This is a genomic window from Marinimicrobium locisalis (genome assembly GCF_039822625.1).
In the GTDB taxonomy this organism is placed as follows: domain Bacteria; phylum Pseudomonadota; class Gammaproteobacteria; order Pseudomonadales; family Cellvibrionaceae; genus Marinimicrobium; species Marinimicrobium locisalis.
In genome coordinates this window covers 1-115,343 of record NZ_JBDLLG010000014.1, presented here as the reverse complement: position 1 = coordinate 115,343, position 115,343 = coordinate 1, and the positions used below count along the sequence as shown (strand labels likewise).

Here is a 115,343-nt window from a genome sequence, read left to right as displayed (position 1 = left end):
GACCTGCCTTACACTCAGATGGAAGGCCGGCCGCTTATCGTCGACGGCTATAAAGGAACGGTATACAGCGATCCGGGACAGGAGCTGCGCAAGCACTACAAGGCCATTTTCCTGGAAGAGCAGGAGTTGGTGAAAGGCCTTGAGGCGCTCAAGGACCTGCCCTGCGAAACCACCGACCATTACCGCTTGCCACTGTGGGTTAACACGGGCTTGATGACCGATGTGGTGCGCTCGCTGGAGCGTGGGGCGGAAGGGGTTGGCTTGTACCGAACGGAAGTACCCTTCCTGCTGCGCGATCGCTTCCCCAGCGAAGAAGAGCAGCGCAACATTTACCAGGAGCAGCTGTCCGCTTTTGCGCCTCACACGGTGACCATGCGAACCCTGGATATCGGCGGGGATAAGGCGCTGCCGTATTTCCCGATCGAGGAGGCCAACCCGTTTCTGGGCTGGCGCGGCATTCGGGTAACCCTGGATCATCCAGAGATTTTTCTGGCCCAGATCCGGGCCATGATCAAGGCCAGCGAGGGCTTGGATAATCTGCGAATCCTGCTGCCCATGATTACCAGTGTGCCCGAGCTGGAAGCGGCGAAAGTGCTGATTTACCGTGCCTTCAACGAGCTGCTCGAAGAGGGTCACTCGGTTAAGCTGCCCCCCATCGGCGTCATGATCGAAGTCCCCTCGGCGGTATACCAGGCGCGAGAGCTGTCGGCGCGGGTGGATTTTCTTTCCGTGGGCAGTAACGACCTCACGCAATACCTGCTGGCGGTGGACCGCAACAACGCCCGGGTGGCGGACGTGTACCAGGCCTTTCATCCCGCCGTGCTGCGGGCGTTGCGCAGCGTGGTCGACGACGGCCACGCCGAGGGCGTCAGTGTCGGTATCTGTGGCGAGCTGGCCGGGGACCCCGGCGCGGCGATTCTGCTGATGGCCATGGGCTATGACGTTCTGTCCATGAACGCGACGAACCTGCCCAAGGTTAAGTCGGTTATTCGCAGTGTCAGCCTGGAACAGGCCCGGTCGTTGCTGTCGGAAGTGATGCTCCTGCCGGATGCGGACCAAATACGCCAGCGCGTGGACGACACTCTTCGCGACCTCGGGGCGACCCGGTTGCTTCGGCTGGCCACGACCGACTAGCAGGCTGTGTTCCCCGGACAACAATGGTAGTATTCCCCGGCTTCCGCCCACTGATTGCGAACCCCGAGACCTATGACCTATCCCGACATTGACCCTGTGGCCGTGAGTATTGGCCCTTTCGAGTTTGGGGGCCAATCCTACGGCCCGTTGGACATTCACTGGTACGGGCTGATGTACCTTATCGGCATCGGCTTGGCATGGTTCCTGGCGCTGCGCCGTGCCGGCCTTCCCCACACTGTGGTACAGCGCTCCCACGTGGAAAACCTGGTGACCTATGTGGCCTTCGGGGTCATCCTTGGGGGGCGTGTGGGTTATGTGTTTTTTTACCATTTTGATTATTGGCTGAGCGACCCCTTGTGGCTGTTCCGAGTCTGGGAAGGCGGTATGTCCTTCCACGGTGGCCTGCTCGGGGTGATTGTGGCGCTGGCGCTTTTCTCTTGGCGGGCGCGCCTGTCGTTTCTGGCGCTCAACGATTTTGTCGCGCCGCTGGTCCCCATCGGTTTGGGCTTCGGTCGGCTGGGGAATTTCATCGGTCAGGAGCTTTGGGGTCGCCAGGCGGATGTACCCTGGGCCATGGTCTTTCCGAAGGACCCGGAGGGGCTGGCTCGCCACCCCTCCCAGCTCTATCAGGCCACCCTTGAGGGGCTGGTACTGTTCTCGGTGCTTTATTGGTATTCCGCCAAGCCTCGGCCCAGAGGGGCTGTGGCGGGGTTGTTTCTGGTCCTCTATGCCTGCTTCCGAATCTTTGCCGAGTTCTTCCGCGAGCCGGATCAGCATATTCAATTCGACCTGTTCGGCTGGGTGACTCGCGGGCAACTGCTGTCACTGCCAATGTTGTTGCTCGGCATCGGCCTGCTGGTATGGAGTCGCCAGCGTCAGCGGCAGAGGCCCTCGAACGGCCAGTGAATCGTCCTCCAACGTAATTGAGAGAAGACTTATGCAGCAGTACCTGGCGCTCATGCGCGATGTCGTGGAGAACGGCTTGGACCGGGGCGACCGCACCGGCACGGGGACCCGCTCGGTGTTTGGGCGTCAGCTTCGCTTCGACCTCTCCCGCGGGTTTCCTCTGGTGACCACCAAAACCGTCCACCTGAAAAGCGTGATTGTGGAATTGCTCTGGTTCCTCCAGGGGCGCACCGATGTGACCTGGTTGCAGGAGCGGGGCTGTAAGATCTGGAACGAATGGGCCACGGCCGAGGGCGACCTGGGCCCGGTTTACGGCAAGCAGTGGCGCAGCTGGGCCTGTCCGGATGGGCGAACCATCGATCAAATCAGCGATGTGGTCGAGCAAATTCGCCACAAACCCAACTCGCGCCGCCTGATCGTCAGTGCCTGGAACCCCGCCGACTTGCCGGATGAGTCCGTCAGCCCTCAGGAGAATGCCGCCGAAGGGCGAATGGCGCTGGCGGCCTGTCACACCCTCTTCCAGTTTTACGTGGCCGAAGGCAAACTCTCATGCCAGCTTTATCAGCGCAGTGCCGATCTGTTTCTGGGGGTGCCCTTCAATATTGCCAGTTATGCCCTGTTAACTCACATGATCGCTCAGCAGTGCGATCTGGAGGTGGGCGAGTTCGTACACACCTTTGGCGACTGCCACCTGTATCAAAATCACCTGACCGACGATATTGTTTTTGAGCAGTTGCGGCGCGAGCCACGACCGCTGCCCCGGCTGGTGATTAAGCGCAAACCGCCAAGCCTGTTCGATTACCAGCTGGACGACTTTCAGTTTGAGGGCTATGACCCTCACCCGAGAATTAAGGCGCCGATTGCGGTATAGCGGCGCTGGCTGGGCATAGGAAGGAGAGCACCATGAAAGTGTCACTGATTGTGGCGGCCGCGCGCAACGGTGTAATTGGCCGCAACAACGAGTTGCCCTGGCGTCTGCCGGAGGACCTCAAATACTTCAAGTCCGTCACCATGGGTAAACCGGTGATTATGGGGCGCAAAACCCATGAATCCATCGGTCGCCCTCTGCCGGGCCGGCTGAACATCGTTATCAGCCGTCGGCCCCAAACCTCCGAGTCGCCCAATTTGCGCTGGGTCGACAGCATTGAGGCGGCGCTGGCGCTGGTTCGGCAAGAGCAGCCGGACTTGGCGGAAGTCATTATCATGGGTGGGGAGGAGATTTATCGTCAGAGTTTGCCCCTGGCCGATCGTGTCTATCTGACTCGAGTGGAGGCGAATGTGGAAGGCGATGCTTTCTTTCCTGCCCTGGATGAAACACACTGGCGCCTGTCCCGGGAGCGTACGGGGGCAGAAACTGAGCCTTACCGTTACGTTTTTCAGGAATTTGAAAGGGTGACAACTTGATGACAGCAAAAGCAGCTGGTTAATTGTTGATCAGTTGTTACCTGAGGGAGGCAGTCAAGGTGACTTTTTGTTACCTGGTTGGGTAGATTGGTAGCATTTCGGCAGCCGTTTCCCCAAAGCATTGAATGTGAACTCACGGTCTTATTACAATGCGGCGTTCTTGGCTGCCTCCTAGAGGCTCTGCCTGCCTTTTGAGGCAAAGTGTGGATAACGTGTTGTGTGGCAGCTTTTCTGTCGCATACTCATCTGATGCAAGCACCCGAGTTGGGGGAAATATGAAAAAGCAGCGATTGAAAGCCGTGGCTCTGACCACCGCGCTTTCTGCCGGCGCGCTAATGGGTAGCGTTGCCGTGGCAGATGAAACCCTGGAGCAAATTATCCAGGTCGGTGAGGCCAAAACCGCAATGGCCCAAGAAAGCCAGCAGCGCATTGATCGCCTGGCACAGGAAGCCGATGACCTAATGCAGCAGTTCAAGACTGTAAACAAGGAAATTGAGGGCTTGCGCACTTATAACCTTCAGCTTGAGCGGCAAATCGAAGCCCAGCAGCGCGTTCTGAAGGACCTGGATCAGTCCATTGAACAAGTGACTGTTATCGAGCGTCAGATTCAGCCGCTGGTAATGGACATGCTTGATGCGCTGGAGCAGTTTGTTGAGCTGGATATGCCCTTCCACCTGGAAGAGCGCCGCGCTCGCATCGAGATGCTGCGCGAAAACCAGGACCGCGCGGATATCTCCGTGGCGGAAAAGTTCCGCCAGGTTCTGGAAGCCTATCGCATCGAGTCCGAATACGGACGGTTCCTCGATACCTACCGCGATACCTTGGAAGTGGACGGTCAGCCGCGCGAAGTGAATATTCTGCGCGTTGGTCGGATCTCTCTGATGTATCAGACTACCGACACCGAGCAGCAAGGTGCCTGGGACAAAGAACAGGAAGCCTGGGTCCAGCTGGATGATTCCTACCGTAACCACATTCTCAAAGGTTTGCGTATTGCCCGTGACCAGGCAAGTCAGGACATCATGATGTTACCCGTTCAGGCTCCGGAGGCAGCACAATGAAGATGACGTTTTTGAAGGGCTCTCTGGTTGCCCTGGCAGCGGGTCTGCTGAGCACCAATGTCGCCCTGGCCCAAGACGCCGATAAGGCCGGTACGCTCGATGAGCTGCTGGAAATGGTTCGCGAGTCTCGTGTGAACGAGTCTCAGGAGCACCGTCAGCGCGAAGCGCGCTTCCGTCAGGAGCGCAACCAGCAGCAACAACTGCTGGAAGAGGCTCGCAACCTGCGCGTGCAGGAAGAGCAGCGCTCCGAAACTTTGGAAGCTCGCTACGACGAACAAGAGCTGGAAGTAGATGCCAAGCGCTCTCAGTTGAACGAGCGTCTGGGTTCTCTACGTGAGTTGTTCGGCCACCTGACCTCTACCGCTGGTGACCTGCGCTCCACGATTCAGACTTCCATCATCAGCGCTCAGTACCCCAACCGTGGTGAATTCCTGGCGGGCCTGATCGACAAGATGAACAGCAACACTCGTCTGCCGAGCATCGATGAAATCGAGCGCCTGTGGTACGAGCTGCAGCGTCAAATGGTCGAAAGCGGCAAGATCGTCAGCTTCAACGGCGAAGTGATCAAGCCCAACGGCGACAAGATGGAACAGGAAGTGGTCCGTATCGGTTCCTACAACCTGGTTTCCGAAGGCAAGTACCTGGCTTTCATTCCCGATGGTGCCAAGATGGAGCAACTGGCTCGCCAGCCCTCCGGCAACATCCAGGAGTCCGCGGCCAATCTGCAAGCAGCCGAATCCGGCCTGGTGCGCGTAGGCATCGACCCGACTGGCCCGACCGGCGGCTCTCTGCTGACTGCGCTGATCGACAGCCCCACTTGGGGTGAGCGTTGGCACCAGGGCGGCGGTGTTGGGTACGTGATCACCGCGGTGGGTGTGTTCGCCTTCCTGTTGGGTATCTGGCGCATCATCGTTCTGACTCTGGTTAACGCCAAGGTAAGCTCTCAGTTGAAGTCCAGCACTCCGAGCGAGAACAACCCGCTGGGTCGTGTATTGAAAGTAGCTGATGACAACAAAGGCGTTGATCCCGAGACTCTGGAACTGAAGCTTGAAGAAGCCGTTCTGAAAGAGCGTCCGAAGATCGAAAGCGGTCTGTCCTTGCTGAAGATCATCGCCGCCGTTGCGCCGCTGATGGGTCTGCTGGGTACCGTGGTCGGTATGATTCTGACCTTCCAGGCCATCACCATCTTCGGTGCGGGTGATCCCAAAAACATGGCCGGCGGTATCTCCTCCGCGTTGATCACCACGGTATTGGGTCTGGTCGTAGCGATCCCCACGGTTCTGCTGCATACCCTCGTCAATGGCCGCGCCAAGCGTATCATCCACATCCTGGATGAACAGACCACCGGTATTGTGGCCGAAAACGCTGAGCGCAAGTAGGAGATAAACCATGTTGGCAATAATGGAAGCGTTTGCAGCCATTAAAGCCTTTTTGGATCAGGGTGGCTTTGTGCTAGTGCTCATCGCCATCCTCACCTTCTTGATGTGGACCCTCATCTTTGAGCGGTTCTGGTACTTCAAGGGGGGTCTGAAAAGCGATGTCCAGGCGGCGCTGGATCAGTGGGAAAGCCGCAGTGAGCGCAAGTCCTGGAATGCCCGTCAAATCCGTGAGGCAATGATTTCTCGCATTTCCGAGAAGATCAACACCAACATGGATATGATCGCGACCATGGTGAGCCTGTGTCCGTTGCTGGGTCTTCTCGGCACGGTCACTGGGATGATCGAGGTGTTTAACGTACTCGCAATGACCGGCGGCGGCGATGCCAAACAGATGGCTGGCGGCGTGGCCAAAGCGACGATTCCAACCATGGCAGGCATGGTGGCAGCCCTTTCGGGTCTGTTTGCCAATACCTACCTGGAGCGGATTGCCGAGCGCGAAAATCACCTGTTTGCCGATCACCTGACGATGGATCACTAAGGCCGACACCCAGTTTTAACCGGTATTTAAGAGATATCCCATGAGCAGGAACAATCAGAAAGCCGAAGAAGAAGCCCAGGCCATTGACTTGACGCCCATGCTCGATGTGGTGTTCATCATGCTGATCTTCTTCATCGTGACTGCTACATTTATTAAAGAGACGGGGATTGAAGTTACTCGACCTGAAGCGACCATGGCCGATCCCAAGGAAGAAGCCGCGATTCTGATTGGCGTTAATGAAAATAACGAAATCTGGATCGATAAGAAGCAGGTGGACAAGCGTGGTGTCCGGGCGCAGATCGAGCGTTTGCAGGCCGAAAACCCGAATGGGACAGTGGTTATCCAGGCGGATCAGGGAGCGGACATGGAATTTGTCATCTCCATCACTGAGTCTGCGCGCGAACTGGGCATTACCAACGTCGCTGTCTCCACTGAAGAGAACTAGGCTGCTATGAATTTTGCAAGAGTAGGTATTGCAGGGGCACTGTCGGTCGTTATAACGGTTGCCCTGTTGTTTTTGATGCAATCTCTGATCAACGCCGACCTTGGTCAGGACGATGAGCCCGAAGACCGCAAAATCGCCGATATTCGCATGCCGGATACGGAGATTGAGACGCAGTATGAAGCGGCCAAGCCTCAAAAGCCGGAGAACCCGAACGAGCCTCCCCCGGATATTCCGGAACCGGAGTTCGAGTCTCCGGACGTTGACGCTGGCGCTTTGAATATGGCGGCGCCGAGTATGGGGCTGGACATGAACATGGGCACCGGTGGCAACTTCTCCGGCGACGGCGAGTATATGCCGATCGTCGCGGTGGCTCCCGAGTACCCGCGTCGTGCCGCCTCCCGGGGTATTGAAGGCTTTGTAACGGTGCAGTTTACCGTGACCCCCAGTGGGGCCACCCGTGACGTTAAAGTCGTTAACGCAGTGGATACTGAGGGTAACGAAACCAGCATCTTCAATCGCTCGGCGATTCGTGCGGCGGAGCGGTTTAAGTTCCGTCCTCGCGTGGTGGATGGCGAGCCGGTGGAAGTAGCCGGTGTGAGCTATCGTTTCGTCTTCGAGCTGCAGGATGACTAGGTTGGGGGTTAAGACAGTGAATAAAGTGAAAGCAACGATTGCGGGCACTCTGAATCGCAGCCTGTTGGCCGCGGCTCTGGTCACCGCTCCCGCCGTATCCACCGTCGTCGCCGATGCGTTCGCGCCGGAAGCGGCCTGGACCTTGGGCACCGCAGCGGCTCAGGAGCTGATTCGGCCCGCGAGTGAGCCACCGGAACCCCGTCGGATTCCCGGTATCAGCCAGCGGTTGAATGAAGAACTGTCGGAAGTACAGTCCTTTATTGATCCCGAGGAAGACTCTGGTCAGGAGCCGGATCTGGGTGAGGCACTCAATCTCCTTCAGGAGATGGAGTCCAACATCAGCGAGTACAACGCGTACGAGCAGGCCCAAATTTATAACTTCCTGGCTAACGTGCACTACCAGCAAGACAATACGCTGCGTACCATTGAAGCGTTTGAAAAAGTGGTGGCACGTTCTCCCCAGATTCCGACCGGCATGGAAACAGGTACTTGGCAGGTGCTGGGCAAACTGCACATGCAGGAAGAGAACTTAGATGCGGCACTGGAAGCGTTTAAAAACTGGACGAACCTGGTAACCAGTATCAACGCCGACCAGTACTACACCTTTTCGCTGCTGTTCTATCAAATGGGGCAGGAAGATCGGGCGTTGGCGCACGTGAACAAGGCGGTCAGCATGACCGAGGCCGAAGGAAAGGTTCCCGACGAAAACTGGTTCGCCATGCAGCGTTTGCTGTACTTCGAGCGGGAAGACTATCAGGCCACGGCCAATGTATTGGAGAAGATGGTTAAGCACTATCCGAAAGTCTCCACCTGGCGTCAGCTGTCTGACATGTACAGCTTACTGGAGCGCTTCGACGATCGCTTGCATACCCTGGAAGTAGTGTACCTGCTCGGTGGTCTGGATAAAGAGAACATCCTGGTTTCCATGGCTTCCTTGTACCTGGACCGCGAGGTGCCCTACAAGGCAGCCAAGGTTTTGGACAAGGGCATCTACGAAGATGAGATTATCGAGCCCACCGCTCGCAATCTGGAGCTTCTGGCCAACTCCTGGAGCCTGGCCCAGGAAACCGAAAAGGCAATGATGGAAATGGAAAAGGCCGCCGAGAAATCGGACGAAGGTGATCTGTTTGCGCGCCTGTCAGCCATCTATATGCTGAATGATCGCTACGAGGAGTCCGTTGACGCGGCCAAGGAAGCTCTGGACAAAGGCATTGACCGGCCGGACCAGGTTTACCTGAGAATGGGGACCGCTTACGTGAATTTGGAACAGTACGACAAGGCCATTGAGGTTTTGAAAGAGGCTGCCAAAGATAAGCGTAGTGAAGAAGCGGCGAAGCAGTGGATTAAATACTCCGAAGGCGAGAAGAAGCGCGAAGAGGAACTGCGTCGCCAGGAAGAGCGCTACCAGGAACGTAAGAAAAAGTGGGAAGAGGAAGACGGACTGTCGCTGCCAGGCGGCCCGGCCTAATTCACTCTCTTGTGTTCGCAAAAAAGCCGGCTGTTGCCGGCTTTTTTGTGTGTGTTTTAGCGAGGCGTCCTTGCCGCTCTTTGTTAATCCAATTGGCTTAGATCCCGCACCGCGCCTTTGTCGGCACTGGTGGCGAGCTTGGCATAGGCCTTAAGCGCGGTACTGACGCGGCGGGTGCGTGCTTTTTTCGGCTTCCAGGCATTTTCGCCCAGAGCTTCCATGGCTTGTCGACGCTCGCTTAGCGCCGCGTCGGTCAGGTTCACGTTGATTGAGCGGTTGGGGATATCGATCCGGATGATGTCTCCGGTCTCAACCAAACCGATAGCGCCCCCGGCGGCGGCTTCCGGTGAGGCATGCCCGATGGACAGGCCCGAGGTGCCGCCGGAGAAGCGGCCGTCAGTGAGCAGAGCGCAGGACTGGCCGAGCCCCTTGGACTTCAGGTAACTGGTGGGGTAAAGCATCTCCTGCATACCGGGCCCGCCCCGCGGGCCTTCGTAGCGGACAATAACGACTTCTCCGGCTTTCACCACACCCTCAAGGATAGCGGCGACGGCATCGTCCTGGCTCTCCACCACTCGTGCCGGGCCCTCGAACACCCAGCAGCTTTCATCCACCCCGGAGGTTTTCACCACGCAGCCATCCAGCGCGATATTGCCTTTCAATACGGCCAAGCCGCCTTCGCGGGTGTAAGCATGCTCCAGTGAGCGAATGCACCCCTGGGCACGGTCCGAGTCGAGGCTGGGCCAGCGAGTGGCCTGACTGAACGCCTGCTGGGTGGGAATGCCCGCCGGGCCAGCTCTGAAAAAGGTGCGCACCTCTTCCGAGTCTGTAGTAACTAGGTCCCAGTGGTCCAGCGCCTTTTGGAAGGTATCGCTGTGAACCGTAGGCAGCTCATTGTGAAAGAGCCCCGCCCGGTTCAGCTCTGCCAGGATGCTCATTACCCCGCCAGCGCGATGCACGTCTTCGATATGATATTGCGGGGTATTTGGCGCCACCTTGCACAGCTGAGGAATTTGGCGGGAGAGGCGGTCGACGTCCACCATACTGAACTCGATTTCGCCCTCCTGCGCCGCCGCTAGCAAGTGCAGTATCGTATTGGTGGACCCTCCCATGGCGATATCCAGAGCCATGGCGTTTTCAAACGCTTTGAAGTTGGCAATAGAACGAGGCAGCATTCGCTCGTCATCCTGCTCGTAATAGCGTTTGGTAATGTCCACAATCCGCCGTGCCGCTTCCAGGAAGAGCTCTTCGCGGTCGGCGTGGGTGGCGAGCATGGTGCCGTTGCCCGGCAGGGAAAGCCCCAGGGCTTCGGTCAGGCAGTTCATGGAGTTGGCGGTAAACATGCCCGAGCAAGAGCCACAGGTGGGGCAGGCCGAGCGCTCGTATTCGGCGACGGTCTCATCGTCCACGGAGTCATCGGCGGCGATGACCATGGCATCGATCAAGTCCAGGTTGTGTTCGGCAAGCTTGGTTTTGCCCGCTTCCATGGGACCACCGGAGACAAAGACGACGGGGATGTTCAGGCGCATGGCGGCCATCAGCATCCCCGGGGTGATTTTGTCGCAGTTAGAGATGCACACCAGGGCATCGGCACAGTGGGCGTTGACCATGTATTCCACGGAGTCGGCGATAATATCGCGGGAGGGCAGGCTGTAGAGCATGCCGTCGTGGCCCATGGCGATGCCGTCATCCACGGCGATGGTGTTGAATTCTTTGGCGACGCCACCGGCTTTTTCAATTTCCCGGGCGACCAGTTGGCCCATGTCTTTGAGGTGGACATGACCGGGCACGAATTGGGTAAAGGAGTTGGCGACGGCGATAATGGGTTTGTGAAAGTCTTCGTCTTTCATCCCGGTGGCGCGCCACAGGGCGCGAGCCCCGGCCATGTTCCGGCCGGCGGTGGTAGTCTTGGAGCGATAAACGGGCATGGTCTTTCTCTATTTGGCGACGTTCGAAAAGCCGCCAATAATAGCAGAAAACCTTTTATGAGGTGTCTAGGCCGGCCTGGTTTAGTAAGGTGGGTGTATCACGTCCGGCCCGAAGTGGGGCGCACTGTTCCCGGACACGCCGTGAATACATGACGTGAAGGGATTCACTAATGCCGCGATGGCATGGATGCCATAGAGCGGCCCCTGTAGGCTCGAATCGCGAATCCCGCGCTCCACGGTCCGGGAACAGTGCACCCCACTCCGGGCCTCAGTGCCTCTCTCACCTTATTTTGGCAGGTGCGCCTTCGGCTTACCGTGCCCTAAGCGGGGATCTTGAAGAGTCAGCTATTGGCAATGAGGTCGTGTGCGGGGTCTACCAGTTCAAGACCGTGGAGCGAGGGACTCGCGATTCGAGCCCCCATGGATGGGTTTACGGCGTGTCTTGAACTGGTAGACCCCGCATACGACCGGGCGTGAAGCAAACCTCTACAGGTTCTTAATAAAAATCTTGGAATTGCGCTGATAGTTATACAGCCGCTGCTTCGCCACCGGTAAATCGCTGATCTGCGCCTGCACAAACCCCTGCTCGATAAACCAATGCGCCGTTTGCGTCGTGAGCAAAAACAACTGCTTCACCCCCTGGCGCCGGGCGATCCTTTCCATCTGACCCATCAGCGTCGCAGCCCGACCTCCTTTGCGGTAATCCGGATGCGTCACCACGCAAGCCAACTCAGCCGTTTCCCCGAAAGGATAAATCGCCGCGCAAGCAATAATGGTCCCATCCTTCTCCAGCACCTGAAAATGCCCGATTTCCGTTTCCAGTAGCTCGCGTGAGCGCCGCACCAGCGTGCCCTCATTTTCCAGCGGAGCGATAAGCTCCAAAATACCCCCGACATCATCAATGGTGGCCTGGCGCAACTGCTCATAACTGTCCGAGTGCACCATGGTGCCCATACCGTCCCGAGTAAACAGCTCGCTCAGCAAAGCCCCGTCGGTGGCATAACTGACCAACTGGGCTCGTGGCACGCCCTGTAGGCAGGAAAGGTAACAGGCGTTCAGGGCCTGGCTCAGATCGCCGCCGACCCGCTCGCCTTCGTTCTGGAGAAAGTCGCGGCACTCCTGTAGTGCCAACTGGCGAATTAAAGCGCCGGTACTGTCCGGCACCCCGTCCGCCTCGATGAAAGCCAGCAGCTTGTCGGCCTTCAGGGCGGTGGCCACGTGGGTGGCGATGTCACTGTAAGACAAGTTGAACGCCTCCCCCGTGGTGGAATACCCCAGGGGCGATAGCAAGGCAATGGCGCCGGAGTCGAGCGCTGCACTCAGCGAACGGGTGTTCACCCGGCGGACCTTGCCGGTGTGCTGCAGGTCGATTCCGTCCAGAACGCCGTGGGGCATGGCGACCACAAAATTGCCGCTAAGCACTTGCATCCGCGAGCCGTGCATGGGGGAGTTGGGCACCCCGGTGGAGAGCGCCGCTTCCATCTGGATACGGGCCTGACCGATGGCCTGGGTTACTTTCTCCAAATTGATGGCGTCGGTCACTCGCAGGTTGCGGTGAAACTGACTCTTGATGCCAGCCTCATCCAAGCGGGCATCGATTTGCGGTCGTGCCCCATGGACCACCACCAGCCGCACGCCCAGGCTACTGAGCAGGGCGATGTCGTAGATGATGTTGCCGTAATTGGCGTGCACCAGGGCCTCCCCGGGTAACATCAACACAAAGGTCTTGCCCCGGTGGGCGTTGATATAGGGGGAGGAGTGCCTGAACCATTTTACGTAGTCGTGGGTCGAGCCGCTCAAATGTTTATCCTTTCGAATCTGGGTTGATACACAGTTGCTCAATCAGTCCGGACAGTATATCCACCGAGGGGGCCAACTGCCCAATATCGATAAATTCGTCTGGCTGATGGGCCTGATTGATGGAGCCGGGACCGAGCACGAGCGTCTGCATGCCGAGCGATTGCAGGAACGGGGCCTCGGTGGCGAATGCCACCGCCTCGGCGCTCTGCCCGGTCAGGCGCTCGCAAGTACGAACCAGATCGGAGGTTTCCGGCTCCTCGAAGGGCTCGACGCCCGCGAAGAGCTCAGAGAGGACGATATCGGTACCACTGCGCTCGGCGATGGGTCGCAGGCGCCGGTCGATGGCACTACGCAGCTCATCGTTGTCCATGCCCGGGAGGGCGCGCAGGTCAAAGTGCAGTTCGCATTCGGCGCAGATCCGGTTGGGGTTATCTCCCCCATGAATACAGCCCAGGTTCATGGTGGGCAGGTCTACCGCGAACCCTGGGTTGCGATAGCGCTGCTGAAGCTCCCCCCGGAATTTCAACAACTCGCCCATGACCGAGTGCATTGCTTCCAGCGCATTGTGCCCCAACGCCGGGTTGGAGGAGTGGCCGCTTGAGCCGTGCACCCGGATCGACTCCATCATGATGCCCTTGTGCATGCGCACCGGGCGCAGCTCCGTGGGTTCGCCGATCACGGCGTAGCGCGCCTGGGGCTGACCTTGTTCAGCCAGGGCCCGGGCGCCGCTCATGCTGCTTTCCTCATCGGCGGTGGCCAGCACGATGAGGGGCTCCTTAAGGGGCCGATCGGCCAGGGCGTCAATGGCGGCCAGCACGGTGGGGAAGAAGCCCTTCATGTCGGTGGCCCCTAGGCCGTACAGCTTGCCATCCCGCTCGGTTAGCTCGAAAGGGTCGCTCTGCCAGCGGTTGTCATCATAGGGGACGGTATCGCTGTGCCCGGACAGCACCAAGCCGCCCGAGCCTGAGCCTTTGGTCGCAATCAGGTTGAACTTGTTGGGCTTTTCGGGCACCGGAAGAATTTCGGCGCTGAATCCGCGCTCTTCCAGCCAGGTGGCGAGCAGGTCCAGCACCGGTTTGTTGCCCATATCCCAATCGGGCGCGGCGCAACTGACCGAGGGTTGAGCGACCAACTGGCTGAGTTGGTCTTTATAGCGTTTGAGATCAAAAGTCATACACGGCCGAGTTTGGAAGAAGTGTACCGGAAGTGTAATACAGAGGTGGGATATGAGGTAGGGCGGATCGCTCCAACGCTTAGGAGCATGAATCCGCCGCTATCCGGCGTTCGTGTGGGAGTTTACCCAAACACGCCTTTGAAGAAGAAGAAAAACAGAATCGCCAAGCCGGCCCCGGCGGGCAGGGTAATAATCCACGACATAAAGATGGTGCCGATCACCCGCAGGTTCAGCGCGCCAATACCGCGGGCAAGGCCCACCCCGAGAACAGCGCCCACCAACGTTTGGGTCGTGGATACCGGCAAGCCGGTGCCGGAGGCTAACACCACCGTGCCTGCCGCGCCCAGTTCGGCGGCGAAGCCGCGGCTCGGAGTCAGTTCGGTGATTTTGCTGCCGATGGTGGCAATGACTTTCCAGCCATAGGTCGCCAAGCCGATGACGATGCCCGCCGCCCCGATTAGCAACACCCAGGCCGGTACGGCGGCTTCCGCGCTGACCGACTGAGTGCTAACGACACTGACGACCGCGGCCAGAGGGCCGACGGCGTTGGCCACATCGTTGGAGCCGTGGGCGAAGGCCATGGCGCAAGCGGTAAAGATCATCAGTATGCCGAATACTCGCTCCACGCTGGTAAAGCGGTTAACCGAGTCGGCCGCTTCATCCTGTTTAACGTTGCGCATCATTTGTATGCCGATCAATGCCACAACGATACCGATGGCGGCGGAGATCAATGCGCTTTCGAAAAAGTTGGGATGGAAGGCGGCGTCTTTCAGAACGTATTTAAGCCCCTTAAGCAGGGTGACCATGGAGATTAAAAAGCCCACGGCAAACATGTACAGGGGAATATAGCGTTTGGCATTGATGAAGGGATCTTCGGTATTGAGGATGAGCTTCTGTACCGAGCGGAATAGCCAGAACGATATGGTGCCGGCCAGAACGGGAGAGACCACCCAACTGGCGATAATGGCGCCTACCTTGTCCCACGACACCACGTCCACGGATATGCCTACGGCCGCGAAGCCGACAATGGCGCCCACAATGGAATGGGTGGTGGAGACCGGCCAGCCCAGAATGCTGGCGATCAAAAGCCAGGTGCCGGCCGCCAGCAGAGCGGAGAGCATGCCGAAGACCAGTAAGTCCGGGTTTTCCGCCATAACCCCCGAATCTACAATGCCCTTTCGGATCGTGGAGGTCACTTCGCCGCCGGCGAGATAGGCACCCAGAAATTCGAACACCATGGCCACGAGAATGGCCTGCTTGATTGTCAGGGCCCGAGAGCCCACCGAGGTACCCATGGCGTTGGCGACGTCATTGGCGCCAACGCCCCAGGCCATAAAGAGGCCAAAAATACAGGCGAGGATTAACAGAGTCTGGCCGTATTCAGCGATCACGGTCATGAGTTTACCCCAATCTTATTTGGATTAACGCGCGAGCAGCAGTTCGAGACGGCCGCCGACATCTTGAGCGCGGTTGGCGAGGTCACCGATCCAGTCGATGACCTTGTAGAGAAACATCACATCGACCGGAGGCAGGTCGGCCTCCAGGCTAAACAGCGTTGCGCGCATTTCCACTTCCAGCTTGTCGGTTTTGCGCTCAAGTGCGTCCAGCTCCTGAATCATGTTTTCGACGATGCCCAGTTCCCGACCGCTAAAGCCGGTTTCCAGAAGCTCGTCCAGCTCGTTGATGGCGGTGAGCGCCTGCTCGGCGGCCTTGACTGCGGCGCCGACGTACTCAAGCGTCATTTGCTGCATGCTGGCCGGGATGGTCATTTTGCGGCCCAGCATGATGCCGGCAATATCCTTGGCCTTGTTGGCAATCCGGTCCTGCATGCTCAGCAGTTCCAGCAGGTCGGTGCGGGGCACGGGAAGGAACAGGCTTTTGGGCAGGTGCAAGCGCAGTTGCTTTTTCAGGGCATCCGCCTCGCGCTCGAGCTCGGTAATGCGTTGCTGGACGCTTTCTACCTGCTCCCAGTCGTCGGCGATGACCGATTCAAAAAAGCGCTGCAGCTCGCCGGTGGCCTGGATTGCCACCGCCATATGCTCTTGCATAGGCTTGATCGGAGAGCGCCCGAATAGGTTGGAGAAAGGGTTGTTAAGAGCCATAAAGGAATATCCCCCTTGCGAAAGTGCGGGCAGTATAAAAACTTATCCCGCCCAGGTCACCCTTGATTTTGACATTTTTATGACGCAATCCCCGAAATTCGCCTCTTGCTTGGGGGTTGCCCCGCTGCGGGAGCGCCGCCCGGTGTTGTCACCCGCCAAGACACGCTACAATCGAACGGTTATCGCTCACCGAACGGGAAATACGTCATGTCCGCCACCGCCATTGCCCAGCATAGTCTCGATTTGCGTCGCCTGGTTGATGACCTGGTGAGCGACGGTCGCCTGGGCCAGGAGGACGCCAACTCGGTGCTGGGCTCGGCGCGCACCCGTGAGCAGGCCATGATGCACCCCCTGGCCTATATAGCCAGTTTGGGACTGGAGGATCGGGCGCGGCCGGGCAAAGTGCTTGAAGGAGAGGCCCTGACCGCTTGGCTGGCGGAAAAGGCCGAGCTGCCGGTTTATCACATTGACCCACTGAAGATTGATGTGCCCAAAGTGACGGACATCATGTCCTACGCTTTCGCCAAACGCCACGGCATTCTTTGTGTGGAGGTGACCCCGGAGCATGTGGTGGTTGCCTGTACCCAGCCCTTTATCACCGGGTGGGAGCCCCAGTTAGAGCATGTCGCTCGCCGAGGCGTTAAGCGAGTGTTCGCCAACCCCGCCGACATCGACCGGCACATGGTGGAATTTTACACGCTGGCCCGTTCGGTCAACCGAGCCAGCGGTGGCCCGGGGGCCAGCGGCGTGGGGAACTTTGAGCAGCTGGTGGACTTGGGCAGCTTCAGCGAGGACCCGGAAGCCAATGACCAGCACGTGGTCAAAATCGTTGACTGGCTGCTGCAATACGCCTACGACCAGCGTGCCAGTGATATTCACATTGAGCCCCGGCGCGATGTAGGGCGGGTTCGTTTCCGTATTGATGGCGTGTTGCACCCGGTTTATGAGTTGCCCGCCAATGTGGCCAACGCCGTGACCAGCCGTTTTAAGGTGCTCGCTCGGATGAACATCGCGGAGAAGCGCAAGCCACAGGATGGCCGCATCAAGACCCGGCGCAACGACGACAGTGAGGTGGAGTTGCGCCTGTCGACCCTCCCCACGGCCTTTGGCGAGAAGATGGTGTTGCGGATTTTCGATCCGGATGTGCTGCTGCGCAGTTTTGCGGATTTGGGGCTGGTGGGGGATGATTACCACCGCTGGCGTGGCATGCTGACACGTCCCAACGGTATCGTGCTGGTGACCGGGCCAACGGGGTCGGGCAAGACGACGACGCTGTATTCCTCGCTGCGTCAGATTGCCACGGAGGAGGTGAATGTCAGCACGATTGAAGACCCGATTGAAATGGTGGAAGAGCATTTCAATCAGACTCAGGTCCATCACAAGATTGGGTTGGATTTCGCCGCCGGCATTCGCACGCTGATGCGTCAGGACCCGGACATTATTATGGTGGGGGAGATCCGCGATCTGGAAACCGCGCAGATGGCGGTGCAGGCGGCGCTGACGGGCCATTTGGTGCTGTCGACGGTGCATACGAATGATGCGCCGGCGACGGTGGCGCGGTTGTTGGATCTGGGGATTCCGCCTTACTTGATTAACGCGACGTTGCTCGGGGTGATGGCGCAGCGGTTGGTGCGGACGTTGTGTCCGCACTGTAAGGAGGAGGGGCAGATCAGTTCGGAGGATTGGCAGCAGTTGGTGGTGCCGTGGAAGGTGGCGGTGCCGCAGAAGGTGTATCGGCCGGTGGGTTGTCTGGAGTGCCGCAATACGGGGTATTTGGGGCGTCAGGGGTTGTATGAGATTTTGTTGTTGACCGAGTCGGTGAAGGATCGGATTGGGCCGGATGCGAGTCTGGGGGAGTTGCGCAAGCAGGCGATGCGCGAGGGAATGCGTACGCTCCGGCTGTCGGGCGCCCAGAAGGTGGCCGCCGGTTTGACCACGGTGGAAGAAGTCATGCGCGTCGCCCCACCACCCGAAAAAGAACGCTAGCTTTTTGGAGGGTGTTGGTAGCTACCGGTCAGGGGCAGGGCATACCGTTTTAAAACCCGCCGTGAATACATCCGTGTAGGCTTCTCATCGGCATCCATGCCTCAGAGAGTTTTAAAACGGTATGCCCAGCCCCCGACCTCAGTGCCACATTCACCTTCGGTCCTGTAGGGTAGGTAAGGCGGTAGCCGCCACCTACCAAAAGGGTTCAACCAAGCACTTCAATAACATCAACACCCAAAGCCCAAATTTAAAAGAGAGCACCAATGTTCAACAAAACCCAAATCCCCACCCAACTCCAAGAAGCCACCCGCAAACGCTTCGAGGATTTCGAACAAAGCCTGGAACGTCGGGAGTTGAGCTCCCCGGAATCCGTGCTGCCGAGTTCTGTGCCCAAAGAGGACTTTAAGCGGCAGATCAACCGCGTCTTCGCGGCCAGTGAGTATGTGGCGAAAACCTGCACCACCCGGCCGCAGCTGTTGTTGGAGTTGGTGGAGTCGGGGGCGTTGTTTGAGCCGCTGGCGGATGGGTCGTTTCCGGAGTTGGTGGAGGCGGTTCAGGCGTGTGAGGACGATGCGGCGCTGGATAAAACGCTTCGCCGGGAGCGTCACCGGGCGATGGTGCGGATTATCTGGCGGGATTTGAACCGTTTGGCGCCGATGCGGGAGATCACCGATGAGCTGTCGCGTTTTGCGGAGGCGGCGATTCAGGTCACGCTGGATTGGCATTTCGAGCGAATGAAGCCCCGTTGGGGGGTGCCCAAAGGCAAGGAAAGTGGTGAGGAGCAGGCGCTCATTGTGCTCGGGATGGGTAAGCTGGGCGCGCGTGAGTTGAATGTGTCTTCGGATATCGATCTGATTTTTGCCTATCCGGAGGCGGGCCAGACCGAGGGCGGGGATCGCTCGTTGGACAATCAGGAGTTTTTCGCCCGGCTGGGACAGCGGTTGATTAAGAGCCTGGATGCGCCCAGTGCCGAGGGGTTTGTGTTTCGGGTGGATATGCGTCTTCGCCCCTACGGGCAGAGTGGGGCTTTGGTCTCCAATTTTGATGCCATGGAGGAGTATTACCAGAGTCAGGGCCGGGATTGGGAGCGTTACGCGATGATCAAGGCGCGGCCGGTGGCGGCCAGTGGACATCGGGCTCGGGCGGTATCGGCGGAATTGATGGAGCTGCTCAAGCCGTTTACCTATCGTCAGTACATCGATTTCAGCGTGATTGAGTCCCTGCGGGCGATGAAGGGGTTGATTAGCCGGCAGGTGCAGCGGCGGGGCATGAGTGAGGATGTAAAACTCGGCGAAGGCGGTATTCGGGAGATTGAGTTTGTGGTGCAGGTCTTCCAGCTGATTCGCGGGGGGCGGGACCCGCGCTTGCGCGAGCGGCAGGTGTGCGAGTTGCTGCCGCTGCTTGAGGCCGAGAATTACCTGCCCGAGGGTAGCGGCACGGCCATGCGGGAGGCCTATGAATTTCTGCGCAACACCGAGCACGCCATTCAGGGCTATCAGGACCGCCAGACCCAGGCGCTGCCCTCGGATGAGGAAGGCCGACTACGCCTGTCCTGGGTCATGGGTTTTGACGATTGGCGGAGTTTTGAGAAAGCACTGAACGGTTATCGCGAGCGCGTCAATCAGGAGTTCCAGGACGTGATTGCCGATCCGGATGTGGAGCAGGGAGAAGATGCCGAAACCCTCCGGCCCTGGGTCTCGCTTTGGGAGGGAAGCCTAGAGGGAGACGAGGGGCAGGAGTGGCTCACCGATAAGGGTTTCGATCAGCCTGAACGGGTTCTCTCGCTGCTCAAGGACCTGCGCAACCATCGCCAAGTGGTGGCCATGCAGGCGAGCAGCCGGGACCGTTTGGATGCCTTTATGCCCCGCTTGCTCGCTATGCTGGCCGAGGGCGACGCGGTGGCGGAAACACTGACCCGGATTCAACCGCTGGTGGTCTCGGTAGTACGCCGCAGTGCCTACCTGGTGCTGTTGGTGGAAAACCCCGTCGCCCTTCAGCAACTGGTGCGTCTATGCGCGGCCAGTCCTTGGATCGCCGATGAGCTGGCCCGCTTTCCGGCGCTGCTCGATGAGCTGCTCACGCCGGAGAGCCTCTACGCCCCGCCGGATAAAGAAGCGCTGCGCGATGAGCTGCGCCGCGAGCTGTTGCGCCTGGCCTGGGACGACCTGGAAGGCCATATGGACACCCTGCGCTACTTCCGCTCCGCCCATGCCTTGCGGGTGGCGGCGAGCGAAGTCACTGGCGCGCTGCCGCTGATGAAAGTCAGCGACTATCTGACTTATATTGCGGAAGTCATCCTCGAGCACGTGCTGCAATTGGCTTGGGAGCAATTGGTGCTCCGCCACGGCCGGCCCAGTGACGCCAACGGCGAGCCGGAGGCCGCGCCCAATTTCGTTATTGTCGGCTACGGCAAGCTTGGGGGCATTGAGCTCTCCCATGGGTCGGACCTGGACTTGGTGTTCGTCCACAACGGTGACCCCGAGGGCAAGACCGATGGGGAAAAGCCGCTGGAGAACAACCTCTTTTACACCCGTTTGGGGCAGCGCATCATCCACATTCTGAATACCCGCATGCCCTCGGGCACCCTGTACGAGATCGATATGCGGCTGCGCCCCAATGGCGAAGCCGGCATGTTGGTGAACTCGCTGGGCGCCTTCGAGAAGTACCAGCGCAACGACGCCTGGACCTGGGAGCACCAGGCCTTGGTGCGTGCCCGCGTCGTGGCCGGTGATCAAACCCTGGCAGAAGGCTTTGAACGGGTGCGGCGGGATATTCTTTGCCAGCACCGGGATGCCGACGCTTTGCGGGAAGAGGTGCTCAAAATGCGGGAGAAAATGCGCGAACACCTCGGAACCAAGCCTTCAGCGAGCGATAACGGGGCGGTATTTCACCTTAAGCAGGACGTCGGAGGTATCGTCGATATTGAATTTATGGTTCAATATGCGGTTTTAGCCTGGGCCGAAGATGAGCCCGCGCTCACCGAGTATACAGATAACATCCGCATTCTCGGTGCTCTGGAACAATCCGGCCGGTTGGGCGCAGAAGCCGTCGCCCAGTTGATCGACGCCTACAAGGTCTATCGGTCCACCGGCCACCGCCTCGCGCTACAGCGCCAGGAGGCAGTCTTGGAGGACGGCGAGCCCTTTGCGGAGGAGCGGCGCCGAGTAACTGGCCTGTGGCGGCATCTGCTGGAATCCCATCACTGATCGGGCGCCTTGAACGCCGACCACAGCCCCCACTGATTTTCAGCTTTTTTAGGAGTTGGCTATGTCATTTGCCGATCGCGACGGCGTTATTTGGCTGGATGGCGAACTGGTGCCCTGGCGGGATGCCAAGGTCCACGTACTGACCCACACCCTGCACTATGGCATGGGTGTCTTCGAAGGCGTTCGCGCCTATGAAAGCGGTGACCGGGGCACCTGTATTTTTCGCCTGAAAGAACACACGGACCGGCTGTTCCGCTCCGCTCATATTATGCGGATGGACCTGCCCTACAGCAAAGACGAGCTGCTGGCCGCTCAGAAGCTCGTCGTTCGGGAAAACAATCTTCAGGAAAGTTACCTGCGGCCCATGGCATTCCTCGGCTCCGAGGGCATGGGCTTGCGCGCCGACAACCTCAAAGTGCATGTCATGGTCGCCGCTTGGCACTGGCCGTCCTACATGTCGCCGGAGGCTCGGGACCTGGGCATTAAAGTGCGCACCTCCAGCTACACTCGCCACCATGTGAATATTTCCATGTGTAAGGCCAAGGCCAACGGCCACTACATTAACTCCATGTTGGCGCTGCGTGAGGCGTTGGACAGCGGTTGTGAAGAAGCGCTATTGCTGGATAACGAAGGCTATGTGGCTGAAGGCAGCGGTGAGAATATCTTCATCGTGCGCGAAGGCATTCTGTATACGCCCGAGCTGACCTCCTGCCTGGACGGTATTACCCGCGACACCCTGTTCAAGCTGGCGGCGGATGCGGGCTATGAAGTTCGGGAGAAACGGATTACCCGCGACGAGGTCTACATTGCCGACGAGGCATTTTTTACCGGCACCGCCGCGGAAGTGCTGCCTATTCGCGAGCTGGACGGTCGGGTGATTGGTGAAGGTCATCGTGGGCCCATCACCACCCAGCTGCAGTCCATGTATTTCGATGCGGTCAAGGGCAAGCTGCCTACCCATGGCGACTGGCTGGCGCCGGTGGCGGACTGAACCGTTCGCGCCCATTTGTTGGAACTGAACCAAAGTGCGTGCCCCCTGAGGGGCGGCACGCCCTCGGAGGACCCCGCACACCATGAGCGATAGAGGCACGCCGCCCTCACCGGATGACAGCCTGCGGCAGACCGATACCGCTTCTCTTAAGGTCTACCTGAGGCTGCTCGCCTACATCAAACCCTACTGGGGGCTGTTCGCCATCAGTGTGGTCGGCTTTGTGGTCTACTCCGCCTCTCAGCCGGCCATGGCTCAGTTCATGGAATACCTGCTGGACTTCATCGGCGCCGAGGATCGTGGTCCAGCGTATTTACCCGCCCTCATCATTATGGGCATTGTGCTGGTGCGCAGCGCCGGCGCCTTTCTAGGCAACTACTTCATCTCCCAGGTATCGTTTCGCATCGTGCACACGCTGCGGGTCAGCCTGTTTGATCACATGGCCCACCTGCCCGGGCAGTACTTTGACCGGCACAGCTCCGGGCATTTGATGTCGGTGATTACCTATAACGTCAACGGCGTTACCACCGCCGCCACCGATGCGCTGAAAACCCTGATTCGCGAAGGCGCCACGGTATTGGCATTGCTGAGTTACCTGTTCTACAAAGACTGGCTGCTGACTTTGCTACTGCTGATGGTGGCTCCAGTGATTGGCGCCCTGGTGGGTTACGTGGGCAAACGCCTGCGCCGGCTGAGCGCCCAAGTGCAACACAGTATGGGGGACATCACCCAGGTGTCCTCCGAGATGATTCACGGCTACCGCGTCATGCGCAGCTTCGGCGGCGAGCCCTACGAGAAACGCCGCTTCAATCAGGCCAGCTGGCGAAATTACCTGCAAAACATGAAAATCGTGTTCACCTCTTCGCTGAACACGCCCATCCTGCAAATGTTGGTGGCTTTGTCCATGGGGCTGTTGTTGTTCGTGGCCCTGACCATTATGGAGTTGGACGACCCCGGCGCCTTTGTGGCCTATTTCATCGCCGCGGGCATGGTGCTCAAGCCGCTGCGGCAATTGAGTGAAGTGGTGCCCACCATTCAAAAGGGGGTGGCCGCGGCAGACAGCATTTTCCAGCTATTGGACGAACCGCCCGAACGGGATAACGGCACTCTACGCGTCGACCGGGCCCAGGGAGGCGTATCCTTCGAGCAGGTCTACTTTAGCTACGATGAGGGCGATGACTGGGTACTCAATGACATTAACCTGGAAGTAAAGCCCGGTGAAGTCATTGCGTTGGTCGGGCGCTCGGGCAGCGGCAAGTCGACCTTGGTAAGCCTGTTGACTCGCTTTTACGACCCCGGCGCCGGTCGCATCCTGCTCGACGGTGAACCGCTGGAGCGCTACCGCCTGGATAACCTGCGCCAGCAAGTCGCGCTAGTGAACCAAAGCGTGGTGCTGTTCAACGACTCCGTTGCCGGCAATATTGCCTACGGCGCTCTTTCGGATACCGACCCGGAGAAAGTGCGCGAAGCGGCCAAAGCGGCCCACGCCCACGAGTTTATCGAGCAGTTGCCCCAGGGGTATGACACTTTGATCGGAGAAAGCGGCACCCGCCTATCCGGCGGCCAGCGCCAGCGCTTGGCCATTGCTCGAGCCATCTTGAAAAACGCGCCCATTCTGATTCTGGACGAGGCCACCTCGGCCCTGGACACCGAGTCCGAACGTCACATTCAAGCGGCGCTGGAAGAGGTCATGAAAAACCGTACCACCTTTGTGATCGCCCACCGGCTCTCCACCATCGAGCGGGCGGACCGCATTGTGGTGATGGGCGAAGGCAGGGTTCTAGAAGTCGGCAGCCACAAAGAACTCCTCGCCTCCGGCGGCCAATACGCCCGCCTGCACTCCATGCAGTTCCGCGACGAGGGCTAAAACGTCGGTCTCATTCGCTTGGGGAGGTGTAGGGTGCGGTAAGCGAAGCGCTCCCACCGTTTATGGTAAATGCGAATGACAAAGGGCCTGCGCTTACCGCAGGGAATGTTTCATTTTATACCTTCCTGCAATCACTCTTCCGGCGGAAACTGCTCCAACAACTTCCGCATAACCTCCCTCAACTGCGCCTCCCGCGCTAATTCAAAGTCCTTCAACGCAATCCCGCTGGCGCTACCGCGCCAAATCAGTTCGTTGGTTTGGGCGTTGGTAATATCGACGACTATCACGCCTTCCCGTCGGCCTTCGCCGTCGAGGTTTTTGCTACCCCCGACTCCGATGCTGCCGTGGCTCCCCACGGGCAGGCCGATGGAGAGGCCGAGGGATTTTCCTCCGCCGGTGGCGAGGCGGGTGGAGCCGGTGATGTCGATGTAGAGCTGGGGGGCCTCGGGGGCGAGTTGGTAGCCTTGGCTGGCGAGTATGTCTTGGGCAATGGTTTCGAGCCGCCGGTAGTCGACGCCTTCAATCTGTGAACTGCCACCTCGGAATTCGTAGTAGGTCCACCCGGGATCAAATTTGGTTCCGGGTTTGTAATCCTGCTCAATATTGGGACCGGCGCAGGCTGTGATAAGTACAAGGGCTCCAAATGCGGTTATATATTTCAATATGTGTCTCATTAGTAAAACCCTAGTTATCGGAGAATTGAGAAGTATCTGAAACTCCGGCGGCTACGGGTAACACCCATTGGAGACCCGCCGTGAACCCATCCATGGGGGCTTCTCATCGGCATCCATGCCTCAGAGAGTCTCCAATGGGTGTTACCCGCATCCGCCTAAGTGCCACAGAAAGGCTTCGGTGTATTTGGGCGTAGGGTACGGTAAGCGAAGCGCCACCTACCAAATAGCCGTAGGGCGGATAAGCTGTAAGCGCATCCGCCATTCCCGAACGTGCATTTAGGTGGATGACGGCCCCTATGTTTATGGCGGATGCGGCTTCGCCTTATTCGCCCTACAGTCGATCTTGGCACTGAGGTGTCTGTGGGAGCATACCCTTCATAGACTCTCTGACGCCTACATGGATGTAGGTGCTAGAGCGACGCAGGAGCCAAAGCCGCGGCATGGATGCCGATGAGAAGCCTACAGGGATGTATTTACGGCGGGTCTATGAAGGGTATGCTCCCACAGACACCGGACCCTAAAGCCACTCAAAAAGCTCACATCAACCGAACAACCTGCGTATCCGGATCCCGCGATTTGCCTTGCTCGTGCAGAGCGTCAAGATACTCCTGCCAATGCTTATCTTCATTGACACACAAATCGTGTAAATAATCCCAAGTGTAGATGCCCGAGTCGTGGCCGTCATCAAATAGGAGTTTGAGGGCGTAGTTGCCGGCGGCTTCGATGTGGTCGATGGAGACGTAGCGTTTGCCGGAGGGGAGGGTGCCGGAGTCTGAGCCGTGGCCGCGGACTTCGGCGCTGGGGGAGACTACGCGCAGGTACTCTGCGTCCAGGCGATAGCTCTGGTCACCGTAGGTCAGCTCAAGCTGGCGGGATTTTTTGTGGAGCAGTATCTTGTCGGGGACCATGGTGGACTCCTTGAGTGGGTGCCACTAGAGCCGGTTCGGTTTGCGGTGTACTGTTGCAAGACACGCTGCAAGTACATCCCTGTAGCTCGAGAGCGCGAGTCCCTCGGCTCACGGTCTTGCAACAGTACACCGCAAACCGATCCTGTTTAGGTGTGTGCTGAAAGCTTACTACAGAATATACCGGCTCAGATCTTCATCCTTCGCCAGCTCACCCAGGTGCTCTTCAACATAAGCCGCATCCACTTCCACGTTGGTCTGCTTGCTGCCGGCGTCAAAGGAGACGTCTTCCAGCAGGCGTTCCAGTAGGGTGTGCAGACGGCGAGCGCCGATGTTTTCGGTGCTTTCGTTCACTTCAAAGGCGGTTTCCGCAAGCCGACGGATGCCGTCGGGTTTGAACATGACTTCGACGCCTTCGGTCTTGAGCAGCGCTTGGTGCTGTTCGGTCAGTGAGGCGCTGGGTTCGGTCAGGATGCGTTCGAAGTCGTCCGGGGTCAGGGCGCTCAGTTCGACTCGGATGGGCAGGCGGCCCTGTAGTTCCGGAATTAGGTCTGAGGGCTTGCTCAGGTGAAAGGCGCCGGAGGAGATGAACAGGATGTGGTCGGTTTTGATCATCCCGTGTTTGGTGCTCACGGTACAGCCTTCGATCAGGGGCAGCAGGTCGCGCTGCACGCCTTCGCGGGAGACGTCGGCGCCGCCGGTTTCGCCTTTTTTGGCGACTTTGTCGATTTCGTCGAGGAAGACAATGCCGTTTTGCTCGGCGGCTTTGATGGCCTCGGCTTTGACTTCTTCCTCGTTGATTAGGCCGGCGGCTTCTTCGTCCTGAAGTTGTTTGAAGGCCTGCTTGACGGTCATTTTGGTGGCTTTCTTTTTGTCCTTGGACAGGGAAGAAAACATGTTTTGCAGCTGGCTGGTCATGTCTTCCATGCCGGGTGGTGCCATGATTTCCACGCCCGCCGGGTGGCTGGAGACTTCGATTTCAACTTCCTTGTCATCGAGCTCGCCTTCGCGCAATTTTTTGCGGAAGATTTGGCGGGTGTTGGAGTCGCCGGTGTTTTCGGTATCGCCACCGCGAGCGGGGGGCAGTAGTACGTCCAGAATGCGTTCTTCGGCCGCTTCGGCGGCGCGGTGCTGGACGGTTTTCATGGCCAGTTCGCGGTGCATTTTGATGGAGATGTCCACCAGATCCCGGATTATGGACTCCACATCGCGGCCGACGTACCCGACTTCGGTGAACTTGGTCGCTTCAATCTTGATGAAGGGCGCGTGGGCCAGTTTGGCCAGGCGGCGGGCAATTTCGGTTTTGCCCACGCCGGTGGGGCCGATCATCAGGATGTTTTTGGGGGTGATTTCCGCGCGCAGGTTTTCGTCCACCTGCATGCGGCGCCAGCGGTTGCGCAGGGCGATGGCCACGGCGCGCTTGGCTTCGTTCTGGCCGATGATGTGTTTGTCCAGCTCGTGGACAATTTCCCGTGGGGTCATGTCAGACATAGCTAACTCGTTGGTCCTTTAGGCCGTCGAACCTCAGTACTCGAGGGTTTCGATGGTCTGGTTGTGGTTGGTGTAGATGCAGACGTCGCCGGCGATGGTCAGCCCTTTTTCGACGATTTGTTTGGCATCCAGTTCGGTATTGTCCAGTAGGGCGCGCGCGGCCGATTGGGCGAAGGCGCCGCCGGAGCCGATGGCGATCAGGTCGTCTTCGGGCTGAATGACATCGCCGTTGCCGGTGATGATCAGCGAGGCCTCGGCGTTGGCCACGGCCAGCAGTGCTTCCAGGCGGCGCAGGGACCGCTCGGTGCGCCAGTCTTTGGCCAGCTCCACGGCGGCGCGGGTTAGTTGCCCGTTGTGGGCCTCAAGCTTTGCCTCGAAGCGTTCGAATAGGGTAAAGGCGTCGGCGGTACCGCCGGCGAACCCGGCGATCACCTGGTCTTTGTACAGGCGCCGGACTTTGCGGGCGTTGCCTTTCATAATGGTGTTGCCCAGGGACACCTGACCGTCGCCGCCGATGGCGACTTGGCCGTTACGGCGCACGGAGAGAATGGTGGTACCTCGGTATTGTTCCACAAGCCGTCCTTAATCAAACCAATGTGTGATGTGGTGAATGGCTGAAGTGGGGGCAAGGCGAAGGGATTTCAAGCAGCGGCGAGGCCGCCGCTTTGCCGCGGGGGGTCAGTCGTCGCGCTTACGTTTGAGAACCAGGGCGTGGTAGTCGTTGGAAACGAGCGTTGAGCGGGCGCTGGCAAGGCGTGATTGGTTGCTGAATGGCCCCACTAGGACTCGGTGCCAGACTTCGTTGTTGTTTAGGGTCACTTGCTCGGTGTAGGCGTCGAGGTTGAGCAATAGTAGTTGGGCGCGGAGGCTGTCGGCTTCCGAGGATTTGCGGAAGGAGCCGACTTGGAGGATGAATTCATCGATGCTGGCTTGCTGTTCGCCGCCGTTGTTGGCCTGGCTTTCGGCCGGTTCGGTGGCGGGTACGATGACTTCGCTTTCGCGCAGCAGTTTGTAGAAGTCGAAGCGAGGTTTGGGGGTGTCTTGTTTTTCGGGTTTGGGTTCTTCCGCGACTTTGGGGGCGGGTTCGGGCGCGGTTTGTTGGGGCTGTTCGGGAACGTTGACGTCGGTCAGGCGCGCGAGGAATACGATGAAGCCGCCGAGCACGAGGCCGGTGAATAGCCATACCCAGCCGGGCACTTGGCTTTTGGGGCGGTTGCGCCGGGGGGCGGGGCGGCTTTTCTTGGCGTAATCTCGGGTCATGATGGTGTGGGGCCTGACGTGTTAGAGCGCGAGCAATTGTACTCACCACCGGTCGATGGTGCCAGTCTCAAAGGCTTTTGCTGTTCGGATGTTTTAAACGTCAGTGCGTCAAGTCCGGCCGGAGGAGGGGTAGACCACTCGGAGACCCGCCGTGAAGCTAGTGGGAGCATCGCGTCCGGCCCGCCGTGGGGTATACCGGTTGTAGACCCGCCGTGAACCCATCCCTGGGGGCTTCTCATCGGCATCCATGCCGCGGCTTTGGCTCCTGCGTCGCTCTAGCACCTACATCCATGTAGGCGTCAGAGAGTCTACAACCGGTATACCCCACGTCGGGCCTCAGTGCTAATAGAGCCCATGGAGGAAGGTTGCTATCTCAAAACAATTGTCCGTTGGCGCCAGCGGAGGGGGAATAGGGCTCTCCGAGACCGTTACCCGCCTGGACGGCGGGTAATCGAGCCCCCAGGGATGGGTTTACGGCGTGTCTCGGAGAGCCCTATTCCCCCGCAGCGCTTCAATGCGAAGTGTATTGGTTCACTGCCAAAAAGCTTGAGTGATTGTGATCAACTCATATCCTGCGGATCCACATCCACCGACCAGCGGGCTCGCTTCGCCAGGGGGTGTTGCTCCAATTCGAGTGTCAGACGACTCAGCAGCGAATGCAGCGCCTTTCGGTTGGCGGCATTCAACTGGAGTTGGTAGCGGTATCGGTCCCCCCGCTTCTCCAGCATGGCCGGTAGCGGCCCCAGGTAACCCAATTCGTGATTCGGGGGATGCAGCTTCTCCGCTATCGCCCGTGCTTGCTTGAGGAATGCCACCGCATTCTCCGGGCGTTTGGACTCCGCCCGCAGCAGCGCCATCTGACGGAAAGGTGGCAGCCCCGTCAGTCGTCGTTCGCTCAGGATCAGCTCCGCGAAATCGTGATAGCCCCGCTCCACTAGCGTGCGGATCAGCGGATGCTCCACGTGGTGGCTCTGAATAATCACCTGCCCCGGCTTCTCTGCCCGGCCCGCCCGGCCGGCGACCTGAAGCAAGAGTTGGCCCATTTTTTCCGGGCCGCGGAAGTCCGTGCTGAACAATCCCGCGTCGGCGTCGAGAATGACGACGAGGGTGACGTCGGCGAAGTGATGGCCTTTGGCTAACATCTGGGTGCCCACCAGGATGCAGGGGTCGCCCCTGTGAACTTCGTCGATCAGGTCCCGAAAGGCGTGTTTCTGTCGGGTGGAGTCCCGGTCCACCCGCAGGACTCGTGTGTCGGGGAAGTAGCGTTGGAGTGCTTCTTCGCTGCGCTCGGTGCCCTGGCCCACCGGTTGCAGACGGGTGCTTTGGCAGGACGGGCAGTGGCGGGGCACGGCGCGCTGGTGGTCGCAGTGGTGGCAGTGCAGGTGGCGCGGGGTCTGGTGCATGGTCAGGCGGGTGTCGCAGTGACCGCATTCGGCGAGCCAGCCGCATTCGGTGCACTCCAGGGTGGGGGCGTAGCCCCGGCGGTTTAGAAACACCAGGACTTGGTTGCCATCCTCGAGGGTGGTGCGGATCTGGTTTAACGTCTGCTCGCTGAGGCCTTCTTCCAGCGGTCGGCGGCGGATGTCCTGCAGCAGAATCTCGGGCGGGCGAGCGTTGCCGGCGCGGTGGGTCAGGCGCAGATACTGGTAGCGCCCGGTACGGGCGTTGTGCAGGCTTTCCAGAGCGGGGGTGGCGCTGCCCAGTACCAGGGGGATGCCCATCCGCTTGGCGCGCAGGGCGGCCAGGTCCCGGGCGGAATAACGAAAGCCGTCCTGTTGTTTGAAGGAGCTGTCGTGTTCTTCGTCGACAATAAGAATGCCGGGCTGGGCCAGGGGAGTGAAAATGGCCGAGCGGGTGCCGATCACGATTCGCGCGCGGCCGTCCCGCGCCTGGAGCCAGGCATCGAGCCGTTCCCGGTCATTCATGCCCGAGTGCATGGCCACCACCGGTTGGGCAAAGCGGCGCTGAAAACGGGCCAGGGTTTGGGGGGTCAGGCCGATTTCCGGCACCAATACCAACGCCTGGCGCCCGAGCGCCAGGGTACGGGCAATCGCTTGTAGGTAAATTTCGGTTTTGCCGCTGCCGGTGCTGCCATCCAGTAGGCTGATGGAAAAGCCGTTCTCCGGGATCTGTTCCAGCGCAACGCGCTGCTCTTCCGACAGGGTGAGGGGTGCTTCTCGCAGGATGTGGGAGGCTTCGGGGGGAGTGAGTACTTGCTCCGTCATCTCGACCAGCCCCTTCTGTTCCAGCGGCTTGAGCTGGCTGCGGTTGAAGCCCAGTACGGACAGGTCGGCTCGGTTGAGAGCACCGCGCTGTTGGAGAAGCGCCAACAGTTCCGCTTGGCGTGGGGCACGCTTCAAGGCACCTTCGGGAAGACCTTTTCCTTCTGTGGTGAGCTGCCAGTAGGGTTCGCTTCGTTCCCGGGCAGCTTCTCCCTGGCGTAATAATACCGGCAGGGCGGTGCTTAGGGCGTCGCCAATCGGGTGTTGATAGTACTCGGCGGCCCAAAGGCACAACTGCCAGAGTTCGTCCGGCAGTAGGGGCGCCTCGTCGAGCAGAGCGTCGGCGGGGCGCAACTGCTTCAATGGGAGTGAAGACTCACTTTTTGTGCGCAGTAGCAGGCCCACCAGTCGCTGGGAGCCAAAGGGGACCTTCAGGCGCTGTCCTGCACGCAGGGTCTTTGGGTCGACGCCCGCTGGTGGCAGGTAGTCAAACCGACGGCGCAGCGGCGTGGGCAGGGCGATTTCGAGAACGATAGGACTGGACATGGGCTCCCGATGTGCGGCTAGTGCAAAAAGGCGCTCAGGATACCGTACTTCGCGAGCCCCAAGGAATGATTGTGGGGGCGAGGGCCCGCGGCCGCGGCGGGGGTGCTTGTTTTGTCCGTTGTTTCTGGTATTATGCGCGGCTTCCCAAAAGCCGTACCCATTAACCGTTGTGCGGTGCTCGGCAAAACCCCGAATCGCTATTGGCGGGCGGGATAGACCGGGTGGCGGCACAAAGACGAAAGGCGTTTACCATGCAAGCGAATCTGCACCCCAAATACGAAGACGTGACTGCTACCTGCAGTTGCGGTAACACCATCAAAACCCGCTCTACGCTGGGTACCGACTTCCAGGTCGACGTGTGCTCTGAATGCCACCCCTTTTACACCGGCAAGCAGAAGATTGTTGACACCGGCGGCCGCATCGATCGCTTCAAGAAGCGCTTCGGTAGCCGTATCGCTTCCAAGTAAGGCGATGGCTTCAAAGCCCGAGCGACACAAAACGCCGAGAGTGAAAGCTCTCGGCGTTTTTGTTTGTGCCTGGCTAATGGCCGCGCAGGCTCTCGCTTGTGCGCTGCCCGACTCGCTTCCGCGCGAAACGGCGGTGGTTGCCGAAGTGCAGGACGGCGACAGTATTCGGCTTAAGAGCGGGCAAAGGGTACGCTTGATTGGCGTGAATGCCCCGGAGTTGGCCCGCGAAGGGCGCTCGGCCCAGCCGTTGGCGGAGGCGGCAAAGCAGGAGCTGAAGCGCCAACTGGCGCCGCTGGATGAGGTTACCCTGATCTACGACCAAGAGCGGAAAGATCACTACGGGCGAACATTGGCGCACCTTTTTACGCCCACCGGTGAGAGCGTGGAGGCGGCCTTGTTGCGCGAAGGCATGGCCTTCCATATTGCGATTCCCCCCAATACCCACTTGGCGGCGTGTCTTGCCAGGGCGGAAGCTCAGGCTCGTCGCGCCGACCGGGGTGTTTGGGGGCATGAGGGTTGGCAGCCGAAACCCGCCGCAACGCTAACTCTGGAAGATGCTGGGTTTCAGCGCCTTCGCGGAGAAGTGACCGATATCAGCGAGGCGGGTGGCTCGGTATGGCTCGAACTGAATGGCCCGTTGGTCGTGCGCGTACCCGCCGAGCTTTGGCCGACTCTGAAAACCGCCGGGGTTTTGGAAGGTCGGAGCTTGGAGGTGCGGGGCTGGGTAATTGATCGGTCGGATTCGCGGGCCGCGAAGCGTGGCTTCAAGCCGCTGCTGCTTCGCGTGCGCAGTCGGTACGACTTGTCTATTGAAAGGGAGTGAGCCCTTGGGCGGACCCACTCCTCAGGTGACGATGGCTCTCTAGAATAGCTCTTCCGGCAGCTGTTCGGCTTCTCTTGTGCTGCCGCCATTGCCGTTGCTGTCGTAAGGCGGCACTTCCTCCGCCCGGAAAATCTCGAAAATGGCATCGGGGTCGCCGGGTCGGGCGCGGCGACCATTTTCTGGATCGATACGAACGGTGACAATGCCCTCGGGCTGGGGGCGAACCCGCTCCGGCTTGTCCGAGAGTGCCGTACGCATGTAGTTGATCCAGATGGGGAGAGCGGCGCTGCCCCCATACTCGCCCCGGCCCAGCTTCTGGGAGTGGTCAAAACCCAGCCACGCCACGGTGACGATATGGGGGCTGTAGCCCGCGAACCACGCATCAATCGGGCCGTTAGTGGTGCCGGTTTTGCCCCCGATATCGGAGCGGTCCAGAACCCGGGCGCGACGGCCGGTACCCCGCGAGATCACATCCCGGAGCATGGAGTCGATGATATAAGCGGTCTGCTCGTCCAGCACTCGCGGTGCAATGGGCGGGGGGATGACCGCGTCGGCTTCATCGAGCAGCATCAACTGAGTGGGCTGGTCCAGGGGCGTTTCGGGTTCGACGGTGTCGTTTTTGTCGTCGACCTCAGACCACTGTGAAGAAGAGGCCTCCGGCGAAGGTGGTTCGGTGAATATATCGGCTACCAGGCTCTCCGGCTCCCGCTCCTCTCTGAGCTGGCGGTCGCACTCCCGGCATACGGTCAAGGGGCGTGCCTGGTGGATGGGCTCGCCTTCCACATTCTCGATTCTTTCCACGAGATAAGGCTCCACCCGGTAGCCGCCGTTGGCAAAGATAGCGTAACCGCGGGCCATTTCCAGTGGCGTGAGGGCGTGGCTGCCGAGCGCCAGTGAGAGGTTGCGCGGTAGTTTCTCGGGTTCGAAGCCAAATTGCCCAAGGGTCTCAAGCAGGGCGTCGATGCCGATGCTGCGCAGCACCCGGATGGAAACCAGGTTGCGGGAGCGATAGAGCGCCTCGCGCAGTCGGGTCGGTCCCAAAAAGGTGCCACCGTCATTTTCGGGGCGCCAGGCGCCCTCCAAACTGGCGTCTTCAATGACAATGGGCGAGTCATTGACCAGAGTGGCGGGGGTAAACCCGTTCTTCAGGGCAGCGGTGTAGACGAACGGTTTGAAACTCGAGCCGGGCTGGCGCTCCGCCTGCAGGGCCCGGTTAAAGTTGCTTTGGTGAAAATCAAAGCCACCCACCAGGGATCGCATGGCGCCATTTTCCGGATCCAGGCCCACCAGAGCAGCCTGTGCCTCGGGAATCTGGCGCAGGTGCCAGGCCCCCTCCCTCTGGTAAAGCCGGATTAGGTCGCCGACGCTGACCACGTCGCTGGCGGTCTTGGGAGCGGCCCCTCGGGCGTTTTCGTTAATGTAGCGGCGCGCCGTGGAAAGGCCTTGGTCCCAGCCCAGCTCCAGCGTCTCACCGGTGTCCAGCAGGACCTCGGCGGACTGGTCCTCGACCGCCGTCACCACGGCGGGCTCCAGGTCTCCATAGGCGGTGAGGTCGTCCAGCGCTTCAACCCAGGTGCTGAGATCTTTTGGGGGCTCTCCCCATTGGGCTTCCGGTCCGCGGTATCCATGGCGCCAGTCGTAGGTCATTAGTCCTTCTACCACGGCCATCTGGGCGGCGGCCTGGTATCGGCTGTGAATGGTGGTGTACACCTTGTAGCCGGCGGTATAAGCCTCGTCCCCGAAGCGGTCAATCGCTTCGCGCCGGGCCAATTCGGCGATATAGGGGGCGTAAAGCTCCAGTGTGGCGCCGTGGTAGCGGGCGTTGTCCGGGGTATTGACCGCGACTTCATAGGTCGCTTGGTCAATATGCCCCAGCTCCAGCATGCGCCCGAGAATCCAGTTGCGGCGGATCATGGCCCGCTCCAGGTTCGCCAGAGGGTTGTAGGCGGACGGAGCCTTCAAAACGCCCACAATCATGGCCCATTGATGCAGTTTCAGCTCGTCGGCGTCCTTCCCATAGTAGATCTGGGCGGCGGCCTGAATGCCGTAGGCACGGTTGCCGAAGAACATTTTGTTGCTGAAGAGCTCGAGAATCTCTTCTTTTGAGAGTTCGTTCTCAATCTGCAGCGCCAGGAGGATTTCGTTGAATTTACGGGAAAAGACCTGATCCCGAGAGAGGAAAAAGTCCCTCGCCAGCTGCATGGTAAGCGTGCTGCCGCCGGACTGAATGGCGCCTGTTTTCAATAATTGTGACGCAGCTCTCAAAAGTCCCCTAATGGATACGCCGGAATGGTCGTAAAATTCCGCATCTTCGGCGGATAATAACGCTTTAATGTATTGATCAGGGAGCTCTTCGAACGAGAGCGGGGTGCGACGCTGTTCACCAAACTCGCCAATTAGCTTCTCGTCGCTTGAATAAACCCTCAAAGGGGTCTGTAATTGAACTTGCCGCAGGCTTTCAACCGGGGGCAACTTGGGGCTGAGATAGAGGTATAATCCCGCCAAACCGACGAGTGAAGCGCCGGATCCGGCGACAAACAGCCAGAAAAGCAGGCTCAGATAGGACTTTTTGATAGGCATTTTTTCTATGAGAATTAATAGGTTAGCGAAATTAGCCGCGAGTGACTGCATTATACGGGCTTTTTAACTGTTTACATATGCGCAGTCTTGTTGCAGGCTTAACTTAAAGTCCTATAACATAAACTTCCTCTAAGTTACGGATATAGATAGAAAAATGGGCATTTTAAGCTTCCTGGAAAAAAGGGCGAAGCCGGTCTTGGGGTTGGACATCAGTTCAACGTCGGTCAAGCTTCTGGAGCTCAGCCGACACGGCGATCGCTACCGGGTGGAGACCTATGCCGTACGTCCGCTGCCGCCTGGTACGGTGGTGGAGAAAAACATCAACGACCCCGAGGCGGTCGCGGATGTGGTGCGCACGGTCGTCAAACAGTCCAAAACCAAGCTCAAAAGCACGGCCGTGGCTGTTGCCGGCTCCGCTGTAATTACCAAAATGATCGATATGCCCTCCGGCCTCAGTGATGATGCGATGGAAACCCAGATCTCTATAGAGGCCGATCAGTACATTCCGTTCCCTTTGGAAGAAGTCGCCATCGATTTTGAAGTTCAGGGCGAATCGCCCCGCAACCCCGACCAGGTGGAAGTGCTGCTGGCCGCCTGCCGGCGCGAGAACATCGACCTGCGTGTCAATGTCCTTCAGCTGGCCGACCTGCAGGAAGAAATCGTCGACGTCGAAGCCTACTCCATGGAGCGGGCTTTCGGTCAGATCGTCGAGCAACTGGAAGATCACGACGGCCAGGTGGTGGCGGTCATCGATATCGGCGCGACCATGACCACTCTGAGCGTCCTGGTCGACGGCCGCACCGTTTACACGCGGGAGCAGTTGTTCGGCGGGAAGCAACTGACCGAGGAAATCCAGCGCCGTTACGGCCTCTCCATGGAAGAGGCGGGGCTCGCCAAAAAGCAGGGCGGCCTGCCCGACGACTATGAATCGGAAGTGCTGGCGCCCTTTAAAGAGGCGGTAGTGCAGCAGGTGACCCGTTCACTCCAGTTCTTCTTCTCAGCCAGCCAGTACAACGATGTAGACTATATTGTCCTGGCCGGAGGGGTGGCTTCAATGGAAGGCCTGGTGGGCCTCATTGAGGAAAAACTGGGGACCCAGACACTGGTGGCCAACCCCTTTGCCAATATGTCCGTCTCCTCCAAGGTGAATGCCGTGGCCCTGGCCAATGACGCGCCTTCGCTGATGATTGCGGCGGGCCTGGCGATGAGGAGCTTCGACTAATGGCAAGAATTAACCTACTCCCCTGGCGCGAAGCCTATCGCGAGGAAAAGAAGAAAGAATTTATCGGGGTTCTGGTCTTTGTGGTAGTGGTGGCCTGTCTGATTGGCTATCTCTGGGTCTCCACGGTCCAGTCCTCCATTGCCGACCAAAATGAGCGCAACCGGCTGCTAAAGACCGAAATCGCCGCGCTGGAAGCCGCCGTTCAGGAAATTCGCGAGCTGCGCGAGAAACGTGAAGAGCTGCTGGCGCGGATGCGGGTTATTCAGGACCTTGAAGGTACTCGCCCGGTGATTGTCCGCTATTTCGACGATATGGTTCGTGCCATTCCCGACGGCGTTTACCTCACCCGGATGCAACGTACCGGGGAAGTGATACAGCTGGAGGGGATCGCGGAGTCGAACAACCGGGTCTCGAGCTTTATGCGCAACCTGGATGAGTCCGATTGGTTCGCCGCGCCCAACCTGAGCTCGGTTACCGCTGCCCCCGAACAGGGCGAACAGGCTAACGCCTTTAGAATGTCGGTTCGCACCTCGGCTCCGGCCGAAGACGGTGATGCCGAGGGCGACGAGGGAGGTAACTGATCATGGCGTTTTCCGATACCTTGGAACAGCTGAAAAACTTTGATGTAAATGACATCGATGTGGATCGGATGGGCGTCTGGCCGCTCCCCGGGAAAGTCTTTGTCTGCACGCTACTTGTGGTTCTGGTGTTCGTCGCGACCTACTATGTGTGGGTTAAGGACTTAAACCAACAGTTGGAGCGTGCCGTCGCAGAGGAATCCAGCCTGCGCCAGACCTTTGAAACAAAGAGCTTCCAGGCGGCGAACCTGGAGGAGTACCGCGCTCAAATGGTGGAGATGGAGAAGTCCTTCGGCGCGCTGCTCTCCCGCCTGCCCAGTGACACCGAAGTGCCGGGCCTGTTGGAAGACATAGACGCTCGCGGCTCCGAGAGCGGGCTTGAGATTAACAGTGTTGTGCTCGAGTCAGAGCAGGAGGCGGAATTTTACGTTGAGTTGCCCATCAGTATTGATGTGGAGGGTGGCTATCACGATATGGGGACGTTCGTCAGTGGGGTTGCCGGCATGCCGCGCATCGTCACATTGCATGATTTCACGATTACTCGAAGTGATGACATCGGGCCGCTGAATATGCAGATCGACGCTAAAACCTATCGCTATAAGTCACAGGATGAGTAGTGATGAACAGAATTATAAACCGCATTAGTTTAAGCTTGAGCGTCGTGCTGTTAACCGCCTGTGGTGGCGGGGCGAACAATGGTGACCTGCAGGAATATATCCAGCGCACCAAAAATAAGCCCGCCGGTCAGGTCGAGCCGCTCCCGGCCTTTCAGCCCTACCGCTCGTTTTCCTATAGCGCCATGACGATGCGCAGTCCTTTTGAGCCGCCGGTTCAGGAAGAGCAGCGCCGCGCTCAGTTGAGTGGAAAACAAGTCGAACCTGACTTGAATCGCCAGAAAGAATACCTGGAAAGGTTCAATATTGCGTCTCTCACCATGGTGGGGACTTTGACCAAAAATGGGCAGCTCTGGGCGTTGATTGATGACGGCCAGGGCGGTGTTCACGCGGTCACGGAAGGGAATTATTTGGGTAAGAATCATGGACGTATAGTGTCGGCCTCGCCGACGCAGCTTCAGATTTTGGAAATTGTTGCCGATGGGGCCAACGGCTGGGTTGAGCGTCCCAGAATTATTGAACTACAAGAAACGGAATAGGCCATCATCATGCGAGCACTGTGCTTATTGGGGTTAACCATGCGAAATCTAGCCTTGTTTTTGGTCTGTCTGGCGCCTGCCCTCGGGTGGTCTCAGTCACTCAATGACATTCAATTCTCTGAGCTGCCGGGCGAGCGCTTTGAAGTGCGAATGGCCTTTGATGGCGAGCCCCCACGGCCGGAGGGGTATACCATCGAGCAGCCGGCGCGCATCGTGATGGACTTTCCCGATGTGCAAAGCTCTCTGGAGCAGCGGCGCTTCCCGCTTTCCTTTGAGAATAGCTCAAGTGCTCTGGTGCTAAGCTCTCAGGGCCGGACACGACTGATTCTCAACCTTTCAGAGCTGACGACCTACAACGCTCGCGTAGAGGGCAATCAGTATATTCTGGAAGTAGGCGCGGCCCAAGGCGGCTACGTCACCCAGGCCGCTCAGGGCGACGAGCGTGACGAAGTGGTGGACACAGGCTCTGAGCGCCAACCTCGTAAGGCCAGTAGGCCCCAGGTAACCGATATCGATTTCCGTCGCGGCGAAGAAGGTGAGGGCCGCATTGTTCTTCAGTTGTCCGATGACAACATTAGTTCCGATATTGTTGAGACCGGTAAGGGCGTGGATCTGGAAATTCAGGGCGTTTTCCTGCCCGAAGAGTTGCGCCGCCGTTTGGATGTGACCGACTTCGCTACGCCGGTGACCATGGTCACCGCGCAGACCAAAGGCTCCGACACCGTTATCAAGGTCGCCGCGAGCGGTGATTATGACTACATGGCCTACCAGGCGGACAACGAATACGTGATCAGCGTGAAGCCCCTGACCGAGCAGGAAATTGAAGCCCGGGAGCAGGAGTTCAACTACACGGGCGAGAAATTGTCCCTGAACTTCCAAGATATTGAAGTGCGCAGCGTACTTCAGATCATCGCCGATTTTACCGACCTGAATCTGGTGGCCAGCGACACCGTTCAGGGCCGCATTACGCTTCGTCTCGACAGCGTGCCCTGGGACCAGGCTCTGGATCTGGTACTAAAAACCAAGGGTCTGGACAAGCGACTGAACGGCAATGTGTTGATGGTCGCACCGGCGGCGGAGATCGCCGAGCGGGAACGTCAGGAGTTGAGTGCTCGCAAGCAGTTGGAAGAGCTGGCGCCCCTGCGTACGGAATACATTCGGGTTCGCTATGCCAATGCCCGGGAAATGTTTGAGCTCTTTCGGGGTGAAGAAGGTTCCGGCGGTGGAGGAGGAAGCATGGCCGGCGGTGAAGGTGGCAACCGGACGACGGGCAGCGTCCTGTCTCAGCGCGGCGACGCGATTGTTGACGAGCGTACCAACTCCATCATTATTACTGATACCGCGGATCGCATTGAAGCGTTTAAGCGGCTGGTTGATCAAATTGATATCCCCATTCGCCAGGTTATGATCGAAGCGCGCCTGGTTATCGCCAACACCGATTTCCGTCGCGAGATGGGCGTTCGCTGGGGCGGCGTGGGCTTTAACCGTTCGTCAGATGCCTTGGTGGAAGTCGCCGGTTCAACGTCAGGTTTGGATTCGGCACCGGGCTCCCCCGCCGAGTGGCTCACCGGCAATGGCTCTCTGGACCTGAACGAGAACCATATGGTAGATCTCGGGGTGGATAACCCGGCAGGTAGCTTCGCGTTCAGCATTCTGTCGGATAGCGCCTTTATCGATATGGAACTGTCCGCGCTGGAAAGTAATGGCGATGCGGAAATTGTATCCCAGCCGAAAGTAATTACCGGGGATAAGCAGCAGGCCACCATCATGTCCGGTACCGAGATTCCCTACCAGGAAGCCTCGGCCAGTGGCGCCACTACTACCTCCTTTAAGGAGGCGGTACTGAAGCTGGACGTGACGCCGCAGATTACCCCTGATAACCGCATTATTATGGACTTGGTGATCAACCAGGACTCTGTGGGGGCCTTGAACGTGGGCTCAGGCATTCCCAGCATTGATGTTACCGAGGTGATGACCAAGGTTCTTGTACAGAATGGCCAAACCGTGGTGCTTGGCGGGATCTTCACGGTAGAGCAGGTCGAAGGCGTGGATAAAGTACCATTCCTGGGGGATATCCCCGGCCTGGGCAAATTATTCCGTCGAGACGTGGTTGCTCAGGAGAAGCGGGAGCTGCTGGTATTCATTACCCCGAAGATTATGGCGGATACCCTGACCGAATAAGCCATGGATAAAAATGTATTTCTGGTCGGCCCCATGGGAGCCGGCAAATCGACCATCGGCCGCCTTTTGGCGGCCGAGTTGAAGGTGCCTTTCTACGACAGTGACCGTGTGATTGAAGAACGCACTGGCGCGGATATCCCGTGGATTTTTGACGTTGAGGGCGAGGCCGGCTTTCGCGATCGCGAGTCGGCGGTTCTGGCAGAGCTTGCCGAAGAGCCCGCGGCGGTCATCGCCACTGGCGGGGGCATCATACTGCGGCCGATCAATGGCGAAGTGATGCACCGCTCGGGTCGAGTCTGCTACTTGACCGCCTCCCTTGAACAGCTGGTGGAGCGTACCGCCAAGGACAAAAAGCGGCCTCTGCTGCAGGTCGACAACCCCCGCCAAAAAATTATTGACTTGCTAAACCAGCGCGACCCTCTCTATCGTGAGGTGGCCGACTGGGTGGTAAGCACGGACCGACGCCCCCCCAAGGCCGTCGCTCGGGATATTGCCGAGCGCCTGCACCGCGCCTGAGTTGCCGCCCCGAACGCGGGCGGTATGCTAAGATATGGGTTTGTTCTTACCACTCAGATGCCGTGTGAACTATGCAGACCCTGACCGTTGATCTCGCCGATCGCAGCTACCCCATTTACATTGGTGAACAGCTTCTGGAAAACGCAGAGTTGTTGGTCCGCCACCTGCGAGCCAAGCAAGTTTACATTGTCACAAACGAGACGATTGCTCCGCTGTACTTGCCGGAGCTGATCAAGCGCCTCGAAGCCTACCAAGTGGATACCACCGTTCTACCGGACGGCGAAGCCTTTAAGAACCTGGAAACCCTGAACCAAGTGTTTGACGGTCTGCTGGAGGCGCGACACAACCGCACCACCACGGTACTGGCGCTCGGGGGCGGGGTCGTGGGCGATATGGCCGGCTTTGCCGCCGCTTGCTACCAGCGGGGTGTTGACTTCCTTCAGGCGCCCACCACACTGCTGTCCATGGTCGACTCCTCGGTGGGAGGGAAGACGGGTGTCAATCATCGCCTGGGGAAGAACATGATCGGGGCTTTCTATCAGCCCAAGGCTGTGATCGCTGACATGTCCGTCCTCGAATCCCTGCCCGCCCGGGAACTGTCCGCCGGTATTGCGGAGGTGGTGAAGTACGGCCTGATTGCCGATAAGGAATTTTTCCAGTGGTTGGAGTCCAATATGCCGGAGCTCCTGGCCAAGGACCCGAAAACCCTGGCCTATGCCGTTAAGCGGTCCTGCGAGAACAAGGCAAAGGTCGTGGCCCGGGACGAGCGAGAGGGCGGCTTGCGGGCCATCCTGAACCTCGGCCACACCTTTGGTCATGCCATTGAGACCGCCCAGGGCTATGGCGTCTGGCTTCATGGCGAAGCGGTCGCGGCCGGTATGGTCATGGCGGCGGACCTTTCATGGCGTCGTGGTGCCATCAGCGAGGACGAACTCAAACGCATTATCCGGCTATTGGAGCGGGCCCATTTGCCGGTGAAGGCGCCGGCTAATATGAGCCCGGAGGACTTCCTGCGCTTAATGGGCGTGGACAAAAAAGTGGTGGACGGACGGCTTCGGTTGGTCTTGCTCAGTCAACTGGGTGAGGCACTGATTACCAGCGATATTGAGCAGGACTTGTTACAGGAAACCTTTGCCGCCTGTCGGGCGGATGAGCGGGACGCGCCGCCGGGCGCTTGATCGCCACCATTAAACCCCGGGGAGTAGTACCATCATGCACAGTGCCGACACTGAAGCCTCGGACAGCGCTCTAGCCGACTACCGGCAGTATTACGGTCTGACAAGGGACCCCTTTCAGGACGACCCGGAATTCGCCTTTTTTGGCGGCGCTGGTCGTGGGGCGCTTCTCGAGCAACTTCAGCACCTGTGTCAGTTCAGCGCCAGTTTTCTCGCCGTTCTGGGCAAGCCCGGGGTGGGTAAAAGCCGCGCCGCGCTGGAGTTGGCGAACAGCTTTGAGGCGGATGATGAAATCTGCCTTCTCAACGCTGAGCCGGGTGTTGAGGCTGCCGACGTGCTCGGGCAAATGGCGCGCCAATTCTCATTGCCGCTGGACGGCGAACCCTCGATTGGGCGTTTATTGGCGGCGCTTCGGCACTTTGCCCAGGTCGCCGACGAGGAAGACCGGCTTGCGCTTACCGTTATCGATGACGCTCACCATTTGGATGAGAAAACCCTCGGGGCGTTGATCAGTCTGCTTCAGGGGCAGGATAAGAGCGGTCGCCGGCTGCATATCGTGCTGTTCGCTGAGCCCGAAATGGTGACACGGCTCGATCAATTCAATATGCATGACGTGTTGATTCACGACTTTGACCTGCCCCCCTTCAACCTTGAGGAAGCCACGGATTATCTTAATTTCCGTATGGAAATGTCGGGCTACATGGGCCCGGAAGTATTTACGGAGGAACGGGTCGAAGCCTGGTGGCGGCGCGCTGAAGGGCGACTGCCCCGGCTTCATACCCAGGCGCGACAGTGGCTGTTGGAATCCGTGACGCCGCAACAACAGCAGAGTAAATCCGGCGAGCGGTCGTCGCTGCCGGTGGTGCATATCGTGGTGGTGGCCGTACTGCTCGGGGTACTGTTGATGGTATTTATCTACAGCAGCGGCTCTGACGATGAGCCAGAGCGCGAGACCCTGGCGGCGCCTAGAGATAGCCAGCCGGTCACCCTGCCTGCCGGTGACCATCCCCCTGGAGCTGCGAGGGCTGATGAGCAAGCGAGGTTGGCCGAGGAAGAGGGTAACTTAATTCCCCCTCCCCCCGAGGCTCCATTGCGATCGTCGGGCTCCCCCGAGGTACAACCCGACGGCGCCATGAGCGCCTCTTCAGCGAGTTCGGCTAAAGCCTCTGTGCCGGCAGAAGGCGGAACGGCCGAGGAGGCGACACCGACTCGGCAGAGCGCTCTCGCCCAATCCTCTTCCGCGGCCTCATCCACCGCCTCGGCCCCGAAGGCCTCAAAACTGCCTGAGATCCCCGAGGACGAGCAGGTTATTCTTTCCTGGCAGCCCTCGGACTACACACTGCAGCTACTTGGTGCCAGTTCACGGGAGTCGGTAGAGCGTTATTTGTCTGAGCAGCCCAACCGCACTCAACTACTGAGCTTTGAAAGCCGCCGCCAGGGCAAGCCTTGGTTCGTCGTCGTGACTGGTCGCTACAGTAGCTCGGATGCTGCCCGTGAAGCGGTCAGTCAGCTGCCCGAGGCCCAGCGTAGCGCTGGCCCCTGGCCGCGTCCAGTAGAGGATATCCAGGCCGAAATTGAAACGTTGAGGGACCTCGCTGAGTAGGTCTTGCAGGTATGCGTTGCTGAACCTCCATTAAGTTCTCGGTGGGGCTTATCAGCGAGGAGGTTAGTTTGGGCTTGTGGTGTTAGGAAAGACTAAAGCAACAATGTTTTTCTAGAGAGCTGTGGCGGAGCGGAGTTTTGTTTGTCCGCCGCCGCTCGCAGGTTGAGGCGTTGGAGCTTCTGGCTCAGAAATAATAAATGGGGCTTAAAAAGCCCCATTTATTATTTAGCACGTACTTAGAAATAGCATCAAGGGCACTGCACTCTACTGCAAGACCGCAGTTAATTGACGCTAATGGATTTTCCTAGATACGTCGTTTTCTCTCCGCCTGGAATAGGAGAAATGACACTCAGTCTTACTGAACCGGTAGGGAGTTTGTCATCGCTGGTGCCTTTAATGGTGACCGTGATGGTGTGACCGGTTGGGGATCCCGCCAGTTCGCCATCCGGGAATACGTTTGCATCGCCATCTTCCAGGTTGTCGGTGTTGACTTCCACTACGGTCCCAGGAGCCATTCCGTTACCGTTGCAATCAATCAATAACATGTCGAAGCTGATGGCGCCTCCGGGAGAAACATTAACGCCATCGGGCTGCCCGGGAAGGCCGGAATCTCCCATCACATATGGCGTATCGCAGGTCATAATCAAAGTGACTTCGTCACGGATCGTGACAGGGTCTTTGGTGCAGTCGCCGCTGGCGAGTGAGGCATCGCTGCATAAAATGCCATTGTAGATGCCATCGCCAGGTTGGTAGGTTGAGCCATCGCTTCCCTCGTCAGCCCCGGTGGTAACAATCTCTTCGCCAGCCGACTGCTCAGGGTCATAGACGCCATTAAAGTTCTTGTCCAAATAGGCCGTCCCCAAATCGTCACAGCCTGTAGAAGGGTTGTCCGCGTAGGACTTGGGGCGGTTGCGCTCGCACTCTCCCGTAGGACTTTCGCTGAGGAAGACGTCCGTGCCGGCTTCGTAACGACCGTTGTTGTTTCGGTCCACAAATGATTCATTGCCGATTGCTGTGGCAAGCACCTTAACGCGACCATCTCGGCAGTTTTCATCACTCGGGCAGGTAACGGTCAAGGCTCCCTCGTCAAGAATGAAGTCACCTATCGCCTCGGGGAACGGATGCTGGCTATTCCATCGAACGGAGCAAGTGCCGTCGCTCATGGTACAGCTGGACTGAATTGCCCCGCCGCTCGTTGTAAACGTTACTGTGGTTCCGTCCGGCGCCGTGTTGTTGAAGGCGTCTGCCAGCCTAACCGTAATGTTGCTTTCGGTGCCCAAGTAAAAACCGCCTCCAGCCTTCCAGCTGACGGGGTAAAGGTTGTCAGCGGCGATACTCATGCTGTTCTGGTCAGGAATGCCGGTTGACACAACAAGTTCGCTGGATTGAGTAGAGATGTCGCCGTTGTCTGTCGTTGTGGTGGCGGTTACGCTCACGCTTGTCGCAACGGTGCCGGCTTGGACAGTGGTGGTAACTTCCCCATTGCTATTGCTCGTGTCTTCGCTGTTCACCAAGGCTAAGCCGCCAGTGCCTCCAGGACGAAGCTGGAAGGCTACGTCAACGTCTCTCATGGGGCTGCCTGTGCTGCCCACGACGCGGAAAGTAACTTTGGATGTCTCACGGCCTCCCGTACCTTTCAAGCTGATCAGGCTCGGCTCCGCAGACAAGAACTCAATAGTCTGTACCGCGTCCCCCAACACTTCGATGCTGGCTCGAGCGCTACCCGCACTAAGACCCTCGTAGGTGGCTCGTGCCACAATGTCGTCAACGCCGGTACAGCCGTTTGACGTATAGGTAACCTCTGCCCGACCGTTGTTGGTGGTGACAGTGCTCTCAATCTCTTCCCCTGCCTGAGTCAACACTGACCGGCCAGAGGCGATACAGTCAGAGTTGAAAGATACATCAACTGCGCTAGTAACCAGCTCCCCTGCGCCGTTCACCATGGTTACCGTTAGAGTGGTACTGCCTCCGGGGGCTAATGCGGCGTCTCCGATTCCCACTTCGATCTCGCCGGCGACAAAGTCTTCGGCACTGCCGTGGCCGAGTTGCGCTGGCTCATTTTCACCCGCGGGGCCATCGTCTCCTCCGCCTCCGTTTTCGCCGCCGATATTGCCGTCATTGATATTGTCCAGCCGCGAGCCGCCGTCCCCTCCGCCGCAGGCGGTAAGAGTCAGGCCGAGAAGCAATGCGGCGAGGGTTTTTAGGGGAAGGGGCCGAAAATCTGGTTTATACATTGTGTCTTCCTGAGGTGCCGTTTCTTTATGATGGTTAAATATGTGTCTAACTTAGCTCAAATTGGCGTCGGAATAAAGCACGTTGGCCCCGGATTCCGGGCCTTTCGGCGGATTATAGGTATTTTCTGGAGATTGTGGTACGTTGAAGTTGTGTTCCCGTTGGTGCGTCGGTCGGGCCGGCCGAGAATGACTATTCGGTGCAAGGGGAGCAAACCGCTCGGGCAATCGCCCGGGCGGCTCATCGGAAGCCCATCTTTAGAAGCAGGTGTTTGCTGGAAAATAGCAGCATATCTCAGCATTTAGCGTGTAAATAGCGGATTTTTGCCGGCTAGTTCGGCGCAAAGCGACCCGTTCGTCTTGCCTTTGTGGCAAGTTGCGGGTAATATGCTGCGCCCATTTGCCCGGCCCCTTTATGCAGGGGCTTTTTTGTCTGGAATGTGAGCTGTGTCACACTCCGGGTTCTATCGGTATCGAGAGAGACAGCGTATGACCACGGGCCTCTACAGGTTAGATGAGTTTAAAGACAACTGCGGATTTGGCTTGATTGCCCACTTGAAGGGGAAGGCCAGTCATCGCCTGTTGGAAACCGCCATTGAATCCCTGACCTGCATGACGCACCGCGGGGGTATTGCCGCCGACGGGAAAACCGGGGATGGATGCGGGCTGTTGCTGCAGAAACCCGATGGCTTCCTGCGTGAGGTGGCCAAAGAGGCCTGCGGCGCGGAATTGACCGATGTGTACGGTGTGGGTTCCATCATGCTGAGCACCGACGATGCCGAAGCGCAGAAGGCGCGCGATATCGTTGAAGAGGAGCTGCGAGCTCAGGAGCTGACCCCCGCAGGTTGGCGTGATGTGCCGGTGGACAGCAGTTGCCTTGGCCCAATCGCCCTGGAATCTCTGCCGCGCTTTAACCATCTGTTTATCAATAATGATGGCGACTTAAGCAAAGAAGAGTTTAGCGCGCGCTTGTTTTTGGTGCGTCGCATGGCCGAAAAGCGTCTGGTCGATGACGAGAGCTTCTACATCGCCAGCTTCAGCGCCAGTGTTATTTCCTATAAAGGCCTGATGATGCCGGTGGACCTGCCGCGCTTCTTCGGCGATTTGGCGGACGAGCGCCTGGAAACCGCCATCTGCGTATTCCACCAGCGCTTTTCCACTAACACCTTGCCCCAATGGCCGCTGGCCCAGCCATTCCGCATGCTGGCCCACAACGGTGAAATCAATACCGTCATGGGCAACCGCAACTGGGCCCAGGCGCGCACCTCCAAGTTCAGCACGCCGCTGTTGCCGGACCTTGAGCGGGTCGATCCCTTGGTCAACCGCGAAGGCTCCGACTCCTCCAGCCTGGATAACATGCTGGAAGTGCTGATTACCGGGGGCATGGAACTGCACCGGGCGGTCCGTATGCTGATACCGCCGGCCTGGCAGAATGTCGAGCACATGGACCCGCAACTGCGCGCCTTTTACGAATACAACTCCATGCACGTTGAGCCGTGGGACGGCCCGGCGGGCCTGGTGATTACCGATGGCCGCTATGCGGTCTGTACGCTGGACCGAAACGGTCTGCGCCCCTCGCGTTGGGTCATCACCAAAGATGACATTATCACCGTGGCTTCGGAAGTGGGTGTGTACAACTACAAGCCCGAAGACGTCGTGGCCAAGGGGCGTTTGGGCCCCGGTCAGATCCTCTCGGTGGATACCGAAACCGGTAAGCTGTACCACACCAAAGATATCGACGAACTGCTCAAGGGGCGTCAGCCGTACCAGAAGTGGCTGAAAGCCAAGGCGTTGCGCATTGAGTCCACTCTGGAAGAAGACGTGGCCGAGAACGGGCTGGATGAAGTCCAGCTCAAAGCGTTTATGAAGATGTACCAGGTCACCTTTGAAGAGCGTGACCAGGTGCTGCGCCCCTTGGCCGAAGGCGGCCAGGAAGCGGTCGGGTCCATGGGTGACGATACGCCGATGGCGGTGCTGTCCGCCAAGCAGCGCCCGCTGTACGACTACTTCCGTCAGCAGTTCGCTCAGGTGACCAACCCGGCCATCGACCCCTTGCGCGAAGCGATCGTCATGTCGCTGGAGACCTGCCTCGGGCGCGAGCTGTCCGTTTATGAAGAGACCGAAGAGCACGCCGACCGCGTGATTCTGCGCTCCCCGGTTCTCTCCCCGGCCAAGTTCCGCGCGCTGCTGGATGTGTCTCGCCCGGGCTACGAATCCACAATACTTTCCCTCAACTACGACCCCGAGCAGTACAGCCTCAAGCAGGCGATCGCCAAGTTGTGTGAAGACGCCGCCGAACGCGTGAAAGCGGGCAAGGTACTGTTGGTACTGAGTGACAACAACCTGGAAAAAGGCCAGTTGCCGATTCACGCGCTGCTGGCGACCGGCGCGGTGCACCACTATCTGACTAAAGTGGGGTTGCGCTGCGATGCCAACATTATTGTTGAGACCGGTACCGCCCGGGATTCTCACCAAGTCGCTACCCTGATCGGCTACGGCGCCACCGCCGTCTACCCCTACCTGAGTTACTTTGTGCTCAACAACCTGATGGATACCGGCGAACTACAGCTGGACACCGACCAGGCGTACAAGGGTTATCGCAAGGGCGTCGATAAAGGCCTGCTGAAAATCCTCTCCAAAATGGGGATTTCCACTATTACCTCTTATCGTGGCGCCCAGCTATTTGAGGCCGTGGGATTGGCGGACGAGGTGGTGGACACTTGCTTTACCGGTACCCAGTCTCGAATTCAAGGGGCTGGCTTTGAGGATCTGGAAGCGGACCAGAAGATTATTGCCAAGACCGCGTGGCTGCCCCGCAAGCCCCTGGTCCAGGGCGGTATTCTCAAATACGTGCACGGTCAGGAATATCACGCCTTCAACCCGGATGTGATTCAGACCCTGCAGCGCGCCGTGCAAACCGGCGAGTACGCCCTCTGGCGGGATTACTCCGGCCTCGTGAACGAGCGCCCGGTCGCCACGCTGCGGGACCTGTTGAAAGTCAAAGAAGGCGATGCCGAGCCCATTTCACTGAGTGATGTGGAGCCGGTGGAAGACATTATCAAGCGCTTTGACTCCGCCGGCATGTCTCTGGGGGCATTGTCTCCGGAAGCCCACGAGTGCCTGGCCGAAGCCATGAACCGCCTGGGCGGTCGCTCCAACAGCGGCGAGGGCGGTGAAGACCCGGCCCGTTTCGGCACCAACCGGGTGTCCAAGATCAAGCAGATCGCTTCCGGCCGGTTCGGGGTCACTCCCCATTATCTGGTGAATGCCGAAGTGCTGCAGATCAAAGTCGCCCAGGGCGCCAAGCCCGGTGAGGGCGGCCAGTTGCCGGGAGGGAAGGTCAACGAGCTAATTGCTCGACTGCGTTACTCCGTGCCCGGCGTTACTTTGATCTCCCCGCCGCCGCATCACGACATCTACTCAATCGAAGATCTGGCGCAGCTGATTTTCGACCTCAAACAGGTCAACCCGGATGCACTGGTTTCCGTGAAGCTGGTTTCACGCCCCGGCGTGGGCACCATTGCCGCCGGTGTGGCCAAAGCCTACGCGGACCTGATTACCATCTCCGGTTACGACGGCGGCACCGCCGCCAGCCCGCTGACCTCCATTCGTTACGCCGGCTCGCCCTGGGAGCTGGGGCTGTCGGAAACGCATCAAATGCTGCGTGCCAACGACCTGCGCGATAAGGTGCGGGTGCAAACCGACGGCGGCCTTAAAACCGGTCTGGATGTGGTCAAGGCCGCGATGCTCGGCGCCGAGAGCTTCGGCTTCGGTACCGGCCCGATGGTGGCCATGGGCTGTAAATACCTGCGAATTTGTCATCTGAACAACTGCGCCACCGGTGTGGCCACTCAGCGCGATGACCTGCGCCGGGACCACTACATCGGCACTGTCGACATGGCGATGAACTTCTTCAAATTTGTGGCCGAGGAAACCCGGGAGTGGCTCGCCCGGTTGGGCATGCGCAGCCTCTCCGAGCTGGTCGGGCGCGTGGACTTGCTGGAAGCCATTGAAGGGCAGACCAGCAAGCAGAAGCGTCTGGATTTGAGCCGGATTACCCACACCGACGACTTCCTCAAAACCAAACCCCAGCAGTGTGGGGTGAGCCGCAACGAGCCGTTCGACAAAGGTGAACTGGCTGAAGCGATGGTGAAGGAAGTGGTTTCGGCCGTCGAAAACAAAACCGGTGGCGAGTTCAGCTTTACCGTGACCAACTGCGACCGTTCCATCGGGGCGCGCATCAGCGGTGAAATCGCCAAGCGTCACGGTAACCAGGGCATGGCGGACAAGCCGATCACCCTGAAGTTGACCGGGGTGGCCGGCCAGAGTTTCGGCGTCTGGAACGCCGGCGGCCTGTATATGTACCTCGAAGGCGATGCCAATGACTACGTCGGTAAAGGCATGGCCGGGGGCAAGGTGGTGTTGCGTCCGCCGCGCAACTCCAGCTTCAAGTCTCAGAACACCAGCATCATGGGCAACACCTGCCTTTACGGGGCCACCGGAGGTAAGCTGTTCGCGGCCGGCCAAGCAGGCGAGCGTTGCGGCGTGCGCAACTCCGGCGCCCACGTTGTGGTGGAAGGCGCCGGCGATCACTGCTGCGAATATATGACCGGCGGCATGGTGGCCGTGCTGGGCCGTACCGGTGTCAACTTTGGCGCGGGCATGACCGGCGGCTTCGCTTACGTGTTGGATGAAGACAACAGCTTTGTGGACCGCTACAACCATGAGTTGGTGGACATACACCGGGTTGACGGCGAGTCACTCGAAGCTCACCGCAATCACCTTCGTGGGGTGATTACCGAGTTTGCACGGGAAACCGAAAGCGACTGGGGTCAGCACTTGCTCGATAATTTCGATGACTACGTGGGTAGGTTCTGGCTGGTGAAACCCAAGGCAGCGAACCTGTCCAGCTTGCTCGACGAAATGAAAAAGCGCGGCGAGTAAGCGGCACGTACGCCTTCAGGGCGCACGCAGACACTAGAACGAAGGAGGGCCTGGCGACTGAACTCAGGCCCCAACCGATTAGCTGAGGCAGCGATTATGGCCGAACGTTTGAACAACATCTTCCAGTTTATTGATGTGGGCCGCCAGGACCCGGCGAAAAAAGACATGGAAGTGCGCAAGAATGAGTTTGTGGAAATCTACGAGCCTTTCGATCAAGAGCAGGCGGCCACCCAGTCACACCGTTGTCTGCACTGCGGCAACCCCTACTGTGAGTGGAAGTGCCCGGTTCACAACTTTATCCCGAACTGGCTGAAGCTGATCTCCGAAGGCAATGTCTTTGAAGCGGCGGAGTTGAGCCACCAAACTAACTCCCTGCCCGAAGTCTGTGGTCGTGTTTGCCCCCAGGACCGTCTGTGTGAAGGCGCCTGTACCCTGAACGATGGCTTCGGTGCGGTCACCATCGGCAACGCCGAGAAGTACATTACCGACACCGCCTTCGCCATGGGGTGGAAGCCCGATATGTCCAAGGTGGCCTGGACCGACAAAAAGGTCGCCATCATCGGCGCCGGGCCCGCCGGTCTGGGCTGCGCGGACGTGCTGGTGCGCAATGGGGTCAAGCCGGTGGTATTCGATCGCTACCCGGAAATTGGCGGCCTGCTGACCTTCGGCATTCCCGAGTTCAAGTTGGAAAAAAGCGTGATGACCCGTCGTCGGGAAATTTTTACCGAAATGGGTATGGAGTTCCGGCTCAACACCGAAGTCGGCAAGGACATCAGCATCGAAGAAATCATGGACGAATACGATGCGGTCTTTATGGGCATGGGAACCTACACTTACATGAAGGGCGGCTTCCCGGGCGAGGACCTGCCGGGCGTACACGACGCCCTGCCGTTCCTGGTCGCCAGCGTCAACCGGAACCTGGGGTTTGAAAAAGACCCGAGTGAATACATCAGTGTTAAGGGCAAGCGGGTTGTAGTGCTCGGTGGTGGTGATACCGCCATGGATTGTAATCGCACCTCCATTCGCCAGGGGGCGGAGAGCGTCACTTGCGCCTACCGGCGAGATGAAGAGAATATGCCCGGCTCGCGCCGTGAAGTGGCCAACGCGAAGGAAGAAGGTGTGCAGTTCCTGTTTAACCGCCAGCCGGTGGCCATTGTCGGGGAAGACAAGGTCGAAGGGGTCAAGGTGGTTAGCACGGAGCTGGGTGAACCCGATGAAAACGGTCGCCGCCGCCCCGAGCCGGTTCCGGGCAGCGAAGAAGTGCTGCCGGCGGATGTGGTGTTGATTGCCTTCGGTTTCCGCCCGAGCCCCGCACCCTGGTTTGACAAGCACAATATCAACGTATCGGACTGGGGGGGCGTGGAAGCGCCGGAAGCCCAGGAATACAAGTTTCAGACGTCAAATCCGAAAGTCTTTGCCGGTGGCGATATGGTTCGTGGCTCCGACTTGGTGGTGACGGCCATTTGGGAAGGGCGCGAAGCGGCGGACGGTATTATGGACTTTCTCGAGGTTTAAGCGGCGAACCCCGTTTTCCGTTAGACTCCGCCCTATCCAGTAGGGCGGGGCCGCCACAGGCCTCCCGCCGATGCCCACACTCCTGCAACCGCACCGGATCTGATTATGAGCGAACTGAAAAACGACCGCCTCCTGCGTGCCTTGGCTCGCGAGCCGGTGGACGTCACTCCCGTATGGATGATGCGCCAGGCCGGTCGTTATCTGCCCGAGTACCGCGCCTCGCGCGAGCGGGCCGGCAACTTCATGGGCCTGTGTGGCAACCCGGACATGGCCTGCGAGGTTACGCTTCAGCCGTTGGAGCGCTATCCGCTGGATGCGGCCATTTTGTTTTCCGATATTCTCACCATACCCGACGCCATGGGGTTGGGGCTCTACTTTGAGCCGGGTGAAGGCCCTAAATTCCAGAAGCCCCTGCGCACCGAAGCGGACATCAACGCGCTGAAGGTGACCGACCCCGAGGCCGACTTGCCTTATGTGCTGGATGCGGTCAAAACCATTCGCCGGGAGCTGAACGGGCGGGTGCCCCTGATCGGCTTTTCCGGCAGCCCCTGGACGCTCGCCACCTACATGATCGAAGGTGGCTCCAGCCGCGATTTCCGCCGCGCCAAGCAGATGCTGTACAACCAGCCCGAGCTGATGCACCAACTGCTCGATACCCTGGCGCAGTCGGTTATTGCCTACTTGAACGGGCAGATTCGCGCCGGGGCCCAGGCGGTCCAGATTTTCGACACCTGGGGTGGGGCCTTGTCCCACAACGCCTATCACGACTTTTCATTGCGTTACCTGCAAAAAATCGTCGATGGCCTGATTCGCGAGCACGACGGCCGTAAGGTGCCGGTGATTCTCTTTACCAAAGGTGGTGGCCAGTGGCTGGAAGCCATGGCAGAGACCGGGGCCGACGGTCTGGGGCTGGACTGGACCACCGATATTGGCCAAGCTCGGGCACGAGTGGGCCACAAAGTGGCATTGCAGGGCAACATGGACCCGACCATCCTCTATGCCAGCCCGGATCGCATTCGGGCTGAGGTCGCCGAGATCCTCGCCGCCTATGGGACGGGGCCGGGTCATGTGTTCAATCTCGGTCACGGGATTACACCCGAAGTGGACCCGGAACATGCCGGGGCCTTTATTCGCGCCGTTCATGAACTGTCAGCGCCCTATCATCAGTAAGGTCCAGACCTTTCGCTGGCCGGTAAGCCGGAGGAGACGACGGGCACGGCGCCCAGTCTGCGGGTGTCAGACTTCCCGACAGGGGCTTGACTCCTACTAATCCCTTGCCCCACTATCGGTGGTATCCGGCTCGATTATTGTCTAAACTGGCGCCGTAGATGGAGTTGCGCCGCCGCGCCGGCAGCTGAGGATTCACTGTGGGAATCAAACAAGTTAAACTTGACGTCAACGAAGTGACGGTGGGCATGTATGTCTCCGGGTTGGATCGCCCGTGGACGCAGACCCCGTTTCCCTTGCAAGGCTTCTACGTTCGGGATCTGGACGAAATCAAGCAGCTCAAAAGTCTGTGCAAGCACGTCTATATTGACGTAATCAAAGGTCGCCCCCCAGTATCCACCAACTTAAAAACGCTCCACGCCGAAAGCCTGCGTAGCCGTATCAGCGCCCGGGAGAACGCCCAAAAACCGGCCAACATCAAAGTCGCCCCCCTGCGTATCCAGCGTAACCAGTACCCACCGGTTCAGCCGCTGAAGAAGGAAATCAAGCGGGCGCGTCAGCTTCACCAAACCGTGTATCAAACCGTGGGCGAGGTCTTGGACTACCTGGGCAGCAACGAGCTGCACCGGGTCCCCATTGTCGAGACCAAGCGCTTGGCCAGTGACATGGTGGACAGTGTGCTGCGCAGCCCGGATGCCTTTACTTGGTTATCCCGGGTGCAGGAGAAGGACGAATACACTTACAGCCACGCCATTCGTTGCTCGGTCTGGGCCATTCTTTTTGGGCGTCACATCGGACTGCCCAAGCGAGACTTGGACGTGCTTGCCATGGGCGTTCTGCTCAAGGACGTGGGCAAGGTCAAGCTCGACCAAGGTCTGTTAACCAAAGCAAAACGCTCGCCCGAAGAGGAGCACGAGTTCGAAACCTTCGTGGAGAGAGGGGTCGAAATTCTGCGCAAAACTCCCGGCGTGGAGCCGCGTGTGATTAGCGTGGTGAAAACGCACTGCGAACGCCTGAACGGGAGCGGTTATCCGCTGCATTTGCAGGGCGACAAAATCCCGTTGCTCGGGAAGATCGCCGGCATTGTTACCTTTTACGATAATACCACCAACCCGCGGGGCGCTCGCCAGCCCATAGCGCCCTCCAAAGCCGTCAGTAAGTTGTACGAGCTGCGCAACACACAGTTTCAGGAAGAGCTGGTGGTGGAGTTCATCCGGGCCATTGGCCTGTATCCGACTGGGACCTTGGTGGAGTTAAACACCGGGGAGGTCGGCGTGGTGGTTGAGCAGAACTTTGAGCGTCGCCTAAAACCCAAAGTGATGCTGGTTCTGGATGAGGTTAAATCACCTCTGCGCTCGCCCCGGTTGCTGGACCTGGCGGAAGATGAAAAGCGCAAGCAAGCCTTGATTGATTCCGGCAAAAAGACACCCGCCGAAGTGGAAAAAATCGAAATCGCCCGGGACCTGGAGCCCGGCACCGTGGATGTGGATGTCATTGCCGTGCGCGACAACTACATCATGAAGAAAGAAAAGTCCGGGTTGATGGCACTGTTGGAAAAGTTCCAGCCCTGATCGCTTGTGCGTCCTTTTCCGAAATCCATGAAGCATGCTGTACGTAAGTGCAATGTCTTTGGGTTGACCCAGTTCACAAAAACAGAAAAGTACGTTTCCGAGTAGCCCCTTTCTCTTGTTCTGCGCCCGTTTATAAGTAGACTAAAATACCTTGTGGCGAACTTTACTAACACCGGACAGGTTACTTTTCAAATGGATAAGGATAAGCCCGCTTTTCTGCATTCCCCTTTTTACCCCACCACCTTCTTCCGGGGACATCACTCATGGAACAGAGGACTCTATGAAACTTTCTTTTGTAATAGCGTTACTGCTAACTTTCAGCCAGGGAGCTCTCGCTATGTCCATGTTTGATGCTGGCAAAGTCTGTGTGTTTTCCGCTGTTCAGGCGAAGTTGAGTCTGAATGGAAAGCCGTTAAAGAATGTGAAGGTTACTCGAGAGTGGCATTGGAAAAAGAAGAGGTCGGACGAAACTGTAACAGATGAAAATGGCTATTTCAGCCTGCCCTCAGTTTATGAGCGGTCGATCAGCCAATATCTTCCTGCAGAGATTGCAATTAGTCAAAAAATGTCAGTTTGGATAAATGGCGAAGAAACGGAATTTTGGATTAATGCCAAAGATGACGGGAAGGAAAATTCGGAATATGGGGGAGAGCCCATTGCTTTGTCCTGTGAGCTTAGTAGGGAAAAAGTATTGATAGAAAAGTATGGATCTTTGCTGCTGACAATGTGTAAAAAAGGAATTGAATGATGAGTGATATAGAGTTGGATCCGGTGTTTTCTTCTGGGTTAGCGAGGTGGGTATATTTTATAAAGGACTCAGCCGGAATGCAGCTCATTAGAGCCAAATTTGGAAAGTCATTGGTTCTGGATGCTAAAAATGTCGTGAGTGGCACAACGGGTGGCCTGTTTATTGTAAAGAAGTCAAAGGCCATGGCCATGCTGACATTGGGGCAAGGAGAGTATAAAGGTCAAGCATTCATTCTCTACACTGGCACAACCGACTTGTATGATACTGTTACCGACCTCAATACGGGGATTAAAACCTCTCATACAGGTTCCCCCATTCACCAAGGGTTTTATTACGCCTTTGACTCAACCCTTATGGAGTTGCGCCAGTTTGTCAGCCGGTTGCAGGCGGTCCACACCGTTCATTGTGTCGGCCACAGTCTGGGAGGGGCGTTGGCAGCATTGGCGGCGGATTGGGTGCGGAAGAACAATGCGTCGCTGCGGGTAAAGCTCTACACCTTTGGTAGCCCGAGGGTGGGGTTGGAAATGTTCGCCAAGACGAGCACCACTCGCTTGCTCGCACAGAACATATATCGGGTCTATCATAAAACCGACCCGGTTCCGATGGTGCCGACTTGGCCGTTTTTCCATGCGCCTACGGGCGGTACGGATTACTTGATCCACTCTCCGATGGGCGCGATCCCGTGGGAGTACCATAGAATGAGACACTACGCTGAATCCGCCAAAAAGGCCGGCTCGTGGAGCACGATTCAAAACAATCGCCCGAAAACATACCTTGACAGTACGGTTGAGCAATGGCTTGAGTCCGAAGGTGTGGTAGCTTTCACCGCGAACAGTCTTGAACTCGTTAACGCTGCGCTGCTCTACGTTATCAAAAAGGTGTTACACGCCACCGGTGTTGTGCTGGTGGGGGCGGCCGCCACTACGTTAACGCTGTTGGACCGGTTGGCCATCTTTTTGGCAAAAGCGGTGGAAGTGTCGGCGGAGTTAAGCCGCTGGGTGTATTACCTTGTTCGGAAAATGGCCTCTATGGTGGGTATAGTGGTGAAGGAAGGCACGAGTTTGACCGTTGCCTTTATCCGTTTGGTGTTCACCCGGCTCTACGAGCGAGTGGCGAACATGGTGCGGCAGGCCGGCCGAGACCCGCAATAGCGGGTCGGCCCGGCGGCAGGGCGATTAGAGTTTAGAGCCCAGCTTTTCCCCCATCCAGGTGGGCGAGTCGGCCTTAAAGGCCGGTTCCCAGGCCACTTTATCTTTCCCGAATAGCACGATTGCGGTGGACCCGAGTTTGAAGCGGCCCATTTCCTCGCCCTTTTGTAAGGTGATGGAGGGTTGGGGGCGGAAGTCCAGGGTTTGTACCTTGCGGCGAATTGGCGCGACCTCGCCCCCCCAGACTGTTTCGATGCCGGCTACAATCATGGCGCCCACCAGCACCACGGCCATGGGCCCAATGTCGGTATCAAAAATCGTCACCAACCGCTCGTTTCTCGAGAACAGTCTCGGGACCTGCCGGGCGGTCGCGGTATTTACCGAAAACAGCTCTCCCGGTACGGCCACGGTGGTGCGCAACTGGCCTGTGTAAGGCATGTGCACACGGTGGTAGTCCTTGGGGGAGAGGTAAATTGTCGCAAAGTGGCCTTGATCAAACTCCGCCGCCAGGGCCTCGCTGCCGCCGAGCAGCTCCCGGGCGGTGTACATCTGGCCCTTGGCTTGAAAAATGCGGCCTTCCTCAATGCGCCCGACCTGGCTCATGGAACCGTCGGCGGGGCAGACAATCGAACCTTCAGTGGTATCAATCGGACGGGCACCGGGCTTGAGTGCGCGCGTAAAAAACTCGTTGAAGCACGAATAGGCCTTGGGGTTTTCCTCCACGGCTTCGCTCATATCCACGCCGTAGCGCTCAATAAACCAGTGGATAAACCGATCCTTGATCCACTCCGTGCGCTGGTTGGCCAGCCACCCCGCCGCGCGCGAGAGCGTGTGCTGTGGGGTGATATACTGAAGCGCGGCAAATAGTTTCTCATTCATGGCGTTGCGGATCACTCGGTCGGTTTCAGTGGCGCTATCTTAGCAAATATCCAGGAGTTCGTCGGCGAATCATCATGGACTCAACGAAGGTAGTATTCGAAGTACTGGGCGGCCTCGGTCTTTTCCTGCTCGGAATGACGCTAATGACCGAGGGGCTGCGCACCATGGCCGGAGATGCTATTCGTCGGGGGCTGATGCGCTTTACCCGCAGCCCCGTCACCGGCGTCATGAGCGGGTTGGTCAGCACCGCCGTATTGCAATCCTCCACCGCCACGATTGTGGCCACGGTGGGGTTTGTGGGGGCCGGCCTGCTGGGCTTCTCCCAGGCGCTGGGTATTATTTTCGGCTCCGCGCTGGGGACCACCTTCACCGGCTGGCTGCTGGCGCTGATTGGGTTCAAGTTGGAGCTGTCGCTATTTGCGGCGTTGTTCGTTTTTGTCGGGGCGCTGTTGAAGCTTTTCGCCCGTCGCTCGCTGGGGGGGCTGGGCTTCGCCTTGGCGGGCTTCGGTCTGATCTTCGTGGGTATCGACGGTATGCAGAGCGGGCTGGAAGGGCTGCGAGACTACGTGGATTTCACCCGGTTTCCGGCGGACAACCTCTGGGGGAAGCTCAAGCTGGTTTTGCTGGGGGTACTGTTCACCATTATTACCCAGTCCTCCACCGCTGGCGTTGTCGCCACTCTGGCGGCTCTACACACGGACACCGTGGCCTTTGAGCAGGCCGCCTCGCTGGTGGTCGGTATGAACATCGGCACCAGCTTTACCGCGGCAGCGGCCACCATTGGCGGTAACGTGGCAGTGCGACGCACGGGCTTTTCCCATGTGGTGTACAACACCAGCGTCAGTGGGCTCGCGCTGTTTCTGGTGGCGCCCTATATCGGGTTGTGGCAAACCCTGGCCCCGGAGGCCTTTGAGCGCTACGAGGAGTTTGCGCTGGTGGGCTTCCACACCGGGTTCAACCTACTTGGGGTACTTTTAGTGGTGCCCTTCGCTCGGCAATTCGCCAAGATGATTGAGCGGCTCTTCCCCGAGAAGACCTTCGGCTATCAGCAGATTCTGGACCGGGGGCTGCTTAAATACCCGGAGCTGGCGCTGACGGCGGTGCAAAAGGTGCTCGGCACCCAGCTCGATCGGGCAGCCCAGCAGTTGGGTTACATCCTGGGGGAGACCAAGCGCTCGGCGCCCCTGGTGGATATGGCTCAAGAGCTGAACGACATTCAGGATTACCTCGATGCCATTCAGGTCGATAAGGCCAGTGGCGCGCAGTGGGAGCGGCTGCTGGCCGCCATTCACATTGTTGAGCATTTACAGCGCTTGCAGGAGCGCTGTGAGAACAAGAGCGTGGCCATGGCGCTGCGCAGCGGCGATGACTTGCCCGAAGGGCGTGACTGCCTAAAACGCTTGATACATTTGCTCTCCGGTACCCATCCCATGAAGGGCGAAGAAGTAAAAGAAGCCCTCGCGCAAATGACGCAAATCGAGCAAACTAGCCGCCAAGACACCATGCGGGATATCGCCCAGGGGCGTCTTGAGCTGAAGCAGGGGGTCGCTCGAATGGAAGTCGCTCGCTGGCTGCAGCGGGTGGCGGTCCATATAAGCCGTATCGATCTGCACCGCCGAGAACTCAACTACCAGCAATAATCACTATGGCCTCTTCTTCCCAAGCGTCGCTTCCCCTTACCGCCGCGCGCGCCAGTGATCTGGACAACTTGGTGGCTCTGGAGCAGCGTTGCTTTGCCAATGACCGCCTCAGCCGGCGCAGCTTCCGTCGCTGGCTGGAGAGTGAGCACTGCGTTTTTCTGGTCGCGCGGGATGGTGCCGCCCTCGCGGGTTACCTGCTGGTGCTGTTTCACCGTGGCACCCGGCTGGCCCGCCTGTACTCCCTCGCCGTGAGTCCGGATTACCGGGGGCGAGGGTTGGCTCGGCATTTGATACTGGCGGGCGAGGAGGGCGCCCGAGAGAGCGGGCGGTTTTATATGCGCCTGGAGGTCAGCAGCGAGAACCGCCACGCCATTGCCCTCTACGAAAACCTCGGCTACAAGCAATTCGGCCTCTACCAGGATTACTACGAGGACCATACTGACGCCCTGCGTTACCAGAAGCGCATTCGGACCGTCAGTGACACCGCTTACCACCGAGCCATTCCCTGGTTGGCCCAGAGCACCCGGTTTACCTGTGGTCCGGCCTCGCTGATGATGGCCATGGCGGCCCTGCAACCGGGTTACGCCCCCTCGACCATGGAGGAGTTGCGGCTTTGGCGCGAATCCACTTCTATTTTTATGACCTCCGGGCACGGCGGCTGTCACCCGATGGGGATGGCGGTGGCGGCTTACGAGCGGGGTTTCCCCGTCGAAGTGTGGGTCAACCAGGAGGGGCCTCTGTTCCTCGATGGGGTGCGCGATGAGACGAAAAAACCGGTCATGAGCCTCGTCCACGAGGACTACCGGGCAGCGCTGGAAGCCAAGGCCGTTCCGGTGCACTATCGGGAGGTCCGTCAGGATGACCTGATCGCCGCCTTCGACCGGGGGGATTTGCCGTTGATTCTGATTAGTACCTACCGCATGGACCGAAAAAAAGCGCCCCACTGGGTGGTAATGAGCGGTTACGATGAGGCGTGCATCTACGTCCACGATCCCGACCCGGACGGCCAGGGCCAGACCGCGCTCGATTGCCAGTATTTACCCCTGGCCCGGGCCGACTTTGAGAAAATGACCAGCTTCGGTCGCAGCCGCTTACGCACTGCGGTGATTCTTTCTAAACCCAAGGTCTCATGACCCATGATGATACGAACTAGGTCCCATCGTGCAATATCGCATTAAACGATCCGCCCGCCGCCGAACCGTAAGCCTGGAAATTCGGGACGCGCAATTGTTGGTCCGCGCTCCAGTGGGTGTGCCCGAACGGGACCTGGCCCGCTTTGTCCGGCAAAAGGCGCTCTGGATTGATCGCAAAATCAGCGCCCAGAAAGCGCTGCTGGCGCGCGTCCCGGACTACCGCTACATCTCGGGTACCCGGTTGCCTTTTATGGGCACGGAGCTCACTCTGCAGGTGGGTGAGGGGCCGGCGGGACGCATTGAACGGGTGGATCAGGTGCTGGCCGTGGCCACCTCCCGACGCAGCCGTCGCCCGGGGGAGGAACAAGCCCGCACGTTGGTGGAAGGGTGGTATCGGGCGCAGTCCCGCGAACGGCTGACCGAGAAAACCCAGTCGTTGAGTCGGCGCATGGGCCTGGAGTGCACCGCGGTCAATATTCGGCGCACGAAGAGCAAATGGGGCCACTGCACCAGCCGGGGTGAGATTCAATACAACTGGCAAATTCTACTGGCTCCAGAGCCGGTTGTAGACTATCTTGTCGCTCACGAAGTTTGTCACCTGCGTCATCACAACCACAGTCGAGCCTTCTGGCGCTTGGTTGAGCAGGTGTGTCCAGACTACCGGCGGCAGCGGGACTGGCTCAAGGCCAATGGGCGCTGCCTAGTATTGTAAACTCGTAAAAACTGGCCACTTCCAAAGGGAAACCCTTCATGACCCCACTGAGCGAAGACCCTGCTGAAAACTTTGACCGCTTTATTGTCGAGGCGATGGAGAACGGTTGCGTCTTTGGCCTGGAAGGGCCCGAAGGCTGGGCCCTGTGCCCTTCCGAGAAGTATGAGGACAGTGACGTCATGCCGCTGTGGTCAGCGCTCGATCTGGCCCAGGTGCACTGTCGCGAGGAGTGGGCGGATTACCAGCCGGTGGCGATTGAGCTTGAGGAGCTGCTCGATGAGTGGCTGCCGGGCATGCACGATGATGAACTGCTGGTGGGCGTGAACTGGGATGCGGCGCTCGAGGGCGAAGAGTACGAACCCATGGACCTGCTGGACGAGTTCGAGCAAGAATTGGAATAGCGCCTAGCGGGCCGTGCGAACAGTTACAGGGCTTCACGCATGGCCCACTAGGCGCGAGGAAAACTCCTCATCACCTTCTGGTCCCGCCGCCGGCGCCAGCGCTCAACCCACTTACCGCCCCACACCCAGTTGCCGTAGCGCGCCAGACCTTCCTGATTACTGGTCGTAATCAGCGAGAGCACGCGGGCCTGGGGGTTGAAGCTTCTCATGGGCTCTTTCGCGAATGACCGGGCCAGATTGGCCGCCAGTACTGGTGCCTGTCGCAGTGCCAGGGTAGCGGCGCAGCCGTTGCCGAGGCTGTCGGTGACCGAGGCCAGGGCGCCCGCGGCGAATACCCAGGGGTAGTTGACCGATTGTAAGTGGGGGTTGACTTGAATTAGCCCGCGATCATTGAGCGCCAGGCCGGAGGCGCTCACCCACGCCCCCGGCTTGCCGGATATGCAGGAAACCACTTCGTCCATCGGCAGGTGCTGGTGTCGCTGGGTCAGTATCCGGTTGGTGTCAATGCGGTTGATCTGGAAAAGTGGGTGCTCACGAATCTCATGCGCTTGCAACAGCTGCGCCGCGCGCAACTGGGCCGCCAGGGGAAACTCGGGTAAGAGTTTGCCGTCCGCATGGATTAGATGCACGGTAACCGGCGCTTTGAGGTGCTCGTCCCGGTTGAGGCGCTCGCGTATGGCGAAGGCGACTTCCACTCCGTCTACATTCCCTCCGATCACGCCCAGGTGGGCGGGGGCGGTGCGCTCCCGTCGCCGGAGTCGTTCCAGGGTTTCTTGCCACTGAGGCAGGAACCGGCTGATCGGGCGGATGGTCATGCCGTGTGTTTCCAACCCTGGCATAGGGTCGCCTGGTTGCAAGCCGGTATTGAGGGAGACTAGGTCAAAGGCGAGGGTTTCGCCGCTGTCGAGACGGATTTGGCGTTTTTCGGGGTCGAGGTTTTCGATGCGGCCAAAGGTTAGCTCGGTATCGGTGGTGCGGCACAGGTGTCCGAGGTCGATGTGGCAGTCGCGAAAGCGGTAGTGGCCGGCGATCAGCCCCGGGAGCATACTGGAGTAGGGGACGAAGCGCTCGGGCGAGATCAGCACGACGCGAACATCGCCCGGCAGTAGGCGACGGGCGTTGGCCAGGTAGAGTGCATGCGTCAGGCCGCCACCGACCAGAAGCAGTGTTCGCATAGGATCAGCGCTCGAGTAAAAGCGGTGAGCATAGCGAACAGCGGCGCCAGCGTCTATGACTGACGGTTATTCTGACAGTCCGCTACTGCTGAGGATGTCTTCGTCCACGAAGCCGAATAGGTAGTTGTGCAGTATGTCGACTTGGTGCAAGTGGACATGGGTTTCGAGCTGTTCGAGGGTGGCGAACGCGGGGCTGATGGCGGCGGTGGGGGTGAGCCGGTAGTCTTTGGTGACCAGTATGAAGGGTTTGTTGACGGTGGGTTCGGTGGTTTTATGCAACAATTGCAGTACGCGGAAGTCGAAGTCCGTGCACAGTTGCTTGAGGTTGGGGTAGTTGCTTTCCTTGCGGTCGATGAGGCGAATTTCCCGGCTGCCCATTAGCTCTTCAGCGCTGAGTGGGTGTTTCAGCATAGATTTCCTCGGTTGATATTTTTGTGCCGTACTTGAGCCCGGACGAGCCAGGGCGGGATTAGACCACAGCGCGGAGTGCGGTCATGTGACCGATCTCACAAAAGTTTGAGGGGCCGTCATGCTAATCCACGCGGTGGTGTAATCTGGTTTGAAACACGGTTTATCGGGCTGACATTTATTGGATTGATCATTTATTGGACTGAATAGGAGCGTTATACGCATGTGGCATCAACTTATGTCCGCAACAAGAAGCATCGTAGAGGCATGTCGCCCGGCTCTGTGGGGGGCACACCGTTCCAAGACACGCCATAAATACATCCCTGTAGGCTCGCAACCGCGAATCCCGCGCTCTACGGTCTTGGAACGGTGTGCCCCCCACAGAGCCTCGGTGCTGCGTCGCTTGCTTGTGGGGGCGATGGCGCTGGTTGTTGCGGCTTGTTCTCATATTCCTCTCGGTATCGAAGAGCCGAGCGTCAAGGTTACCGGCCTCGAACTTTTGCCCGCCCAAGGCATGGAACAACGTATTGCCGTACACTTAGCCATCACCAACCCCAACGGGCGGGATTTGTCCGTGCGGGGGATCTCTTATAACATCGGCATCGAAAACATCGACGTCTTGAGCGGGGTCACCGGCAAAGTGCCCACACTCAAGGCCTACGAGCAGACGCCTGTGACTGTGGAAGTCACCGCCAACCTGCTGTCCCTCGCCCGGCTGGTGCAGCACTTCAGCCAACAGGGCGTGAGTGACCGGGTCAGCTACAACTTCGACGCCAAGCTGGACTTCAGCCAGTGGCTACCCTCCATGCGCGTCGAGGAGCAAGGCGAGATTAAGCTGCAGTATTGAGAGGCTGAAGTTCAGCCGGCAAGAACGCATTAGGTTGATGATTGGCACTGAGCCGGAGGTTCAGACGACCTTCCGGGGATGTCGGAGGCAGGACAGCCGACGATCAAGCGTACAGGGAGGTATTCACAGCGTGCCCCGGAAGGTCGTCTGGACCTCCGGCGGGTTTGCTTATAAGCACCGGTTATCTCGGCTTTAAACGAAAAACGACCAGGAATTTGCATGAACGAAGTCGTAGTCTCCCCTGACGCCGAAGAGCGCATTCCACTCAAAGAGTATACCGAGAAAGCGTACCTGGACTACTCCATGTACGTCATCCTCGATCGCGCCCTGCCCAACATCGGCGACGGCTTAAAACCCGTCCAGCGGCGCATCATCTACGCCATGAGCGAGCTTGGCCTAAAAGCCACCGCCAAGTACAAAAAATCCGCCCGCACGGTCGGCGACGTCATCGGTAAATTCCATCCCCACGGTGACAGTGCCGCCTATGAATCCATGGTCCTCATGGCCCAAAGCTTCTCCTACCGCTACCCTCTGGTAGACGGGCAGGGCAACTGGGGCTCGCCGGATGACCCCAAATCCTTCGCCGCCATGCGCTACACCGAATCGCGCCTGGCTCGCTACAGCGAAGTGCTGCTCGAAGAGCTGGGGCAGGGCACCGTCGACTGGCAACCCAACTTTGACGGCACCATGGACGAACCCGCTGTGCTACCCGCGCGCGTGCCCAACGTCCTGCTCAACGGCACCACCGGCATCGCCGTGGGCATGGCCACCGACATACCGCCACACAACTTGCGCGAAGTCGTCAGCGCCTGCATTCACTTGCTTGATAACCCCAAGGCCACGGTAAAGGAGCTGTGCGAGCACGTTCAGGGCCCGGATATGCCCACCGAGGCCGAACTGATTACCCCGCGCGAAGATCTGATCAAAATGTACGAAACCGGCCGGGGCAGCCTGCGCATGCGCGCGGTCTGGAGCAAGGAGAGCGATAGCGGCGACCTGATTATCAACGCGCTGCCACACCACGTCAGCGGCTCCAAAATTCTAGAGCAAATAGCCGCCCAAATGCAGGCCAAGAAGTTGCCTATGGTGACCGACTTGCGGGATGAGTCGGATCACGAAAACCCCACACGGCTGGTGATTACGCCACGGTCCAACCGGGTGGATGTGGAACAACTGATGCAGCACCTCTTTGCCAGCACCGACCTGGAAAAAACCTACCGGGTCAACATGAACATGATTGGGGTCGACGGTCGCCCCGGGGTGAAAAGCCTGGACGTCATTCTCTCCGAATGGCTCGATTTCCGTACCGATACCACCCGCCGACGGCTGCAGTTCCGCCTCAACAAAGTGCAGAAACGCCTGCACCTGTTGGAAGGCTTGCTCATTGCCTACCTGAACATTGATGAAGTCATTCACATCATCCGCACCGAAGACGAACCCAAAGCGGTGTTGATGGAGCGTTTCGAGCTGACGGACGTCCAGGCTGACTATATCCTGGACACCAAACTTCGCCAACTGGCGCGTCTGGAAGAAATAAAAATCCGCTCCGAGCAGCAAGAGCTGGAGAAAGAGCGGGACAAACTGGAGAAGACCCTCGGCTCCGCCGCCCGCCTCAAGACTTTGGTACGCAAGGAGCTCCAGCAAGTATCGAAAGACTATGGGGATGACCGGCGCTCACCGATCGTCAGGCGAGAAGAGGCCCAAGCCTTCAGTGAAACCGAGTTAATTGGCGTGGACCCGATTACCGTGGTGGTGTCGGAAAAAGGTTGGATCCGCTCGGCCAAGGGCCATGAAATCGATCCCGCGGCGCTCAACTACAAAGCCGGCGATGCCTTCAAGTTTGCCGTTCGTGGCAAAACCAACCAAAGCGTTATGCTGCTCGACTCCACTGGTCGAAGCTATGCCATTGCCGCTCATAACCTGCCCTCGGCCCGGGGCCAGGGCGAGCCCCTCAGTGGCCGCTTAAACCCGCCCAACGGCGCTACCTTCGAAGGAGCTTTGATGGGCGCTGACGAGCAGCGTCTGCTGCTCGCGTCGGACGCGGGCTACGGGTTCGTGGCCAAACTCGGTGATCTGTACAGCAAAAACCGAGCGGGGAAAACCATGCTCACCGTGCCCAAAGGCGGGAAAGTCCTGTCGCCACAGCCGCTGGATAACCCGGAGCACGACTTGCTCGCGGCGGTCAGCAACGAGGGAAGGCTGCTGGTCTTCCCGGTGGCGGAGCTGCCGGAGCTGGCGCGCGGTAAAGGCAACAAAATCATGAACATTCCCTCGGCCCGGGTACAGAGCCGGGAAGAGTATGTCATTGCGGTGTGCGTCATCGGTAAGGGGCAGGCGCTGACGCTGCACGCGGGCAAACGTCACCTGACACTCAAGGCCGGCGACCTGGACCACTACCGGGGTGAGCGAGGCCGTCGGGGCAACAAGCTACCGCGAGGTTTCCAGAAAGTGGACCGGGCCGAAGTGGTGTAACGGAAGATGTTGTGAGCAATACGGCGCCATAATAACAATGAGGACGAGCGATGAGTGACAAACGGCAATTTGTGCGTACGCCATTTAACTGTCGAATCAAGATTTATCATGAATCGATTGGCGAATTAATGGTCAAAACCCGGGACATTTCCGACGGCGGCGTGTTTGTCATCCTCGACCCCGACAAGGTGCCGCCTATTGGTTCGGTCGTTACCGGGCAGGTACAAGGGATGCCGGGCGATGCCCCCGTGGTGGATATGGAAGTGGTGCGCGCCGAGCCCGACGGGGTCGGCCTGAAATTTCTTCGGGAAGAATGAGGTGTAGGCGATGAAACGGGCAGTGTTACAACGCAGAGGGCTACCGCGGGCATGGAGCCTGGGTTTATCGGCGGTGGCGGCGACATGGCTGGCTCTAGGGTTGGTACAGTCCCCCTCGGCCACGGCCGCGGTGGTGTTGCAATACCATCACGTCAGCGAGGAGAGCCCGCCTTCCACCAGCGTTACTCCGGAGCGCTTCAAGGAACACATGAACTATTTGGTAAACCACGACTTCAAGGTGGTACCGCTGGAGCAGCTGGTGGCCGCCCTTAAAGCGGGCGAAAAGCTACCCGACAAGACCGCCGCCATTACCTTTGACGATGCCTATGAATCGGTTTATACCAATGCCCTTCCCGTGCTGAAAAAGCGGGACTGGCCCTTCACGGTGTTTGTAAATACCAATCCGATCGATGAGGAAAAGCACGGCTTCGTCTCCTGGGACCAGCTGCGCAAAATGGCTGAAGAAGGGGCCACCATTGCCAACCACTCCACGGCGCATAATCACCTCCAGCGCCGCAAGGCCGGGGAGGATGAGAAACAGTGGCGCGAGCGGATTCGCCACGAGGTCGTCAAAGCCGAACAGCGCATCGAGGAGGAGACCGGGCAGAGTCACAAAATGCTGGCCTACCCCTATGGGGAGTACAACAACCAAGTGAAGGCATTGCTGGAGAAGCTGGACTTTGTGGCCTTCGGTCAGCAGTCAGGCCCGCTGGGCCCTCACAGCGACTTGCGCGCGCTGCCGCGCTTCCCGTTTGGTGGGCCCTACGGCAGTCTGGAAGACTTTGCCACCAAGGTGAAAACTCGCCCCCTGCCGCTCGAAGCCGTCGCGTTATACGCCGACTGGGCGAGGAAAGAGCCGCTTGATGAAGTCGTGGTTAAAGAAGGCACCCGGCCGGTACTGGCCATGACACTGGAGGAAGCCTCCCTGGCTGGTCGAATTAGCTGCTTTGCCTCCGGCCAGGGTGCCATAGAGACGCGCGTGGAAGAGAACACCGTCCTCACTCGGGCCAACAAACCCCTAAACCCTGGCCGCACCCGCTACAACTGCACCGCCGGCACGGGCGAGTCCGGCCGCTTCTTCTGGTTCTCTCAGCAGTGGCTGGTGACCGGCGAGGACGGCGAGTGGCAACACGAGGATTGAGGCTTGTTCAAATGGGGCGCGGGTGGTGGTTTCTTTTGCCGTAGGGTAGGTAAGCGAAGCGCCACCTACCATTTGAGCCAATTGCGGTAGGTGGCGCTTCGCTTACCTACCCTACCGCGCTAAAATTTATCCGAGACCCTTAGACCACGGGTTACTACGGCGCCTCCTCGGCCTCCGTCTCTTCGTTCTCCTCCGGTGCCAGCCACACCTCTTTGACCCGCTCCAAGTTGTTATAACGAATCAGCTCCTTGAGCTCCTCAATGTATGCCTGCCCCCGACTGGAATAACGGTGCAGGCCCTCCACCATTACCAGCCCTGTTGGGGTTTGGCCCTTGGCCCGTTGTTGTGCGCGGATCTGGCGCACTTCCCGGTAGGCCCGGTTGGTATTGATGTTGCGAAAGTACGTAGAGAGCGCGTCATTAACGCTGTCGAACTTCTGCACTTCGTGGCTGGCCCCCGCTGAGCGCGCGCTGGGCACCAGGCCGCAGCCCTTGCGGTAGCACCATTGTCCGAACAGGTTATTGGCCTGCCGGGCGAAGCGTGAGGTGCCCCAGCCGGATTCGGCGGCGGCCTGGGCCAAGACCATCTCATCTGGAATAATATCGACACGGCGCTTAAGCTCTTCCAGCGCCTCAGGTGTCTCGGGGTAGTTGTCCTCGCTGACTCGGAAGTGAATGCGCAGCTTTTCCAACTGGCTGGCCTGCTCGTCAGTCAGTTCCCCCTCGCTCGCCAGAGTCTTGGTCATGCCCTCCACGTCGGCGCGCATCTGGCGCAGCTGATGATTCCGCCACTCCACCATTGGCAGCAGCATGCCGAAAAAGGCTCGCTTGCGTTCCGGTACCTGCTCGATCTGGGCAAAGTTGGGCAGGGTCTTCACCGTCTCGGGCCGCGAGATGCCGGGCACCTCCCCGGCGGGCTCCAAAGGCTGAGGCAGGTGGTGGGCCAGGAACAGTGTCAGGGCCAAACAGCCGGCGGCAAAGGCCACGAAAGTCAGGCCCGACAACCATTGGGTCACACCTTGCTTCATAGGATCTCCTTCGTTCATGCAAATTATTATTTAGGTTACGTGTGAGGGGGGCGGCGGGATCAGAGGTCCAGCTCGCGTCGCAACGCTTCCAGCCGCCTATGATTCTCCTCGGCGGATAGAGGCGTTTCCGTGGTCTCCGGCAATGCAGGGGGGTGTGGCTCCGGCAGTTCGGCACCGGCCATGACCCGGTCGCACAGGCGCCGGTAATGCCGCTCGAACACGGGAAAGGCGACCTTCTCCGGGCTGCTGGCCAGGAAAAACCAGTCGCTGGCCAACCCGGCGTGATATACCGCTGGGTGGCTCCAGCGCTGGGCCGCCTTCGGGCTGGGTGCCCGACAGGCTTCCACGTAGGCGCTGTGGGCATCGGGCAGACCGTAACTTTCCGGGTCGCCCTGGCAGGCGCGGATCATGCGATTGAGCGTGGGCAAAAACTCGGACTCTTCAATGACTTTGCGGGCGCCGCGACGGAGGGTCTCGGGCTCGAACTGGGTGAGACTCTCCAGCCAGAGCTTTTTGATCTGGTTGAGCACCTGGGTATCGCTGTAGGCCTTGTAGTACTGGTTGTGGTAGTTGATGCGAAACAGCGCGAAAGCCTCGTTCAGAGCATCGATATGGGCATCGGTGGCCGGCCCTCGCCTCCGCTCACCGGGCCCAGCTTCGGTCGGTGAGGTCTTGGACGAGGCTGCGATCGCGCGTTGTGCCTGCTCGGCGAGAGTCTTGCTGTCCTGCATCTTGGCCTGCCTGTGCGTTGTCGGTGGTCAGTGCGTGTTGGCGCGCCCAGTGGAATTTCACATGCTGCAGAAATTTGGTGTTCCAGGAGCTGTGCACTTGATTGCTATCGCGCCAGTAGAGCACGAACTCCGGCACCTGCCGTTGGGCGAAGGCCAGGTCGATATTGGCCAGCTTGAGAACGTCGTACACATCCCGGCTGGGCTGCCAGTTCTCGGGAATCCGCCGTGGCTCGGTATCGTGCTCCAGGGCGGCATTATACCTGAGCCATTGACGTTTGACGTGCTGGATGAACTTGCTGTTCCAGGTACGCCCTACATCGCCTCTTTCCTTCCAGTACAGCACAAATTCCGGGATGGCGTCCTCAATAAAGGCCAGGCTGATGTTGGCGTGCTTGACCAGTACCTCCAGGGCATCCCGGCTGGGGCGCCACTGGCTGTGCATGGCGTGTTCGTGATCCTGCCGGCTCTGCTGCTCGGTCTGGGCTTCGCGCCACTGGCGCAGCAAGTGCTTGAGAAACTTGGCCCCCCATGCGTGATGACTCTCGCCCCGCTCCCTCCAGTAGGCGATGAACTCCGGCAGCTGCTCCCAAACGAAGTGATCTGGGACGTTGTGCTGGGCAATGTGGCGCATCAGTTCCCGGTCGGGCCGCCAGCCCGGCCCAATCCGGTTGGCCCCGCCGCTTGCGGGACCGCTGGAAGGCGGTGGAGGCTGAGTGGCCGATGAGGGCTGGGGTGAATGAGCTCCTGACTCCTGCCCGCTCTCGTTGAAGGCAAAGTGCAACTGCTGACTCTCGCTGTAGGGCGGCGAGTCGATCAGAATGATGCCCTTGTCCCGCAAGCTCTTGCTGACCCGTTGCAAATCCAAGGCGCTCCAGAACGGCAGCAGGTGTTCAAGCTGGGAGCTGTCCAGCCGGTGCCAACGCTGCCCCTGTCGGTACTGGCCGGGCAGGTAATGCGCGATGTCGTTCAGGGCACTGAGCAAAATCGCCTCCTCCAGGCCAATGGTGGCGGCCAGGGAGGGCGAGAACAGGAGGGGTTTTTCTGAAATCAGGGATGACGTCATGGGCGCTACTTTAGCACTGTTTGCGGCCGGGGTGCATTGGGCTGTTATTATAGCGCTTTTGTGTCTGGGAAGGCCGGAGGTCATTTTGCCGAAGAACAAGTCCAAGCCACGCTTTACCGCCCGAAACTCGGATCGTCACGATCTTTATCAGCGCAGTGTCCAGGCCCCGGAGTTTGAAGTGGAGTTCTTTGATAAGACCTTCAAGAAGCTGCGCAAGCGCCGGCCTTTCTCCATGCGAGAGGACTTTTGCGGCACGGCGCTGTTATGTGGCGAGTGGGTCGACAGCCATAAAAAGCGCACGGCGCTGGGGGTTGATATTGACCCCGAGGTGCTTCAATGGGGAATCGATAACAATCTTGCACCCCTGGATGAGCCGGGCAACCGGGTTCGCCTGGCCCAGCGCGATGTGCGTACCGTCACCCGAGAGAAGTTCGACCTGGTGAACGCCATGAACTTCAGCTATTGGATCTTTCAGCAGCGCAAGGAAATGCTGCGCTACTTCAAGGCGGTGCGCAAATCCCTGGTAAAAGATGGCGTTTTCTTTCTGGATATGTACGGCGGTTGGGAATCTCAAGAAGTAATGGAGGAGTCCCGGAAAATTGAGGGCGGTTTTACCTATGTATGGGACCAGCACAGCTTCGACCCCATGACCAACGAAGCGGTCAACTATATTCACTTCCGCTTTAAAGATGGCAGCGAAATGAAACGGGCCTTTAAGTACGTTTGGCGTGCCTGGTCCATGGTGGAAATTCGGGAGCTGTTGGAAGAGGCCGGCTTCAAAAAGCTACATATATACTGGGACGTGGCCGACGGCAGCTTCCGTGAGCGCAAGAAAATGGACAATCAACCCGGGTGGCTGGCCTATATAGCCGCTTTAGTGTGATTGGGTGGCGGCCTAGGAGATGGCGGATGCGCTTCGCTTATGCCGCCCTACGGATCGCTCGTAATGATGATGGCTGCACTTCGGTTATCATGCCCTACAGATTGTCCGTAGGGCGGCATAAGCGAAGCGCATCCGCCACACCCACGCTACCGTAAGCTCCGATACTCTTGGTTACTGTCCGTCTTGCTGTACACAATCTGCCACAGTTGCCCTTCGCGCGAGCGGAAATAGGCCGCGCAACTGAGCAGGTAATATTTCCACATCCGGTAGAAGTTGCCTTTACCGTATTCCGGCTCCAGTTCGGGCCAAGCCTGTTCAAAATTTTCCCACCAAGCCATAAGGGTCCGGTCGTAATCGGGCCCGAAGTTGTGCCAATCCTCCAGTCGGAATAGGCCCAGGCTATTGTCGTTAACCAGGCGGCGGCAGGGAATTTCCCCGTTGGGGAAAATGTATTTTTCGATAAAAGGGTCCACGCCGTTCTGCTCCCGGTCGGTGCCGATGGTGTGCAACAGAAACAGACCCTCATCGGACAGCAGTCGGCAGGCGGTTTCGAAATAGGTTCGGTAGTTTTTGCGCCCCACGTGCTCAAACATTCCCACGGAGACAATACGGTCAAACTGACCTTCCAGCGCCCGGTAGTCAATCAGCTTTATATCCACCGGCAGGCCTTCGCAGTGGGCCTGTGCGAGTGCTTGCTGTTCTTTGGAAATGGTAATGCCGGTGACGTTTACGCCGTAATGCCGGGCGGCAAACTCCGCCAGACCGCCCCAGCCGCAGCCGATATCGAGCAGCGTCATGCCTGGCTCGAGCTTAAGCTTGCGGCAGATGAGGTCCAGCTTTTGATACTGGGCCTCTTCCAGGGTGGTGGCGTTGGCCCAATAACCGCAGCTGTAGATCATGCGAGAGTCGAGCATGCGCCGGTAGAGATCATTCCCAATGTCGTAATGGACCTCTCCGACCTTAAAGGCACGGTTGGGGTCCTGTTTGTTGATGACGGTGGCGCTGAGGTAGGCCTTGAGCAGTTCGAAGGTGCCGAATTTACGAAGCTTTCGTGGAAGGTGGGCCTGAAGCACGCGGGTCATCATTTGATCGATGCGCTCGCAGTCCCAAAGCCCGTCCATATAAGCTTCGGCGAACGCCAGGGGCGCTCCCGAGGACAGCACTCGGGACAAAAAAGAGCGGTCGTAAACTTGTATATCCCAGGGCTTGTCGCCGTTAACTTGAATGCCCGCCTCGGCCGCGAGCTTGGAAAAAAACGCTTCAGCGGCGGTGCGCTTGGAGCGAACCTCGGGGGAGTGCTCGGTGGTTGCTGTGTCGTTCGCCATAATCCGTCATACTCCTGTGGTGTTTGGGTACAGGGTGGCGGCACTGCACTGATCCGCGCGTGATGCAAGCCTACTGCGGGCCGCGACGCCAAAGGGCCAAGTTCTTGTGAAACCCGAGCCCTTTAGAATCTAAAAGCCTTGAACGGTGGAGTTCAATAGATAAAAGGTATTGAGCGGCTTGTCAACCCAAATTGCCTTATTCAGTGGGCGATGAGTTCGGGTAATGTACTTCTGGCAGCTGTTCCACCGCGGGCCGGGCGAACAAGTACCCCTGGAACAGGCGAATACCCATACGCTGCAGTACACCCAGTTCTGCCACGGTCTCCACGCCTTCGGCGATGACATCAATGCCCAGCTCGCGGGTCGTGTGAAAGACCCCCTCGACGATGGACTGACGGATTTTATTGCTGTCGATGTCCCGGATCAGCGCCATGTCCAGTTTGATAATGCCCGGTTGAAAGTCCGCCAGCAGGTTCAGGCCCGCATGCCCGGCACCAAAGTCGTCAATGGCGGTGGTGAAGCCCTGGGCACGGTACTCTTTGAAAATGGCTCCCAGGTGGGCGGGGTCGCCCACCGGTTCGGACTCAGTGACCTCAAAAATAATGTGGTCGCAGGGAAAATGGTAACGCTCGGCCGCCTCCAAAGTGGCTTTGATGCAGCTCTTGGGCTCATACACGGCGTTGGGAAGGAAGTTGATACTCAGGCCGCAGGTGACCTTCAGACGGGCGGCGAGCTCAATGGCCTTGATGCGGCAGGCCTGGTCGAATTGGTAGCGGTTTTCTTCGGTTACCTGGCTGAGAATTTCGAAGGCGCCTTCTCCCTTCAGCCCTCGAACCAGCGCTTCGTAGGCAAACACCGTTCGTTGTTCTATGTCCACAATGGGTTGAAAGGCCATGGTGAACTCAAATGGCAGTGACGGCAGGTCCCGGCAGCGGCTGCAGCCACCGGCCGTTTGTGCTTCAGAATCTGACATGAAATCTAACCTATACGTGCGTGTGAAGGCGCTCTGGACCCTTTTGCATTCGAGCGGTGTCCTCGATCCAGGATGCCCTCCCAGTATAGACAAGCCTCGCCACCAAGGCCTCGGTTCGTCCGATAAGAAGTGTAATAATGCGCCATCCATTCCGGTTTGGTTAGCTCAGGGCTATCAGTGCCATATTGTAAATCAAGTTTATTAATATAACGGGAATCATTATTATTCTTCACATAGGGTAAATAGTCGGGTTACCCATTGGTTTAATGGCAGAGAGGTGACGACCATGGCAAAAACAGCGACGTTTGCTGCGCTCCACTTCAGTGTGGCTTTTTGTGTCGCCTACGTGCTGACCGGCAGTTGGGTCGTAGGTGGCGCGGTGGCTTTGATCGAGCCGACCATCAATACGGTGGCTTTTCACTTTCACGAGCGGGTATGGAAGAGGCTGGAAAGCCGGCCCAAAATGGTCGCGCGGAACGTGTAAGAGCCATTTTGAGCCTTGGTGCGACTCACGCCCTCTGTCGAGAGAGTTGGTCAGAGATCATCCAGCGTCAGCCAGTACTCCTCCCGCTCCAACGGGGTCTCCTCGGTAAGAGTCGGGTTTTCAAGAGGGAAGGGGCGCCGGTTTTTCAAATTGGAACGGGTCAGAGCGTCTTCAATCATATCCGTGCCATAGAAATACTCGTCAAAGCGTCCCGCCGCCAACGCCTGGTCCAGCCCGTCGTGAATGGCCTGGGCCAGCTCCGGTTTGTCGGGGCTCACAAACAAATAGAAGGGCAGCTTGTAGACCAGCACCAGGTTGTCTTCCACCGCCAGGGGGAGGTCTGGGTGGGCGGCCAGTTCCGTCCAGGGCTCTAGTACGCCTCGGGGGAAGGCATCGAAACGTCCTCCTTCCACCATATAAAAAAGGTTGTCATATTTGCTGGTGGTAATCACTTCCAGGCCGTTGCTTTCCAGGATTTTGATATCGGGCCAGCCCGCGCCCTGGCCAAATGTCAGTTGCTTGAGGTCTTCGAAGTCCTCTACCTGGTCAAAGCGGCTCTGACGTTTCGGGTTGATGATAAAAATCCGATAGCCCAGCAGCCCCTTGAGCAAGGGAAAGCGGATGGGCAACAACTGTTCCTCTACCTCCCGGTTTGACGCCAGCCACATAACGTCCATCTGGTCGGCTTCCAGGCGCTCAATGGCGCGCGTCTGCGTGATTGGGTCACGGCCCACCTCTACCTCGTAATCGCCTTCTATGTATTCCAGGGCAATCCTGAGTGCCCCCACAGCATAGGCGTCCAGCGGGTGATCGGTCTGATTGACCCGCAAAGCGGTCTGGGCGGAAGCCGTAAGGCTGCCGCCAAGCAGTAATGTCAGGGTCAGGCCCCGCAGGGCCTTTGGTCCGAGTCTCGGGATGCGCCTCGGAAGAGAAAAGAGCGACAACATGGTGGGTAGCCTCAGATCTTGAACTTGTGCATCCGCGCTTGCAGCTCGTTGTTCTCCTGAAGTAGCTCGGAGGAGCTGGAGCGCATGGTTTGAGCGTGGTCCGCCACCGTCTCGGAAAGGCTGGAGAGGGCGGTAATGAATTGGTTGACCTCGTTCGCCACGGCGCTTTGTTCCTCCGCCGCTGTGGCCACCTGGTGGTTCATGTCATTGATGGTGGTCACATGCCCCTGAATGCTTTGAAGCACCGCTTCCACCCGCTTTCCGGTCTCCACCGTTTCTTCGGCCCAGCGGGTGTTCTCGCTCATGGCATCATGAGCCTGGTCAGCGTCTGACTGCAACTGACGCACAATCTCTTCAATCTCTTCAGTGGAGGTTTGGGTGCGCTGGGCCAGGGTCCGGACCTCATCGGCCACCACGGCGAAGCCCCGACCCTGGTCACCGGCGCGAGCCGCTTCAATGGCGGCGTTCAAAGCCAGCAAGTTGGTTTGCTCGGCGATAGCCCGGATCACTTCGATCACCTTGCCAATGTTCTGGCTGCTGGATTTGAGTGAGTCAATTTTCTGTGCGGTGGTTTCGATCTGTCCGGTCAGTTGTTGGATGTTGGTCTGAGAGCTGCGCACGACCTGTGAGCCTTCATCCGAGGCCTTCTGGGTATCGCGGGTCCGCTCGGCGGTTTCCCCGGAGGAGCGGGCCACCTGCTCGGCCGAAGCGGCCAACTGATTGAGTGCCGCCGAAGCCTGTTCCAGCTCCCGCAACTGTTGCTCGGTGGAGCGCGCGGTATCGTCGGAGGCGCTGCTCATCTGGCGCACGTGACCGTCAAAGGTATGGGTTAGCTCGACCACGCCGCCAATAATGGAGGCGATCTGGTCGATGACCTGGTTGTAATTGTGGGCCAGGTGAGCGATCTCATCGCCGCTGTCGGCGGGCAGGCGGCTGGTCAGGTCTCCGCCCCCTTGGGCGATTTTGGCCAAATTGCCGGATATCAGGTTCAGGGGCCGCACGATAATGCGACGGGTCAGTATTGCCAGGGTGATGAGCACCGCCAGGACTAGCGCCACCACAATAACCAAGCCCATGGTGACCTGGTTGGCCAGCACGGTTTGCATCTGCTTGGAGGAAAACACCACATCGTACTGGCCGATCACAGCGCCCTCGCGGACAATTTCCAGGTCACTCCGCCGGAGTCGCTCGGCGTCACTGCTGCCCGCTTCCCCGGCCTGGGCCAGGGGCTTGCCGCGGTGGTCGGTGACTACCAGCCGGTCGATCAGCGCGGTGTTCACCAGAGACTGGGCGATCGCTTCGATTTGCTGGAAATCATAGGCAAACACCGGTTCCAGCAGTGAGGAGTGAATGAGCTCGATGTTGCTCTGTACCTCCTGCTCGAAAGTGGTCCGCTGCTGATCCGCGATGGTGTAGTAGCTGGCGGCCATAATCAGCGCGGCGACGGTGAGCATCAGGGCCGTCATGGCGATCATGAGCTTGGTGGATAGGGAGCGTAGCATTCGAGAGACCCCAGGCTGGCAATATAACTTATGGTGTTTTCCAGTATTTATAGCAGAAGCGTGCCAAAAGTACAGCGGCAATATTTTGACGACAATAAGGGGGAGGGAGAAGCGCGAGGGGCTTATGGAGTGCGCCGGCGGTGGACCGCGCGCCCCACCACTCTACTCTTCCGCCTCTTCGCGTTGCTGGTCTCGCCGGTACACGAGGCGGCCGAAGAATACGCCGGCCTCAAACAACAGCCACATGGGTACTGCGAGGAGGGTTTGGGATATGATATCCGGTGGGGTCAGCATCATACCCATCACAAAGCAGCCTACCACCACATAGGGGCGCTTTTGGGCTATCCCATGGGGGGTAATGATGCCGGCGTGAATCATCAAAATGGTGGCGATCGGAATTTCAAAGGCCACGCCGAAGGCGAAAAACAGCTTGAGCACAAAATCCAGATAGCTGGAAATGTCAGTCATCACCGAAACATCTTCGGGCCCCACGCTGGTAAAGAAGCCAAAAATCAGTGGAAACACTACAAAATAGGCAAACGCCATACCGCCGTAAAACAAGACCACGCTGGAGGCCAGCAACGGCATGGCCAGTTGCTTTTCGTGCCGGTACAGCCCGGGCGCGATAAAAGCCCAGATCTGGTGAAGAATAAAGGGGGCGGCCAGCAGCACCGATACAAACAGGGTTAGTTTGAACGGCGCGAGAAAGGGAGAGGTGACATCAGTGGCAATCATGCCGGTGCTCTCCGGCAGGAACTTCTGCAACGGCGCCGCCGTCATGCTGTAGATGTCATTGGCAAAATAGAACAGGCCGAGAAAAATCAGTAGCACAATCACGACGATACGTAGCAGTCGGTTGCGCAGCTCGATCAGGTGCTGGACCAGTGGTAACTCTTTATCGGTAGAGGATACGGTCATGCTTGGGCTCAGGAAGAGGAGGGGCGCGGTTTGTCGGTGTTGTCGGTTTCTTCCGGTTCGGCGGCATCCGGATCGGGCGCTCGCGCCGGCTCGGAGTCAATAATGGCTTCGCCGCTATGGGTGTCCCGCGTGTGGGCCGGGCTTTCATCGGCCTCGGCGGTATGAGCGTGGTCGGGCAGCTCGGGCTCTTCCTTGTACTGTCGTCGGGGCTTGTCGAGGCTGCCTTCACTGACCGCTTCCTCCACTTGGAGGCGGGTGGCCTCCAAGCTGCGCATGACCTCCTCGTTGTGCAGCTGTCGGCGGATATCATCGGCCCCCAGCTGTCGCTCCAGCTCGCTACGGGTATCTCGCAGGCTGCGCTTGAGCCGACCAATCCATAGGCCCACGGCGCGGGCCGCTTCGGGCAAGCGCTCGGGGCCGATTACCACCAAACCCACAATGGCGATAATCAATAGCTCAAAGAAGCCAATATCAAACACTTAGGCGTCCTTCATCAACGTCAGTCATCAGAGCGGACTCAGTGCCGTGTTTTTTCGTCGGCGGCGGCTTTTTCCGACTGTTTCTCGGTGCTCTCTGTGCTCTCGGTCTTGTTCTCAACATTGCGCTTGGCGTCGCTCTGTTCGCCCTCCTCCGGCTCGCCCGAGGTGTCATCGTCGTCTTTCACGGATTTTTTGAAGCCCTTGATGGCTTTGCCAAGGTCGGTGCCGATACTGCTCAGGCGTTTGGTGCCGAACAGCAGCACCACAATGGCGAGAATGATCAGTAACTGCCAGATGCCAATACCACCAAAACCCATAACCTTTTCCTCTACTTATCAGTGTTGGCCCGCGCGGCTTTCTCAGCGTGGCCGGATAAATCAAAGCGCCGAGCCAGCTCGAGGAGCACGGCGTCTGCATTTTCGCCCAAGTGCGACAACATGACCAGACTGTGAAACCACAGGTCGGCCGTCTCCGCAATCAGGTGCTGTGTATCGCCATCGGCGTGGGCATCCTTGGCCGCCAGTAGGGTTTCGGTACACTCCTCCCCAACCTTTTCCAAAATCTTATTCAGGCCCTTGGCGTGCAGGCTCGCTACATAGGAGGAGGCGGGGTCCGCCGCCTGTTTGCGTTCCTCTAGCACCTGGGTCAGTTCCGCCAGGACGTCTTTGGTCTGTATAGCTGTATTCACTTGTCGCATCAAGCCTTTTAGTCGGTGTGCCTTGGAGATCAGTAAATATTCTTCGGGTCTTTCAGCACCGGGTCCACGGCGTGCCACTGGCCCTCGCGCAGCGCCCGATAGAAGCAGGACTCCCGCCCGGTGTGGCAGGCAATGCCGCCGAGTTGCTTGACCTTAAGCACAATGGCATCGCCGTCGCAATCCAAATAAATGCCCTGCAGCTCTTGCACATGGCCGGAACTCTCGCCCTTGCGCCACAGTTGCCCGCGCGAGCGAGACCAGTAAACGGCGCGGCCTTCACGGGCGCTCAGGGCCAGGGCCTCGCGGTTCATCCAGGCCATCATCAGAATACGGCCGGTATCGGCATCCTGAGCAATGGCGGGGGTCAGACCGTCCGCGTTCCATTCTACCTGGTCGAGTGATTCTTCGGTGATATTTAGGGAGGTATTCTCGCTCATTCGTGGCCTTGTGGTGCGCTCAGTGGGAGTCGAAGTGTAGCAGGACTGCGGGGATGGCGTCACGACTCGCTCAAAGGAAGTAGGGGCAACCCTTTGGGGCGGGGCGCTTCGGCCGTAGAAAGGTGCCCTCCTTGGCACTGCCGCTTTGCCTCAAGCCGCTGCCCAGCGCCCCTGAGCGTAGGCTTGGATTTGTCCGCTGACGTCGTCCAACTGGAAGAGGTAGAGCCAGCCATTGTCTACGAGCATACGCAGTGATTCGTGACGCTGGATAATTGATTCAATCGCCTCGGCGGGCGCCGCCAAATACACACTCAACCGCAAAGGTTCGTGCATCCAGCGCTCGCCGTTATGCAGCGACTGCTTTGGCAGGCCAATACGGAGGTCCCCGCCGTTGCCCTCGAACACGCCTAGATGCCCGCCCACCACGTTGTGCAGCACCTTGTTGCCGCTGCCAAACTTGCGATTGTCCGCCGTGGAGCTGTTGTACTGCATGTTGATCCAGTGAGCGACCACCATGGGAGCGGTCATGATCAGCTCCAGGCGCGAGAAGTCCTGATCGGTGCGCCAGTCGTAGTCGTGCAGGAAGCTGCGCCCCTTGAGGTCAATGGGCGCGGTCACTGAGCGCGGTGCGGCGATAAAGCTGGCGTTGTTGGCCAGCCCCCATTCCGGGCGGGTCTGGGCCCAATCGGCCTCCCTTCGCGCCAGTGTATCCAAGAGACGCTCACCCTCGGGGGCGAGGCCCTGGGCCTTCGCTCGCTCTTGCCGAGCCTGTTCCCCAGCCTCTTCGAGCCATTGCCGCGTCGTCTGCGGGAGACTGTCGCGGTTTTCCAGCACCTCGATACGGTCGGTGATGGTGTGGTGCAATGCGGGCACAAAGCGGCTTTGCGCAGGGATTTCAATGCCCGCTTCGGCCAGTTCGGTGCGAAGGTCGGGATCATTGAGCAGTCGGGCGAGGGCCCTTACCGACACCTCCCCCGATTGCCCGCCGCAGGCGCCACACTCCAGCCCGGCGGCGTGGGGGTTGTTGGCGCTGTGGCTGCCATGCCCTACCAATAGAACATGGGGCGCAAAGTCGCGGGTTAGCCCCATGGCAGTGAGTGCGGTGTGGGCAAGCTGAACTTTGTCGGCCAAACTCAAGGCCGTGCCCGAGTCCCGCCATTGCCAGGTCAGTGACTCCATCGCCTGGGGCGCACGCTTTGCTTTGGGGGCAAGAGAGCGGCGCAGGAGCTTCCCCGCGTACAGCAGGCCGCCGGCCTCCACCGCGCTGAAGGTGGCCGTGGCTGACTGGCTCCACTCCTGGAGACGTGCCCGCCAGTTCAATGTTTTCGCCGACCGCTGAGCGCCCGGCGGTGAATCGCCCTTGAGGGTAATCTGGGGTGCCAACAGGCCCGGCAGGTGCGGTTGTTCCAGCGACGAGCCGGAGGGGCGGTAACTCAAAGGCAGCCCGAAGAAGCCGGCAAACCCCAGGGTTTGGATGGCAGGGTTCTGATGTTCAAGCGCCCGGCGCAGTGGCTCTGAGCGGACGTCTATACAGAACACGGCCTGCAGTGCGGCGGTGGTCGCTGGCGGCGCGGCCCGCACCGACTCACTCAATGCCTGGTGGAGTGGCTGCTGGTAGGCCAATTCAGAGGCGCCCTGCCAGACCCAGAGGGGCTGTTGGGCGCGTCGGTGGCGCTCAACCAAAGCTGGCAGCTCCGCTAGCTCGCGGCGCCAGAGGGTGCTAAGGCGTTCGGCTTGCGAGGGTTGCTCCGCCTGGATGTAGCGCCACAACACCAGCTCCCAGGCGAGGCGGATGGCCAGCAGGCTGCGCATGGCGGTCGTGGTCGCCGCCCGGTCCGGCTCGGAAAGGCTTCTTTGCCAGTCCTCATAAGCCACCCAGGCGGCCCAGCCGTTGATGTCCAGCAACAGGGCCTGGCTATAGTCGCCCAACTGAGCGGCGTCCGTGTCCAGTTCGGCAGTGGCGGCTTGGAACAGCTCGGCCTCGGTTGGGGGCAGAGTGCCAAAATATTGGTCCAGCCCGGGCTCATCCATCAAAATGGAGATGCCACGGTCCATCTTGGTGACGGCCAGCCAGTGTTGATACAGGCTTTTGGATGGGGCAGTGCTCAAACGCTTGGGGTTGAGCGGACCATCTTCCTGAAAGTAAGCCGCGCAAAACTGGCTGATTTGGTGAGTGATTTCATCCCGCCAGGCCATCTTATGCTGCCGGTCCCGGCGGGCGTCCACCAAGTCACTGATGTTGTGCCAATGGGGAAGTCGGCTCAATTCCCTCACCACATCCAACAGGTTTCTATAGCTGCCTCGGTATCCGAGCTGCTCGGCGGCCTTTTTCAGGTGCTGCTCGGTGATCTGACCCTGTTGCCAGCGCTCCAGGTAATGACTCGGTGGCATGAGGCAACGGACATAAGCCAGTGCTGACAGGCGGGCGGACACGGTTCCAAAGTGCTCCCCTCGCATGGTCCAGAAAGGGTTTACGGCGATCAATCGATCCAGCGGCCAGGTGGGTGCCACGCTGGCGCAGGCACGGTCCAGCGCCCGCTCTTGCGAAGGGGTGAGGCGGTTGGGGGTGAGGGTGGTTTCGATCTCCACCGCGGTAGTGGTTTTTTCGTGCGCCGTCATAGGGACACCTCGCGAGAAGCCGATTGCAGTTGTTTGGCCCGGATACGACTGGGTAAGTCATGGGGCCAGAGTCTCAATGTGGTTTTGGTTACCCACTCATCCAAATAGAAGCCGGCGTAGAAGTAAGTGTTTAGGGCTTGAAGGCGGCGGCGGTGTAGCCCGTAACGCTGAAGGCCATAGCCGACGAACAGCACAATAAATAGCCCGCTGACCCAGAGGTCCGCCCAAAGCGAGGGCACATGCTCAGGAGTCGGCAGCAGCACCGAAAACAGGGACTTCAGGCCGAAGTAAGCGGTTACAATCAACGCGGCCAGGGCGAAAAAGGCCGTGCCGGAGCCCTCCGTGCCTTGGCTGCGTCGCTCCGCCAGCAGGGCGGTTAACGCCAGGGTCAACAATACCCAGGGGCTGAAAGCGTCGAAGGCGGAGGAGTCGGTCGTGAAGCGGACAAGCACGGCCAGCCCTGTGACCAGCGCGATGCTCAGCCCACCCGCCACCAACCATTGGATCGTGGTAGGCCGCGCGGCCGGGGCCTGACGCCGCTGCAAGTTTTGCTGCACCGCTTCCCCGGAACTGAGGAAGGCGTAAGCTTTGTAGCAGGAGTGGGCCAGCAGGTGCAGCAATGCGAGCTCCACCAAGCCCAGAGCGATCTCCACCAGCATTAGCCCCATCTGGGCGCTGGTGGACCAGGCCAGACGCACCTTGATGCTGATCCGCGTCATCATGGTTAACGCCGCCAATACGCTGCTAATTCCGGCCACTACCAGAATAAGTGCTTGGGCCGGCGTGGACTGGAGCAGCAAGGGCGAAAACAGTAGCAAAAGGTAGCCGCCGAGGTTAATGACCCCGCCGTGGAGCGCAGCTGATACCGGAGTGGGCGCTTCCACCACCTGAATCAGCCAACCGTGCAGCGGCAACTGGGCGCACTTAATCAGCGCGGCCAGGCCGAGCAGGCAAGCCGCTACCTGTTCGCTGGCCGACAGCGCCCCCCCTGGCGTTGTGTAGGCGCCCACGATGGTGGTGATCTGAGCGCTGCCGTGGTGTAGGTACAGCAGCACAAAAGCCGTCAGAGCACACAGCTCGGCGGCGCGGGCGAACAGGAATTTTTTGTGGGCGGCCAGGGCGGCTCGCGGGCGTTGGGGGTAGAACATCAGTAGTTGGTGCATGGCCAAGCTGATACTGAGCCAGGCCGCCAGGAACAGCAGCAGGTGGTTGCTAAGCACCGTCACGCTGACCGCCGCAAACACGGCTTGGACGAGGCCGACGAACCGTTGTTCGCGGGGCTCGCCTTGCAGATAAGTGGCGCTATAGCGAACCACCACAAAGCCTATAAAGTTGGCAAGTAACAGCATGATCAGGTTCAGGGGCGCGCTTTGCCACCAGGCGGAGACCGCAGGCAGCATCCCCAGCAGCCCGAGCCCTAGCAGCGCCGCCGAGAGAACCACCGCAATCAAGGTGGCGCCTTGGGCGATACGCCAGGCACTTGCGGGGTTTTGCCGAATGCCGAAGAGGGCCCCCAATGCCAGAACAACGGGCACCAGAGAGAGTAATAGGGCGGGTAACAGCGAACTCCAATTCATGACATGACTCCGTGGATGAATGGAGGGCGCAGTATCAGGCGCCGGCATCTTAGAGTAAAATAGATATAAACTTATAAATCGTTTACTAAAAGAGAACGATATGGCCCGACTTAACTATCATCACCTGTATTACTTCTGGCGAGTGGCCGCCGAGGGCAATCTGACGCGGGTCGCCGAGGCGCTGCATCTATCCCAAAGTGCCCTCTCCTCGCAGATTCGTCAGTTGGAGCATCGGATGGACACGCCGCTGTTCGAGCGACGCAATCGCACGCTGGTATTGACCGAAGCGGGGCGGCAGGTGTTTAACTACGCGGAGGTAATTTTCACCAAGGGTGAAGAACTTGAGTCACTGATCAGTCGGGGTACCGAGCCCGAATATCAGCGTCTGCGCATTGGAATGCTTTCCACCATGTCGCGCAATTTCATCGAGGGGTTTATCCAGCCGCTGCTGCATCGGACATGCCAGAAGGTGCATTTCAGCCTGCACGCCCGGGGCATGGCCAACCTGCTCGATGGCCTGGCCCGCCATGAATTCGATGTGGTGCTCACCAATACCCAGCTGCAGCCGTCGGGTTCCCCGAATGCGGCCTGGCAGAGCCAGTTGTTGGCTCGCCAGCCGTTGTCGATCATCGGCCCCCCCCAGAGTACGCCGACCTCCCCCTTTCCCGAGGGTTATAGCGGCTTGCGCTGGGTGTTGCCCGGCGAACACCACGAAATTCGCCGCGCGTTTGACGGCTACTGCAGTCTCCACCAGTACCGCCCGGATATTCTCGCCGAAGCCGATGACATGGCGATGCTGAGGCTACTTGCCCGCGACAGCGGCGCGTTGAGTGTGCTTCCCGAGGTGGTGGTGAAGGACGAACTAGAGCAAGGGCGACTGGCCCGCTACGAGCGACTGCCCAATGTTTACGAAAACTTCTACGCCATTACTTTGCCGCGAGAGTTTATGCCCAGCTTGGTTTCGGAGCTGTTGGCCCGGCCGGTGAAAGACCTGGCTTAGCCGTGCGCCGGGGCGCAGTGGTATCCTGTCACGGTCATGAGGTTTGGGGTGTTGTGCATGCGTTGGTTGTATTCATTGTTGTTGTATCTACTAACACCGTTATTGTTGTTGCGGTTGTTGTGGCTGGCGAGGGGGAATCCGGCTTGGAAGCGGCGCTGGGGTGAGCGGTTCGGCGCGGTGGGGCCGTTGGCAACGGAAAGAACGTTGGTGTGGCTGCACGCCGCCTCCGTGGGCGAGGTATTGGCGGCGCAGCCGCTGATCCGGGCCCTGGAACAGGAGCCGGAGCTCGCGCTGCTGGTGACAACGACAACACCCACGGGCTCCGAGCGGGTGTCGGCACTGTTTGGTGACCGGGTCCATCACGCTTACGCCCCGATTGATTTGCCCGGCTCGGTCAGCCGGTTTTTGCGGCGGGTACAGCCCCGGATGCTGCTGATGATGGAAACCGAGCTTTGGCCGAACCTGGTGGCGGCATGCCACCGCCGCGAAATCCCCACTTTACTGATCAATGGGCGGCTCTCGGAGCGCTCGGCCCGCGGTTACAGCCGTTTTTCTTCCCTTACCCGGCCCATGCTTCGGCAATTGAGCGAGGCGTGCATTCAGAATCGGGCGGATGCCGAGCGGTTTCAGGACCTGGGACTGCGGCCGGAGACCACCCATATTACTGGAAATATCAAATTCGACCTGACCCTGGAGGAGAGTGTGCGTCGGCACGCCGAAACCCTGCGGCGGCAGTGGCGCCCGGAAGTGAGTCGCCCAGTATGGATCGCCGCCAGCACCCACCGCGGCGAGGATGAAGTGATCCTGGAAGCATTTGGCCGCGTGCGAAGTCAGATGGCGACTAACCCCCTGCTCGTGCTGGTGCCCCGCCACCCGGAGCGGTTCGAGCCGGTCACCCAACTGTGTCGCGAGCGCGGCTTTCAAGTGGCGTGCCGCAGTGAAAATGCAGCGCTCGGGGCGGAGGTCTCAGTACTTGTGGGGGATGTGATGGGGGAGCTCTTGGCCATGTATGGGGCAAGCGATGTGGCCTTCGTCGGGGGTTCGCTCATTCCCAATGGCGGGCACAACCTGGTGGAGGCCGCCGCCTGGGGTTTGCCGCTGTTGAGCGGGCCGAGTCAGTTCAACTTTGCTGAAGTCTCCAAGCTGCTCTCCGATGCCGGTGCGCTCAAAACCGTGGGAAATGCCGAGGAGTTGACCGAGGCGGTGATTGAACTGCTGGACTTGGACGAGTTGCGCAGTGCCCGGGGCAACGCGGCGCGCGAAGTGGCGGAGGCCAATCGCGGCGCCCTGGAGAAAACCCTGAACCTCATTCGGCGCTATTTATAACCCACGCGGGGCGCAACCCCGTAAGCCCCACGCCGCTGCCAACGCTCTGTGCCACTTTCGTCGGATTACGTGCTTCGCGCTAATAGGACTTACTCCTCCCCCCAGCGGGGCATCAAGTCCTGCTCCAGCCCCAACTGGTCGAGAATGCGCGCCACAACAAAATCCACCAGCTCCTCCACCCGGCTCGGCTGCATATAAAACCCCGGGCTGGCGGGCACCACCACCGCGCCCATGCGGGTGAGCTTGAGCATATTCTCCAGGTGTATTTCCGAGTAGGGAGCTTCCCGGGGCACCAGGATCAATTGCCGGCGCTCCTTCAGCGCCACATCGGCGGCCCGCTCGATCAGATTGTTGCTCGCCCCGTGGGCAATGGCCGACAGACTACCCCCGCTGGCGGGACAGATAACCATGGAACTGGCCGAACTGGAACCGGAGGCCACCGGAGAAAACCAGTCCTCACGGCCAAACAGCAACAGCTGTTCATCCTCCGCCCCGAAGGTCTGACTCAACATCAATTGCTGCTCCTCCAGAGCTGCCGGCAGCTCGAGGTTGGTCTCAGTGCGAATGACCACCTCGGCGGCGCTGGAGAGCAGCAAATACACCCGACAATCCGCCGCCAGCAAACATTGCAGCAGCCGCAAACCATATTGCGCGCCGGAAGCGCCGGTCATGGCCAGTGTCACTGTGCGCTCAAATTCCATGGTCTCTCCTGTTGTTGTGGCGGATAAGCCTGCGCATCCGCCATTACCCAAGCTTACAACGCATGCCGATTCAATTGATTCACCAACTTCTGATGAATGCCATCGAACCCGCCATTGCTCATAATCACAATATGGCTACCACTCTCCGATAGTGCCAGAGCGGCGTGAATCATCTCATCCGTATTGTGCTCCAGCTGAGCGGGCACCGAGCTATGGTTGACCAGCGCCTCCAGATCCCAGTCGCTTTCTTTCGGCTGATACCACAGCACCGCGTCGGCATCGGAAAACGCATTCTTAAGGGCCTCCCGGTGAATACCCATCCGCATAGTGTTCGAGCGCGGCTCAACCAACGCAATAATCTTCTCCTCCCCCACCTGGGCCCGCAGACCGGCCAGGGTTGTCCTGATGGCCGTGGGGTGGTGGGCAAAATCATCGTACACCCGAATGCCGTGCACATCCGCCAAGCACTCCATGCGACGCTTAACGCCCTTGAACTGCGCCAGCGCCTCGGCGCCAATCTCGGGTGTTACGCCCACATGCCGGGCGGCGATCAGAGCGGCCAGGCCGTTCATGACATTGTGCTGGCCGGTCAGCGGCCATCTCACCTCGGCAACCGCCTCGCCTTGATGCAGCACCTCAAAGGCACTGCCGTCGGTGTTGATCAGGCGAAAGTGCCACTGGGCCCCCTCGGTCCCGAAGCACTCGCGCGGTGTCCAGCAGCCTTGCTCCAAGGTCTGCTCGATCGCCGGCGCCTCACTGGGGGTGATAATTTGCCCGCCACCGGGAACGGTGCGGACCAAGTGGTGGAATTGGCGCTGAATGGCGGCCAGATCGGGGAAAATATCGGCGTGGTCGTACTCCAGGTTGTTGATCACCAAAGTGCGAGGGCGGTAGTGGACGAACTTTGAGCGCTTATCAAAAAAGGCGCTGTCGTACTCATCCGCCTCCACCACAAAAAAGGGCGTTGCCCCAAGGCGCGCCGACTGGGGGAAGTTTTGGGTGACACCGCCAATTAAAAAGCCCGGTGCCATATGGGCGTAGTCGAGAATCCATGCCAGCATGCTGGCGGTGGTGGTTTTGCCATGGGTACCGGCCACCGCCAGTACCCACTTGCCCGGCAGCACTTGCTCGCGCAACCACTCCGGCCCGGACGTGTAGGGTAGCCCCCGCTCCAGCACGGCTTCCACCTCGGGGTTGCCCCGACTCAAGGCATTGCCGATGACCACCAAGTCCGGTGCCGGCTCCAGATGCTCCGGGTGATACCCTTGAAGCAGCTCAATGCCGGCCTCCGCCAGCTGTGTGCTCATCGGCGGGTAGACGTTGGCGTCGCTCCCGGTCACCCGGTGGCCGAGCTCCCGTGCCAGCAGCGCCAGGCTGCCCATAAACGTTCCACAAATACCGAGAATGTGAATATGCATAAAGGTTCGTTAGCTTGCCTGAAAAGGACTAAGTGTACGCCTTCATGCCGCTGTGGAGTAGGTGCCGGTTTACCTCTGTTCAATTTTGAATTGGCCGATCAACTGCTCCAGGCTTTCACTCACTTCATTCAACGTCTCGGTGTTGCCGGCGGTGTCGTTGAGCTCCACTAGCATCTCATCGCTCAGGCTGCTCAGCTGGCTCAGGCTAGCCGCTATGGTGTTGGCGGTTTGGGACTGCTCCTCGGCGGCTGAAGCGATGTGGTGCGTCATGTCGGTGATGGTTGTGACCGAGTCGTTGATGGTGGTTAGCCGATTTTTAACCCCGTCGACCTGGGTGCGCATTTTCTCCGATTGCTCGTGGCTGGTTTTCATTGAGGCCACGGCCCGCGCGGTATTGCTCAGCAGCGCGTCGATCATTTCCCGGATTTCATCCGTGGAGCTCTGGGTGCGGCTGGCCAGAGTGCGAACCTCATCGGCCACGACCGCGAACCCTCGGCCCTGCTCGCCGGCTCGGGCCGCCTCAATGGCGGCATTCAGCGCTAGCAGATTGGTCTGTTCGGCCACGCCGCGAATGACATCCAGTACGCCGCTGATCTGCCCGGACTGTTCATCCAGCTGGGTCATGGCCTTGCGGGTCTGCTCAATATCGCTGGCCAGGTTTTCCATGGCATCTCGGGTGGACTGGGCGTCTTCCTGGCCGGCACTAGAGTCCTGGCTGGCTGTTTGGGCCGCGTTGGCGGATTCGGTAATCCGCTGAGCGACGTCTTGGGCGGTAACGCTCATTTCCTCGATCGCCGAGGCGACGGTGTCCAGCTCACGCTTCTGCTGATCGTAGGAATTTCTGGCGTCCGCCATGGCTTGACTGGCCTGCTGGGCGATTTCCCGGTTTTGGGAGACCAGGGTTCCTAAATTACCAATCACCCCAGAGAGCTTGTCTGAAAAACGATTGAACCCCTGGGCCAGCAGAACCAGCTCGTCTTTTCCCTCGGTCTCAAGCCGCTGGGCTAAGTCACCCTCGCCGCTGGCGATGTCCTCCATGGCGTTTACGGTGTGTTTGAGCGGCCCGACAATGCTTTGCGCCACTAAAAGTGTCAGTCCCACCAGTGCTGCAAGGCCAAGGAGCACCAATACCAACGGTGAGGCCATGGCTGCCCAGAAATCTTCTTGCACATCGTCAAGGTAGATGCCGGAGCCGAGCACCCAGCCCCACGGGCCGAACTCCTTTACATAAGAGACCTTATCCACGGGCTTATCAAAACCCGGCTTGGGCCAAGCATAGTTAACAAAACCGTCGCCTTGGTTGGCAACTGCCTTTTCCATTTCCACGAAAAGATGTTTGCCGCCGGGGTCGGCGATCCCGGAAATGTCGGTCCCATCCAGGTGAGGACTGAAGGGATGATGGACCATGTCCAGGTCTCGGTTCTGTATCCAGAAGTAATCATTGTCACCGTAGCGCATGGACCCCAGAAGCTCCTTGGCGGCACGCTGGGCTTCTTCCCGGCTCATGGCGCCGCTCTTCTCCTGTTGGTAAAAGTGTTCCATCACAGAAATACCTGCCTCGACCAAGTGCCGCGTCTTGACCGCGCGCGAGTCCAGGAGGCTGCTGTGGTGGTGGCTGGCAAAAAGTCCGGTAAGTCCTCCCACTACGAGCAAGGTAAGGGCAATAACAGCTATCAAACGCTGAGAGATGGTGTATTGACGTAAAAATGACATAAGAGAGCGCCCCAATGCGATAACCGGTTATATCAGCTGCGTAAGTGTTCCGCAGGTGATTATAGGTTATCGGCGGCGACGCGCAGAGCTTGATAGGGGCACGATAAGGAGGGGCTAGTGGTCCTCCCAAAGCTCTTCCAGTCGTGCCTCTCGGCCGCAACGGAAGCGATAGTATTTGTAACGGATCGGATTCTTTTTGTAGTAGTTTTGATGGTACTCCTCCGCCGGGTAGAACTCGGAAGCCGCGAGCAGCTCGGTGACCACTGGCTGGTCAAAGCGGTTTTCCACCTCTTGTTTGCTGGCCCGGGCCAATTGTTCCTGTTCGGGCGTGCCGTAAAAAATGGCCGCTCGGTAAGAGCTTCCCCGGTCACAGAACTGGCCCCCGGGGTCGAGAGGGTCAATATTGCGCCAGAACACTTCCAGCAACGTTTGGTAGTCCACCTTAGAAGGATCGTAAGTTACTTTCACCGCTTCATAATGACCGGTTCCACCAGCTACCACGGCTTCGTAGCTCGGGTTCGCCTCGTGGCCGCCGGTATAGCCGGAGGTGGTTTCCAGCACACCCTCAAGTTCATCGTAGGGGGGCTCCATACACCAAAAACAGCCGCCCGCGAAAACGGCCTCAGCAGTGTCTTCGGCGAGCGCGAAAGGGGCGAGAAGTAGCAACAACAACGTCAAACGGCTCACGGTTGGCCTCCTTTGTCGGATCGGTATGAGTTTGACAGCGAATACGTTTAATTATTCGTGCGGGATCTCTTTTTATTGGTTTTATGGGGGGAGTGGGAGGGCGCCGTTGAGAGGCGCAAGAGATCACGTCGGGGCAGCAAAAATTCCCTGGGCGTCAGAGTCGGCCCTGCTAATAACCAAAAACGGCGGAGCCACAACTTCTCATAACGAAACAATAAGTGAGCTTTTACTTTGGCGTCAAAATCTTCCCTATACTTACGGTAGAAGGTCATTCTATTTCTTTAGGGTCGTAAGGAGCTATCTCATTATGATTAACCGTAAGTTAAAAACCTGCGTCACGCTTGGTTCGTGCTGCCTTCTCGGCGCGTTCAACCACGCTCATGCTGACGATGCCGTGATTGAACTCGGGGGGTATGTCAAATTGGATGCCCTTCTCAGTAACTATGCCGATGGCGACCCGGGTGCCGGAACAATAGGCAGAGATTTCTATATCCCCGGCACGGTACCCGTGGGCGGGGAGTCGGAGTCCGCAAGAACCGATTTCCATATGAAAGAGACGCGGCTCTTTATAAAAGGCAGTAGAGACATTGATGGGGGCGACACCATTACGAGCTATGTTGAGTTCGACTTGTTAACAGGAAGTGACGGCGACGAGCGAATATCGAACAGCTACAAACCGCGAGTAAGGCATGCGTTCGTTAAGTACAACAACTGGCTCGCGGGGCAAACGTGGACGACCTTCCAAAATGTTTCCGCACTGGCGGAGAATTTGGACTTTGTGGGCCCTGCAGAAGGCACTGTCTTTGGACGGCAGGCGATGGTTCGTTATACCAGCGGAAACTGGCAGTTTGCGGCGGAAAACCCGGAAACAACAGTGACGACCGCAGGCGGTAGAGTGGCGACCGATGACGGCGTTATGCCAGATTTAGTGGCACGCTATAACTTCAGTACGGGTAGAGCGGACCTTGTGGTCGCCGCCATTGCGCGTCAACTGCGCTATGAGGATACTGCCGCGAACATCGACTCCAATGAAACCAGCGTTGGTATCAGTTTCTCTGGAAAAGTGGGGGTTGGGGACGCCAACGACATTCGATTTATGCTGACCTCCGGTACAGGGCTGGGCCGGTACTTGGGGCTCAACACCGCAAACGGTGCCTACCTCAATGGTGACAATGAGCTGGAGGCCATCGATTCAACCGCCGGCTTTGTTTCCTACCGGCACTTTTGGAACGAAAAGTGGCGTTCCAATATCACTCTATCCGGATTTTCGGCTGACCAGCCGGTGGGATATGCCGGTACGGAGACCAGTCAAAGCTTCCACCTCAACCTTCTTTATTCGCCCGTGGCGCCCATCACGACCGGCGTGGAGTTTATGACGGCCACCCGAGAGGTGAACTCCGGTGCTGAAGGCACCTTAAATCGTCTCCAATTTTCCGCTAAATACGCATTCTAGGGGCTAATATGAACATACGTCTATTTCTGGTCACAACGGCGACCGCGGCCCTCCTTACCGTAACGGGTATGGCCGCCGCCGAAGATGAAGTGGTTATCGGCCTGAACTACCCGGAGACGGGGCCTTATCAGGTCCAGGGTTTGGCTCAGAACCGAGCGGCTGACATGGCGGTAGAGGAAATTAATAGCGAGGGTGGCATTCTGGGTAAGAAAATCCGCCTTGTGAAAATGGATACCGCCTCCCAGGCAGACAAATCCGCCACGAATGTGGCGGAGCTAATCGACGAACACGGCGCGAAGATGGTGTTTGGTGGCTCTTCCAGCGCAGTGGCCATATCCGGGGGCAAGGCCGCCAAAGAGCGAGATACGCTTTACTTCGGCACGTTAACTTACTCCAACGCGACCACCGGCACCGAAGGCCATACTCATATGTTTCGTGAGAGTAATAACGCGTGGATGGCCGCCAAGGTGTTATCGGCTTATTTGAAAGAGAACTTTTCGGGGAAAAGCTATTATTACGTTACTGCGGATTATACCTGGGGTTGGTCTACCGAGGAGTCTATCCGGAGATTCAGTGACACCACTGATCAAGAGAAACACAAAGGCGTAAAAACCCCTTTCCCCGGGGCCACGGCGAGGGACTTTAACCGGGCGCTGACCCTCGCAAAGTCCAGCAAACCCGATGTGTTGGTGTTGGTGCTCTTTGGTAACGATATGGCCGTAGCGCTGAATGAAGCGACCCGCATGGGGCTTAAACGGTCCATGGAAGTGGTGGTTCCCAATTTGACTCTGGGGATGGCTGAAAGCGCCGGTCCGAAGGTGATGGAGGGGGTAGTCGGCTCCTTGCCCTGGTCCTGGAATTTACCGTATGAGAAGAACTACCCCAGGGGCAAGAAATTCGTAGAGGATTTCGCAGAGCGATATAAAGGCTACCCCTCTACTTCAGGCGCCTCGGCGTACACCATACTGTACGAGTATAAGGCAGCGGTAGAACGGGCCGAGTCCTTTGAAACCGCCGATCTTATAAAAACCCTGGAAGGGCATGAGTACACCCTTCTGAAAGACGCTCAAACCTGGCGAGCGTTTGACCACCAAAGCGTGCAGTCCGTGTACGCGGTCAAGGGTAAGCCACAGGCGGAGGTTTTAGCGGACAAGTTCAACCAGGATTACTTTGAAATTATTGCCTCCATGCCGGGTGAGGAGGCCGCTCGAACAAAAGAAGAGTGGGTAGAGGCTCGTAAAAAGGCGGGTAAGCCGGCCACTCTTCAGTAGTGCTGGCCCCGCATAAGCGTAGAACGATTATAAGAAGGTCGTTGTTGGGGGTAGACTATGAAGTTATCGGTGAATCTGAAGCTGTTGCTAACGTTCATTCTTGTAATGATCGTCTCTCTGGCTTCAGTGGTAGTTGTCCTGCGCAACCAGTCGGCTGACTGGTTCGCGGAGGACGCCCACCAGAAGGTGATGGTCGGGGGGCGAATCTTTAGCTCGCAGCTTGAGGAGGTTCGCAGAAGACAAACTGAGTCGGTTTCAACCCTAAGGGCCAACGATGACCTCAATACTGCACTCTCGATCCTCAATGACCTTCTTAAAGAGGGTGATAATACCGCGTTCGATGATGCTTATGTCGGTATTGCCAAAAATATCGCGGATATCATAAAGAGCAGCGCCCGAAACAATAATGTGGATCAAATTGTTGTGGTCGATAACCAAGGAATTGTTCTCGCTTTCTATACGTTGAACAATAATAGGCAAGGGTGGTTGATTGGAAACAGTCAGTACGTGACCGCCACCGGCGACGAGGAGCCCCGATCAGCAACGGTTCCAGAGCGCGTGGGTGGGTTGGTTCGCGCTCGCTCTGAAGCTGACCGAATAGGCATTCAGGCCATTCAAAGTGAGGTGGTTCAGCTATACAAGAGCAAGGTTTACGACGCCTATGATCAGGATGTCGGTATTGGTTCCATCATATCCGGCACCTTTCTTGATGACAAACTGGCTCAGTCGATGTCGGAATTAACCGAGGTAAAAATCAACCTCTATCTCGGCGGCGAGTATATGAGTGGCGTTTACCCACCGATAGACCGATTGCAGCGAGATACGTTGAATGCCCTGGAAAACCAGGGTGGAAAGGTTCAGACGACACTCGGGTCGAATGGTAATCAGTACTACGCCCAGCTGTCTTCTGTTGATTTCGATTTTGGCCCCGAAACCGTGGTGGCCACCTTCTTGTCCACTGACGTCTCCGAGGCAAGGCTCGCGGGTGCTACGCGGAGCCTGGCCTACGTCGCGGGGCTTTTCCTCGTTCTTGGGGCTCTGGCGACCTATGTCCTGTCTAGCGTCATTATGCGCCCCTTGAAGTCGCTTGTGGGAACCATTACCAGTGTGGAGCGTAGTGGTGACTTCTCTCTGCGGGCCAAAGTCATGAGTTCTGATGAGGTTGGCAAAGCGGTAAAGCAATTTAACGGGCTGCTGGCCTCCCTGCATGAAACCCTGGGTGAGGTGAACGCAGTAATGGACGACGTGGCCTCTGGGAACCTCACTCGCCGAATCAATAAACAGGCGGATGGTGATATTAAGCTACTTGTGGATAACATTAATCACTCTCTAAGCTCCATGGAGAGTACCGTGGAAGAGATTTCTGGTTCCACAGGATTATTAACAGAGCAGATTGTCTATATCCGAGAGGCCTGCTCGACGGTTAAGTCGGGTGCGGACGAACAGGTTGAGTTTATCTCTGGCGTGGGTGAGGCCCTTCATCACAGCTCAACGGCTATTACCGACGTTGCCAAAAACACAGACAATGCCAACGTAAATGCACAGAAGGCGGTCGAGGCCGTTAAACAAGGAAAGCTAAAGTTCGAAAAAGTGATGGAGGTGGTCGGAAAGATCAGCGAGAACAACAGATCAATTAGCGGCAATGTGACGGCCATTCAAAATATTGCCGAGCAGACCAACTTGCTTGCACTGAATGCTGCGATCGAAGCGGCTAGAGCCGGGGAGGGCGGTAGAGGGTTTGCCGTTGTGGCCGATGAGGTGCGGACCTTGGCAGCCCATGCATCCAAGGCGGCGGCAGAGATAACCTCTTTGGTTAACGACGCTGTGGTTATTTCGGAACAAAGCGTGGCTACCGCCAAGGAAGCCCAGCTTGATATGGGAACGATCGCCGAGTCCGTATCGGAGACGGAAGCCATGCTTCATCTAATTTCGGCCTCCATGGAGGAGCAGGACTCGACCATCGCGGGCATTAACACAAGTGTGGATAAGTTGCGCGTGATCGGAGAGTCAAACTCAGAAGCCGCTACCCACATTAGCGATGCGTTCAATAAACTGGATCATATCGCTAGCGAGAACAGAGGGCTTATGGAGCGGTTTACTGTTACAGGGAAAGTGAACCACTAAGGGGGACCGTCAGGCACTTACGGTCCGATTTTGGGAGCATGCTAGCGTGTGTATATGTCCATCAGCGTGAAGAAGAGCAGAAGTCCCACCCAAAGGAAACCACCCAGCGAAAAAAGTCGTAGAAGTGCTGTCGTGTCATTTAGACGCATGAAGAATATCAGAATAATGGCCGCCATTACGGTAGTGGATATGCCATTTATAATCAGGCTCCAGAGAGAGTCTGACATGAATACAGCAATGGCCACATTGATCGTCAAGAGTAGCAACAGTGTAATCCATGCCAGTAGTGCCGTTCGCCATTGCATATTATGCCCCCTGTAAATATAACAGACTGAAAAGTACAACCCAGATAATATCCACGAAGGCCCAGTAGAGTGCAATTAGTGTGGCTCGGCGGTTCAATGTTTTGGGTTGACGCCATCGAATAACGGCTACCCCCATCCCCGCGAGCAATCCCAATCCCACGAGCATATGCACAACGTGCAAGCCGGTCATAATGTAGTAAAAGTTGAAGAACAGCTCGGCCACTTCGGGAGCGCTTCCCGGATAGTGGAAGCGCACATCCAGTACCGGCAACAAAGCCTGCTGATATTCATGGTGCCACTCGTAGCCCTTGACGCCGATAAAAGCGCAACCCAAAAAAGCCGTCGCGGCCAAGAGACCTATTGCGAGTGTTCGCCGCTGGGCATGCAGCGCCTGTTCCGTAAGGAAGATCGTTAACCCACTGGTTAGTAGTATCGCCGTGTTTAAGGTCCCCAAGAACAGGCTCAAATGAGTGGCTGCTTCAGAGAATACCTCGGTGTGCTGAACTTTCAGAACGATGAACGCAGAAAACAGACCCCCGAAAAGCAACAGTTCGGTGGCTAGGAAAACCCATATGCCGAGCGCGACCGCGCGAGCTTGTTGCTCGGCGTTGTCAAAATGGTGAGCGACGTCATTGGTAGCCATAGGCGGCCTCATTCACCTCAGGCGTGGTGGCGAAGTTGTGCGTAGGGGGAGGGGAAGATGTTTTCCATTCCAGGCCGGTGGCCTTCCAGGGGTTGGCCGAAGCGCGCTCGCCCCGGAAGAGCGAATGGAGAAGGTACCCGAGCGGCAGCAAATAGCCAATGGCCAAGATACCCGTGCCCAGGGTGGAGAGAATATGGAGCAGCTCAAAGGCTTCCGGGTAACTGTGGTATCGGCGCGGCATGCCGGCATAACCCAGTAGAAACTGTGGGTAGAACGTTAGGTTAAACCCGATAAATAACGCCAGGGCGGCGACACGCGCCCACAGTTCCGAGTAAAGACGCCCGGTCATTTTCGGCCACCAGAAATGCAGGCCGCCCAAGTACGCAGTGACGGCGCCACCGACCATGATGTAGTGGAAGTGGGCGGTCACAAAATAGGTGTCGTGTAAGTGCACATCCAGGGCCAGAGCGGCCAGGAAAATACCGGTTAGGCCACCGATGGTAAACAGGCCGAGAAAGGACAGAGCATAAATCATCGGCGCGGAGAACGTCACCCGGCCACGAAACATGGTCGCCGTCCAATTCAGGGTTTTGATGGCGGAGGGCACGGCCACCAAGAAGGAAAAGAAGGAAAAAAGGAGGCCCGCATACAGGCTTTGACCCGCCACAAACATATGATGCCCCCATACCACAAAGCCGAACAAAGCAATGGACATAATCGCCAGAACCATACCGGTATAGCCGAATACGGGGTTGCGTGAAAAGCACGCGACGATTTCCGAGACCACGCCCATGGCGGGTAGGATCATTATGTAAACCGCCGGATGAGAATAAAACCAGAACAAGTGTTGGAACAACAACGGATCGCCCCCCAGGGAGGGATCAAAGATGCCGATGCCCAGACCTCGCTCAAGGGCGATAAGCAATAGGGTGACCGACAGAACGGGAGTGGCGAGAATCATGATAAGTGAGGTGGCATAGTTTGCCCACATAAACAGCGGCAGGCGGAACCAAGTTAACCCCCGGGCCCGCATGGTGTGGGTGGTGACCACAAAGTTCAGCCCGGTCAGTATGGACGAGAAGCCGACGATAAAGACCCCGGTTACCGCGGCAATGACAGCAGTGTTGGAAAACAGGCTGGAGAAAGGCGTATAGAAGGTCCAACCGGTGTCCACGCCGCCGGCGACGACCGCCCCTAAGGTAAAAATGCCACCGAGTGTGTAGATGTACCAGGACAAAAGGTTCAGCCTGGGAAAGGCCAAATCTCGGGCGCCGATCATCAACGGCACGAGAAAATTGCCCAGAGTGGCGGGAATGGAAGGAATGAGGAAAAACCACACCATTACAATACCGTGCAGCGAAAACAGTTCGTTGTAAGTATCTGAGTTGAACAGGTCTCCGGGGCCGGTCAGCAGCTCCAGCCGTATCAACAGGGCCGCTATACCACCCAGGAAGAAAAAACCGGTGATGGAGACCGCATACATCCAGGCGATGCGTTTGTGATCGGTGGTCAGTAACCAGCCGCGAATGCTCCAGGGGTCGCTCAGGTAGTGTTTGGGGCTGTTTGCCTCGTCGTTGTTACTCACCGCCGGGTGTCCTCTTTAATGGGTCGGGCTGGATTGCCTTGTGTTGGTTCAGCGCCACGGTATTCAGGGTGCCTCTGTTCGCCAATCTCCGGGTTTGAGAGACTGTAAGTAGGCGATAATCTGCAGAACATCGCTCTCGGATATCTGCCCGGAAAAGCTGGGCATGACCGGCTGATAGCCGGCCACGATGTGTTTCTGAGGGCGCATAATGGAGTCACGAAGATAGGCTTCATCGGCGATGATGATTCCGCCATTCGCCAGCGCTACACTCCGGCCATAAACCCCGTCCAGACTCGGAGCGCGCACGCTGCTCTCGCCCATGTGACAACCACTGCAGCCATAACTGCGAAACAGGGCCTTACCGGCAGCGGCGGGAGTGGTACCCGTACCGTTTCGGGTGAGCCAGTTCTGATAATCGCTTGGCGCCATTACCACCATCTTGCCGCGCATTCGCGAGTGGTCCGTTCCACAGTATTCGGCACAGAACAGCCGGTATTCGCCGGGCTTATCGGCGACGAACGTCACGGAAGTATAAAGGCCGGGCACGGCATCGCGCTTGAGTCGCAAGGCCGGCACCGAAAAGCTGTGAATAACATCCTGCGAAGTAATGCGTAGCCTGACGGATTGGTTCGCCGGCACGTGCAGTGTATTGATTTCCCGAGTGCCGTCCGGATGTTGAACCTTCCACATCCACTGTTTGGCCACCACGTTGAGGGTCGCTTGCGCCGGTGTGTTGGCATAAACGTTCAGGTAGAGCTTGCCTGCCCAGGCAAACAGCGCCATAAAGACCACGCCCAGCGACAGGGCGAAGCCAACTTCCACCCGGTGGCCGACATGCGAGGCGGTGACGCGGCGTCGGAATGTTTTTCCCGCCCGGTACCGGAACCCGAAGGTTACCACCAGCCCCACCAACACCGTGACCAGTAGCGCGGAAAAGCCAAGCAGGGCGAAGTAAAGCATGTCCACGCCTTCGGCATGCCGGGACGCCTGTTCGGGAATTAACCGCAGGCCTATGTTCGGGTCGGAAAGGTAATCTTCGCTCATGTCATTCGTGCTCGCTCTCGACGTCGCAGCCAGAGAAACAGCCCTGCCAGCGCGAGTAGGAAAGCCCCTCCCACCCACCGTAGGGTGCCGATTACCGCTACGTTGTAGCGTCCGCTTTCGGGGTCGAAGCGGTAGCATCGCAACACCAGTTGATCAATGGGTGTGCCGAGTTTCCCTTCTCCCGCTTCCACCAGCGCAAGTTTAAGGTCGCCGGGCTCGGGGCGGATACCGAACAAATAACGGCCAATTGTACCGCCGGGGTTAACGATCACCAGCCCGGCTGGGTGCGCGTAGCGGTCACGCTCGGCGTCATACGCGTACTGAAAACCGACCGCTTGCGCCAGCTCGCCAATGGCGGGGCGCGTACCGGTCAACAGATGCCAGTCACTTACAGCATCACCGTGCTGACGTTTAAGTTGAGCCCGGGTGTGTTGCGCTTGAGATGGAGTCTCTTCAGGGTCAATGCTCACCACCGCCACCTCGTAACGCGCTTTGGCGAAGGGGAGCTTGGAGGTGGCCGTTGCCAAATGGCTTAGGACCATGGGGCAGAGGTGGGGGCAGTCGAACCAGGACATGACGAGCACCAGTGGGCGCTCTTCCGCCAGAGTGTGGAGGGCGAGGCTCTCGCCACCGCTCGCGGTAAAGTGAAGGTTGGCCGGAATGACATTACCAATCTGTTGGCGGAAATTGACGGAATCCAGGGCCTCCTGTTGTGGCGCCGCGAGGCAGGTGCTTGCGGACAGCGTGAGCAGAGCGGCGGTTTGGGCGAACAGGCGTCGCCATCTCATGGCTTGCTCTCCTCCGCCTCTTCCTTGGCGCCGCGACGCTGGATCAGTAGGGCCATGGCCTGCTCAATGGGCATATGCACAACGCCTTCTTCTCGGTTTATCCAGCCGGCGCTTTCCAGTTGATGCTTCCATTGCGTTTCTTGCTTGGTGAAATCCTTTGCCGGCTGTGTTTGTAGCCGAGGTTGTTCGGCACCGAACCAGTCGCTCTTCCCGGGATTGTCTTTTGGGAAGTCCAGGTGCAACCAACCCAGCCATAGCAGCCCGCTTCCTGCCAGCACAATGATCACCGTAAGGACCATCATCCACAGAATCAGTCGGGGGTCGGCATCGCTGACTTCGTGTGGGGAGTGTTTGTTAGTCATGATGCGCCTCCTGTTGTTTCAATGAAGCGAATGCCATCCCGACGTGGGCGGCGCCCAGCGCGAATGTTGCAAGCCAAGTGAAGCCGTGCCAGATGAGATCTGCCCGGGGGAAGGCGGGCATAACCAGCCATTGCGTGCGTAGCACAAAGCCTGCCAGAGTCACAACGGCGGCCAAAGCCAAGAGCGAGCGGCGGGTTCTCTGCCCCGCCAACAGGGCGATCAAGGGGCCCGCACAAAACAACCCGAAAGACACCACGCCTAGCGTTCGCCAGTGGCCTTCACTTCGGTGGACATACCAGCCGATTTCGTGGGGCAGGTTGCCGTGCCAGATGATAATGTACTGGGAAAACGCCAAAAAGGCCCAGCCAATCACCACCGCCAGCCAAAGGCCTAGCAGGTCCCGAGTGGCGGTAGGGTCGCCACGGCCGGCCCGCAGAAGCAGCCCCATCGCCATGGCGGCGCCGATGGCGCTGGTCGCGAAAATCAAACCGAACACATCGGAATAGAAGGTTGGTTCCAGCGACATGAGCCAGTCCACGCTGAAAAACGTGAGGGATAACAACCATAGAAGCAAGCCCGGGCCGTGCAGACGTTTCGGGCTGCGCCGCAATAGCATGACGACCAGTCCCAGCCAGAGGATGAAGAAGCCGAGGGTGCGGGCGATAAAAAAGCCCGGATTCAGGTATAGGCGCTTATTGCGCACGACCTCGGGCAAGGTGCTTTCCGGCTGAGTCCAGGGGAATAGCTCATTCAAACCGAACAACAATGGCATCATAGCCGCCACCGACAGAGGCAGTGTGGCCGCCAGTGCGCGCCAGACCGGCAGGGTTTGATCGCCCCAGCGCCCTCCGGTTAAGCCGTGGGTCATCAATACCGCGAGGGCGCCGAGGGGCAGAGCGATCCAGGTCAGCGCCGCGGTGAGCCAGCCGCTTAGGAACAGAGGCCAGTCCAGCAGTGCCCCGCCTAGGCCGACAGCGCCAGCGACCGTCAACGGCAGCCAAAAGAGAGTGGGCATACGTGGCATGGGTGGGATCATGGTTGAGCCTCCAACCGCTTGCGTTGGGTCGGTGTCAGCTCATCGAACTCCCCGTGTTGAGACAGTTGCAGCGCCCGAATATAGGCGGCAATGGCCCAGCGTTCGGGCGGGGTCACGCGGGAAGCGTAGGAATACATTACCCCGAATCCGTCGGTCATCACATCGTAAAAGTGGCGCAGCGGTACCTGCCGTAGCCGTTCTTCATGCAGGGTGGGTGGCGCCGGGAAGCCGCGCTGGACCACCATGCCATCACCCGCGCCCACTTTGCCGTGGCAGGGAGCGCAGAAAATATCGAACTGTTTCCGGCCGGTTTCCAACAGGGTACGTGTTAGTGGAACCGGCAGCGTGGTGGGCTCCGGCTCCAGCCGGTCGCTTCTGGCCACCGTGCCCGGAACCGGCAGGCGGGCGGACTGGTCATCGGGCCAGCCCGGTGCCGCCTCGTAAGGGTCATAGCGGGGCTGCTCCGCCATCTCCTGCTCACAGGCGAACAGCATTAGGGCCAGCAGCACAAGCCGGAGCCGTTTCACGGCGTCACCTCCAATACGGCGAGCGGTGTTTGCGCTTCTAAAAAGGCCCTGGCCTGGGGTGCCGGTTCGCAAAGCAGAAGAAAGAAACCATCACTGGAAGCGCGCTCGAAGGCTCGCTCGTTAAAGGCCGGGTGATAGGGGCGGGGCAAGCCATTGCCGACGAGCATGGCAACGACGGCGGCCAGTACCGCAGTCAGTATGCCCACTTCAAACGTAATGGGCAGGAACGCCGGCCAGCTGTTCAACGGTTTACCCCCCACCAGGTACGGGTAGTCAATAGTGGCGGAATACCACTGCAGGGTGAATGCGAACACGCTTCCGATGGTTCCGCTCCCGAGAGCCACGGGTGCAATACGCCGTTCCCGAAAACCGAGCGCCTCGCTCAGCCCTGGAACGGGGAAGGGCGTATACGCATCCATGCGTTGATAGCCGGCTTGGCGGGCCGCTTTGGTGGCCTGCAACAAGGCCTCGGCGTCGGCGAATCGCGCCATCACACCGTAGGGATGGGTATCAGTCATTGGGGCGCCTCCTGTGTATCAGAGACCGCATGTCGTGCAACGAAATTACCGGAGCCACCCGCACAAAGATCAGAAGCAAGAGCGTGAACAAACCCAAAGACCCGGCATACAGCAGCCAGTCCCAGAGGGTGGGCCAGGCGGTATCCCAGGCGGAGGGCATGTAATCGGCATGGGTGCTGGTAAAAACAATTTGGAAACGCTCCAGCCACATACCGATATTGCTGGTAATCGCGAGCAGCACCAAAGCGGTGGGGGAGGTGCGAACGCGCCTGAGCCAAAGCAGCTGCACCAGCATCACATTGCATATGAACATCGCCCACCACGCCGGCGCATAGGGGCCGGTCCAGCGGTCGATGTAAAGGTGCCGGTAACTCACTTCACCGGAATACCAGGCGGTGAAGATTTCCTGGCTATAGCTGTAAGCCACAATCAATGCAAACAACAGCATCATGCGCCCTAGGTAATCCAGGTGACGCAAGGTAATCAGATCCCGGAGGCGAAACAGTGAACGCATGGTCACCGCTAGCAGAGCGACGGTGGCAAAGCCGGAGAACAGCGCGCCCGCCACAAAGTACGGGGGAAAAATCGTGAAGTGATAACCCGGCACAATGGAGATGGCCAAGTCCAGGGAAATAATACCGGTGACCGAGACCACGATGGGCGCCGCCACCAGAGCCAGTACCCGGTTGGCACTCTCGTAGCGGGCCCAGTGACGTGCGGAGTTCCGCCAGCCCAATGCCAGCACGGCGTAAAAGAGCTGCGCACCTTTGCGTTTGGCCCGGTCCCGCAGGGTGGCAAAATCGGGTAACAGACTTAAATACAGAAAACAGACGGTGAAAACCAAGTAGGTGGCGATGGCGAAAAAGTCCCACACCAAGGGGCTGCGCCATTGAGGCCACAGGCCCAGGGTGTCCGGGTAGGGGAGCAGGTAATAAGCGAAGGCCGGCCGACCCAGGTGCATAATCGGGTACAGGCCGGCACAGAGGATCGCAAACATGGCCATGGCTTCGGCCAGACGGTTGATGGAAGCACGCCAGGGCTGGCGGGTGAGTAGCAACACGGCGGAAATCAGTGTGCCAGCGTGAGCAATGCCGATCCACCAAATGGTGTTCACGATGGGAAAGCCCCAGGCGACCGGAATATTGATTCCGAAAATTCCGACGCCGGCTTTTAGGAGATAGCCGAGGCCGAGCAGAAACATCAGTGTTAGCCCCAGTGAAAAGCCGAGTGCCCACCACCAGGGGCGAGGCGCTGGCGCCTCTAGTATCAGACCGGTGACTCTGTCGGTGACACTGGTGTGGTCCAGGTCACGGGGGAGTAGCGCTTGGGGGCGGGCATCCGTCACGGTTCACCTTCCCCCATGGCCGGATTCGGGTGGCGCACCGCCGCCAGGTAAGTGGTACGAGGGCGAGTGTTCAGGTGCTCAAGCATGCCGTAGTTCAGCGGGCTCGATTTCCATTCGCTCACCTGACTGTGGCGATCGGCGATATCACCGAAGCTGATGGCCCGGGTCGGGCAACTCTGTTGGCAGGCCGTGCGTACTTCGCCGTCGGCCAGGGGCCGGTTTTCAGCCTCGGCGTTGCTTGTTGCTTCGTTGAGACGCTGAACACAGTAAGTGCATTTTTCCATGACTCCGCGCGAACGCACGGTGACGTCCGGATTTTGAACCGCCGGGCGAGCGGGATGCCGGGCCCGGGCGCTGGTGTAGTCAAACCAGTTAAATCGGCGCACTTTGTAGGGGCAGTTCTGGGAGCAGTAGCGCGTGCCCACACAGCGTTGGTAAACCATTTGGTTCAAACCGTCGGCGGAGTGCTGAGTGGCGCCCACCGGGCATACCGGTTCACAGGGGGCGTTTTCACAATGCATGCAGGGTACCGGCTGGAACACCATATCCGGTTTGTCGGGTGAGCCGGAAAAATAGCGGTCGACCCGAAGCCAGTGCATGTCATGGCCTCGGGCCACTTCCTCGGCGCCGACCACGGGAATGTTGTTCTCGGCCTGACAGGCGGTGACGCAGGCGTTACACCCGATACAGGCCGATAAGTCGATGGCCATTCCCCAGGCGTGCTCGGCCTGGCGTTGAGGCGGACCCGGTTCCGGGTAAAGGGACTTGCTCGGCGCCGGGTGCTGGGCGAAGTCCGGGTTAGCGCGGTAGTCTTCCAGAGTGGTGGCACGAATCAAGTCCCGCCCTTCGATGGAGTGATGGTTTTGGATCAGTGCCAGCGTCCGGTGCTCGCCGGTGGGGGTCAACGCTTCCAGTGTCGTCGCCCAGGGTTCGTTGCTCGGGCGCAAGGTGTAGGCATTGGTGCCCACGGCGTTGCCCACTCGGCCGGCGTATGTGCGGCCATAACCGAGGGCGAGCGTAACCGCATGCTCGGGCTGGCCGGGCAAAACGTACACCGGTGCTTCGGCGCGGCCCACTGCGGTGGTCAGGGCGATGATGTCGCCGTCCTTCAGCTTGTAGCGTTTCGCGAGCTGGGGGCTGAGAAGGGCGGCGTTGTCCCAGGTCAGTGTGGTAATCGGCCGGGGCATTTCCTGCAGCCAACCGTTATTGGCGTAGTGGCCGTCTCGCAAAGCGACATCGGGTTGCAGTTGCAGTATTAGGGCCTCCGCTCCCGGTGAGGGCTCGGGGAGTCGGCGCGACCAACTCGCTCGCAACGAGACGCTCACGGGCGTCGGGGCTGAATCGGGTATTACCCCACCGTGAAGCCAGCGGCGCCAGTTATGCTCAAACGTTTCGCTTTCGCTTTGCTGACGCCAGTATTCCTGAAGCAGCTCTCGCGGGCGTTCGTCAGTGGCTTGGGACAGCGCGGCCAGCAACTGCAGTGCGGTTTTGCCCTCATGCAGGGGCTGAATCAATGGTTGCACCAGGCTGGCGGTACCGTCATACGCCCGGGCATCGCCCCAGGCTTCCAGAGGGTGGGTGGCCGGCACATGCCAATGGGAAAGCTGGCCGGTTTCGTCGTTGTACTCCCCCCAATGCAGGCGCCAGGGAACGCGTTGGTACAGGTGCCTGAAATCGAGATCGGCGGCGCCCGTATAGACCGGGTTGCTGCCCAACACCACTAGGCTTTCCACCTCTGCGCCGGATACGGCTTCCGCCAAAGAGGCAAGCGGCGGGTCCGAATGGTTCCCAATGGCAGGGGGAATATATTCCACGAGCGTATGGGTGGCCCCGAGCGCGGCGTTTATTGCATGAGCAATGGCGTGAACGGAGGCGGGCTGTTGGTCCCCGGGTACCACCAGCGCGGCCCCCTTGTGGTGTTCCAGGTCTTCCACCAGAGCCTGTAGCCAGCGGTCTGTCAGCACAGGTTGTGGAGGGGCCTTCACCGCTAAACCCATTGCTTGGGCAATTTGTCGCGACGCGGCTTCCACCTGGGGGAATGGCATGCCGTAGCGGTGCTCGGCCACGGCACCCGTGACCGTGGGTGTGGATTCAATGGCGTAAAGACGGGCGAAACTCGCGTTGCTGTTTTCAGGCTTTCGGCGCGCCATGAAGTCACGGGCGTAGCGCAACGCACCGGGCTGGCTTTGCAGAAAATTGGCATCCAGTGACAGCACAAGGTCAGCGCGGCCGAACTGATACACCGGCTCAAGGGGCGAGCCGAAGCACTGCTTGACGCCTTCATAGGTGGCTGACCGGTCCAGAGGGTCGTGCATAAACCACTGAGCCTTGGGCCAGCGACGGCGCAAATGTTCCATGGCTGCCAGTTCACTGGGTGAGGTTACGGGGCGCGAGAGAAAGCAAAGGCCACGGCCCTGCTCGGCATCCCATTGTTGCTGGCGCTGATGCAGCGTTTCGAGTAGGGCGCCGTATGAGGTGATCGTTCCCTCCCGTCTAACCGCAGGTGATCGGTCCGGGTCGTACAGTGAGAGCACCGCCGCCTGAGCCACTGCATCGCAGGCACCCAGGGTGGCGGGGTGGTCCGGGTTGCCTTCAAGTTTGGTGGGTCTGCCTTCGTGGCTTTCCGCCAGGACGCCGTGAGCGAAGCCGTCGATAGGAATGCTTGTGGCGTAATATTCCGCGCGCCCGGGCACCTGCTGCTCCGGCCTTTGCACATAGGGAACAATGTCCTCCGGGGATTGCCGCTTGCAAGCCGTAGCGCCGGCGAGCGCCATGCTTGCTCCCAGTAGTTGCAGTACTCTGCGCCGGCTGACCGGGAGCCTCTGCAGGTATTCGGGATCGGGAAACTCCCCAGGGGGTTGTTCGCCACACTCGGCGCTTTCGGCGAGCTCATTCAGCGTGCGCCAATACCCCGTCCCGTGTTTTCCGTATAGCGGTTCTTCGAGCGATGATTTATCCCAATACTTCACCGATGACATACATCACACTCGCTCATCCGTTCGGGTTCAATATCAAACTGTTGCATTAACTGGCGCTGGGTTGTCGAATCCGGGGGCGGATGTCCCATAGCGGTAATCGCCTCCGCGCCCCGCAAGTGAGGGGCCGGGCTCCGGTGGCAGTCCAGGCACCATTGCATCGTCAGCGGCGCCCGTTGACTGGTTAGCGGCATCTTGTCCACGCGCCCGTGACAGGACTCACAGCCCACGCCGTTGGTGACATGGGCGCGATGATCAAAATAAACATAGTCGGCTAGATTGTGAACGCGTTGCCACCTAAGAGGCTCGTCCCGTTTCAAGCTCTCGCGAACCGGCTCCAGCATTTCGGCGTTGGTCCACAGCTGGGAGTGGCACGTCATACAGGTTCGCGTATCCGGAAGGCCGGCGAAGGTCGATTGTTCCACACTGGTATGACAGTAACGACAGTCTATGCCGAGACCGCCCACATGGTGCTTATGGCTGAACGGCACCGGCTGCTCGGGCGTGCTGCCAACACCCGTTAAGTAGGGAGAGTGGTTGAGTGCAATCGCGAAGCAGGCCCCTATCAGTGTGGTCGCGAAAAAAGCAGCCATCACCAGTCGCACAATCGCATTGGCTCGGGGACGAAAAAGCTGCGCCATGAATTCCGTGCCTCTTTAGTCCACCCGTTCTCCGTTGCTAGGTTCTTTTCATTAGAGGGCTCTCAACGTCATGGTTCCATAAACGGTTTTCGGGAGCGACAGATAGCTTAGCCAGCCTAGTTGTGTCTCGTCGGATATCACATTACAGCGTAGACGGAATTGGTCGGCCTGCCACTTACGGCTCGTCGTTAAGGGCACCGCTTGCCAAGCGGTTGTGCCCGTCCCCTACCGCCCTTAGTCATCCTCCACAAACGCCGAGCGGTGGAAGGCTGCCGCCTCGGCCACCGCCTGCACGCCGCACTCTTGAAGCTCCGGGACCTCGCCGCCGGCCAACACTTCCAGTACGGCATGAACACCTCGAGAAAGCGAAGTCAAGTTGTAACCACCTTCAAGCACAAGGGCGAGCCGACCCTCGCAGTGCTGGTCGGCAATATTTTGAACGATACTCGTAAGGACCTTGAACCCGTTATAGCTCAGGTTCATGGCCATATCGTTGTGGTGTGGATCAAAGCCCGCCGACACTAAAACCAAGTCCGGTTTAAAATGCTCGGCGGCCGGAATCAGTATCTCGCGGAAGGCCTTCTCAAAAGCAAGATCTCCGGTGGTTTCGGGCAGCGGGACGTTAATGGTATAGCCCTCGCCGAGCCCGGCACCCACATCCTCCAGATGGCCGGAACCGGGGTAAAAAGGTGCGGCACAATGGGTATCAAAGAACAGCACGTCGGGGTCCGCCCAGAATATGTCCTGGGTCCCGTTGCCGTGGTGTGCGTCCCAGTCAATGAGAAGAATCCGTTCGCACCCTAACTTTGCCTGGGCATGGGCCGCCGCCACGGCGACGTTATTCAACAGGCAGAAACCTCGGGCCCGGACCGGCTCGGCGTGGTGGCCGGGAGGACGAACCAGGGCGAAGGCACTGTCCGCCTCCTTGTTGACCACGCTTTCCACCGCTGCAATGGCGTTTCCGGCCGCTGTGGTAGCGGCCTCGATACTGTCGGGAGACACGGCGGTTGTGTCCCGATCCAGCCAGGCCCGTTTGCCTGCCATTGAGAAGATATGGTCCAAGTAGGAGGTGGTATGAACGCGGCTTAGCTGGTCGTAGGTGGCTCGGGGGCCAGACTTCAGGTGAATGCCGGGGACGGGGTTCTCATCCAGGTACTGCTTGATGGCGCTCAGCCGCCCAGGGTGTTCGGGGTAGCTCCACTTGAAGTTCAGCCCTTCTAGGACGCTCCTAACCCGTTTCTCAACGCGGCTGGGCAGAAAGGGCAAATCCACTTGTGGGTCGTGGCCCAGCATTACGTCGTCAAAAAATACATTTACTTTTCGATCGCCTATCACGCAGTTCTCCTTTGGTTTCTTGCCCTTTGGCTTTTCGAAACGGCAGTGTACGGGGCCCGAGTTCATCGCCCTTTAGTCAGTGCGTCCACCCGGCGGTCGCCAAAGCCACCCGCTCCCGGCATATGGCGCGGAAAGCGCCACGCAGACAGAAATCCAGCTTTCGCTGAATCTCTTCAGTGGCTCAATCCGGCGAGCTAAATTCAGGGAATTGGCCCATAGCGTGTTTTGAATGGCATTCCGCGCAGGCGTTGATCATTTCCGAAAAGAGCTGATTTTGAGCCGCATTGTCTTCTTTGCGTGCCGCTTCGGCGAGGCGGGCGGCCAGTTGGTGGAAAGCTTGATCTCGCTCCAGAAACTCGTTGGGGACAGAGGCTTTTAACGCTTTTTTATCCGCCGCGGTCATTTCTTGTTTCATAATGAAGCTGTCATGGATGGCTTGGGCCTTTTTTGCGACAACTTCATTCTGGCCCCTTACCATTGCTTCAAGAATATCTTTCGTCGTTTCGAGAATAATAGTCATTTCTTGTAAAAGCAAAGTTCGTACCTTTGGGGGAAGGTCGGCGCCAACATTGGTGCCGGAGGTTTGCTCCGCCATCGAGGTAACGGGTTGAAAGGATAAAGCAATAATTATCATCGCCCTTAGTAGCTTCATTATTGTAACCCCCTGCTTGCATTAAGTTTCGATAGGCGCGCCAAGTGGGCAGGGAAAGGCAGTTAATGCCCACTTTTGGTGGCTCGGCATTAAAGCCACCAGTGTACGCGTCGCTCATGCCGATGAGAATGGCCGTCCAATACGTTGCTTGAACGCATGGTAGAAGCCGCACTCATTAGCAGTAGGAATGTTGGGCTTCATCTTATGTGTTTCTCCGTTGAGGTGTCGGTATAGGGGAAGGCCGTTGCGTCACCATACCACGGGCGATGACTGACGAAGGGTCGCTGGGGCTTGAGACGCGGAAGGTGACCTACAGCTCCTGCTTGGGGAGCGGATTATGAAAGGGGAGACTCGGTCGTCCGGCAGGTGTAGCGCCCTGCCTATCGCAGGGCGCTACTTTCCCGGGTTCGTCGTTCGGGCGTGAGGTTAGAACCGGCTGAAGAACTCCCAGACGGCGGAGGAGTAGAATGACGGTGTCGTATGACCGCCATTAAACGAGCACCAGACCACCGGATGGCCCGCCTGGCAGCCTTGATACTCAACACACGGGGAAGGCTGCGTGGGAACGGTATTGTTCGAGCAGCTGTTTGCCTCCAGGAAGAGGTCTCTTGCGGTGACGCCGGCGTCATAACCCACAACGCTGTCATTGGTCCCGTGGCTTATCCACGCGGCGATCGGCCCGCCGTTGTCGTTATACGGCGTCCACAGCGCGCCAGAGGCCGGTGCAATGGCTCGGAAGGTATCGGCCATTTCACGGCCCACGGCAAAGGACATCATCCCGCCGTAGCTCCATCCAGCAGAAAAAATCCGCCCTTCGTCGATGCACAGGGTGTTCCTGAACTCGTCGAGCATCGCCCGCAGAAACGCCATGTCGCGGCCATCGGTATTCGTCCATCCGTTCTCGCCGGGGGCGCGATCCGGCGCCACGAAAATGGCGGTGCCATTCGCTTGCCCTTGCAGGCCGTAGTAGGATTCATTGGCGACGTTGTCGGCGCTTCCGCCGCGCCAGTGCCATCCGAAAACCAGCCGATAGGGATTGTTCATGTCGTAGTTACTGGGGATATCGATGATGTATTCCCGGTTCAGGCCGTTGACATTAATGCTATGCCGGCCGGTGCTTAGTCCGGCAGTGGTGCCGCATCCTACCGATCCGTTACCGGTCGGGGTCGAGGAGGAACTGCTTGAGCTCGGGCTAGAGCTGGGTGTGGAACTGGGGCTTGAGCTAGAACTGCCCGGCACGCTGCCGAAGTTAATGTAGCCGTTACAGTGCAGCCACTGGCTGTTGGAGCCACCGCCGCATTGGTCGTTGCCCCAGGCGCCGGTATTCTCGCTTTGGTCCTCGGCCTGGCGGGTCACGCCACCGACAATGACATAGTCGACTTCAACGTCGGCCTCGCCGTCGTTGTCATTAGTGAATGCCACGTGGATATCGCCGCCCAGATTGGTCTCAACGGTGTAGTCCATCATGGAAGTGTCCAGCGTCCAGCTCTCCACATCCGTACCGCCCACACGCAGCGTAATCGACTCCGACCCGGTGGTACCGCGTGCGCGCACGGTAATACTGTTGGTGTCGCCGCCGCCCACGCTGGAAGACGCAATACTGGATGAACTGATCGGCGTCGAGGAGCTGATGCTCGAGGAAGAGTTGGGGCTTGAAGAGGAGTTGTTTGAATCGCCGCCTGCGGAGCAGTCGGGTACGACAAAATTGCCGTTATGCGTGCCCTGGAAACCGAAGCCCGCGCTTTGGCCGGGGGCTAAGTTGCCGTTCCACGAGCCGTTGGTTGCCGTCACGGTATTGCCGGAGGTGGTCAGCTCGGCGTTCCATGAATTGCTGATGCCGGGGCTCCGAGCGAAATCCAGCGCCACCTCCCAGCCGTTGATCGCCGAGTTGTCATCATTGGTGACGGTCACGTTAAGGGTATAGCCATTGTTCCAGGTATCGGCGTCGGCCGAACAGGTGAGGGCGTGAACGTTGCTCGTTAGCGGCAGAACAAACAACATTGCCGATGCAAGCATGACTTTCCTAGGATTAAACATCTAGTTTTCCTCCATATTATTGATGGGGTGCACTAGGAGTAAACAACCTGTTTAAAGGTTTCAGGTTCCTCCAAGGTACATATTTTTGGAAGCCAACAGCATAATAAAACTATTATTATATGGTATGGCAATAGTACTCAAACGAAAGCGGCTTGACCACAAAGGATGCCGACCCATTGAGGCTTAATAATTAAATTGTGTGCCAGTTGGAGTTTTTTTGGCATGCAATATTGTTTTGGTGGTTTATTGTTGGTGAGACCGGTTTGAAATCGGTTGCCCCTCTAACGTGAAAGGCGCAATTTTTTATTGCGGGCTCGAGAGTAGGTATGATAATTCATTGAAATATGAAAGCCGGATCAAGTATTAAACACCAGCAATTGGCAGAAACCGACAGCGCATTGAGGCACTTATGAGCAAACTGTTTTACTGGCTTGTCGTTTTGGGGTCGGGCTATCTGGGGCTGTTGGTCCTCACCTGGCTACTGCAGGGCTGCATGATCCACTTCCCCGCTCAGGCCATGGTGGCCACCCCGACCGACGTCGGCCTGGAGTATGAAGAACTGAGTCTGAAAACCGCCGATGGCGAGCGGTTACATGCTTGGTTCTTGCCTGCACGCGATGAGCGCGGCGTGCTGCTCTTCTTTCATGGTAATGCCGGCAATATATCCCACCGGCTGGAGTCCCTGCGCATTTTTCACAAGCTCGGCCTGGAGGTGTTGATTCTCGACTATCGGGGCTATGGGCGGAGTAGTGGACGGCCCAGCGAAGAGGGCTTATACCGGGACGCCGAGGCCGCTTATGACTACCTCACCCGTGAGCAAGGCGTTTCACCGGAACGGCTAGTGGTATTCGGTCGCTCTCTGGGCGCCGCCGTGGCGGCAAACCTGGCGAGCGAGCATCCGGTCGGTGGTGTGATTCTGGAGTCGGGGTTTATCTCGGTGCCAGAACTGGGCGCCGAGCTCTATCCTTTTCTTCCAGTGCGGTTACTGGCGCGCTATCGATACGACACCCGCGAGGCACTACAAAAGGTCAATGCGCCGGTGCTGGTAGTCCACAGTCGCGACGACGACATCATCCCTTTTTCCCACGGCCGGGCACTGTTTGAAGCCGCCCCCGAGCCGCGCCAATTCCTAGAGCTGGAGGGCGACCACAACACCGGTTTTCTTCAGTCCCGGGAGCGCTACGTTCGTGGCCTTGAGCAGTTTCTGGGAGAGCTGGGCTGGTAGCGCCCCGTACGGGCAGCCATTGCCCAGGTGCTCACGTCCATCTTCGGCCCGGCCGAAATGCAACTAAACTCATCTCAAGTGGGTGAAGTCTCTGACTCGCTATTTCCTAGTCTTCGCGAGGTGTCCAGATATGGGTATCTACACGACCGCCTGCCGGTGAACCATCCCCTTTGGTAATGAAGTGGTACTCTGAGCGGATCGAACCATCGCCGCTGACCTGCCCCTTGAAGTCCATCGTCGCCTTGGACTCCGGAAACCTGCCGAATCCCGAAAGCTCGGAACCTGATAGGCGCACCGTGGCCTCCCAGGGCCAAGGGTGGTTGAAAACCTCAAGCTTGTACTCATTGCCGCCAATAGGCTCGATTTTCATCACAGGACTGTTGGCCAACCCGTCTCGCACGTAAAAGCCCGCGAGGGAGTCTTGGCTTTCAGTTGGATCGGTCGGTTCAGGCGGCCCCGAATCCCAATCGGTATTGCTCACAAACGCAGCGATAATTGTCCCGAGAACGCCTATCAGGGCAACTACTATCTGGACTCGATGTGACTTTTGGCTTTCTCCCATAACGACGCCCTCCCCCGGTAACAATTAATCTTCACGTTAGATCATGAGGCGATTTTCTTAGTCACAGTGGGAATTAAATTCCGACGGGCTATTTCGAAACGAGATCACCCGTTGGTCGAATGCCGAGTTAAGCGGCAATGAAAGGCGCAAAAAACATAGGTTGGCGCCATACTTTAGGTCGAATCGACAAACGTTCCCTTTCCCTGTCTCCTTCAACGCTTTGCGTACGCCCAGCATGGGCATGACATTATGGGTGAAAGTCCCCTGTAGGAAGATCACCGTTAACTGCCAATTTAACGCTAACTACTAACGAATGGCAAGGGCTCCGCCATGTGTCAATGTCTATCGACGAGTTTCCAGCATGGGCAAAATCCGGCGGTTGGGCCCATACTCTAAAATTCTCGGAATCAATCAGGCATTGTCCAATGATTTGCTGAAGAAGGCGGGCTTGGTATCGCTGCGTGACGGATGATCAAGCTTCACTACCCTGAGTGAAACGCCCTGTGCGGACCCGTCGGTCCGACGCCTCGGTGCAGGGTGCTGTGGGGAGAGCGGGCTCAACACCCGTCCTTACCCGATTAGGCGTATTGGCTTGAAACTTAAGGCTTTTTATATTGATCACACTCAGATAACTTGTCGCTATTTTCAATCATTATCGATGTCATCTCCGACTGATACTCAGACAAATTTGAGATGGAGTTTTGTACGGTCTTCTGGGGGGTAACCTCCTTCAGAATGCCCACAAAACATTCACAAAATTCAGGTTGACCAGGATGTTTTTTTGAGCAAACCATACTTGTGGTAAGACCAAAAACTTGTTGCGCCTCTCTAGTGGCTTGATATTCACCCGTGGAAGATGCACACCCGACGACTAGAAATATTGACAGAGTTGCTAATATTTTCATTTTTACTCACTTTGTATGGTTCACCTAACGCGCCAAGCAGCGCGCACATTCTGCGTTTTGAGGGCAGCGAGGCAAATATGCCCCGCTGCCTTGGCTTGTTCACCGTAGTCACGAGATTCTTCTGATTTCGATACTACCCACCTTTTTGCCCTCTTTCACACCGCGATGGTCGTGGTAAGGGCGACGAAATCTGAAATTCGACGCTTCGTTCGTTGTAATAACAACGTAATCAATTTGGGCTCGCCTAAATGTGGAAGTGACGGATTTGATTGCAGCCTCAACCGATGTAAATATTTGATCGTCTTTTTGAAGGTTTCCGCTTTGGCGGAATATTCTAGCACGGAAGTTTCCTGAATCGTTAAGGCCGCAAACCTCAGAGAGCTGATCTAAATAAACAACCTCGGTGCTATTTGGGTCGTCTAGTTTCTGCTGCTGGTTGAGTATGACAATAAACACTCCAACTATGAGCACTCCCATCAGCAGAACACCAATAATCGTCTCCGCTTCCATGTTTTCTTAATCCTGTACGGTTAACGCAAAGCGCAACGGCGCGAGCTTGCTAGCGTCCGGCACACGAAGGGTGCGTATTGGCGCGTATTGTTAAAAGACTTCATGAACGCCCCCGAAGTTTGGCCAATAACTCGGCCCATTGCGACGACCTAACCATCAATGCAAGACCAATGCAAAGCTGGAATACTAGGCCGAGCGGCCAAAGCAAGTTCGCGACCGAAAAGTCCAATGAATGAGATAGAGAACCAAGCGATCTCGGCAAATAGGCCAGAGCAGTGACAATGAAATATGCTCCTCCCAATTGGAGTAGAAACATTTGACTTTGTCGGTTCAGTTCTCCCGTTTCTTCGCTGGAACAACGAGCTAGCGCGGACTTAGCAGAAATCCAAATCAGGAGCGCTGCAAGTAGGCCTATACCGATAAAGCTGCCAATCAGAAAGGCGTGTACATACCCTGGGATCACCTGTCCTTGGTATTGCTCAACAGTGGTAAAGAGCATAACCAAGCCAGGAACATTTAGCACTACTTCAACTAAAAGCCATAGCGAAAATAGCCGTAGTGCGATTGCTGTAATGTCTCTCGAAGTCATGTTCTACCTTTTAACGTCTGCCATAAACGGCGCGAGGAACGAGCGTCCGGCGACCGAGGGGGGCGTATTTGATGGCTTGGTTAGCCATCTCTTAGCTGGATCCCCATTTTGTAAACAATTACAGCGTGACTTTGGTAATTGCCAATAGATTCTTGCAGTATACTAAAGCCGATACTCTTGTATAATCTCACAGCGACCTCATTGGAGCCAACAACGGTTAGCGTGACTTGACCTTTTAGCTTACGTAGAACATACAAAATCAGCTCTTTGCCAATTGTTTGGCCGCGACAGTTCGGGTGAACAAATAGCCATACTATAGAGTTTTCTTTAATACCGACAAACCCACCAATTTCATCTCCTTCATATATGAAGATTTCCGATGAATGAAACAGGTCCAACATCCGCTGGTCTTTACTAAGCGGAATAACTTGCAAATCAAATCCTTCACCAACGAATTCGTCTGATTTTGATAGATTATAGGTAACTATTCAGCACCATCTTCAAGATGCGAGCGCTTTTCAATCAAAAAGTCCGGCCAGTTAT

Annotated in this window: 97 protein-coding genes (1 of these 97 running past the window's edge); 46 read left to right on the top strand and 51 right to left on the bottom strand. The window is 58.3% G+C overall.

Going from position 1 to position 115,343, the window contains the following annotated elements; all coding sequences use genetic code 11:
* From ptsP to AAE514_RS10595, 10 genes are all read left to right on the top strand, one after another.
* A protein-coding gene (gene ptsP / locus AAE514_RS10640; protein ID WP_347331518.1) for a phosphoenolpyruvate--protein phosphotransferase crosses the window boundary here: on the top strand, positions 1 to 1,134 show its 3' portion. 1,128 nt of this gene lie to the left of the window's left edge; only the last 1,134 of its 2,262 coding nucleotides appear in the window; its start codon lies off the left edge, out of view; the stop codon is at positions 1,132 to 1,134.
* A 72-nt stretch (positions 1,135 to 1,206) separates the two neighbouring features.
* Positions 1,207 to 2,040: a prolipoprotein diacylglyceryl transferase gene (gene lgt / locus AAE514_RS10635; protein ID WP_347331517.1), complete on the top strand. Its 834-nt coding sequence runs from the start codon at positions 1,207 to 1,209 to the stop codon at positions 2,038 to 2,040.
* Positions 2,041 to 2,071: 31 nt separating this feature from the next.
* A complete protein-coding gene (locus tag AAE514_RS10630) occupies positions 2,072 to 2,911 on the top strand; it encodes a thymidylate synthase (protein WP_347331516.1) in 840 nt (279 codons plus the stop codon).
* 32 nt (positions 2,912 to 2,943) lie between these two features.
* Positions 2,944 to 3,444, top strand: coding sequence for a dihydrofolate reductase (locus tag AAE514_RS10625; protein WP_347331515.1), 501 nt, complete (start codon positions 2,944 to 2,946; stop codon positions 3,442 to 3,444).
* A gap of 275 nt (positions 3,445 to 3,719) precedes the next feature.
* Positions 3,720 to 4,502, top strand: a complete 783-nt coding sequence (locus AAE514_RS10620) for a DUF3450 domain-containing protein (protein ID WP_347331514.1) — start codon at positions 3,720 to 3,722, stop codon at positions 4,500 to 4,502.
* Positions 4,499 to 5,881 carry a MotA/TolQ/ExbB proton channel family protein gene (locus AAE514_RS10615; protein WP_347331513.1) on the top strand — a complete coding sequence of 461 codons (1,383 nt, stop codon included), beginning with the start codon at positions 4,499 to 4,501 and terminating at the stop codon, positions 5,879 to 5,881. Before AAE514_RS10620 ends, AAE514_RS10615 begins: the two co-directional genes overlap by 4 nt.
* 10 nt (positions 5,882 to 5,891) lie before the next feature.
* Positions 5,892 to 6,419 (top strand): MotA/TolQ/ExbB proton channel family protein, encoded by a 528-nt coding sequence (locus AAE514_RS10610; RefSeq protein WP_347331512.1) that lies wholly within the window; start codon positions 5,892 to 5,894, stop codon positions 6,417 to 6,419.
* A 40-nt stretch (positions 6,420 to 6,459) separates the two neighbouring features.
* The gene (locus AAE514_RS10605) at positions 6,460 to 6,864 is read left to right on the top strand and encodes an ExbD/TolR family protein (RefSeq protein WP_347331511.1); all 405 of its coding nucleotides are present in this window, start codon (positions 6,460 to 6,462) and stop codon (positions 6,862 to 6,864) included.
* A gap of 6 nt (positions 6,865 to 6,870) precedes the next feature.
* Positions 6,871 to 7,497, top strand: coding sequence for an energy transducer TonB (locus AAE514_RS10600; protein ID WP_347331510.1), 627 nt, complete (start codon positions 6,871 to 6,873; stop codon positions 7,495 to 7,497).
* Between the two features lie 25 nt (positions 7,498 to 7,522).
* Complete coding sequence (locus AAE514_RS10595) at positions 7,523 to 8,965, top strand: tetratricopeptide repeat protein (protein ID WP_347331509.1); 1,443 nt, start codon at positions 7,523 to 7,525, stop codon at positions 8,963 to 8,965.
* Between the two features lie 83 nt (positions 8,966 to 9,048).
* On the opposite strand, the gene ilvD is transcribed toward AAE514_RS10595, so the two are convergent.
* The 5 genes from ilvD to AAE514_RS10570 all read right to left on the bottom strand — a co-directional run bounded on the left by ilvD (position 9,049) and on the right by AAE514_RS10570 (position 15,969).
* On the bottom strand, positions 9,049 to 10,893 hold the full coding sequence (ilvD, locus tag AAE514_RS10590) for a dihydroxy-acid dehydratase (RefSeq protein WP_347331508.1): 1,845 nt from the start codon (positions 10,891 to 10,893) through the stop codon (positions 9,049 to 9,051).
* Between the two features lie 486 nt (positions 10,894 to 11,379).
* Positions 11,380 to 12,693, bottom strand: a complete 1,314-nt coding sequence (gene argA, locus AAE514_RS10585) for an amino-acid N-acetyltransferase (RefSeq protein ID WP_347331507.1) — start codon at positions 12,691 to 12,693, stop codon at positions 11,380 to 11,382.
* 4 nt (positions 12,694 to 12,697) lie between these two features.
* Complete coding sequence (gene argE / locus AAE514_RS10580) at positions 12,698 to 13,867, bottom strand: acetylornithine deacetylase (protein WP_347331506.1); 1,170 nt, start codon at positions 13,865 to 13,867, stop codon at positions 12,698 to 12,700.
* A gap of 122 nt (positions 13,868 to 13,989) precedes the next feature.
* Entirely contained in the window at positions 13,990 to 15,264 is a 1,275-nt protein-coding gene (locus AAE514_RS10575; protein WP_347331505.1) for an inorganic phosphate transporter, read from the bottom strand.
* Between the two features lie 24 nt (positions 15,265 to 15,288).
* Complete coding sequence (locus AAE514_RS10570) at positions 15,289 to 15,969, bottom strand: TIGR00153 family protein (RefSeq protein WP_347331504.1); 681 nt, start codon at positions 15,967 to 15,969, stop codon at positions 15,289 to 15,291.
* 207 nt (positions 15,970 to 16,176) lie between these two features.
* Between AAE514_RS10570 and tfpB the strand changes: the two genes are divergently transcribed.
* The 4 genes from tfpB to msbA all read left to right on the top strand — a co-directional run bounded on the left by tfpB (position 16,177) and on the right by msbA (position 24,016).
* Entirely contained in the window at positions 16,177 to 17,955 is a 1,779-nt protein-coding gene (tfpB, locus tag AAE514_RS10565) for a type IV pilus assembly ATPase TfpB (protein ID WP_347331503.1), read from the top strand.
* A 263-nt stretch (positions 17,956 to 18,218) separates the two neighbouring features.
* On the top strand, positions 18,219 to 21,161 hold the full coding sequence (gene glnE, locus AAE514_RS10560) for a bifunctional [glutamate--ammonia ligase]-adenylyl-L-tyrosine phosphorylase/[glutamate--ammonia-ligase] adenylyltransferase (protein ID WP_347331502.1): 2,943 nt from the start codon (positions 18,219 to 18,221) through the stop codon (positions 21,159 to 21,161).
* Positions 21,162 to 21,222: 61 nt separating this feature from the next.
* The gene (locus tag AAE514_RS10555) at positions 21,223 to 22,152 is read left to right on the top strand and encodes a branched-chain amino acid transaminase (protein WP_347331501.1); all 930 of its coding nucleotides are present in this window, start codon (positions 21,223 to 21,225) and stop codon (positions 22,150 to 22,152) included.
* An 82-nt stretch (positions 22,153 to 22,234) separates the two neighbouring features.
* Positions 22,235 to 24,016, top strand: coding sequence for a lipid A export permease/ATP-binding protein MsbA (gene msbA / locus AAE514_RS10550; protein WP_347331500.1), 1,782 nt, complete (start codon positions 22,235 to 22,237; stop codon positions 24,014 to 24,016).
* A 131-nt stretch (positions 24,017 to 24,147) separates the two neighbouring features.
* Here msbA and AAE514_RS10545 read toward each other — a convergent pair whose 3' ends face one another.
* The 6 genes from AAE514_RS10545 to AAE514_RS10520 form a co-directional block, all read right to left on the bottom strand.
* On the bottom strand, positions 24,148 to 24,678 hold the full coding sequence (locus tag AAE514_RS10545) for a DUF4136 domain-containing protein (protein WP_347331499.1): 531 nt from the start codon (positions 24,676 to 24,678) through the stop codon (positions 24,148 to 24,150).
* 548 nt (positions 24,679 to 25,226) lie between these two features.
* Positions 25,227 to 25,598, bottom strand: coding sequence for a gamma-butyrobetaine hydroxylase family protein (locus AAE514_RS10540; protein ID WP_347331498.1), 372 nt, complete (start codon positions 25,596 to 25,598; stop codon positions 25,227 to 25,229).
* Between the two features lie 168 nt (positions 25,599 to 25,766).
* Positions 25,767 to 27,086, bottom strand: a complete 1,320-nt coding sequence (hslU, locus tag AAE514_RS10535; RefSeq protein ID WP_347331497.1) for an ATP-dependent protease ATPase subunit HslU — start codon at positions 27,084 to 27,086, stop codon at positions 25,767 to 25,769.
* A 33-nt stretch (positions 27,087 to 27,119) separates the two neighbouring features.
* Positions 27,120 to 27,659: an ATP-dependent protease subunit HslV gene (gene hslV / locus AAE514_RS10530; RefSeq protein WP_347331496.1), complete on the bottom strand. Its 540-nt coding sequence runs from the start codon at positions 27,657 to 27,659 to the stop codon at positions 27,120 to 27,122.
* Between the two features lie 105 nt (positions 27,660 to 27,764).
* Positions 27,765 to 28,346, bottom strand: a complete 582-nt coding sequence (locus tag AAE514_RS10525) for an SPOR domain-containing protein (RefSeq protein WP_347331495.1) — start codon at positions 28,344 to 28,346, stop codon at positions 27,765 to 27,767.
* Positions 28,347 to 28,906: 560 nt separating this feature from the next.
* A complete protein-coding gene (locus AAE514_RS10520) occupies positions 28,907 to 31,114 on the bottom strand; it encodes a primosomal protein N' (protein ID WP_347331494.1) in 2,208 nt (735 codons plus the stop codon).
* Between the two features lie 251 nt (positions 31,115 to 31,365).
* On the opposite strand from AAE514_RS10520, the gene rpmE reads away from it, so the two are divergent.
* On the top strand, positions 31,366 to 31,581 hold the full coding sequence (rpmE, locus tag AAE514_RS10515) for a 50S ribosomal protein L31 (protein ID WP_347331493.1): 216 nt from the start codon (positions 31,366 to 31,368) through the stop codon (positions 31,579 to 31,581).
* Between the two features lie 76 nt (positions 31,582 to 31,657).
* Positions 31,658 to 32,404 (top strand): thermonuclease family protein, encoded by a 747-nt coding sequence (locus tag AAE514_RS10510; RefSeq protein WP_347331492.1) that lies wholly within the window; start codon positions 31,658 to 31,660, stop codon positions 32,402 to 32,404.
* Between the two features lie 39 nt (positions 32,405 to 32,443).
* Here the strand turns inward: AAE514_RS10510 and AAE514_RS10505 are convergent, their stop codons facing one another.
* Positions 32,444 to 34,984: a penicillin-binding protein 1A gene (locus tag AAE514_RS10505; RefSeq protein ID WP_347331491.1), complete on the bottom strand. Its 2,541-nt coding sequence runs from the start codon at positions 34,982 to 34,984 to the stop codon at positions 32,444 to 32,446.
* Positions 34,985 to 35,138: 154 nt separating this feature from the next.
* On the opposite strand from AAE514_RS10505, the gene AAE514_RS10500 reads away from it, so the two are divergent.
* From AAE514_RS10500 to AAE514_RS10465, 8 genes are all read left to right on the top strand, one after another.
* Positions 35,139 to 36,206 (top strand): pilus assembly protein PilM, encoded by a 1,068-nt coding sequence (locus tag AAE514_RS10500; protein ID WP_347331490.1) that lies wholly within the window; start codon positions 35,139 to 35,141, stop codon positions 36,204 to 36,206.
* Positions 36,206 to 36,787: a PilN domain-containing protein gene (locus AAE514_RS10495; RefSeq protein WP_347331489.1), complete on the top strand. Its 582-nt coding sequence runs from the start codon at positions 36,206 to 36,208 to the stop codon at positions 36,785 to 36,787. Before AAE514_RS10500 ends, AAE514_RS10495 begins: the two co-directional genes overlap by 1 nt.
* Before the next feature lie 2 nt (positions 36,788 to 36,789).
* Entirely contained in the window at positions 36,790 to 37,401 is a 612-nt protein-coding gene (locus AAE514_RS10490) for a type IV pilus inner membrane component PilO (protein ID WP_347331488.1), read from the top strand.
* Between the two features lie 2 nt (positions 37,402 to 37,403).
* A complete protein-coding gene (locus AAE514_RS10485; RefSeq protein WP_347331487.1) occupies positions 37,404 to 37,937 on the top strand; it encodes a pilus assembly protein PilP in 534 nt (177 codons plus the stop codon).
* A 39-nt stretch (positions 37,938 to 37,976) separates the two neighbouring features.
* Positions 37,977 to 40,118 carry a type IV pilus secretin PilQ gene (locus AAE514_RS10480; RefSeq protein ID WP_347331486.1) on the top strand — a complete coding sequence of 714 codons (2,142 nt, stop codon included), beginning with the start codon at positions 37,977 to 37,979 and terminating at the stop codon, positions 40,116 to 40,118.
* A 3-nt stretch (positions 40,119 to 40,121) separates the two neighbouring features.
* Positions 40,122 to 40,634 (top strand): shikimate kinase AroK, encoded by a 513-nt coding sequence (aroK, locus tag AAE514_RS10475; protein ID WP_347331485.1) that lies wholly within the window; start codon positions 40,122 to 40,124, stop codon positions 40,632 to 40,634.
* A 71-nt stretch (positions 40,635 to 40,705) separates the two neighbouring features.
* A complete protein-coding gene (gene aroB / locus AAE514_RS10470) occupies positions 40,706 to 41,812 on the top strand; it encodes a 3-dehydroquinate synthase (RefSeq protein WP_347331484.1) in 1,107 nt (368 codons plus the stop codon).
* A 34-nt stretch (positions 41,813 to 41,846) separates the two neighbouring features.
* Entirely contained in the window at positions 41,847 to 43,412 is a 1,566-nt protein-coding gene (locus AAE514_RS10465; RefSeq protein WP_347331483.1) for an AAA family ATPase, read from the top strand.
* A gap of 281 nt (positions 43,413 to 43,693) precedes the next feature.
* Here AAE514_RS10465 and AAE514_RS10460 read toward each other — a convergent pair whose 3' ends face one another.
* The gene (locus AAE514_RS10460) at positions 43,694 to 45,646 is read right to left on the bottom strand and encodes a hypothetical protein (protein WP_347331482.1); all 1,953 of its coding nucleotides are present in this window, start codon (positions 45,644 to 45,646) and stop codon (positions 43,694 to 43,696) included.
* A 486-nt stretch (positions 45,647 to 46,132) separates the two neighbouring features.
* Between AAE514_RS10460 and gltB the strand changes: the two genes are divergently transcribed.
* The 6 genes from gltB to AAE514_RS10430 all read left to right on the top strand — a co-directional run bounded on the left by gltB (position 46,133) and on the right by AAE514_RS10430 (position 56,739).
* Positions 46,133 to 50,587 carry a glutamate synthase large subunit gene (gene gltB, locus AAE514_RS10455; protein WP_347331481.1) on the top strand — a complete coding sequence of 1,485 codons (4,455 nt, stop codon included), beginning with the start codon at positions 46,133 to 46,135 and terminating at the stop codon, positions 50,585 to 50,587.
* Between the two features lie 96 nt (positions 50,588 to 50,683).
* Positions 50,684 to 52,102, top strand: a complete 1,419-nt coding sequence (locus AAE514_RS10450; protein WP_347331480.1) for an FAD-dependent oxidoreductase — start codon at positions 50,684 to 50,686, stop codon at positions 52,100 to 52,102.
* Between the two features lie 105 nt (positions 52,103 to 52,207).
* Positions 52,208 to 53,272 (top strand): uroporphyrinogen decarboxylase, encoded by a 1,065-nt coding sequence (hemE, locus tag AAE514_RS10445; RefSeq protein WP_347331479.1) that lies wholly within the window; start codon positions 52,208 to 52,210, stop codon positions 53,270 to 53,272.
* A 197-nt stretch (positions 53,273 to 53,469) separates the two neighbouring features.
* Positions 53,470 to 54,840, top strand: coding sequence for a cyclic di-GMP phosphodiesterase (locus tag AAE514_RS10440; RefSeq protein ID WP_347331478.1), 1,371 nt, complete (start codon positions 53,470 to 53,472; stop codon positions 54,838 to 54,840).
* Positions 54,841 to 55,120: 280 nt separating this feature from the next.
* The gene (locus tag AAE514_RS10435) at positions 55,121 to 55,588 is read left to right on the top strand and encodes a DUF6795 domain-containing protein (protein ID WP_347331477.1); all 468 of its coding nucleotides are present in this window, start codon (positions 55,121 to 55,123) and stop codon (positions 55,586 to 55,588) included.
* A gap of 23 nt (positions 55,589 to 55,611) precedes the next feature.
* A complete protein-coding gene (locus tag AAE514_RS10430; protein WP_347331536.1) occupies positions 55,612 to 56,739 on the top strand; it encodes a lipase family protein in 1,128 nt (375 codons plus the stop codon).
* 24 nt (positions 56,740 to 56,763) lie between these two features.
* Here the strand turns inward: AAE514_RS10430 and asd are convergent, their stop codons facing one another.
* Positions 56,764 to 57,615 (bottom strand): archaetidylserine decarboxylase, encoded by an 852-nt coding sequence (gene asd, locus AAE514_RS10425; RefSeq protein ID WP_347331476.1) that lies wholly within the window; start codon positions 57,613 to 57,615, stop codon positions 56,764 to 56,766.
* Between the two features lie 74 nt (positions 57,616 to 57,689).
* Here asd and AAE514_RS10420 point away from each other — a divergent pair, with 74 nt between their 5' ends.
* From AAE514_RS10420 to AAE514_RS10405, 4 genes are read left to right on the top strand one after another with little or no spacing between them, the layout of a single operon-like run.
* Positions 57,690 to 59,255, top strand: coding sequence for a Na/Pi cotransporter family protein (locus AAE514_RS10420; RefSeq protein WP_347331475.1), 1,566 nt, complete (start codon positions 57,690 to 57,692; stop codon positions 59,253 to 59,255).
* A gap of 5 nt (positions 59,256 to 59,260) precedes the next feature.
* Positions 59,261 to 60,388, top strand: a complete 1,128-nt coding sequence (locus AAE514_RS10415) for a peptidase C39 family protein (protein ID WP_347331474.1) — start codon at positions 59,261 to 59,263, stop codon at positions 60,386 to 60,388.
* A 28-nt stretch (positions 60,389 to 60,416) separates the two neighbouring features.
* Entirely contained in the window at positions 60,417 to 61,100 is a 684-nt protein-coding gene (locus AAE514_RS10410; RefSeq protein ID WP_347331473.1) for a M48 family metallopeptidase, read from the top strand.
* 38 nt (positions 61,101 to 61,138) lie between these two features.
* Entirely contained in the window at positions 61,139 to 61,501 is a 363-nt protein-coding gene (locus AAE514_RS10405) for a DUF2750 domain-containing protein (protein WP_347331472.1), read from the top strand.
* A gap of 47 nt (positions 61,502 to 61,548) precedes the next feature.
* On the opposite strand, the gene AAE514_RS10400 is transcribed toward AAE514_RS10405, so the two are convergent.
* Together AAE514_RS10400 and AAE514_RS10395 are read right to left on the bottom strand one after the other, a co-directional pair.
* Entirely contained in the window at positions 61,549 to 62,676 is a 1,128-nt protein-coding gene (locus AAE514_RS10400; protein WP_347331471.1) for an FAD-dependent oxidoreductase, read from the bottom strand.
* A 66-nt stretch (positions 62,677 to 62,742) separates the two neighbouring features.
* Positions 62,743 to 63,087 (bottom strand): hypothetical protein, encoded by a 345-nt coding sequence (locus AAE514_RS10395; protein ID WP_347331470.1) that lies wholly within the window; start codon positions 63,085 to 63,087, stop codon positions 62,743 to 62,745.
* A gap of 388 nt (positions 63,088 to 63,475) precedes the next feature.
* Between AAE514_RS10395 and AAE514_RS10390 the strand changes: the two genes are divergently transcribed.
* The 4 genes from AAE514_RS10390 to AAE514_RS10375 all read left to right on the top strand — a co-directional run bounded on the left by AAE514_RS10390 (position 63,476) and on the right by AAE514_RS10375 (position 67,861).
* Positions 63,476 to 63,931: an LEA/WHy family protein gene (locus AAE514_RS10390; RefSeq protein WP_347331469.1), complete on the top strand. Its 456-nt coding sequence runs from the start codon at positions 63,476 to 63,478 to the stop codon at positions 63,929 to 63,931.
* A 219-nt stretch (positions 63,932 to 64,150) separates the two neighbouring features.
* Positions 64,151 to 66,403: a DNA topoisomerase IV subunit A gene (gene parC, locus AAE514_RS10385; protein ID WP_347331468.1), complete on the top strand. Its 2,253-nt coding sequence runs from the start codon at positions 64,151 to 64,153 to the stop codon at positions 66,401 to 66,403.
* Positions 66,404 to 66,453: 50 nt separating this feature from the next.
* On the top strand, positions 66,454 to 66,720 hold the full coding sequence (locus tag AAE514_RS10380) for a PilZ domain-containing protein (protein ID WP_347331467.1): 267 nt from the start codon (positions 66,454 to 66,456) through the stop codon (positions 66,718 to 66,720).
* 10 nt (positions 66,721 to 66,730) lie between these two features.
* A complete protein-coding gene (locus AAE514_RS10375; protein ID WP_347331466.1) occupies positions 66,731 to 67,861 on the top strand; it encodes a polysaccharide deacetylase family protein in 1,131 nt (376 codons plus the stop codon).
* A 154-nt stretch (positions 67,862 to 68,015) separates the two neighbouring features.
* Here the strand turns inward: AAE514_RS10375 and AAE514_RS10370 are convergent, their stop codons facing one another.
* Genes AAE514_RS10370 through AAE514_RS10360 form a run of 3 tightly spaced genes read right to left on the bottom strand, consistent with a single transcriptional unit; the run spans position 68,016 to position 70,682 of the window.
* Complete coding sequence (locus AAE514_RS10370; protein WP_347331465.1) at positions 68,016 to 68,888, bottom strand: glucosaminidase domain-containing protein; 873 nt, start codon at positions 68,886 to 68,888, stop codon at positions 68,016 to 68,018.
* A 59-nt stretch (positions 68,889 to 68,947) separates the two neighbouring features.
* Positions 68,948 to 69,619, bottom strand: coding sequence for a replication protein P (locus tag AAE514_RS10365; RefSeq protein ID WP_347331464.1), 672 nt, complete (start codon positions 69,617 to 69,619; stop codon positions 68,948 to 68,950).
* Positions 69,531 to 70,682 carry a DnaT-like ssDNA-binding domain-containing protein gene (locus tag AAE514_RS10360; RefSeq protein WP_347331463.1) on the bottom strand — a complete coding sequence of 384 codons (1,152 nt, stop codon included), beginning with the start codon at positions 70,680 to 70,682 and terminating at the stop codon, positions 69,531 to 69,533. The genes AAE514_RS10365 and AAE514_RS10360 overlap by 89 nt, the downstream gene beginning before the upstream one ends.
* An 85-nt stretch (positions 70,683 to 70,767) precedes the next feature.
* On the opposite strand from AAE514_RS10360, the gene AAE514_RS10355 reads away from it, so the two are divergent.
* Positions 70,768 to 71,565 (top strand): class I SAM-dependent methyltransferase, encoded by a 798-nt coding sequence (locus tag AAE514_RS10355; protein WP_347331462.1) that lies wholly within the window; start codon positions 70,768 to 70,770, stop codon positions 71,563 to 71,565.
* Positions 71,566 to 71,711: 146 nt separating this feature from the next.
* On the opposite strand, the gene cfa is transcribed toward AAE514_RS10355, so the two are convergent.
* Together cfa and AAE514_RS10345 are read right to left on the bottom strand one after the other, a co-directional pair.
* The gene (gene cfa, locus AAE514_RS10350) at positions 71,712 to 72,890 is read right to left on the bottom strand and encodes a cyclopropane fatty acyl phospholipid synthase (RefSeq protein ID WP_347331461.1); all 1,179 of its coding nucleotides are present in this window, start codon (positions 72,888 to 72,890) and stop codon (positions 71,712 to 71,714) included.
* A gap of 196 nt (positions 72,891 to 73,086) precedes the next feature.
* Positions 73,087 to 73,863, bottom strand: a complete 777-nt coding sequence (locus AAE514_RS10345) for an EAL domain-containing protein (protein WP_347331460.1) — start codon at positions 73,861 to 73,863, stop codon at positions 73,087 to 73,089.
* Positions 73,864 to 74,149: 286 nt separating this feature from the next.
* On the opposite strand from AAE514_RS10345, the gene AAE514_RS10340 reads away from it, so the two are divergent.
* On the top strand, positions 74,150 to 74,347 hold the full coding sequence (locus tag AAE514_RS10340; RefSeq protein ID WP_347331459.1) for a DUF2061 domain-containing protein: 198 nt from the start codon (positions 74,150 to 74,152) through the stop codon (positions 74,345 to 74,347).
* A gap of 50 nt (positions 74,348 to 74,397) precedes the next feature.
* Here the strand turns inward: AAE514_RS10340 and AAE514_RS10335 are convergent, their stop codons facing one another.
* The 9 genes from AAE514_RS10335 to AAE514_RS10295 all read right to left on the bottom strand — a co-directional run bounded on the left by AAE514_RS10335 (position 74,398) and on the right by AAE514_RS10295 (position 83,523).
* Positions 74,398 to 75,294: a diguanylate cyclase gene (locus AAE514_RS10335; RefSeq protein WP_347331458.1), complete on the bottom strand. Its 897-nt coding sequence runs from the start codon at positions 75,292 to 75,294 to the stop codon at positions 74,398 to 74,400.
* Between the two features lie 11 nt (positions 75,295 to 75,305).
* Positions 75,306 to 76,796 (bottom strand): methyl-accepting chemotaxis protein, encoded by a 1,491-nt coding sequence (locus AAE514_RS10330; protein WP_347331457.1) that lies wholly within the window; start codon positions 76,794 to 76,796, stop codon positions 75,306 to 75,308.
* Between the two features lie 162 nt (positions 76,797 to 76,958).
* A complete protein-coding gene (gene tatC / locus AAE514_RS10325; protein ID WP_347331456.1) occupies positions 76,959 to 77,714 on the bottom strand; it encodes a twin-arginine translocase subunit TatC in 756 nt (251 codons plus the stop codon).
* Positions 77,715 to 77,722: 8 nt separating this feature from the next.
* Positions 77,723 to 78,193, bottom strand: coding sequence for a Sec-independent protein translocase protein TatB (gene tatB, locus AAE514_RS10320; RefSeq protein WP_347331455.1), 471 nt, complete (start codon positions 78,191 to 78,193; stop codon positions 77,723 to 77,725).
* Between the two features lie 38 nt (positions 78,194 to 78,231).
* The gene (gene tatA, locus AAE514_RS10315) at positions 78,232 to 78,510 is read right to left on the bottom strand and encodes a twin-arginine translocase TatA/TatE family subunit (RefSeq protein ID WP_347331454.1); all 279 of its coding nucleotides are present in this window, start codon (positions 78,508 to 78,510) and stop codon (positions 78,232 to 78,234) included.
* An 11-nt stretch (positions 78,511 to 78,521) separates the two neighbouring features.
* Complete coding sequence (locus tag AAE514_RS10310) at positions 78,522 to 78,881, bottom strand: phosphoribosyl-ATP diphosphatase (RefSeq protein WP_347331453.1); 360 nt, start codon at positions 78,879 to 78,881, stop codon at positions 78,522 to 78,524.
* Positions 78,882 to 78,919: 38 nt separating this feature from the next.
* Entirely contained in the window at positions 78,920 to 79,327 is a 408-nt protein-coding gene (gene hisI, locus AAE514_RS10305) for a phosphoribosyl-AMP cyclohydrolase (protein ID WP_347331452.1), read from the bottom strand.
* A 150-nt stretch (positions 79,328 to 79,477) separates the two neighbouring features.
* Complete coding sequence (locus AAE514_RS10300; RefSeq protein WP_347331451.1) at positions 79,478 to 81,946, bottom strand: YbcC family protein; 2,469 nt, start codon at positions 81,944 to 81,946, stop codon at positions 79,478 to 79,480.
* Entirely contained in the window at positions 81,943 to 83,523 is a 1,581-nt protein-coding gene (locus AAE514_RS10295; protein WP_347331450.1) for an NADH-quinone oxidoreductase subunit L, read from the bottom strand. The genes AAE514_RS10300 and AAE514_RS10295 overlap by 4 nt, the downstream gene beginning before the upstream one ends.
* 100 nt (positions 83,524 to 83,623) lie before the next feature.
* Here AAE514_RS10295 and AAE514_RS10290 point away from each other — a divergent pair, with 100 nt between their 5' ends.
* Positions 83,624 to 84,523, top strand: coding sequence for a LysR family transcriptional regulator (locus AAE514_RS10290; protein ID WP_347331449.1), 900 nt, complete (start codon positions 83,624 to 83,626; stop codon positions 84,521 to 84,523).
* A 57-nt stretch (positions 84,524 to 84,580) separates the two neighbouring features.
* Positions 84,581 to 85,849 carry a lipid IV(A) 3-deoxy-D-manno-octulosonic acid transferase gene (waaA, locus tag AAE514_RS10285; protein ID WP_347331448.1) on the top strand — a complete coding sequence of 423 codons (1,269 nt, stop codon included), beginning with the start codon at positions 84,581 to 84,583 and terminating at the stop codon, positions 85,847 to 85,849.
* A gap of 89 nt (positions 85,850 to 85,938) precedes the next feature.
* Here the strand turns inward: waaA and AAE514_RS10280 are convergent, their stop codons facing one another.
* The 4 genes from AAE514_RS10280 to msrA form a co-directional block, all read right to left on the bottom strand.
* Complete coding sequence (locus AAE514_RS10280; protein WP_347331447.1) at positions 85,939 to 86,550, bottom strand: flavin prenyltransferase UbiX; 612 nt, start codon at positions 86,548 to 86,550, stop codon at positions 85,939 to 85,941.
* Between the two features lie 53 nt (positions 86,551 to 86,603).
* The gene (gene mpl, locus AAE514_RS10275) at positions 86,604 to 87,968 is read right to left on the bottom strand and encodes a UDP-N-acetylmuramate:L-alanyl-gamma-D-glutamyl-meso-diaminopimelate ligase (protein WP_347331446.1); all 1,365 of its coding nucleotides are present in this window, start codon (positions 87,966 to 87,968) and stop codon (positions 86,604 to 86,606) included.
* Positions 87,969 to 88,037: 69 nt separating this feature from the next.
* Positions 88,038 to 89,681: a methyl-accepting chemotaxis protein gene (locus AAE514_RS10270; protein ID WP_347331445.1), complete on the bottom strand. Its 1,644-nt coding sequence runs from the start codon at positions 89,679 to 89,681 to the stop codon at positions 88,038 to 88,040.
* Positions 89,682 to 89,795: 114 nt separating this feature from the next.
* On the bottom strand, positions 89,796 to 90,368 hold the full coding sequence (msrA, locus tag AAE514_RS10265; RefSeq protein ID WP_347331444.1) for a peptide-methionine (S)-S-oxide reductase MsrA: 573 nt from the start codon (positions 90,366 to 90,368) through the stop codon (positions 89,796 to 89,798).
* Between the two features lie 307 nt (positions 90,369 to 90,675).
* Between msrA and AAE514_RS10260 the strand changes: the two genes are divergently transcribed.
* The 3 genes from AAE514_RS10260 to AAE514_RS10250 are packed head-to-tail and all read left to right on the top strand — an operon-like array spanning position 90,676 to position 95,216.
* The gene (locus AAE514_RS10260; RefSeq protein WP_347331443.1) at positions 90,676 to 91,821 is read left to right on the top strand and encodes a DcaP family trimeric outer membrane transporter; all 1,146 of its coding nucleotides are present in this window, start codon (positions 90,676 to 90,678) and stop codon (positions 91,819 to 91,821) included.
* 8 nt (positions 91,822 to 91,829) lie between these two features.
* A complete protein-coding gene (locus tag AAE514_RS10255; protein WP_347331442.1) occupies positions 91,830 to 93,092 on the top strand; it encodes a substrate-binding protein in 1,263 nt (420 codons plus the stop codon).
* 57 nt (positions 93,093 to 93,149) lie between these two features.
* Entirely contained in the window at positions 93,150 to 95,216 is a 2,067-nt protein-coding gene (locus AAE514_RS10250) for a methyl-accepting chemotaxis protein (RefSeq protein ID WP_347331441.1), read from the top strand.
* A gap of 306 nt (positions 95,217 to 95,522) precedes the next feature.
* Here the strand turns inward: AAE514_RS10250 and AAE514_RS10245 are convergent, their stop codons facing one another.
* The 14 genes from AAE514_RS10245 to AAE514_RS10180 all read right to left on the bottom strand — a co-directional run bounded on the left by AAE514_RS10245 (position 95,523) and on the right by AAE514_RS10180 (position 110,988).
* Complete coding sequence (locus AAE514_RS10245) at positions 95,523 to 96,164, bottom strand: cytochrome c oxidase subunit 3 (RefSeq protein ID WP_347331440.1); 642 nt, start codon at positions 96,162 to 96,164, stop codon at positions 95,523 to 95,525.
* Complete coding sequence (locus tag AAE514_RS10240) at positions 96,151 to 97,749, bottom strand: cytochrome c oxidase subunit I (protein WP_347331439.1); 1,599 nt, start codon at positions 97,747 to 97,749, stop codon at positions 96,151 to 96,153. The genes AAE514_RS10245 and AAE514_RS10240 overlap by 14 nt, the downstream gene beginning before the upstream one ends.
* Before the next feature lie 63 nt (positions 97,750 to 97,812).
* Positions 97,813 to 98,793, bottom strand: coding sequence for a cytochrome c oxidase subunit II (gene coxB / locus AAE514_RS10235; RefSeq protein WP_347331438.1), 981 nt, complete (start codon positions 98,791 to 98,793; stop codon positions 97,813 to 97,815).
* Positions 98,790 to 99,581 carry an SCO family protein gene (locus AAE514_RS10230; protein WP_347331437.1) on the bottom strand — a complete coding sequence of 264 codons (792 nt, stop codon included), beginning with the start codon at positions 99,579 to 99,581 and terminating at the stop codon, positions 98,790 to 98,792. Before AAE514_RS10230 ends, coxB begins: the two co-directional genes overlap by 4 nt.
* Positions 99,578 to 99,943, bottom strand: coding sequence for a hypothetical protein (locus AAE514_RS10225; protein WP_347331436.1), 366 nt, complete (start codon positions 99,941 to 99,943; stop codon positions 99,578 to 99,580). The genes AAE514_RS10230 and AAE514_RS10225 overlap by 4 nt, the downstream gene beginning before the upstream one ends.
* The gene (locus AAE514_RS10220; protein WP_347331435.1) at positions 99,936 to 100,967 is read right to left on the bottom strand and encodes a hypothetical protein; all 1,032 of its coding nucleotides are present in this window, start codon (positions 100,965 to 100,967) and stop codon (positions 99,936 to 99,938) included. The genes AAE514_RS10225 and AAE514_RS10220 overlap by 8 nt, the downstream gene beginning before the upstream one ends.
* Positions 100,968 to 100,975: 8 nt before the next feature.
* A complete protein-coding gene (locus tag AAE514_RS10215; protein WP_347331434.1) occupies positions 100,976 to 101,506 on the bottom strand; it encodes a c-type cytochrome in 531 nt (176 codons plus the stop codon).
* Positions 101,503 to 102,024 carry a DUF3341 domain-containing protein gene (locus tag AAE514_RS10210; RefSeq protein WP_347331433.1) on the bottom strand — a complete coding sequence of 174 codons (522 nt, stop codon included), beginning with the start codon at positions 102,022 to 102,024 and terminating at the stop codon, positions 101,503 to 101,505. Before AAE514_RS10210 ends, AAE514_RS10215 begins: the two co-directional genes overlap by 4 nt.
* Positions 102,017 to 103,369: an NrfD/PsrC family molybdoenzyme membrane anchor subunit gene (nrfD, locus tag AAE514_RS10205; protein ID WP_347331432.1), complete on the bottom strand. Its 1,353-nt coding sequence runs from the start codon at positions 103,367 to 103,369 to the stop codon at positions 102,017 to 102,019. Before nrfD ends, AAE514_RS10210 begins: the two co-directional genes overlap by 8 nt.
* Positions 103,366 to 106,347, bottom strand: coding sequence for a Fe-S-cluster-containing hydrogenase (locus tag AAE514_RS10200; protein ID WP_347331431.1), 2,982 nt, complete (start codon positions 106,345 to 106,347; stop codon positions 103,366 to 103,368). The genes nrfD and AAE514_RS10200 overlap by 4 nt, the downstream gene beginning before the upstream one ends.
* Positions 106,335 to 106,985 carry a cytochrome c3 family protein gene (locus AAE514_RS10195; RefSeq protein WP_347331430.1) on the bottom strand — a complete coding sequence of 217 codons (651 nt, stop codon included), beginning with the start codon at positions 106,983 to 106,985 and terminating at the stop codon, positions 106,335 to 106,337. The genes AAE514_RS10200 and AAE514_RS10195 overlap by 13 nt, the downstream gene beginning before the upstream one ends.
* Before the next feature lie 234 nt (positions 106,986 to 107,219).
* Positions 107,220 to 108,320, bottom strand: coding sequence for a histone deacetylase family protein (locus tag AAE514_RS10190; protein WP_347331429.1), 1,101 nt, complete (start codon positions 108,318 to 108,320; stop codon positions 107,220 to 107,222).
* A gap of 181 nt (positions 108,321 to 108,501) precedes the next feature.
* A complete protein-coding gene (locus AAE514_RS10185; RefSeq protein WP_347331428.1) occupies positions 108,502 to 108,972 on the bottom strand; it encodes a cytochrome c in 471 nt (156 codons plus the stop codon).
* Between the two features lie 426 nt (positions 108,973 to 109,398).
* Positions 109,399 to 110,988 (bottom strand): cellulose binding domain-containing protein, encoded by a 1,590-nt coding sequence (locus tag AAE514_RS10180; RefSeq protein WP_347331427.1) that lies wholly within the window; start codon positions 110,986 to 110,988, stop codon positions 109,399 to 109,401.
* A gap of 430 nt (positions 110,989 to 111,418) precedes the next feature.
* Here AAE514_RS10180 and AAE514_RS10175 point away from each other — a divergent pair, with 430 nt between their 5' ends.
* Positions 111,419 to 112,234, top strand: a complete 816-nt coding sequence (locus AAE514_RS10175) for an alpha/beta hydrolase (protein ID WP_347331426.1) — start codon at positions 111,419 to 111,421, stop codon at positions 112,232 to 112,234.
* A gap of 106 nt (positions 112,235 to 112,340) precedes the next feature.
* On the opposite strand, the gene AAE514_RS10170 is transcribed toward AAE514_RS10175, so the two are convergent.
* The 3 genes from AAE514_RS10170 to AAE514_RS10160 form a co-directional block, all read right to left on the bottom strand.
* Entirely contained in the window at positions 112,341 to 112,796 is a 456-nt protein-coding gene (locus AAE514_RS10170; protein WP_347331425.1) for a hypothetical protein, read from the bottom strand.
* A 1,013-nt stretch (positions 112,797 to 113,809) separates the two neighbouring features.
* A complete protein-coding gene (locus AAE514_RS10165; RefSeq protein ID WP_347331424.1) occupies positions 113,810 to 114,211 on the bottom strand; it encodes a hypothetical protein in 402 nt (133 codons plus the stop codon).
* 669 nt (positions 114,212 to 114,880) lie between these two features.
* A complete protein-coding gene (locus AAE514_RS10160) occupies positions 114,881 to 115,234 on the bottom strand; it encodes a GNAT family N-acetyltransferase (RefSeq protein ID WP_347331423.1) in 354 nt (117 codons plus the stop codon).
* Positions 115,235 to 115,343 lie beyond the last annotated feature (109 nt).

What these genes read in the sequence shown, in the direction of transcription:
- lgt (WP_347331517.1), top strand. Translation starts at nt 1,207, where the DNA reads ATGACCTATCCCGACATTGACCCTGTGGCCGTGAGTATTGGCCCTTTC.
- AAE514_RS10630 (WP_347331516.1), top strand. Translation starts at nt 2,072, where the DNA reads ATGCAGCAGTACCTGGCGCTCATGCGCGATGTCGTGGAGAACGGCTTG.
- AAE514_RS10625 (WP_347331515.1), top strand. Translation starts at nt 2,944, where the DNA reads ATGAAAGTGTCACTGATTGTGGCGGCCGCGCGCAACGGTGTAATTGGC.
- AAE514_RS10620 (WP_347331514.1), top strand. Translation starts at nt 3,720, where the DNA reads ATGAAAAAGCAGCGATTGAAAGCCGTGGCTCTGACCACCGCGCTTTCT.
- AAE514_RS10615 (WP_347331513.1), top strand. Translation starts at nt 4,499, where the DNA reads ATGAAGATGACGTTTTTGAAGGGCTCTCTGGTTGCCCTGGCAGCGGGT.
- AAE514_RS10610 (WP_347331512.1), top strand. Translation starts at nt 5,892, where the DNA reads ATGTTGGCAATAATGGAAGCGTTTGCAGCCATTAAAGCCTTTTTGGAT.
- AAE514_RS10605 (WP_347331511.1), top strand. Translation starts at nt 6,460, where the DNA reads ATGAGCAGGAACAATCAGAAAGCCGAAGAAGAAGCCCAGGCCATTGAC.
- AAE514_RS10600 (WP_347331510.1), top strand. Translation starts at nt 6,871, where the DNA reads ATGAATTTTGCAAGAGTAGGTATTGCAGGGGCACTGTCGGTCGTTATA.
- ilvD (WP_347331508.1), bottom strand. Translation starts at nt 10,893, where the DNA reads ATGCCCGTTTATCGCTCCAAGACTACCACCGCCGGCCGGAACATGGCC.
- argE (WP_347331506.1), bottom strand. Translation starts at nt 13,867, where the DNA reads ATGACTTTTGATCTCAAACGCTATAAAGACCAACTCAGCCAGTTGGTC.
- AAE514_RS10575 (WP_347331505.1), bottom strand. Translation starts at nt 15,264, where the DNA reads ATGACCGTGATCGCTGAATACGGCCAGACTCTGTTAATCCTCGCCTGT.
- AAE514_RS10570 (WP_347331504.1), bottom strand. Translation starts at nt 15,969, where the DNA reads ATGGCTCTTAACAACCCTTTCTCCAACCTATTCGGGCGCTCTCCGATC.
- tfpB (WP_347331503.1), top strand. Translation starts at nt 16,177, where the DNA reads ATGTCCGCCACCGCCATTGCCCAGCATAGTCTCGATTTGCGTCGCCTG.
- glnE (WP_347331502.1), top strand. Translation starts at nt 18,219, where the DNA reads ATGTTCAACAAAACCCAAATCCCCACCCAACTCCAAGAAGCCACCCGC.
- AAE514_RS10555 (WP_347331501.1), top strand. Translation starts at nt 21,223, where the DNA reads ATGTCATTTGCCGATCGCGACGGCGTTATTTGGCTGGATGGCGAACTG.
- msbA (WP_347331500.1), top strand. Translation starts at nt 22,235, where the DNA reads ATGAGCGATAGAGGCACGCCGCCCTCACCGGATGACAGCCTGCGGCAG.
- AAE514_RS10540 (WP_347331498.1), bottom strand. Translation starts at nt 25,598, where the DNA reads ATGGTCCCCGACAAGATACTGCTCCACAAAAAATCCCGCCAGCTTGAG.
- hslU (WP_347331497.1), bottom strand. Translation starts at nt 27,086, where the DNA reads ATGTCTGACATGACCCCACGGGAAATTGTCCACGAGCTGGACAAACAC.
- AAE514_RS10525 (WP_347331495.1), bottom strand. Translation starts at nt 28,346, where the DNA reads ATGACCCGAGATTACGCCAAGAAAAGCCGCCCCGCCCCCCGGCGCAAC.
- AAE514_RS10520 (WP_347331494.1), bottom strand. Translation starts at nt 31,114, where the DNA reads ATGTCCAGTCCTATCGTTCTCGAAATCGCCCTGCCCACGCCGCTGCGC.
- rpmE (WP_347331493.1), top strand. Translation starts at nt 31,366, where the DNA reads ATGCAAGCGAATCTGCACCCCAAATACGAAGACGTGACTGCTACCTGC.
- AAE514_RS10510 (WP_347331492.1), top strand. Translation starts at nt 31,658, where the DNA reads ATGGCCGCGCAGGCTCTCGCTTGTGCGCTGCCCGACTCGCTTCCGCGC.
- AAE514_RS10505 (WP_347331491.1), bottom strand. Translation starts at nt 34,984, where the DNA reads ATGCCTATCAAAAAGTCCTATCTGAGCCTGCTTTTCTGGCTGTTTGTC.
- AAE514_RS10500 (WP_347331490.1), top strand. Translation starts at nt 35,139, where the DNA reads ATGGGCATTTTAAGCTTCCTGGAAAAAAGGGCGAAGCCGGTCTTGGGG.
- AAE514_RS10495 (WP_347331489.1), top strand. Translation starts at nt 36,206, where the DNA reads ATGGCAAGAATTAACCTACTCCCCTGGCGCGAAGCCTATCGCGAGGAA.
- AAE514_RS10490 (WP_347331488.1), top strand. Translation starts at nt 36,790, where the DNA reads ATGGCGTTTTCCGATACCTTGGAACAGCTGAAAAACTTTGATGTAAAT.
- AAE514_RS10485 (WP_347331487.1), top strand. Translation starts at nt 37,404, where the DNA reads ATGAACAGAATTATAAACCGCATTAGTTTAAGCTTGAGCGTCGTGCTG.
- AAE514_RS10480 (WP_347331486.1), top strand. Translation starts at nt 37,977, where the DNA reads ATGCGAAATCTAGCCTTGTTTTTGGTCTGTCTGGCGCCTGCCCTCGGG.
- aroK (WP_347331485.1), top strand. Translation starts at nt 40,122, where the DNA reads ATGGATAAAAATGTATTTCTGGTCGGCCCCATGGGAGCCGGCAAATCG.
- aroB (WP_347331484.1), top strand. Translation starts at nt 40,706, where the DNA reads ATGCAGACCCTGACCGTTGATCTCGCCGATCGCAGCTACCCCATTTAC.
- AAE514_RS10465 (WP_347331483.1), top strand. Translation starts at nt 41,847, where the DNA reads ATGCACAGTGCCGACACTGAAGCCTCGGACAGCGCTCTAGCCGACTAC.
- AAE514_RS10460 (WP_347331482.1), bottom strand. Translation starts at nt 45,646, where the DNA reads ATGTATAAACCAGATTTTCGGCCCCTTCCCCTAAAAACCCTCGCCGCA.
- gltB (WP_347331481.1), top strand. Translation starts at nt 46,133, where the DNA reads ATGACCACGGGCCTCTACAGGTTAGATGAGTTTAAAGACAACTGCGGA.
- AAE514_RS10450 (WP_347331480.1), top strand. Translation starts at nt 50,684, where the DNA reads ATGGCCGAACGTTTGAACAACATCTTCCAGTTTATTGATGTGGGCCGC.
- hemE (WP_347331479.1), top strand. Translation starts at nt 52,208, where the DNA reads ATGAGCGAACTGAAAAACGACCGCCTCCTGCGTGCCTTGGCTCGCGAG.
- AAE514_RS10435 (WP_347331477.1), top strand. Translation starts at nt 55,121, where the DNA reads ATGAAACTTTCTTTTGTAATAGCGTTACTGCTAACTTTCAGCCAGGGA.
- asd (WP_347331476.1), bottom strand. Translation starts at nt 57,615, where the DNA reads ATGAATGAGAAACTATTTGCCGCGCTTCAGTATATCACCCCACAGCAC.
- AAE514_RS10420 (WP_347331475.1), top strand. Translation starts at nt 57,690, where the DNA reads ATGGACTCAACGAAGGTAGTATTCGAAGTACTGGGCGGCCTCGGTCTT.
- AAE514_RS10415 (WP_347331474.1), top strand. Translation starts at nt 59,261, where the DNA reads ATGGCCTCTTCTTCCCAAGCGTCGCTTCCCCTTACCGCCGCGCGCGCC.
- AAE514_RS10405 (WP_347331472.1), top strand. Translation starts at nt 61,139, where the DNA reads ATGACCCCACTGAGCGAAGACCCTGCTGAAAACTTTGACCGCTTTATT.
- AAE514_RS10400 (WP_347331471.1), bottom strand. Translation starts at nt 62,676, where the DNA reads ATGCGAACACTGCTTCTGGTCGGTGGCGGCCTGACGCATGCACTCTAC.
- AAE514_RS10395 (WP_347331470.1), bottom strand. Translation starts at nt 63,087, where the DNA reads ATGCTGAAACACCCACTCAGCGCTGAAGAGCTAATGGGCAGCCGGGAA.
- parC (WP_347331468.1), top strand. Translation starts at nt 64,151, where the DNA reads ATGAACGAAGTCGTAGTCTCCCCTGACGCCGAAGAGCGCATTCCACTC.
- AAE514_RS10380 (WP_347331467.1), top strand. Translation starts at nt 66,454, where the DNA reads ATGAGTGACAAACGGCAATTTGTGCGTACGCCATTTAACTGTCGAATC.
- AAE514_RS10375 (WP_347331466.1), top strand. Translation starts at nt 66,731, where the DNA reads ATGAAACGGGCAGTGTTACAACGCAGAGGGCTACCGCGGGCATGGAGC.
- AAE514_RS10370 (WP_347331465.1), bottom strand. Translation starts at nt 68,888, where the DNA reads ATGAAGCAAGGTGTGACCCAATGGTTGTCGGGCCTGACTTTCGTGGCC.
- AAE514_RS10365 (WP_347331464.1), bottom strand. Translation starts at nt 69,619, where the DNA reads ATGCAGGACAGCAAGACTCTCGCCGAGCAGGCACAACGCGCGATCGCA.
- AAE514_RS10360 (WP_347331463.1), bottom strand. Translation starts at nt 70,682, where the DNA reads ATGACGTCATCCCTGATTTCAGAAAAACCCCTCCTGTTCTCGCCCTCC.
- cfa (WP_347331461.1), bottom strand. Translation starts at nt 72,890, where the DNA reads ATGGCGAACGACACAGCAACCACCGAGCACTCCCCCGAGGTTCGCTCC.
- AAE514_RS10345 (WP_347331460.1), bottom strand. Translation starts at nt 73,863, where the DNA reads ATGTCAGATTCTGAAGCACAAACGGCCGGTGGCTGCAGCCGCTGCCGG.
- AAE514_RS10340 (WP_347331459.1), top strand. Translation starts at nt 74,150, where the DNA reads ATGGCAAAAACAGCGACGTTTGCTGCGCTCCACTTCAGTGTGGCTTTT.
- AAE514_RS10335 (WP_347331458.1), bottom strand. Translation starts at nt 75,294, where the DNA reads ATGTTGTCGCTCTTTTCTCTTCCGAGGCGCATCCCGAGACTCGGACCA.
- AAE514_RS10330 (WP_347331457.1), bottom strand. Translation starts at nt 76,796, where the DNA reads ATGCTACGCTCCCTATCCACCAAGCTCATGATCGCCATGACGGCCCTG.
- tatC (WP_347331456.1), bottom strand. Translation starts at nt 77,714, where the DNA reads ATGACCGTATCCTCTACCGATAAAGAGTTACCACTGGTCCAGCACCTG.
- tatA (WP_347331454.1), bottom strand. Translation starts at nt 78,510, where the DNA reads ATGGGTTTTGGTGGTATTGGCATCTGGCAGTTACTGATCATTCTCGCC.
- hisI (WP_347331452.1), bottom strand. Translation starts at nt 79,327, where the DNA reads ATGAGCGAGAATACCTCCCTAAATATCACCGAAGAATCACTCGACCAG.
- AAE514_RS10300 (WP_347331451.1), bottom strand. Translation starts at nt 81,946, where the DNA reads ATGACGGCGCACGAAAAAACCACTACCGCGGTGGAGATCGAAACCACC.
- AAE514_RS10295 (WP_347331450.1), bottom strand. Translation starts at nt 83,523, where the DNA reads ATGAATTGGAGTTCGCTGTTACCCGCCCTATTACTCTCTCTGGTGCCC.
- AAE514_RS10290 (WP_347331449.1), top strand. Translation starts at nt 83,624, where the DNA reads ATGGCCCGACTTAACTATCATCACCTGTATTACTTCTGGCGAGTGGCC.
- waaA (WP_347331448.1), top strand. Translation starts at nt 84,581, where the DNA reads ATGCGTTGGTTGTATTCATTGTTGTTGTATCTACTAACACCGTTATTG.
- AAE514_RS10280 (WP_347331447.1), bottom strand. Translation starts at nt 86,550, where the DNA reads ATGGAATTTGAGCGCACAGTGACACTGGCCATGACCGGCGCTTCCGGC.
- mpl (WP_347331446.1), bottom strand. Translation starts at nt 87,968, where the DNA reads ATGCATATTCACATTCTCGGTATTTGTGGAACGTTTATGGGCAGCCTG.
- AAE514_RS10270 (WP_347331445.1), bottom strand. Translation starts at nt 89,681, where the DNA reads ATGTCATTTTTACGTCAATACACCATCTCTCAGCGTTTGATAGCTGTT.
- AAE514_RS10260 (WP_347331443.1), top strand. Translation starts at nt 90,676, where the DNA reads ATGATTAACCGTAAGTTAAAAACCTGCGTCACGCTTGGTTCGTGCTGC.
- AAE514_RS10255 (WP_347331442.1), top strand. Translation starts at nt 91,830, where the DNA reads ATGAACATACGTCTATTTCTGGTCACAACGGCGACCGCGGCCCTCCTT.
- AAE514_RS10250 (WP_347331441.1), top strand. Translation starts at nt 93,150, where the DNA reads ATGAAGTTATCGGTGAATCTGAAGCTGTTGCTAACGTTCATTCTTGTA.
- AAE514_RS10245 (WP_347331440.1), bottom strand. Translation starts at nt 96,164, where the DNA reads ATGGCTACCAATGACGTCGCTCACCATTTTGACAACGCCGAGCAACAA.
- coxB (WP_347331438.1), bottom strand. Translation starts at nt 98,793, where the DNA reads ATGAGCGAAGATTACCTTTCCGACCCGAACATAGGCCTGCGGTTAATT.
- AAE514_RS10230 (WP_347331437.1), bottom strand. Translation starts at nt 99,581, where the DNA reads ATGAGATGGCGACGCCTGTTCGCCCAAACCGCCGCTCTGCTCACGCTG.
- AAE514_RS10225 (WP_347331436.1), bottom strand. Translation starts at nt 99,943, where the DNA reads ATGACTAACAAACACTCCCCACACGAAGTCAGCGATGCCGACCCCCGA.
- AAE514_RS10220 (WP_347331435.1), bottom strand. Translation starts at nt 100,967, where the DNA reads ATGCCACGTATGCCCACTCTCTTTTGGCTGCCGTTGACGGTCGCTGGC.
- AAE514_RS10210 (WP_347331433.1), bottom strand. Translation starts at nt 102,024, where the DNA reads ATGACTGATACCCATCCCTACGGTGTGATGGCGCGATTCGCCGACGCC.
- AAE514_RS10200 (WP_347331431.1), bottom strand. Translation starts at nt 106,347, where the DNA reads ATGTCATCGGTGAAGTATTGGGATAAATCATCGCTCGAAGAACCGCTA.
- AAE514_RS10195 (WP_347331430.1), bottom strand. Translation starts at nt 106,985, where the DNA reads ATGGCGCAGCTTTTTCGTCCCCGAGCCAATGCGATTGTGCGACTGGTG.
- AAE514_RS10185 (WP_347331428.1), bottom strand. Translation starts at nt 108,972, where the DNA reads ATGAAGCTACTAAGGGCGATGATAATTATTGCTTTATCCTTTCAACCC.
- AAE514_RS10180 (WP_347331427.1), bottom strand. Translation starts at nt 110,988, where the DNA reads ATGCTTGCATCGGCAATGTTGTTTGTTCTGCCGCTAACGAGCAACGTT.
- AAE514_RS10175 (WP_347331426.1), top strand. Translation starts at nt 111,419, where the DNA reads ATGAGCAAACTGTTTTACTGGCTTGTCGTTTTGGGGTCGGGCTATCTG.
- AAE514_RS10170 (WP_347331425.1), bottom strand. Translation starts at nt 112,796, where the DNA reads ATGGGAGAAAGCCAAAAGTCACATCGAGTCCAGATAGTAGTTGCCCTG.
- AAE514_RS10165 (WP_347331424.1), bottom strand. Translation starts at nt 114,211, where the DNA reads ATGGAAGCGGAGACGATTATTGGTGTTCTGCTGATGGGAGTGCTCATA.